The organism is Ammoniphilus soli (genome assembly GCF_040813775.1).
Map to the genome: position 1 here is coordinate 1 of NZ_JBEGDL010000008.1, position 115,343 is coordinate 115,343.

General features: G+C 43.0%; 90 protein-coding genes and 8 pseudogenes (1 of these 98 running past the window's edge). 17 read left to right on the forward strand and 81 right to left on the reverse strand.

From position 1 onward, the window contains the following. Positions 1–441: 441 nt before the first annotated feature. The 8 genes from ABLT31_RS16525 to ald all read right to left on the reverse strand — a co-directional run bounded on the left by ABLT31_RS16525 (position 442) and on the right by ald (position 10,727). Positions 442–1,935, reverse strand: coding sequence for an alanine/glycine:cation symporter family protein (locus ABLT31_RS16525; RefSeq protein WP_367753547.1), 1,494 nt, complete (start codon positions 1,933–1,935; stop codon positions 442–444). A gap of 365 nt (positions 1,936–2,300) precedes the next feature. Further along, positions 2,301–2,450 (reverse strand): sporulation histidine kinase inhibitor Sda, encoded by a 150-nt coding sequence (gene sda, locus ABLT31_RS16530; protein WP_367753549.1) that lies wholly within the window; start codon positions 2,448–2,450, stop codon positions 2,301–2,303. 236 nt (positions 2,451–2,686) lie between these two features. After that, on the reverse strand, positions 2,687–4,180 hold the full coding sequence (locus ABLT31_RS16535; RefSeq protein ID WP_367753551.1) for an alanine/glycine:cation symporter family protein: 1,494 nt from the start codon (positions 4,178–4,180) through the stop codon (positions 2,687–2,689). A 518-nt stretch (positions 4,181–4,698) separates the two neighbouring features. Then, positions 4,699–5,409: an SDR family oxidoreductase gene (locus ABLT31_RS16540; RefSeq protein WP_367753553.1), complete on the reverse strand. Its 711-nt coding sequence runs from the start codon at positions 5,407–5,409 to the stop codon at positions 4,699–4,701. A 35-nt stretch (positions 5,410–5,444) separates the two neighbouring features. Next, a complete protein-coding gene (locus tag ABLT31_RS16545) occupies positions 5,445–6,470 on the reverse strand; it encodes a proline racemase family protein (RefSeq protein WP_367753555.1) in 1,026 nt (341 codons plus the stop codon). Positions 6,471–6,661: 191 nt separating this feature from the next. Next, positions 6,662–8,017 carry an aspartate aminotransferase family protein gene (locus tag ABLT31_RS16550; RefSeq protein ID WP_367753557.1) on the reverse strand — a complete coding sequence of 452 codons (1,356 nt, stop codon included), beginning with the start codon at positions 8,015–8,017 and terminating at the stop codon, positions 6,662–6,664. A gap of 20 nt (positions 8,018–8,037) precedes the next feature. Further along, the gene (locus ABLT31_RS16555; RefSeq protein WP_367753559.1) at positions 8,038–9,498 is read right to left on the reverse strand and encodes a CoA-acylating methylmalonate-semialdehyde dehydrogenase; all 1,461 of its coding nucleotides are present in this window, start codon (positions 9,496–9,498) and stop codon (positions 8,038–8,040) included. Between the two features lie 92 nt (positions 9,499–9,590). Next, complete coding sequence (gene ald, locus ABLT31_RS16560; protein ID WP_367753561.1) at positions 9,591–10,727, reverse strand: alanine dehydrogenase; 1,137 nt, start codon at positions 10,725–10,727, stop codon at positions 9,591–9,593. Positions 10,728–11,005: 278 nt separating this feature from the next. Between ald and ABLT31_RS16565 the strand changes: the two genes are divergently transcribed. After that, the gene (locus ABLT31_RS16565; RefSeq protein WP_367753563.1) at positions 11,006–12,697 is read left to right on the forward strand and encodes a PucR family transcriptional regulator; all 1,692 of its coding nucleotides are present in this window, start codon (positions 11,006–11,008) and stop codon (positions 12,695–12,697) included. 95 nt (positions 12,698–12,792) lie between these two features. Here the strand turns inward: ABLT31_RS16565 and ABLT31_RS16570 are convergent, their stop codons facing one another. The 20 genes and pseudogenes from ABLT31_RS16570 to ABLT31_RS16660 all read right to left on the reverse strand — a co-directional run bounded on the left by ABLT31_RS16570 (position 12,793) and on the right by ABLT31_RS16660 (position 31,937). Further along, a complete protein-coding gene (locus ABLT31_RS16570) occupies positions 12,793–13,533 on the reverse strand; it encodes an SDR family oxidoreductase (RefSeq protein ID WP_367753565.1) in 741 nt (246 codons plus the stop codon). A 55-nt stretch (positions 13,534–13,588) separates the two neighbouring features. Beyond that, positions 13,589–14,485, reverse strand: coding sequence for a DMT family transporter (locus ABLT31_RS16575; RefSeq protein WP_367753567.1), 897 nt, complete (start codon positions 14,483–14,485; stop codon positions 13,589–13,591). A 31-nt stretch (positions 14,486–14,516) separates the two neighbouring features. Continuing rightward, positions 14,517–15,722 carry an NAD(P)/FAD-dependent oxidoreductase gene (locus ABLT31_RS16580; RefSeq protein WP_367753569.1) on the reverse strand — a complete coding sequence of 402 codons (1,206 nt, stop codon included), beginning with the start codon at positions 15,720–15,722 and terminating at the stop codon, positions 14,517–14,519. Continuing rightward, a complete protein-coding gene (locus ABLT31_RS16585; RefSeq protein WP_367753571.1) occupies positions 15,719–16,054 on the reverse strand; it encodes a (2Fe-2S)-binding protein in 336 nt (111 codons plus the stop codon). The genes ABLT31_RS16580 and ABLT31_RS16585 overlap by 4 nt, the downstream gene beginning before the upstream one ends. Then, a complete protein-coding gene (locus tag ABLT31_RS16590) occupies positions 16,051–16,323 on the reverse strand; it encodes a (2Fe-2S)-binding protein (RefSeq protein WP_367753573.1) in 273 nt (90 codons plus the stop codon). Before ABLT31_RS16590 ends, ABLT31_RS16585 begins: the two co-directional genes overlap by 4 nt. Before the next feature lie 175 nt (positions 16,324–16,498). Then, positions 16,499–17,293, reverse strand: a complete 795-nt coding sequence (locus ABLT31_RS16595) for an aspartate/glutamate racemase family protein (protein WP_367753575.1) — start codon at positions 17,291–17,293, stop codon at positions 16,499–16,501. A 47-nt stretch (positions 17,294–17,340) separates the two neighbouring features. Beyond that, positions 17,341–18,258 (reverse strand): 4-hydroxy-tetrahydrodipicolinate synthase, encoded by a 918-nt coding sequence (gene dapA, locus ABLT31_RS16600; RefSeq protein WP_367753577.1) that lies wholly within the window; start codon positions 18,256–18,258, stop codon positions 17,341–17,343. Positions 18,259–18,317: 59 nt separating this feature from the next. Beyond that, on the reverse strand, positions 18,318–19,511 hold the full coding sequence (locus ABLT31_RS16605) for an NAD(P)/FAD-dependent oxidoreductase (RefSeq protein WP_367753579.1): 1,194 nt from the start codon (positions 19,509–19,511) through the stop codon (positions 18,318–18,320). 126 nt (positions 19,512–19,637) lie between these two features. Continuing rightward, positions 19,638–21,149, reverse strand: coding sequence for an aldehyde dehydrogenase family protein (locus ABLT31_RS16610; RefSeq protein ID WP_367753581.1), 1,512 nt, complete (start codon positions 21,147–21,149; stop codon positions 19,638–19,640). Between the two features lie 408 nt (positions 21,150–21,557). Next, the gene (nikE, locus tag ABLT31_RS16615) at positions 21,558–22,403 is read right to left on the reverse strand and encodes a nickel import ATP-binding protein NikE (protein ID WP_367753583.1); all 846 of its coding nucleotides are present in this window, start codon (positions 22,401–22,403) and stop codon (positions 21,558–21,560) included. Positions 22,404–22,444: 41 nt separating this feature from the next. Continuing rightward, on the reverse strand, positions 22,445–23,269 hold the full coding sequence (gene nikD, locus ABLT31_RS16620) for a nickel import ATP-binding protein NikD (RefSeq protein ID WP_367753585.1): 825 nt from the start codon (positions 23,267–23,269) through the stop codon (positions 22,445–22,447). A gap of 18 nt (positions 23,270–23,287) precedes the next feature. Continuing rightward, positions 23,288–24,142, reverse strand: coding sequence for a nickel ABC transporter permease subunit NikC (gene nikC / locus ABLT31_RS16625; protein WP_462976504.1), 855 nt, complete (start codon positions 24,140–24,142; stop codon positions 23,288–23,290). Further along, positions 24,118–25,062 carry a nickel ABC transporter permease subunit NikB gene (gene nikB / locus ABLT31_RS16630; protein WP_367753587.1) on the reverse strand — a complete coding sequence of 315 codons (945 nt, stop codon included), beginning with the start codon at positions 25,060–25,062 and terminating at the stop codon, positions 24,118–24,120. Before nikB ends, nikC begins: the two co-directional genes overlap by 25 nt. 18 nt (positions 25,063–25,080) lie before the next feature. Continuing rightward, the gene (gene nikA, locus ABLT31_RS16635) at positions 25,081–26,703 is read right to left on the reverse strand and encodes a nickel ABC transporter substrate-binding protein (protein ID WP_367753589.1); all 1,623 of its coding nucleotides are present in this window, start codon (positions 26,701–26,703) and stop codon (positions 25,081–25,083) included. Between the two features lie 139 nt (positions 26,704–26,842). After that, positions 26,843–28,177, reverse strand: coding sequence for an MATE family efflux transporter (locus ABLT31_RS16640; protein ID WP_367753591.1), 1,335 nt, complete (start codon positions 28,175–28,177; stop codon positions 26,843–26,845). A gap of 295 nt (positions 28,178–28,472) precedes the next feature. Next, positions 28,473–28,892: a CarD family transcriptional regulator gene (locus ABLT31_RS16645; protein WP_367753950.1), complete on the reverse strand. Its 420-nt coding sequence runs from the start codon at positions 28,890–28,892 to the stop codon at positions 28,473–28,475. Next, positions 28,866–29,089: pseudogene (locus ABLT31_RS16650) on the reverse strand (universal stress protein); the annotation flags it as partial. The gene ABLT31_RS16645 and the pseudogene ABLT31_RS16650, both read right to left, overlap by 27 nt. Before the next feature lie 53 nt (positions 29,090–29,142). Beyond that, positions 29,143–30,579 (reverse strand): annotated as a pseudogene (locus ABLT31_RS16655) (DHA2 family efflux MFS transporter permease subunit). 637 nt (positions 30,580–31,216) lie between these two features. Then, the gene (locus ABLT31_RS39015) at positions 31,217–31,399 is read right to left on the reverse strand and encodes an LmrA/YxaF family transcription factor (RefSeq protein ID WP_462976508.1); all 183 of its coding nucleotides are present in this window, start codon (positions 31,397–31,399) and stop codon (positions 31,217–31,219) included. A 346-nt stretch (positions 31,400–31,745) separates the two neighbouring features. After that, a complete protein-coding gene (locus ABLT31_RS16660) occupies positions 31,746–31,937 on the reverse strand; it encodes a hypothetical protein (protein ID WP_367753593.1) in 192 nt (63 codons plus the stop codon). Positions 31,938–32,783: 846 nt separating this feature from the next. Here ABLT31_RS16660 and ABLT31_RS16665 point away from each other — a divergent pair. Beyond that, entirely contained in the window at positions 32,784–32,936 is a 153-nt protein-coding gene (locus ABLT31_RS16665) for a hypothetical protein (protein WP_367753595.1), read from the forward strand. A gap of 157 nt (positions 32,937–33,093) precedes the next feature. Beyond that, positions 33,094–34,278, forward strand: a complete 1,185-nt coding sequence (locus ABLT31_RS16670; protein ID WP_367753597.1) for a cytochrome P450 — start codon at positions 33,094–33,096, stop codon at positions 34,276–34,278. 91 nt (positions 34,279–34,369) lie between these two features. Here ABLT31_RS16670 and ABLT31_RS16675 read toward each other — a convergent pair whose 3' ends face one another. From ABLT31_RS16675 to ABLT31_RS16695, 5 genes are all read right to left on the reverse strand, one after another. Then, the gene (locus ABLT31_RS16675; protein WP_367753599.1) at positions 34,370–34,846 is read right to left on the reverse strand and encodes a zinc-binding metallopeptidase family protein; all 477 of its coding nucleotides are present in this window, start codon (positions 34,844–34,846) and stop codon (positions 34,370–34,372) included. Between the two features lie 18 nt (positions 34,847–34,864). Next, positions 34,865–35,605, reverse strand: coding sequence for a small-conductance mechanosensitive channel (locus ABLT31_RS16680; RefSeq protein WP_367753601.1), 741 nt, complete (start codon positions 35,603–35,605; stop codon positions 34,865–34,867). A gap of 20 nt (positions 35,606–35,625) precedes the next feature. Beyond that, a complete protein-coding gene (locus ABLT31_RS16685) occupies positions 35,626–36,333 on the reverse strand; it encodes a DUF5058 family protein (RefSeq protein WP_367753603.1) in 708 nt (235 codons plus the stop codon). Between the two features lie 28 nt (positions 36,334–36,361). Then, positions 36,362–37,486, reverse strand: a complete 1,125-nt coding sequence (locus ABLT31_RS16690) for a M42 family metallopeptidase (RefSeq protein WP_367753605.1) — start codon at positions 37,484–37,486, stop codon at positions 36,362–36,364. A gap of 283 nt (positions 37,487–37,769) precedes the next feature. Beyond that, entirely contained in the window at positions 37,770–38,954 is a 1,185-nt protein-coding gene (locus ABLT31_RS16695; protein WP_367753607.1) for a CaiB/BaiF CoA transferase family protein, read from the reverse strand. A 158-nt stretch (positions 38,955–39,112) separates the two neighbouring features. Between ABLT31_RS16695 and ABLT31_RS16700 the strand changes: the two genes are divergently transcribed. Continuing rightward, positions 39,113–41,242: a helix-turn-helix domain-containing protein gene (locus ABLT31_RS16700; RefSeq protein ID WP_367753609.1), complete on the forward strand. Its 2,130-nt coding sequence runs from the start codon at positions 39,113–39,115 to the stop codon at positions 41,240–41,242. A 65-nt stretch (positions 41,243–41,307) separates the two neighbouring features. Here the strand turns inward: ABLT31_RS16700 and ABLT31_RS16705 are convergent, their stop codons facing one another. Together ABLT31_RS16705 and ABLT31_RS16710 are read right to left on the reverse strand one after the other, a co-directional pair. Further along, positions 41,308–43,614 carry a copper amine oxidase gene (locus ABLT31_RS16705; RefSeq protein ID WP_367753611.1) on the reverse strand — a complete coding sequence of 769 codons (2,307 nt, stop codon included), beginning with the start codon at positions 43,612–43,614 and terminating at the stop codon, positions 41,308–41,310. A gap of 19 nt (positions 43,615–43,633) precedes the next feature. Further along, entirely contained in the window at positions 43,634–45,106 is a 1,473-nt protein-coding gene (locus ABLT31_RS16710) for an aldehyde dehydrogenase family protein (RefSeq protein ID WP_367753613.1), read from the reverse strand. Between the two features lie 229 nt (positions 45,107–45,335). On the opposite strand from ABLT31_RS16710, the gene ABLT31_RS16715 reads away from it, so the two are divergent. After that, a complete protein-coding gene (locus ABLT31_RS16715; protein WP_367753615.1) occupies positions 45,336–46,046 on the forward strand; it encodes a response regulator transcription factor in 711 nt (236 codons plus the stop codon). After that, complete coding sequence (locus tag ABLT31_RS16720) at positions 46,036–48,234, forward strand: sensor histidine kinase (RefSeq protein WP_367753617.1); 2,199 nt, start codon at positions 46,036–46,038, stop codon at positions 48,232–48,234. The genes ABLT31_RS16715 and ABLT31_RS16720 overlap by 11 nt, the downstream gene beginning before the upstream one ends. 36 nt (positions 48,235–48,270) lie before the next feature. Here ABLT31_RS16720 and ABLT31_RS16725 read toward each other — a convergent pair. The 7 genes and pseudogenes from ABLT31_RS16725 to ABLT31_RS16755 form a co-directional block, all read right to left on the reverse strand. Beyond that, a pseudogene (locus ABLT31_RS16725) lies at positions 48,271–48,888 on the reverse strand (putative PEP-binding protein); the annotation flags it as partial. Beyond that, a complete protein-coding gene (locus ABLT31_RS16730) occupies positions 48,879–50,039 on the reverse strand; it encodes a mannitol-1-phosphate 5-dehydrogenase (protein ID WP_367753619.1) in 1,161 nt (386 codons plus the stop codon). The pseudogene ABLT31_RS16725 and the gene ABLT31_RS16730, both read right to left, overlap by 10 nt. Before the next feature lie 2 nt (positions 50,040–50,041). Further along, entirely contained in the window at positions 50,042–50,479 is a 438-nt protein-coding gene (locus ABLT31_RS16735; protein WP_367753621.1) for a PTS sugar transporter subunit IIA, read from the reverse strand. Beyond that, positions 50,476–52,584, reverse strand: a complete 2,109-nt coding sequence (locus ABLT31_RS16740) for a BglG family transcription antiterminator (protein WP_367753623.1) — start codon at positions 52,582–52,584, stop codon at positions 50,476–50,478. Before ABLT31_RS16740 ends, ABLT31_RS16735 begins: the two co-directional genes overlap by 4 nt. Before the next feature lie 61 nt (positions 52,585–52,645). Then, positions 52,646–54,067 (reverse strand): PTS mannitol transporter subunit IICB, encoded by a 1,422-nt coding sequence (locus tag ABLT31_RS16745; protein ID WP_367753625.1) that lies wholly within the window; start codon positions 54,065–54,067, stop codon positions 52,646–52,648. A 488-nt stretch (positions 54,068–54,555) separates the two neighbouring features. Beyond that, a complete protein-coding gene (locus ABLT31_RS16750) occupies positions 54,556–55,992 on the reverse strand; it encodes an alanine/glycine:cation symporter family protein (protein WP_367753627.1) in 1,437 nt (478 codons plus the stop codon). Between the two features lie 126 nt (positions 55,993–56,118). After that, entirely contained in the window at positions 56,119–57,105 is a 987-nt protein-coding gene (locus ABLT31_RS16755) for a glutaminase (protein ID WP_367753629.1), read from the reverse strand. A 221-nt stretch (positions 57,106–57,326) separates the two neighbouring features. Here ABLT31_RS16755 and ABLT31_RS16760 point away from each other — a divergent pair, with 221 nt between their 5' ends. Beyond that, positions 57,327–58,643, forward strand: coding sequence for an ATP-binding protein (locus ABLT31_RS16760; protein ID WP_367753631.1), 1,317 nt, complete (start codon positions 57,327–57,329; stop codon positions 58,641–58,643). Between the two features lie 4 nt (positions 58,644–58,647). After that, positions 58,648–59,583: a DNA-binding domain-containing protein gene (locus tag ABLT31_RS16765; RefSeq protein WP_367753633.1), complete on the forward strand. Its 936-nt coding sequence runs from the start codon at positions 58,648–58,650 to the stop codon at positions 59,581–59,583. Between the two features lie 53 nt (positions 59,584–59,636). On the opposite strand, the gene ABLT31_RS16770 is transcribed toward ABLT31_RS16765, so the two are convergent. From ABLT31_RS16770 to ABLT31_RS16800, 7 genes and pseudogenes are all read right to left on the reverse strand, one after another. Continuing rightward, on the reverse strand, positions 59,637–60,902 hold the full coding sequence (locus ABLT31_RS16770) for a Glu/Leu/Phe/Val family dehydrogenase (RefSeq protein ID WP_462976509.1): 1,266 nt from the start codon (positions 60,900–60,902) through the stop codon (positions 59,637–59,639). 53 nt (positions 60,903–60,955) lie between these two features. After that, positions 60,956–62,274: pseudogene (locus tag ABLT31_RS16775) on the reverse strand (phytoene desaturase family protein). Positions 62,275–62,300: 26 nt separating this feature from the next. Next, positions 62,301–62,840 (reverse strand): acyl-CoA thioesterase, encoded by a 540-nt coding sequence (locus ABLT31_RS16780; protein ID WP_367753637.1) that lies wholly within the window; start codon positions 62,838–62,840, stop codon positions 62,301–62,303. A 271-nt stretch (positions 62,841–63,111) separates the two neighbouring features. Next, the gene (locus tag ABLT31_RS16785) at positions 63,112–64,290 is read right to left on the reverse strand and encodes a Ger(x)C family spore germination protein (RefSeq protein WP_367753639.1); all 1,179 of its coding nucleotides are present in this window, start codon (positions 64,288–64,290) and stop codon (positions 63,112–63,114) included. Beyond that, positions 64,277–65,377: a GerAB/ArcD/ProY family transporter gene (locus tag ABLT31_RS16790; protein WP_367753641.1), complete on the reverse strand. Its 1,101-nt coding sequence runs from the start codon at positions 65,375–65,377 to the stop codon at positions 64,277–64,279. The genes ABLT31_RS16785 and ABLT31_RS16790 overlap by 14 nt, the downstream gene beginning before the upstream one ends. Before the next feature lie 22 nt (positions 65,378–65,399). After that, the gene (locus ABLT31_RS16795) at positions 65,400–67,079 is read right to left on the reverse strand and encodes a spore germination protein (RefSeq protein ID WP_462976505.1); all 1,680 of its coding nucleotides are present in this window, start codon (positions 67,077–67,079) and stop codon (positions 65,400–65,402) included. A gap of 349 nt (positions 67,080–67,428) precedes the next feature. After that, positions 67,429–67,569, reverse strand: a pseudogene (locus ABLT31_RS16800) (ferrichrome ABC transporter permease); the annotation flags it as partial. Between the two features lie 283 nt (positions 67,570–67,852). Here ABLT31_RS16800 and ABLT31_RS16805 point away from each other — a divergent pair. Beyond that, positions 67,853–68,440 carry a Uma2 family endonuclease gene (locus ABLT31_RS16805; RefSeq protein ID WP_367753643.1) on the forward strand — a complete coding sequence of 196 codons (588 nt, stop codon included), beginning with the start codon at positions 67,853–67,855 and terminating at the stop codon, positions 68,438–68,440. Positions 68,441–68,954: 514 nt separating this feature from the next. Here ABLT31_RS16805 and ABLT31_RS16810 read toward each other — a convergent pair. The 3 genes from ABLT31_RS16810 to ABLT31_RS16820 are packed head-to-tail and all read right to left on the reverse strand — an operon-like array spanning position 68,955 to position 72,361. Then, the gene (locus ABLT31_RS16810; RefSeq protein ID WP_367753954.1) at positions 68,955–70,256 is read right to left on the reverse strand and encodes a (Fe-S)-binding protein; all 1,302 of its coding nucleotides are present in this window, start codon (positions 70,254–70,256) and stop codon (positions 68,955–68,957) included. Beyond that, the gene (locus ABLT31_RS16815) at positions 70,256–71,656 is read right to left on the reverse strand and encodes an FAD-binding oxidoreductase (protein ID WP_367753645.1); all 1,401 of its coding nucleotides are present in this window, start codon (positions 71,654–71,656) and stop codon (positions 70,256–70,258) included. The genes ABLT31_RS16810 and ABLT31_RS16815 overlap by 1 nt, the downstream gene beginning before the upstream one ends. Before the next feature lie 48 nt (positions 71,657–71,704). After that, complete coding sequence (locus tag ABLT31_RS16820; RefSeq protein ID WP_367753647.1) at positions 71,705–72,361, reverse strand: GntR family transcriptional regulator; 657 nt, start codon at positions 72,359–72,361, stop codon at positions 71,705–71,707. A gap of 280 nt (positions 72,362–72,641) precedes the next feature. On the opposite strand from ABLT31_RS16820, the gene ABLT31_RS16825 reads away from it, so the two are divergent. Then, the gene (locus ABLT31_RS16825) at positions 72,642–73,745 is read left to right on the forward strand and encodes an iron-containing alcohol dehydrogenase family protein (RefSeq protein WP_367753649.1); all 1,104 of its coding nucleotides are present in this window, start codon (positions 72,642–72,644) and stop codon (positions 73,743–73,745) included. 276 nt (positions 73,746–74,021) lie between these two features. Here the strand turns inward: ABLT31_RS16825 and ABLT31_RS16830 are convergent, their stop codons facing one another. From ABLT31_RS16830 to ABLT31_RS16850, 5 genes are read right to left on the reverse strand one after another with little or no spacing between them, the layout of a single operon-like run. Continuing rightward, positions 74,022–74,267, reverse strand: coding sequence for a hypothetical protein (locus ABLT31_RS16830; RefSeq protein ID WP_367753651.1), 246 nt, complete (start codon positions 74,265–74,267; stop codon positions 74,022–74,024). Between the two features lie 10 nt (positions 74,268–74,277). Beyond that, on the reverse strand, positions 74,278–75,492 hold the full coding sequence (locus ABLT31_RS16835) for a Ger(x)C family spore germination protein (protein ID WP_367753653.1): 1,215 nt from the start codon (positions 75,490–75,492) through the stop codon (positions 74,278–74,280). Continuing rightward, positions 75,489–76,586 carry a GerAB/ArcD/ProY family transporter gene (locus ABLT31_RS16840; protein ID WP_367753655.1) on the reverse strand — a complete coding sequence of 366 codons (1,098 nt, stop codon included), beginning with the start codon at positions 76,584–76,586 and terminating at the stop codon, positions 75,489–75,491. The genes ABLT31_RS16835 and ABLT31_RS16840 overlap by 4 nt, the downstream gene beginning before the upstream one ends. Positions 76,587–76,592: 6 nt before the next feature. Continuing rightward, positions 76,593–78,203, reverse strand: a complete 1,611-nt coding sequence (locus ABLT31_RS16845) for a spore germination protein (protein ID WP_367753657.1) — start codon at positions 78,201–78,203, stop codon at positions 76,593–76,595. 26 nt (positions 78,204–78,229) lie between these two features. Then, positions 78,230–79,324: a GerAB/ArcD/ProY family transporter gene (locus ABLT31_RS16850; RefSeq protein WP_367753659.1), complete on the reverse strand. Its 1,095-nt coding sequence runs from the start codon at positions 79,322–79,324 to the stop codon at positions 78,230–78,232. Positions 79,325–79,699: 375 nt separating this feature from the next. Here ABLT31_RS16850 and ABLT31_RS16855 point away from each other — a divergent pair. Next, positions 79,700–80,567 (forward strand): annotated as a pseudogene (locus ABLT31_RS16855) (LysR family transcriptional regulator). A 140-nt stretch (positions 80,568–80,707) separates the two neighbouring features. Here ABLT31_RS16855 and ABLT31_RS16860 read toward each other — a convergent pair. Together ABLT31_RS16860 and ABLT31_RS16865 are read right to left on the reverse strand one after the other, a co-directional pair. After that, on the reverse strand, positions 80,708–80,980 hold the full coding sequence (locus ABLT31_RS16860) for an HPr family phosphocarrier protein (protein WP_367753661.1): 273 nt from the start codon (positions 80,978–80,980) through the stop codon (positions 80,708–80,710). Between the two features lie 24 nt (positions 80,981–81,004). Then, positions 81,005–81,793 carry a class I SAM-dependent methyltransferase gene (locus ABLT31_RS16865; RefSeq protein ID WP_367753663.1) on the reverse strand — a complete coding sequence of 263 codons (789 nt, stop codon included), beginning with the start codon at positions 81,791–81,793 and terminating at the stop codon, positions 81,005–81,007. Between the two features lie 271 nt (positions 81,794–82,064). On the opposite strand from ABLT31_RS16865, the gene ABLT31_RS16870 reads away from it, so the two are divergent. Then, positions 82,065–83,057 (forward strand): quinone oxidoreductase family protein, encoded by a 993-nt coding sequence (locus ABLT31_RS16870; RefSeq protein WP_367753665.1) that lies wholly within the window; start codon positions 82,065–82,067, stop codon positions 83,055–83,057. Between the two features lie 291 nt (positions 83,058–83,348). On the opposite strand, the gene acnA is transcribed toward ABLT31_RS16870, so the two are convergent. The 4 genes and pseudogenes from acnA to ABLT31_RS16890 all read right to left on the reverse strand — a co-directional run bounded on the left by acnA (position 83,349) and on the right by ABLT31_RS16890 (position 89,018). Then, entirely contained in the window at positions 83,349–86,063 is a 2,715-nt protein-coding gene (gene acnA, locus ABLT31_RS16875; protein ID WP_367753667.1) for an aconitate hydratase AcnA, read from the reverse strand. Positions 86,064–86,192: 129 nt separating this feature from the next. After that, positions 86,193–86,806, reverse strand: a pseudogene (locus tag ABLT31_RS16880) (RraA family protein). A 118-nt stretch (positions 86,807–86,924) separates the two neighbouring features. Next, positions 86,925–87,380, reverse strand: a pseudogene (locus tag ABLT31_RS16885) (tripartite tricarboxylate transporter permease); the annotation flags it as partial. Positions 87,381–87,947: 567 nt separating this feature from the next. Next, on the reverse strand, positions 87,948–89,018 hold the full coding sequence (locus tag ABLT31_RS16890) for an isocitrate/isopropylmalate dehydrogenase family protein (protein ID WP_367753669.1): 1,071 nt from the start codon (positions 89,016–89,018) through the stop codon (positions 87,948–87,950). Positions 89,019–89,228: 210 nt separating this feature from the next. Here ABLT31_RS16890 and ABLT31_RS16895 point away from each other — a divergent pair, with 210 nt between their 5' ends. Both ABLT31_RS16895 and ABLT31_RS16900 read left to right on the forward strand, forming a co-directional pair. Then, a complete protein-coding gene (locus ABLT31_RS16895; RefSeq protein ID WP_367753671.1) occupies positions 89,229–90,101 on the forward strand; it encodes a LysR family transcriptional regulator in 873 nt (290 codons plus the stop codon). 148 nt (positions 90,102–90,249) lie between these two features. Next, positions 90,250–91,413, forward strand: coding sequence for an MFS transporter (locus ABLT31_RS16900; protein WP_367753673.1), 1,164 nt, complete (start codon positions 90,250–90,252; stop codon positions 91,411–91,413). Between the two features lie 76 nt (positions 91,414–91,489). On the opposite strand, the gene ABLT31_RS16905 is transcribed toward ABLT31_RS16900, so the two are convergent. From ABLT31_RS16905 to ABLT31_RS16970, 14 genes are all read right to left on the reverse strand, one after another. Continuing rightward, complete coding sequence (locus ABLT31_RS16905; RefSeq protein WP_367753675.1) at positions 91,490–92,119, reverse strand: YczE/YyaS/YitT family protein; 630 nt, start codon at positions 92,117–92,119, stop codon at positions 91,490–91,492. Between the two features lies 1 nt (position 92,120). After that, positions 92,121–92,543, reverse strand: a complete 423-nt coding sequence (locus ABLT31_RS16910; protein WP_367753677.1) for a GNAT family N-acetyltransferase — start codon at positions 92,541–92,543, stop codon at positions 92,121–92,123. Positions 92,544–92,548: 5 nt separating this feature from the next. Continuing rightward, positions 92,549–93,148, reverse strand: a complete 600-nt coding sequence (locus tag ABLT31_RS16915) for a TetR/AcrR family transcriptional regulator (RefSeq protein ID WP_367753679.1) — start codon at positions 93,146–93,148, stop codon at positions 92,549–92,551. 535 nt (positions 93,149–93,683) lie between these two features. Next, complete coding sequence (paaX, locus tag ABLT31_RS16920) at positions 93,684–94,535, reverse strand: phenylacetic acid degradation operon negative regulatory protein PaaX (RefSeq protein ID WP_367753681.1); 852 nt, start codon at positions 94,533–94,535, stop codon at positions 93,684–93,686. A 299-nt stretch (positions 94,536–94,834) separates the two neighbouring features. Then, complete coding sequence (locus tag ABLT31_RS16925; protein WP_367753683.1) at positions 94,835–95,839, reverse strand: MBL fold metallo-hydrolase; 1,005 nt, start codon at positions 95,837–95,839, stop codon at positions 94,835–94,837. 149 nt (positions 95,840–95,988) lie between these two features. Continuing rightward, positions 95,989–97,122: an acyl-CoA dehydrogenase family protein gene (locus ABLT31_RS16930; RefSeq protein ID WP_367753685.1), complete on the reverse strand. Its 1,134-nt coding sequence runs from the start codon at positions 97,120–97,122 to the stop codon at positions 95,989–95,991. Positions 97,123–97,149: 27 nt separating this feature from the next. Further along, entirely contained in the window at positions 97,150–97,875 is a 726-nt protein-coding gene (locus ABLT31_RS16935; protein WP_367753687.1) for an ABC transporter ATP-binding protein, read from the reverse strand. Then, a complete protein-coding gene (locus ABLT31_RS16940) occupies positions 97,875–98,642 on the reverse strand; it encodes an ABC transporter ATP-binding protein (protein WP_367753689.1) in 768 nt (255 codons plus the stop codon). The genes ABLT31_RS16935 and ABLT31_RS16940 overlap by 1 nt, the downstream gene beginning before the upstream one ends. Next, a complete protein-coding gene (locus ABLT31_RS16945; protein WP_367753691.1) occupies positions 98,635–99,663 on the reverse strand; it encodes a branched-chain amino acid ABC transporter permease in 1,029 nt (342 codons plus the stop codon). Before ABLT31_RS16945 ends, ABLT31_RS16940 begins: the two co-directional genes overlap by 8 nt. 15 nt (positions 99,664–99,678) lie before the next feature. After that, positions 99,679–100,557 (reverse strand): branched-chain amino acid ABC transporter permease, encoded by an 879-nt coding sequence (locus tag ABLT31_RS16950; protein WP_367753693.1) that lies wholly within the window; start codon positions 100,555–100,557, stop codon positions 99,679–99,681. Between the two features lie 66 nt (positions 100,558–100,623). Continuing rightward, complete coding sequence (locus tag ABLT31_RS16955; RefSeq protein WP_367753695.1) at positions 100,624–101,820, reverse strand: ABC transporter substrate-binding protein; 1,197 nt, start codon at positions 101,818–101,820, stop codon at positions 100,624–100,626. 262 nt (positions 101,821–102,082) lie between these two features. After that, a complete protein-coding gene (locus ABLT31_RS16960) occupies positions 102,083–104,293 on the reverse strand; it encodes a helix-turn-helix domain-containing protein (protein WP_367753697.1) in 2,211 nt (736 codons plus the stop codon). Between the two features lie 165 nt (positions 104,294–104,458). Next, on the reverse strand, positions 104,459–105,292 hold the full coding sequence (locus ABLT31_RS16965) for a hypothetical protein (RefSeq protein ID WP_367753699.1): 834 nt from the start codon (positions 105,290–105,292) through the stop codon (positions 104,459–104,461). 41 nt (positions 105,293–105,333) lie between these two features. Next, positions 105,334–105,756 (reverse strand): acyl-CoA thioesterase, encoded by a 423-nt coding sequence (locus tag ABLT31_RS16970; RefSeq protein ID WP_367753701.1) that lies wholly within the window; start codon positions 105,754–105,756, stop codon positions 105,334–105,336. A 177-nt stretch (positions 105,757–105,933) separates the two neighbouring features. Here ABLT31_RS16970 and ABLT31_RS16975 point away from each other — a divergent pair, with 177 nt between their 5' ends. From ABLT31_RS16975 to ABLT31_RS16985, 3 genes are all read left to right on the forward strand, one after another. Continuing rightward, positions 105,934–107,136, forward strand: a complete 1,203-nt coding sequence (locus tag ABLT31_RS16975) for an ROK family transcriptional regulator (RefSeq protein WP_367753703.1) — start codon at positions 105,934–105,936, stop codon at positions 107,134–107,136. A gap of 202 nt (positions 107,137–107,338) precedes the next feature. Beyond that, positions 107,339–109,636 (forward strand): arylsulfatase, encoded by a 2,298-nt coding sequence (locus tag ABLT31_RS16980; protein ID WP_367753705.1) that lies wholly within the window; start codon positions 107,339–107,341, stop codon positions 109,634–109,636. 14 nt (positions 109,637–109,650) lie between these two features. Then, complete coding sequence (locus ABLT31_RS16985; protein WP_367753707.1) at positions 109,651–110,907, forward strand: anaerobic sulfatase maturase; 1,257 nt, start codon at positions 109,651–109,653, stop codon at positions 110,905–110,907. Between the two features lie 130 nt (positions 110,908–111,037). Here the strand turns inward: ABLT31_RS16985 and ABLT31_RS16990 are convergent, their stop codons facing one another. The 4 genes from ABLT31_RS16990 to ABLT31_RS17005 form a co-directional block, all read right to left on the reverse strand. Next, positions 111,038–112,402 (reverse strand): MFS transporter, encoded by a 1,365-nt coding sequence (locus tag ABLT31_RS16990; RefSeq protein WP_367753709.1) that lies wholly within the window; start codon positions 112,400–112,402, stop codon positions 111,038–111,040. 34 nt (positions 112,403–112,436) lie between these two features. Then, positions 112,437–112,892, reverse strand: coding sequence for a DUF3237 domain-containing protein (locus ABLT31_RS16995; protein WP_367753711.1), 456 nt, complete (start codon positions 112,890–112,892; stop codon positions 112,437–112,439). 175 nt (positions 112,893–113,067) lie between these two features. Continuing rightward, a complete protein-coding gene (locus tag ABLT31_RS17000; RefSeq protein ID WP_367753713.1) occupies positions 113,068–114,618 on the reverse strand; it encodes a class I adenylate-forming enzyme family protein in 1,551 nt (516 codons plus the stop codon). 20 nt (positions 114,619–114,638) lie between these two features. Further along, positions 114,639–115,343, reverse strand: the 3' portion of a protein-coding gene (locus tag ABLT31_RS17005) for an acetyl-CoA C-acetyltransferase (RefSeq protein WP_367753715.1). Its footprint extends 477 nt past the window's final position; 705 of the gene's 1,182 nt are visible here — the last part of the coding sequence; the start codon falls outside the window, past its right edge; its stop codon occupies positions 114,639–114,641.

The following is a 115,343-nucleotide window of genomic DNA, read 5'->3' on the forward strand; positions in this document are numbered from 1 at the left end:
TTTGGTCGCACTTAACTTTTTCGAGATTTGGGGAGGTACTCCTTTTTCTATGCTTGAAAACCCTTGAGCTACCTAGGCTTATATTTATGAAATTGATTCAAATAAATATGTTGTTTACCAAAGTTTATCATTGTCTTGTATTTTTAAATGGTGTACATTTTTGCTCCATTTCATAAGTTTCAATCCGGCTATTCATTTCCAATATTTGATTCCCTCCTTACACAACATCCCAGTTTAAATAAAACGCTTTATAATTAGTAACAAGGTGTATTGATCTTAAATTAAATATAGTACTTAGGATTCAAACATTCATTAGACATTACGTTAAAACCATTTCTTGATTTTTTAACACTATCAAAAAATTAATGTTATTAAGGGTATTATGCATCATTTTGTACCATCACGGTTCTGATATGCATATAAATCGAATTGAGAAACCTCCTACGAGGATATAGATTTTGGCTTCCGTTGATTTTCCTTAAAGTTTTCTACAGGGTATTCCTTATACTCCTTCTCCCAGAAATCAGCACCTTCAATCCCTAGCTTCACCGGATCGAATACAGGATCTTTTCCCTCTTTCCTCTGTCTTTCATAGTCTCGTAGTACTTTTAATGCTGTCCTTGTTAACAGCAAAATAGTAATCATGTTCAACCAGGCCATGCTTCCTAAACCTAAATCTCCCATCGCCCATGCTAGCTTAGCCGTTTTCACGCTACCCAAATAGGTCGCGAACAATAAAACAATCTTTAAAGCAAACTTTGGCCAAACCAGTTTTATATTTCGATTGCGATTAATAAAAGCAAGGCTTGTCTCCGCCTTGTAATAATAGGACATAAGCGTAGTAAAACAAAAGAATAACAGGGCAATCGCAAGAAAAGGGGCACCAAAGCTTGGTAATACTGACTCAACCGCTAATTGGGTGTATAGTGACGGTTCGATATCGCCCAGCTTATTAACAATTGCTTCCTGCCCTTCTGGCTTCACATCATATATCCCCGTGAGAAGAATCATAAAAGCGGTTGCAGAGCAAATAACCAGGCTATCGATATAGACAGAAAAAGACTGAACCAAACCTTGTTTAGCTGGATGGGATACTTCTGCAGCACCCGATTCAAAAGTTTCACTGCCGACCCCCGATGCATTTGAATAAACCCCCCTTTGAACCCCCCAGGAAATTGCAGATCCAAGCATTCCTCCAAAAGTGGCTTCCACACCAAAAGCGCTTTCAATGATAAGTAAAATCACACTAGGCAACTGAGAAATGTTTAGAACAAGGACGATGATACAAACTAAAACATAGCCAATCGCCATAAATGGAACCACGATTTCAGCGGCTTTTGCAATCCGTTTGACACCACCGAAAATAATGACTCCAAGAACAGCAACTAATATGAGCCCAGTAATGTCAGGGGTGATTGCGAATGCACTGTCCATTGCCAGAGCAATCGTATTAGCCTGTACACCGGGTAATAGAAGTCCCATCACAATCATTGTGATAATGGCAAACAATACAGCAAGCCATCTTATTTTCAACCCTTTTTCAATATAATAAGGTGGACCTCCCCGATATTCACCTTCTTGATTGCTTTTATACACTTGTGTAAGTGTTATTTCTATAAACGAAGTAGCGCTTCCTAAAAAAGACATGATCCACATCCAGAAAACTGCGCCAGGTCCACCAAATGCAATCGCAGTAGCCACTCCTGCAATATTTCCTGTCCCGACTCTACTTCCCAATGACATGGATAATGCTTGAAAAGAGCTTACTCCGGCATTGGAAGCACCGCCTTCAAACGTTAGTTTTATCATATCCTTAACGCATCTTAACTGAACAAATCGAGTAGAAATGGAGTAGAACGCCCCTATTCCTAAAAATATATAAACCAATGCTGGATTCCAAACAAACTCTTTTAACGAGTTTACAATAAGTTCCATAGACTTTGATCACCTTTTTATACTTACTAAATTTAATTTTATGTTTATTCAAACTATTATCATTGGACATCTTGTTACATAGATATCAATAATTGAATCCATTTCATAAATCTGAGCGTAAGTAGCTTAAGGTTTTCAGGCATAGAAAAGGAGTACCTCCCCAAATCTCGAATAAGTTAAGCGCGACCAAAATTCAAGAAATTGGATAGTCAATCCCTGTGTCCATTATACACAAAGAAGCCTTCTTGGCATCCAAGAATTATATGGGATACAACCTACCCAACGTTTTGAAGCGATTATTTCGACTTTGTACATTGAACCCTTGGTTAAGAAGATCTCCAAGAAGTAAAAGATTTGTTTGAATTTTAGCTGCAAACATTAAGTAAATGCTTAATTGATCGTTGTTCAATTTCATCAGTTAACAATTTAATAAAATTATCATCTAATTTTAAATTCACTGCCTCATGGTAGATATTCATTAATTTATTATCATCTATTATTTTCCAATAAAACATAAAGCATCTCCCCTTTCGTAAACATTTTGATTTATTGTTCCAATTTTTATAAACGCTTTAATAAATGGAAACAAGTTAAATTAATATAATATAAGTATAAAACACAGTATTCACACATTCATTAGACATTAAGTTAAAATAGATTCCTTATTTTTTTACACATTTAAACAAAAAAGAAACAACCATACCCAAATCTTGAGTAATGGTTGTTACCTAATGCTTTCATTTTTAAAATATTAAGAGGAAATGGATTTTGGCTTCCGTTGATTTTCATTAAAGTTTTCTACATAGCTTTCCTTATACTCTTTCTCCCAGAAATCTGCCCCTTCAATTCCTAGCTTCACCGGATCGAATACAGGATCTTTACCCGATTTCTTCTGGTTTTCATAATCTTGTAGTACTTTTAATGCGGTCCTTGTTAAAAACAAGATACCAATCATATTCAACCAGGCCATGCTTCCTAAACCTAAGTCTCCCATCGCCCATGCTAGCGTAGCCGTTTTTACAGTACCCAAATAGGTAGCGAACAATAAAACAATCTTTAAAGCAAACTTTGGCCAAACCAGTTTTATTTTTCGATTACCATTAATATAGGCAAGGCTTGTTTCCGCCTTATAATAATAAGACATAATCGAAGTAAAACAAAAAAATAAGAGGGCAATGGCAAGAAAAGAGGCGCCAAATCCCGGTAATACCGATTCAACTGCTACTTGCGTGTACATTGAAGGTTCGACATCGCCTAGTTTATTTACAATGGCTGCCTGCCCTTCAGGTTTTACATTATACATTCCCGTAAGAAGGATCATGAATGCGGTTGCCGAACAAATAACCAAGGTATCGATATAGACAGAAAAGGACTGAACCAAACCTTGTTTAGCTGGGTGGGAGACTTCCGCAGCACCCGATTCAAAGGTTTCACTACCTACCCCTGCGGCATTTGAATAAACACCTCTCTGAACCCCCCAAGCGATTGCGGAACCAAGCATTCCTCCAAAGGTAGCTTCCACGCCGAAAGCGCTTTCCATGATAAGTAAAACCACACTGGGCAACTGGGAAATGTTTAGAACAATGACGATGATACAAACTAAAACATAGCCAATCGCCATAAATGGAACCACGATCTCTGCTGCTTTTGCAATCCGTTTGACACCACCGAAAATAATGGCTCCAAGAACGGCGACTATAACAATCCCCGTAACGGCAGGCTTTATCCCAAATGCACTATCCATTGCGAGAGCAATCGTATTAGCCTGTACACCTGGTAATAGGAGACCGGTTACAACCACCGTGACAATGGCGAACAATAAAGCAAACCATTTTATTTTCAAACCTTTCTCAATGTAATAGGGTGGACCTCCACGATATTCGCCGTCTTGTTTGCTTTTATACACTTGGGTAAGTGTTATTTCTATAAATGAAGTAGCGCTTCCCAAAATGGCCATCACCCACATCCAAAAAACCGCACCTGGTCCCCCAAATGCTATCGCAGTAGCTACACCTGCAATATTTCCCGTCCCTACCCTGCTGCCCAATGACATGGACAATGCTTGGAATGAGCTAACCCCAGCCTTGGAAACATCGCCTTCGAATGTTAGTTTTACCATGTCCTTTATATACCTTAACTGAAGAAAGCGAGTAGAAACTGAGTAAAACAACCCTATTCCTAGGAAACTATAAACTAATGCCGAACTCCAAACCAACCCATTCAACCAATTTATAATAGCTTCCATAACATTCCTCCTCAAGGTATCAAATAAGCGTTAAGTTCAGTAGCAACCTTACTTTCTTGTGATCCTGATTCATCTACTAGGTGTTGTATTTTCACTTGTTTCACTCTACTACCACAAGTATTCAGCAAATAGCTTAATCATGGTAGAAGAGCTGCTTATATCATTCTTTTCTTCATTCTCCCCCCCCTTGTAAAATTATTATGTAAATCTAATCCCCCAGTCATTTAATAACAGAAGATTAAACTCAACATCTTGAATGAAAAATTTTCACTTCATATTTTAAAATTCTTATTTATATAAATATAATAATTCTTGGAATTCATATCATTGGACACAGTGTGAAATGGATTTTACATTTTTTTTTACGTATTAAATCTAACAAGATTATTGCTAAAATATAGATATTAAACCTGATGTTCTTATCTTGAAGAACATCCAAAACAATAATAAGCAGCCCTCGATTTTTATAAGAGAGTTGCTTATGCTGATAGTCTATTATTTAATCATCTATTTATTTGTTACCCTAGTAAGGGATTATTTTTTATGTTTACTTCTTCCACTACCAAGTATTTTCGTGGTTTTATACTTTCTATGATAATATCCGCAACATCATCGGGATCCATAAAACCCTTTGTCATCTCTATCGTATAATCGTCCCCCCACAATTCGGTTTTCATATTCCCCATATATGCTGCGAAAACTTGAATAGAGGTATCCTTTAATTCAAGCACTAAGCTTTCAGAAAACCCTCTCACTCCAAATTTACTTGCACAGTAAACCGATTCGTTTACTTGTCCTCTTTTACCAGATAACGAAACTATGTTGACAATTTGACCCTGATTTCGCGTCTTCATGTCTTTTAATACTTCTTGAGTACAAAAGATGGTTCCTTTTAAATTAATGTCAATCATTTGATGGACTGCTTCACCGTTTAAATTTTCTGCCAAATCAAAGTAGCCAACCCCTGCGTTATTAATCAACAGATCGATGGATCCTACTTCTTCGTTGATGAGTTGAAATACCTTTGTCACATCATTCTTTGATGAGACATCCACTTCATAAATAGAATGTTTATAATTTAATGTTTCAGCTATTCGAATAAGCTTTGTTTTTGTGCGTCCAAGCAAACATACATGGCAACCTAGTTCAGCATACTTTTTAGCTAAAGAAGCTCCCAAACCACTTCCTGCACCAGTAATGACAACAATCTTACCTTCCATCGTATTCATTGCTGCTGTTGCACCTCCCCCTTGTCTAACATTTTCTAAAACCAAATGTCACTTACCCGGTGGCCATATGAAAATGGATCTGTAGGATCAATTCCCAGCTCCATGATGCCCGTAATCCATGCTTGACCAGCAATGGCAGGTACCACTGCATCTTTTTGACCCACCTTAGTATGATGAACAATACGACTTACGAACTTTGTTCCAGTAATCGATTGATTTTCAAATCTCTCACCTTTATGAATAATCCCCTTTGCTGCCATTACGGCTAAACGAGCGCTAGTACCCGTCCCACACGGTGACCTATCCAGCCGTCCGTGTAGAACTACTGTACCGTTTTTACTTACTAGGCCGGATTCAACTCGCTCAACCGAGCCTTCAAAAATGATATTTGAAACTTCACGGATCTTTTCATTTTCTGGATGAACGACTGTAAGCTGTTCATTCACTGCTTTTTTGATTTTCTGACCTACCAGGCACATTTCATGAGCCTCATCCGGAGAAATCCGAAACCCGAGTTTTTGAGCATTCACATGAGCAAACATCATGCCACCATATGACGTGTCGACCGTGATGGTACCAATTCCGGCCACTTCGATGCAAGCATCGAGATGGATAGCAAAAGCTGGTACATTCGTAAGTTCAACCTGCGTCACCTTCCCGTTGTGGCAAGTACAAACGACACGAATCAACCCTCCAGGAGCATCGAGGACTAACTTCGTGATAGGCTCCTGCATAGGCAATATTCCTGTCTCCAAGAGTACAGTAGCCACGCAAATCGTATTGGAACCAGACATAGGCGGATATTCCGTACTTTCCATGATAATAAAGCCCATATCTGCCTGTGGGTCACTAGGCGGCAACAGAATATTGGCGTTATGAAATGGGCCTCCGCGAGGCTCGAACAGTAACATCTGTCTTATTTCGTCCATGTGACACTCCATATATTCCTTTTTTTCAAACATGTTTCTACCTGGAATCGGTGGAACACCGCCCACAACTACGTTTCCCACCTCCCCCTCTGCGTGTACACCTACCACACTAATTTTTCGTGACCATCTCATAAATCCTCCTCCTCTTTTGAATTGCTATGTAAGAAGTTAAAAAAATACCTGGACAAATGAAGATAGCCCAGGTAAAAGGGTAATGGAGTTGTTAAGAAATATCCATGATTAATAGAGTATCAAATACTCCATGTCTTGCTGATATCAACGATATCAGCAAGAATAGCAGTATTTCATGCTTGATTTAAATTTTACTGTAAATTTTGAATGGCATTCTTCAACGTAGCGATAATGAAATCCAAATCTTCATCCGTAGCAGATAGCGGAGGAGATAGAGCAAGGACGTTATTATAGCCAGCCACCGTATCCCCATTTCGACCAACAATCAATCCGTTGGCTTTACATTCAGCTATCACTTTGCCAACTTTTGCTGCAGCAGGCTCTTTGGTCACCTTATCTTCAACTAGCTCAATTCCAAGCAAAAACCCAAAGCTACGAATATCGCCTACAAACGGATGATCTTCCAGTTCCATCATCTCTGCTCTGAGACGTTCACCTAAGATACGTGCACGTTCAACCAGGTCTTCCCGTTCCATGATTTCCAAATTCTTAAGAGCGAGTGCACAAGCCGCTGGCGTTCCACCAAATGTATTCACGTGGCGGAAATAACCAAATTCTTCAGAGGTTTTGAATTTTTCGTAAATATCTTTTCGAACCGCAGTAGCGGAAAGGGGTAGATATCCACTAGTCAAACCTTTGGCCAAAGTGATAATATCGGGTTTCATATTGAAGTGCATATGGCCAAATTTTTTCCCCGTACGGCCAAAACCGCAAATGACCTCGTCAATAATGAGCAGAACCCCGTGTTTATTGCAGATCTCTTGCACTCTTTCCATATAGACCGGATGGGGCACAATGATACCGCCACCTGTAATGGCAGGCTCCATAATCACAGCAGCCACCGTTTCTTTTCCTTCCCAAATGATGGTATCTTCAATAGCTTGAGCACATTGCAAATTAAATTCTTCGACACTTTGGCCAGCCGGACGGCGATAACTGTCTGGTGGACGCACATGAACAAAACCCGGTGCCAGCGGCTCATATTTGTATTTTCGCACAGCTTGGCCAGTCGCAGCCAAAGCACCCATGGAATTCCCATGATAGGCACGATAACGGGACACGAATTTATACCGGCCTGGTTCTCCATTTTGTTGATGATACTGCCTCGCTATTTTAAAGGCCGTTTCGTTGGCTTCAGAACCACTGTTGGAGAAAAAGATGACATATTCTCCCTCAAGCCACTCATTTAATTTTTCGGCTAATTGAATAGCTGGAACATGGCTTTGAGCCAATGGGAAATACGGCATGGTTCTTAATTGATCATAGGCAGCTTGAGCCAATTCTTCTCTTCCGTATCCTACGTTGACGCACCATAAGCCGGACATCCCATCGAGATATCTCTTTCCATTAATATCTGTGATCCAAGATCCTTCAGCCTCTACAGCGACCGTGGGAGGAACCGCTTCATTATAAGGTACAATATGATGCCATAGATACTTGCGATCTTTAGCAATTAGCTCTTCGGTTTTATTTTGAGACGTAATCATTGCAATGTACCCCTTTCGAATTAATAACGTGCCGTTAACATTTTCTTGCGGGTATAGAACTCTACTCCATCACGGCCATTGGCGTGGAGATCACCATAGAATGAATTCTTATATCCGGAGAATGGGAAGAATGCCATCGGAGCAGGAACACCCATATTGATTCCAAGCATTCCCGCATCCATTTCCTCGCGGAATTGCCGTACCGCTTTTGCACTATCGGTATAGAGACATGCACCATTAGCAAATTCAGATCGATTGGAAAGAGCAATCGCTTCATCCAAATCCTTCACGCGTACAACGGATAGTACTGGTGCAAAAATCTCATCTTTCCAAATCGACATATCCGTTGTCACATGATCAAAAATGGTAGGCCCTACAAAATATCCTTGACCATCCGTTTCATGATCCTCTCTTCCATCACGGACAAGCGCTGCACCCTCTTTTTGACCGGCTTCAATATATCCAATGGTTCTATTTTTATGAGAATCACGGATCACAGGACCTAAAAATACACCCTCGTCAAGCCCATTGCCGATTTTGATTTCATCCGCAGCTTTTTTCAATCTGGCAACAAGTTCATCCGCAATATCATCTAGAGCAACAACAACCGAGCATGCCATGCATCGTTCACCTGCAGAACCGAATGCCGCACTGATAATTTGCTGAACCGCTAAGTCAAGATCCGCATCCGGCATCACAATCGAGTGATTTTTTGCACCCGCTAAAGCTTGAACCCGTTTGCCATGAGCAGCTGCTGTTTTATAAACATATTCTGCTACAGGCTGCGAACCTACAAAGGAGATCGCTTTTACTTCTGGATGTTCCAACAATCCATTGACTACATCATGAGCACCATGCACGACACTCAAGACACCCGCCGGAAGTCCCGCCTGTACAAATAACTCAGCTAGACGATTAGCGAGTAGCGGTGTACGTTCGGAAGCCTTTAATACAAAGGTATTACCGCAGGCAATAGCTAACGGAAACATCCAGCAAGGTACCATCATCGGAAAATTGAATGGAGTAATACCACCGACTACGCCTATTGGATAACGATACATTCCTGACTCCACACCCGTTGCAATATCAGGAAGCTGTGATCCCATCATTAATGTAGGAACACCTGCAGCAAATTCAACGCACTCAATGCCGCGCAGTACTTCGCCGTATGCTTCTTCGTAACTTTTTCCGTTTTCCATCGTAATGAGGCGAGCAAGTTCCTCCCAATGATCAACAAGAAGCTGTTGATATTTGAACAGAATACGAGCCCGACGCGGTACCGCCACTTGCTTCCATAGTTTGAAAGCTTCTTTTGCTGATTTTACCGCTTGGTCAACTTCTTCTCTGCTAGATAGTGGTACATAAGCAATCGTTTCGCCAGTAGCCGGGTTCTTTACTTCTTCATAGCGACCGGATGTAGATTCCACCCAGACACCACCGATAAAGTTTTTTAAATGCTTAACTTTTTCTACAACTGTCATAAACAACCTACCTCCATGTTCTCCGAATATAGTTTTGTAATAATGTCAATACCAAAGACTAAATATTGAAAAATTTCATTGGATAAACTAATTTACTTTACACCAACAAGTTCTTTATTTAACAACTCATCTATAGGAGAATACGTATATCCATGAGCTTCAGCTACAGATTTATAGGTTACTTGACCTTCCATTACATTAAAGCCTTTAGCTAGTGCTTTATTTTCCAATGCCGCTTGTCTATAACCTTTGTTTGCAATTTGTATACCATATGGAACCGTCACGTTGGTTAAGGCTATTGTCGACGTTCGCGCTACTGCTCCTGGCATATTGGCAACTGCATAGTGGATAACCCCATGCTTTTCATACGTAGGTTCACTATGCGTCGTGATTCGATCAATGGTTTCAATCGATCCCCCTTGGTCAATGGCAACATCAACAATGACGGAACCTGGTTGCATCGTTTTAACCATTTCTTCTGTCACCAATCGAGGAGCCCTTGCACCTGGAATAAGAACAGCACCAACAAGTAAGTCAGCTTTCTTTACGGCTTCCGCAATGTTATAGCTGTTGGAAACTAACGTCTTTAAACGGCCTTGAAACTGGTCATCTAATTGACGTAAACGATCCGGGTTGATGTCAAGCAAAGTGACACTTGCACCTAAACCAACAGCCATTTTTGCTGCATTCGTCCCAACAATCCCTCCACCAACAATAACAACCTCTGCCGGGGACACACCTGGGACACCACCTAGGAGAACTCCTTTGCCGCCTTTGGACTTTTCTAAAAACTGAGCCCCAATCTGAATCGACATTCTTCCTGCAACTTCACTCATGGGAGTTAACAACGGAAGTGCTCCATTCTCAAGTTGAATCGTTTCATATGCGATAGCAATAACCTTATTATCCACCAGAGCCTTGGTTAATGCAGCTTCTGGGGCGAGATGCAGATACGTATAAAGAATTAAACCTTCACGAAAATAGCCATATTCTTCAGGCAGCGGTTCTTTTACTTTTACAACCATCTCCGCCGACCATGCTTCTTTAGCTGTGGATACAATCTTTGCACCTGCTGCTTCATAATCGTTATCCGCAAATCCGCTGCCTAACCCCGCACCCGTCTCAATCCATACTTCATGTCCACTCTTGTTAAAAGCCGTTACACCAGCCGGAGTCATGCCAACCCGGTTTTCATTATTTTTTATCTCTTTCGGTACACCGATAATCATATAAGATCTACGCTCCTTGTCGTTTGTTTTTTTTCTATATATTAAATATACTAATCATTCAAATGACCTTCATTAGACAAAGAGTAAAAAAAACACCATTAATTTTTAACATACTCGGTATTACCTTTAAGATAAAAAAGATAGATACTGATATGTATTAACCATAAGAACCTTCTTATAGTCACCTTGAATATTTATCAAGAAGTGATGTATCATAGCTTCAAGTAAAAACATGTAATCGGGAATGGTTTAGACAAATAGACAAGACTAGAGTGGAGATGAATAATTTGGACAACGAATTTATACTAACTTTACATGATGTAATCAAGCGTCCGCTCTTTCAGCAAGCACGAGTGATCGCAGGGGAAAATGGACTTCAACGTCGTGTTCGCTGGGTTCACGTACTTGAAATCTCAAATTTCGCTAGCTATGCATTAATTCATGGCGAAGAAATGATTTTGACATCCGGGATTGGGTTCCATTTGGGAGAAGATAACGTAGTCCACTACATGCAAAAGCTAATAGACCTTAATGTCTCCTGCTTATGTATCGAAATGGGAGAATATTTGCAATCTATTCCAGATGAAATGATTGATATTGCCAATCGGAATAATTTTCCATTGATTATATTCCCTGAAATGGTGCGTTTTGTTGATATAACACTTGACCTCCATCCTTTGATCATCAATGGCCAGTATAAAATGCTGCAAAATCTTGAAAGTGTATCGCGCGAATTTCACCGTTTATCGCTAACCTCCCAGGGAACTACGGATGTTCTTAAGTTGCTTCATACAAGCACGCAAACGCAAATCATCTATCTTCCGCTTGAGGGAAAACCTTATGTTACACCGAGTATGGAACATCGTGCCCAACATAAATTGGTAAACTTTCTCTCTGACCAGGTACAGGTTTTAATGCATCAAAAAACGAGTCCCCCTCCCTATAGCCTAAAAAAAGAGGATAAAATCATTCTGCTGCAGCCAGTAGGAGCGATGGGACAAACCTGGGCGTTTATAGCTATGGTAAGTGACCAGGAGCCACATGAATATCACTCTTTAGTAATAGAGTCAGCATCATTATCCATTTCACAAGAGTTGTTGCGACAACGCTACGTTGAGGAACGAAAACTTCATACAGAAAATCTATGGGTAGATGATCTGCTGCATAATCGAATGGAAGATGATATGCAAATAAAGGAGTTCGTCGGTCCGGATTATAAAAAATGGAATGAAATGAGCTGCCGTGTTTGTATCATTGAATTGGAGAAACCAACCAATAATGCTCATAATTCTTCCATGGACTCCATTGATTTGGCAGGCTCCCATCTTTCGTTAATCGTTCGTTCCGTTTTTAAACAGCATGCCTTCCTGCCTTTTATTACGCTCAAAAACAATCGACTCATTGTATTAGCATTGAATTTAAATGAAAAAACAAAAGAAAAATCATCAGATAAAGAAAGGTTGCAATACGTATTGAGCTATATAGCAAATTTGAGCATGGAAAAAAAACTAGGGGATTTTCAATTGTTTTTCGGAGTCGGACAAACCTATGTTGGGTTTAAAAAAGCGCATCGGAGCTACGAAGAGGCGATAAAAGCATTATCTATTCGTTCTCAGTATAAGAAATCATTTATTTTTTATGAAGATCTTGGTTTTTTTCAACTGCTTATTGACCTCAATGAAAAAAATATGCTCGAGTCCTTCGTTCATCATCATCTTGGAACATTGATTGAAGAAGATAGGGTGAGAGGCAGCGATCTTCTTCGCACAATGAAAGTCTACTTAGAAAACGGCGGTTCAAAAAAACAAACAGCTGATGACCTTCACATCGTGAGACAATCCCTTTATTATAGATTGGAAAAAATCGAAGAGTTCCTTGGAAAAGAATTTATGTCTCCGGAAAATCGATTAACCATTCACTTAGCTTTGTACTCATACGAATTCCTATATCCGAATCGTTTTAATGTATAAAACAAAGAAATACCGGCTATCACCGGTATTTCTATTTTGCTATGAAAAAAGACGCATATTTCCTTTTATGTAGGAAGCACACGTCTTTTTTTCAGCTATACTAAAAAATGTCCACCATTCACCTCGAGAACCGTACCTGTAGTAAACTCATTTGTCATTAAATAAAGCATGGCATGAGCAATATCATCAGGTTTTCCCATTCTTTTTACAGGCAATTGATTCCTAACGGACTGAAAATATGCTTTCCGTTCTTCTTCTGGTAAACCACCCCAAAGAGGAGTATCGACAATTCCAGGCGATACCACATTGACTCGTATCGGACTTAGCTCTATGGCGATGGCTCGCGCTAAGGCCTCTATCCCTCCATTAATAGATGAAAGAATTGAAAATCCTTTTGAAGGTCTATTAGATAAAATACCTGTGCAAAACGTAATGGAACCTCCTGGATTAATAGAAGGTGCACCATATTTAGCAGCATAGTACTGTCCCCAAAACTTGGATTCAAATGTTTTTTTCGCTTCTGAAATCGGCAACTCCAAAAAGTCGCCCGATGGACCTCCGGCAGCTGTTGAAGCTAGATGATCAAAACTCCCTACTTTATCAAAGAACTCTTGTACCGCTTTTTCATCCGTTACATCTAATACATAGGTCTCAACATTTTTCTTGATTTTCTCTGCTGCATTTTTTAATTTTTGCTCTGATCGACTTGCAATAATGACATGTCCCCCTTGTTCGGCAACTGCTTGTGCCGTAGCAAGACCCATACCCGAACTTCCTCCGAGTACCACTACCTTTTTCCCGCAAATACTCATAGTAACCTCTCCTTCTGTATTCAAGAATTCTCAGTTATAAATAAATATAACTGCTTAGCCGTTTATGGTAAGGAAACGTCTAGGACTCTGTTTTCAATGGATGATTCACTTTTTTATCAAGTACAAACATCAGTATACCTAATACAATGATTGACCCGCCGATGATTTGGAATAATATGATCGTCTCTCCCAATATAATATAAGCTAAGATAATGGCACCAACAGGCTCTAGTAAAATGGACACAGAAACAATGTTCGTACTTACCCATTTCAAAGACCAGTTAAACAAGGAAAGGCCAAAAAGCGTTGGAATAATGGCAAGCAATAAGAAGTAAACCCAGTCGCTTGTCGGGTATTCCAAAAACGGATAGTCTAATAAAAGACAGTATAAAAATAAAATAACTGCACTAAAACTGTAAACAATAAATGTGTAAACCGTTAATGAATAGGTCTTTCTAATATGCTGCCCAAACAGAAAAAATGCAGTTACCATCGCACATGCCGCCAATGCTAATAAATCACCAAATAATGCCCGAACGCTTACACTTAAATCTCCCCAGCTTATCACTACACTTCCGATGATCGCTACAATTACACCCATGACCGCCTTAAAAGAAATACTTTCTTTAAAGAAAAAGTACGTTCCTGCAAATGAAAACAGAGGTTGGAGAGTGACAAGCACGACTGAACTTGCAACCGATGTGTAGTTTAAAGACTCAAACCATAGGATAAAATGGGTAGCTAATAAGAGCCCTGAAGCAAACGAATAAATCCATTCCTTTTTTGAGAAAGTCTTAAGCTCAGGTAAACATTTCAATAGAAAATAAGGCAATAGTAATAATGAAGCAAATAATAAACGATAGAATGCAATAATCCCAGCTGGTGCCGTTGTCAGCTTTACAAGAATTGCCGATGTAGATACTGCCATTACAGCAATTACTAATGCAATATACGGTAAAGCCCTTGATGATTGCACACTTTCCACCTCTTCCCGAAACACTGTCTTATTACACAGAGATCATTTTTCCACGAGATCGAGAAAATTCATGGTGAAGTTCGGTGCGCGCTTTTTCGATTCCTGGATGGAATTGTATAATAGCATTGCGTCTGGTTACCGCCACATTCTTAACGGCATCCTCTATTTTTGAAATATCATTTAAAGCTTTGAGATCTTTTGAAATCGAAAGACCAGCTACTTTACCCTGTGCCATTGCTACCTTAGCGCTTTCTATCCCTGTGATATTGCCTGCTACATATAACCCTTGAACATCGGTCTGCATGTATTCATTATGCAGAGGAATATATCCCCCCAATTCAGCGAAATACTGAAATGGACAACCAGCAACTGCAGCAAGTTCCGATAATGGCGTAAGCCCACCAGCAATGCAAACAAAATCTACAGATATGTCTTTTTCCGTTCCAGGAATAATATCACCACTAGGAGTAACATGAGCGACACGTACGGCTTCCACTTGTTTTTCCCCAAGTATGCTTAGAACCCTGCTTCGAACTTGTATAGGAATTCCCCACATTTTAAACCCTTTTTTCGGGAAAAATTGAACCGCTAGTTTTGGAGTTACCCACTTTCCACCAAATCGGATGAAAGGAGAAGGTGCCAAGTGAGCTAATCGAAGAAGCGACTGCATCACCTGTTCTGGATCCGCAGACTCTCCAGATACTAAGTTTGGATGCGGTAGCAAGATCCCTTCAATATCCACGCCGCATAATTGCAGTTCTCTTGCAATCGCGAGGGAAAGTACATTCACTCCCACAACGACACATTTTTCTCCCGGCTTTACCCGATGAACATTACTCATTACTTGTGCTGCACCTATGGACATTACACCCGGCAACGTCCACCCTGGAACAGGAATAGGAGCCTCTGATGCTCCAGTGGCAAGCAATAAACACCGTGATTCAAAGACTTTTTCGCTCGTATAAACGAACCATTCATTTTCAACTTTTTGTAAATCATATACCGTTACACCTAAGTGGATATCTACTCCTAGTTGAACCGCTTTCTCATGGAGCTTACGCGCTTCCTCAATTCCGTTCCACCAGTAACCATTTGGTTCTTGATGCAATTGGCCGAGCAAACGCCCCCCCGGCTTAACAAACTCATCTAGTATGCACACCTTTAATCCGTTTTCAGCAGCAGCGATAGCCGCACATAATCCTGCAGGCCCTGCACCAACAATGACAAGATCAATCATGGCTTTACTCCTTTCGTAGAGGATGAAACATTAAGCATGCCTGATTCGACACTCATACCATTTGTCACAGGAGTTAGACAGGAGCGAACGACACTCTTTCCATCTACCTTGACTCTGCATTCGAAACAATGGCCAATATTGCAATAAATGCCTCGTGGAGTTTTCTTTTCTTCATGGCTTCGCAACGTACGCACTCCATGGGCCAGGAGAGCCGCTGCAATTGTTTCCCCTTCATAAGCCGAAAATGTTTTACCATCAAACGTAAACTTGACTTCCTTTTTTTCTTCAAGCTTTCCAAGAACCGGATGATCAATTATTCTCATTGATTTCATTTGTCTTCACCTGCCAGTACACCAAATGTAACAGGACGTACAGGAGGACGGTAGCTCATCGATACTTGGTTAGATTCAACTTTCCCGCTTAATTGAGCCACCATCCGATCAATCATTCCACGGCATGTACGCCCTCCGCAAAACCCCATCCCCGCACGTGTTCTTAGCTTGACCTCACGTGACGAACATTGGAAATTCTCAACTGTCTCTCTAATTTCTTTCAAAGTAATCTCTTCACATCGGCAAATCACGATTTGATCTTCGCTCACAGAAATCGTCCTCCATTATCAAATGTAAAACAAGGTTGTCTCATAGAATTACAGGCTATAAAAAAGGAGACATCAACATTCAAACGCTATAAAATAGTTGTACGAACAGCTACTTTTACATAAGAAGAAATGTTTGATGTCTCCTACGTTTACATCATGAATGACTTAATTCAATTTAGATAAAACCATAATACGGTTTTTGACTCGTCGCATAATGAGCCCATCTGATCATCGTTATAAAATCAAACACAGGTAACTGTACTGCCCTTTGAATATCAGCCGCATAAGGCGGTAAGTCACTGCATTCCAAAAGAATAGCCCCAATGTCCGGATTCTCATTCACCATATTGATAGCCGCATCCACTACTTCTTGTCTCACGATCTCATTATCAAAGGTTCCTCTACTCTCGATAATCGCGGAAAATTCAGGTAATCTCCCCAAATCTTTCACGACACAAATGCTCGGGTCATCTATTCCACAGCTTTTAAATAAGTTAGGAGTAATGCCATGCGCATCTGCTGTCAGCATTCCAATTTTCTGTGTAGGCTTAAGACCTGTTTTAATCCACGGTACTTGAACAACGCTGGACAGATACACAGGAATATTAATTGATGCTGCCACTTTGTCTTGAAAGTTGCCAAAGAATCCACACGCTGCCGCTATGGCTCGAGCGCCTTCCGCTTCAAATTCTTGCGCGGCTTTGATAATATCATCCAAAAGGGTGGGATCCCCAGCATGAATTCTGGCTTGATTACAGTTCGGAACCACCTTTAATCGTACCGGAAAGTCATACGTACCCAAATTGGCGACATTACCTGGCAATACAGGATACCAGCATTCATCCAAATAAAGGATGCCAACCGAATAGCCGGACACATATTGACCTTTTTTCATCGTGATGATTCGATTATCTTGATGCTTATCTAAATACCCATATTCTCTTCCTTCAACTAATTTCTTGGTAGTCAAATTTCACACCCCCTTAGATTACACTGCAAACTATTACCTAAAATCCGTTACCTCAATGCAAGACTATTAACTTTATATCCTAACTTTATCAGTTCCTCTTCAATCTTTGTTTTTAACTCGTCTGTAGGTTGTGTTAAAGGCTTTCTCACTTTTCCTCCTTTAATTCCGATCATGTCCATGCCTGCTTTTACCGGGCCTGGATATGGATTACCTTCCGCCTCCATTAAGCCATAAATACCTGATAATTTCCGATTCAAATCACGTGCGGCATTTATGTCGCTCTTCTCCACTACCAGTTCGTAAAGCTCTACAAGTTCTTTAGGAAGCAAATTAACGAGGATTCCAAAAGCACCCTGTCCTCCAATGGAGAAAGTAGGAAGTATAAAGTGTTCTTCACCGGTAAATACAGTAAAGTTTTCAACATCCTTCGTCAAAGCAACAACCTGGCATAGGTGACCAAAATCTGCAGATTCTTTGACACTTACAATGTTTTCTTCCTGACTCAACTCATAAATCATTTCAGGCGAAATGCTAACGCTGGTTGCACCCGGATAATTGTAGATGACGATGCCTACATTTGACTTTGCAGCTACTTCCTTGAAAAATTCACGAATTCCTTCTTCACTTGTCTTATGATAATAAGGAGGTAGAACCAATCCCCATTTAGCGCCACATTCTGCAGCATAATTGGCAAGTTCGATTGTTTCCTTGGCCGTAGTGCATCCAACACCCGCCATAACAGGTACTCTTCCTGCGGCATATTCGCAGCCAGCCTTGATTAAACTTTTGCGTTCCTCTAATGACATCACATGGTATTCTCCTGTTGTGCCTCCAACCAGAAGGCCATGGACTCCGTTTTCGATTTGAAAGTCGATTACTTTCTTATAAGACTGAAAATCAATGGTTTCATCATCATTGAATGGGGTAATTAATGGTACAAAAATTCCTTTTGGTGCAATACTCATAATATATTCCTCCTATTATTAACCTATATTAGTTTAATTTTTGTTTGCATTCATTAGTTTCAGATATTGACAACTTGTTTTTTCTTGTATCTCGAAAAATTCAGTTTATCAATGTTAAAATCTGTTGGCTCACCTGTTATGAGCTGGGCTACCATTCTTCCAGTGATAGGAGACATGCTAATTCCATCTCCTTCATGTCCACTAGCAATATAGAACCCTGGTACTTCTTCTACTTCCGATACGATAGGAAGGTGGTCTTCCACCCAAGGTCTTACTCCTGCATAAGCCCTTATGCAGTTTAATTCTTTCAGTACAGGCAAGAAGCGAATGGCTCTCTCTGCTATGGCACGCATAACTTCGATTTCTGATTGAATGTTAAAACCCTTAAATGCCCGATGCCCTCCTACTAAAAAGTTATTTGCATCAGTAGGCTCGATCGTAAAAGCAACATTATGTTTTTCCACTAATTCACTTACATTTCTTTTAAACTGAATATCTTCGAATTTAGATAACATGTATCCGAATTCATGAACTTTTTGCTTTGCCACCTTTAACGGCGTCTTCTCAGATATTAATACCATGCCTTTTCTCGGCTTAATGGGTATATGAACCCCAACCATATCTGCTATTTTAGGGGACCATACGCCGGCACAATTAACAATCCTTTTTGTTTTGAAGGTACCTCGGTCCGTTACGACGCTATTAACTCTTCCTTTTTCATCCAATGTAATATTCTGCACAGCATGATAGTCATAAACTTTCAAGCCTAGCTTTTTTCCCTCTTCAACAAACGCGTAACATAATTTATATGGATTCATGGACGAATCCACTTCTGTCCAGATCCCACCGGCTAAATCATCGGCTAAATAGGGTTCAATTTCCTGCAATTCATTCCTATCAACCATTCGCATATCATAACCATCTTTAACCTGTTGGGAAACATAATCCCTGGCAATTTCCAGTTCTTTCTCCGTTTCACAAACATATAAACTTCCCCGCGAAGAGAATTCAAAATCAACCGAAAACTCCCTCGCTAATTGTTTAAACAGCTGGATACTTGCATAGCCAATTTCCGTATCAATACCGGGTTTTTTATCACAAATTAATGCCACTGCATCACATCTGCTGGAAGTTCCTGATGCAACTCCACCTTTTTCGATTAAGGCAACCTCTAGACCCTTTTTGGCTAGATGATAGGCTACGCTAGACCCAATGACCCCGGCTCCAATGACGATAACGTCAAAACTTTTCATTATTGATCCCTCCCAGCATACCTATGACATGTCTGATGCGGAAGTTTTAACATAGCACTATCAAAACCTCCTCAAAAGATGTAGTTATTATGATTTTTTTTTGCAGAGGGGTAAAAATCGATTTTATTATTCGTTTTTACCTTTAAAGAAGCCAGATGGTTCTACTTTTAAATTCACATTAATTTGTTTGGTTTCAAGATATTCTTCAAATCCATAGGTGCCTAAATCTCTGCCTATTCCACTTTTCTTGTATCCACCCCACGGCGCCTCATTGAACGTTGGATGGTAGGTGTTAATCCAAGTGATACCTGCACGCATTTGACGAATTACACGATGAGCTTTAGCTCCATCATTGGTAAAGACCGCAGCAGCCAAACCAAATTCTGTGCCATTTGCTAATTGAATGGCTTCTTCTTCTGTTTTGAAGGTTTGAATGACTAATACGGGGCCAAAAATTTCTTCCTGAACAATTCTCATATCCGGTCTCGTATCTGTAAATATGGTAGGTTCTACAAAATAACCATCTGATAAGCCACCCTCAAATATACGCTTTCCCCCACAAAGAAGTGTCGCACCTTCTTTCAAGCCAATCTCTACATAATCAAGTACTGTATTCATATGGTCTTCTGAAACGAGAGGTCCCATTTCAATACCGTCTACCCAACCTGGTCCGACTTTGATCATCTTAGCCCGTTCTACGAGTTCAGGTACAAATTTTTCATATATACTTTCTTCCAGCAATAAACGTGAACCCGCCGAACACACTTGACCTTGATTGGCGAATATGGCAAACAGGGCATAATCGATGGCTGTTTCTAAATCAGCATCCGCAAAGACGATATTAGGTGATTTTCCACCCAGCTCTAAACTGATCTTTTTAACCGTATCTGCTGCCGATTTCATTAACCTAATCCCTGTATCGGTACCTCCGGTAAAGGAGATTTTATCTACATCCGGATTTCTGACTAATTCTGCTCCGACCTTACTTCCAGCACCTAATACCAAATTAACAACACCAGGCGGGAATCCAACTTCATCAATAATCTCAAACAAACGAATCACAGAAAGAGGTGTCTGCTGAGCTGGTTTAATGATCACTGTACATCCAGCAGCAATAGCAGCTGCAATTTTTTGGTTTGCCATTACCAAAGGATAATTCCAAGGAACGATAAGACCCACTACACCAATCGGTTCGCGAACAACCATAGCTTGAATATCATCCGGAACATCATAGGTTTGACCATGAGGCTTTGTTGCTAAACCAGCATAATAACGTAGTTGGTTTACTGCATCTTCAACATCATTAATCGACTCTCTCAACGTTTTCCCATTATCTAGTGTCTCTAAATAAGCAAACTCTTCTTTTCTTTCTTCCAATTTGTTTGATATTTGGAGCAAAAGCTCTGCACGATGCCTTGCTTTGCTGTTCATCCAGCCGTCTTCATAAAACGCTCTTCGCGCAGCCTCAATAGCTTTTCTTGCATCTTCCACTGAACCTTCCGTAACAATCCCGATAACCTCACGATTTGCAGGATTGATAACTTCTCTCGTGTCACCGGTTTCATTTGCAACCCATTGTCCATCAATATACATCTTTTGTATAATATGATTGGGCGTTAAGACTGATTTGATATCCATAAGATTAGGTATCCTTTCTCCTACTTATTTTCGCTGATATTTGTAAAACTCTATATCTTTGCTCTACACTTATTAAATAATATTTTGACTAGTTGTTCATTGGACATTCTGTTAAATAAAATGGTCCGTTTTTTTAACTACAAAAAAAATACGTGTATTTTAACGAAGTATTTTACGACACATTGTTTTACTATTACGTTGCAGAAGAAAAAAACACTCACACCACCCCCCATTTCTTAATACACCTCTATAATTTGTTCTTAGTTGATTTGACATTTTACCACGTCAAATTTGGGTTGATTTAGTATGTAGTGTTATACTCTATAAAATATAAAAAGATCGTCCTCAGAGAGTCGGACGATCTTTTTATATTTATTATTCACTATGTTTGGTTGCATACATCACAGCTTAATTTGCTTCGCTTCGCGCATGTCGTATAGGGTTTCGACCCGAAGAAATGGAGCGATGTCTAGGATGCTCAGGTAGAATGGATGAAATCAGATTTTTCACAGCGGGATGGTGCGAAGCAAAAACCTGATTTTTATCGTAACATAGTTCGACCAGTTCCCCTTTCTCCATCACAGCCAAGGTATCGGAAATGGAGTAGGCCGCTTTAATGTCATGGGTGATAAAAAGGTAAGAAAGGCCAAATACTGACTTTAATTCACCTAATAAACTCAAAATAAGCGTCTGATTCACCATATCCAAACTGCTTACCGACTCATCTAATACAATCAGCTTCGGTTTTAAAGCGATGGCTCTTGCTATATTGATTCTTTGCAGCTGTCCGCCGCTAAATTGACGAGGATACTTTTTCATATCCTCGGATTTTAGCCCGACCTGTTCCAGTAATTCCGCTATTGTTCTTTTTTGTTCGGTGGCAGACAGTCTCTCGTAATTTTCCAGGGGTTCTCCGATAATCTGTTCCGCCGTCATCCGTGGATTTACCGACGAGTAACAGTCCTGAAACACCACTTGAAGATCTCGTCGAAGCCGTTTGCGGGTGTGCGGGTCCGTGTGATAGAGATCTTGTCCTTGAAAAAGAACCAAGCCCTTTTGTGGCTTTTCCAATCCAAGGATCACTCTGCCCAACGTGCTTTTTCCTGCTCCGCTGGCGCCTAAAAGCCCCATGCACATTCCTTGTTCTATGGAAAGGGAAACATTCGAAAGAATGGCGGATTGCCGAGACGAGCGCCAAAGGAAACGAGATGAACCATAGCTATAGGTAACTTCCTTTACTTGCAGCAAACTCATGGGAGTCACCTCCTTTTTCGCATCATTTGCTATGGCGTTGATCAAACTAACTTCTTGATCTGTTCATTAAACGGTAAGGCCGGCCTTGCATGTAAAAGTTTTTTCGTATATTCATGCTGGGGATGATCAAATAGCTGGAAAACATCCGCTTTTTCTACGATCCGTCCCTTATAGATTACAGCCACTTCGTCAGCGAGTTCTGAGATTACACCCAAATCATGCGAAATCAAAAGAATGGACGTCCCACATTCTGAACGAAGTCGATCCAACTGCCTCAGTACTTGCAATTGGTTCGTCACATCTAAGGCTGTTGTCGGTTCATCAGCAATGACCACGGATGGACGCAGGCACATCGATATCGCAATCATTACCCGCTGAAGCATCCCTCCGCTCAGTTGAAAAGGATACCTCCGCATAAGCTCAAGAGGCTGGGGCAGATTCACAGCATCCATAGAGTCTGCCGCCAACTCGATCGCTTGTTTTTTCGTGAGATCGGAATGGGTTCGGATTGTTTCGATGAATTGATCACCGATCGTATGCACCGGTGTGAAGGCATTCATGGGATTTTGCATAATGAAGCCGATCTCTTTCCCGCGAATGGTCCGCATGTCCTCCGCCCCCAAGCCATTGATCTCACGGCCATGCAATCGGATACTTCCTTCCACACAGGTTGTTTTCCGATCCAGGAGCTGCAGCAGAGACATACAGGTGATGGTTTTTCCGCTGCCGCTTTCTCCCACAAGTCCAAGCACCTCGCCGGGTTTGATCTCAAAATGAATATCCTGAACCAAGGGCAGTATTCCCTGTTCCGACTTTACCTTGACATGTAGACCGCTCACCTGCAAAACATGGCGATGTTCCTCCATCAATAGCCTCATTCCTTTTTAATAACGTCGTTTTACACCAAATCGATCTGATAAAGCTTCGCCCAACACATTAAACGTCATGACAACAAGCAAAATCATAATACCCGGATAGAGCATTAATTCTGGTTGGCTTCGTATATACGCTTTCCCTTCGTGAATCATCGCTCCCCACTCCGGTGTTGGCGGCTGAATGCCAAGCCCTAGAAACGACAGCGCGGAAATGTCCATGATCGCCCACCCCATTTCCAGAGTTCCCATTACCAGTATTGGAGGAAGCACATTTGGGATCATATGCCGTCGGATAATTTTCCATGGCGAAGAACCGCTTATTCGAGCTGCCGTAATAAAATTCTGCTCCTTCAAACTAACAACCATGCTGCGAAACATGCGGGCATAATATACCCACTGCACCATCATTAAGGCCAAAACCACCTGCCACAGTCCAGGGCCTAATAATCCCACTAACCCAAGAACGAGCACGAGATTCGGAAATGCCATGACCCCTTCGCAGAACCGCATCAATCCAATATCTATCCAGCCTCCTTTATAACCGGCAATCGTCCCAACCATCAATCCGATCCCTAAAGAAGCGATGAAAATTAAGGAGGCAAATCCTAGTGAAACACGGGCCCCAAATAGAATGCGCGAAAAATTGCAGCGTCCCAAATGGTCCGTACCCAACGGATATTCCCACGATGGCGGACGCAGCTTAAGCGCCAAATTCACCTGAATGGGATCATTCGGAGCAATCCATGGTGCCATAATGGTAATAAAGAATAAAATCAATAAAATGACCGAGCAAACGACCACGGTCTTCTCACTTTTGAGAACGATACGAACACTCGCAATCAATGGTCGGTCCTTCCTTTCCATGAAATACGGGGATCCATGTATAATTGCACCAGATCCACAATGAGGTTGCACACAATGAACAGACAAGCGGCTAGGAACACGTAGCATTGGATCACTGGAATATCCCGATTAAAAATCGCATCCACAAAATAGCGTCCAAACCCCGGCCAGGAAAAAACTTGCTCCACGATAATCGTTCCGGTGAGCAATTTGCCCATATTCATACCCAGTCCCGTAATCACCGGTGAAATGGCAATTTTGAGCACATGCTTTACCATAATAACTCTTTCTTTTATCCCTCTCGTTCTCGCGTATAAAACGTAAGACTCCTGCAATTGTTCCAGCACACTTGCACGCAGCAGCCGGGTATAGATCGCGATCAATGCCAAGGATAACGTGAGGGTCGGCAGCACCAAATGCTCCCACGATCCTCTTCCTTCTACCGGAAACAAATCGAGTTTGACAGAAAAGAAAAAAATCAATAAGTATCCGAGCCAAAACTGTGGAATGGAAGCGCCGAAGAACGAGAGCAGCCTGCTGAACGTATCAATCAGGCTGTTCTTGTACACCGCTGACAAAAAACCTAGTGGGATACTAATGATGACAGCCACTAAAATACTGCTAACAGCGAGTTGGATCGTTGCAGGCATTCTGGCCGTCACCTCATCCCAGACCGGCTCATTCGTAAGATAAGATTTGCCGAAATCAAGTCGGCAAATCTTCATGACAGTTTGTGCATATTGTACGATCAGAGGCTGATCCAAACCGAATTCCTGCCTTTTCTCAGCCAGAATCTCCTCCGTCGGATGAATATGGGCTGCGGTCAAATACGCTTCAGCCGGGTCCACTGGTGACATGCGGATAAGTAAAAACATGATGAGAATGGCAAAGAGTACAATGGGAATGATAGCGAGGATCCGCTTCGCGATATAGCTAACCATGAATGGCCTCCCTACCCATTACTTGCTCGTATCAATCCCGTAGAATGGATGTTCATCCCGATTAGCCGGGAAGTTAAAGTCTTTCACACCATTCTGGTAAACAACGGTTTTCTTGATATAAGAGATGGGAACGAAAGCCGATTGCTCCTGCAGGGTCTTCAGGATGGAGCCATATAGCTCTTGTCGCTTTTTCTCATCCGTAGAGGCAAGGGCCTCCTTAACTTGCTGATCCAGCTCTTGTTTCATAGGCAAGCTGGAATGGGCTTCCGAAACACCCCATCCTTTTTCTGCCACAACATTGATAAAAGAATGAGGATCATATGGCGCTCCGAAGTTGTACCAAAAATCGATGTCAAATTCGCCTGCTTTGCGTCGTTGAATTTGAACCGTCAATTCAACTCCCGTAATGTTCAGCTTGACACCGATCGCTCCCCATTCGGCTTGCACGGTTTCCGCCATCGCCCTTTGTATCGGGTCCGTCTTATCGTAGATCAATTCCAGCTCAAGTGGTTGACCGTTCTTCTCCCGTACGGTTTTTCCAGGAGGCAGCTTCCAGCCTGCCTCTTCGAGGTAAGCAGTCGCTTTTTCCACATTGTATTCAATGGGTTCGACATCAATATTCGTATACGGGAAGTTTTTGGATAAGATGCTGTCCGCTTTCTCCTCCAAACCAAGTGTGATGCCTTCCACCATGGCTTGCTTGTTAAATCCATGTTGCAGGGCTAAACGCACTCGCAAGTCAGCTAGCTTTTCATTTGATGTATTTAACAGCAAATTTCTTGTTCCGACAGGCTCGGACAGCTCCGTTGCGTATTGGCCGGACTCTTTCAATTGATTGAAGGAATCCATACTGATGACGCCTTCTCCATAGATCAAATCCAATTCCCCTTTTTCAAAAGCCATCACGCGCGTCTCTGCATCCGGAATGATCTTTACGGTTACTTTTTCGATCTTTGGGCTCTCTCCCCAATAATTCGGGTTGCGGGTAAACATCGCATATTCGTCTTTCTTGTAATCGGCGAGCATCCAAGGCCCGGTCCCTACTGGTTCTTTTACTCCCTTCGAAGTGTCTCCATCATCCGGGAATCCGGCCTCACCTAGGAATCGAACAGGACGTACCAGCGACAAATCTTGCAATGCGGGATAATAAGGTTCCTTCAAGGTCATTTTGAATGTCAGCTCATCCACGGCCTCGGTCTTTTCCAGGACATTGATGACACCGAGCCAGCTATGTAATTTGGAGTTTTTCATCACAGCATCAAAATTCTTTTTCACAATGGCGGCGTTAAAAGGCGTCCCGTCCGAAAATTTCACATTTGGGCGGAGCTTGAAGGTATACTCTTTGCCGTCCTCCGATATGGACCATGATTCGGCAAGATGGGGGGCCAGCTCTCCTCCTTCTTTGTAGCTAATCAATGGCTCATAAATCATCGATTGTGCTATCAATTGCGAAGGATTGTAAACATGAGGATTCATCGTCCCGATATCCCTCGGCCAGGATAGCGTGATGGATTTCTCCGTTTGCTCTGTTCCCTCTTGAGATATCGTTGCCGTTTCCTTCTCCGAACATCCAAGAAGAGCGGCAGACATGAGAAGACTCATAACCGAAAGTAAAATCGTCTTTCTTTTCAATTTAAACATGATAAAATAATTCCTTTCGAATAAAAGTAATAATGATTATCATTCATATTATAGAAGGAGTTATTTTTTGTCAATGAATTTCATTTTCAATAAGCTAAAACCATGGGTGCATTCCATGGTTTTAGCTTATTCAGTCATATTATTGTACAGCACGGCTTAGCTCAGGGAGATATCTCCCTAGAAATAGGGAACGAGCTGAAGTAAATAAGATAAAGGCAAACCAGAGCCCATGATTATTCCACTGAGGAACACATAGCCATGCAGCTAGTAAGAAAATGATAAAAGATAGAATCATAGAATTTCGTATCTGTTTCGCTGCTGTAGCACCTGTAAAAATACCGTTTAGCTGCAACCCCCAAAAGCCAACCAATGGGAATAAAATAAGCCACCATAGATATTCAGAAGAAACCTGCTGTACCTCTGGGATCGTTGTGAACAAAGCAATGATTGCATCCCCAGCCACGTATATAATTATTGCCAGCAATAGCGAAACGGTACCAGGCCATATCGCTGTCACTTTGATCGTATGGTTATAAAGGATTGTATTTCTCTCCCCAATCGCTCTTCCGACCAAAATACTGCTTGCATTCGCAAAACCACCCAAGATATAAGCAATAATGAATTGAATTTGCAGCAAGATCGCATTGGCTGCTAGAATCAACTCACCCATAGATGTCCCTTTAGCTGTAAACAAACCGAAAACGGTTAATAGGAAAAGTGTGCGCATAAAGAGATCGCCATTCATACTCAGCATTTTAATTACAGAAGCTTTATGTAGGAATTGTGACCAATTCCAGCTTATACCCTTGATCTGCTGATCTTTGGCCAGGATCAACAACCCCATCACAAGTGCGCTAAATTCAGCAATTAAGCTTGCAGCAGCTACACCGTCGGTTCCCATTAGAAATACTTTCACAAAAATAAGATCAAGAACGATATTTATCAAATTCATAAAAAGCTGTAGAAAAAGAGAGAGCCGTACCTTCGACATACCAATGAGCCAACCTAAAATAACATAGTTAAGCAAAGTAAAAGGCGCTCCCCAAATGCGGATATCAAAGTATTGAATAGCATGCATCTCTACAGCATCGCTTGGCTCCAAAAATATAATAGCGATATGTTTAATAGGGATCTGTAAAAGAATGAATAATGCACCAAAGATGATCGCCAATCCCATAGGCCGAAATAAAGACATGAATACTTCGGTCTGATTGTTAGCCCCTTGAGCTTGAGCTGTAAAACCTGACGTACTGTATCGCAAAAATCCTAGCAGCCAATACAAATAGTTGAAAATTAAAGATCCAATAGCCACACCGCCAATATAGGAGGGATTAGGCAATTGTCCCATCACAGCCGTATCTACTGCCCCTAATAACGGTGTAGAGAGACCTGATATGATAAGAGGAACTGAAAGTAACAGATATTGGCGGTGGCTATATGGCTGTTCAGCTTCTCCTGAAATGACTGTCTTCATGAGGATAATCTCTCTTTTCTATAAGAAAATAGGAAGTTTCAAAGCGAAAATTTTATTTATTCCTATTTTTTATAATATATTCTATATAGTATGCAACCAAATTTGGATAAAAGGGATAAAGATAAATTTAATTGCTAATCTATTAAAAGTCAATGAGTATAGTTCTCGAACACTTCTTGTTTTATCTCTAAAGACCTTGATCACTTATCACTTTAAAGGTTAAGGTGAGTTTTCGTCTGCTAATACTTTATAAGTCAGTGTAGCAATAACAGTTGCCGTAGTGAATTGAACCTATTTAGGAATATTCTCCAAGGCCAAACTCGCCTAGTTTCTTTTCATGACTTTCAGCTTCAACCTTTTTCCGCATCAACGTATTAACTACTTTAGAAATCTCTTTCCGATTTCCCGTCTTTACAATCTCAGAATATATTCTGGTACGGTCTTGGACTTTTTCAATCCAAGAAATACCGGGTAATTTGAAGGAATCTAAAATTTCTTCTGCTTCCTTGCGATTCATCATTCCTAGTATGACTCCCTGATCATTATCCACTGGGGTACTGATGGTTAATTGAGTATCTTCAAGAGGATGTAAAATGTAATAGGTTCTAGTAACGCCAAAATAAGTCTTTTCACATATTTCATCTATATGGCAGATACCATGTGCTGAATAGATGATCAAATCTCCAGCCTCAGCTTGCCACTCATAGCCATTCAAAAGTTCCTCTGATCGCTGCTGTGCACGCTCAACAATGGAACGGTCATAACTTCGAATGAACGGGTATCGACTACGTTTACGATGTTTAATATGGAATCTTTGTTACGTTTGGCAACATCGATGGATTTGCGAAAGGCGTATTCCGCTTCTTTTGAACCGTCTACAGCTACTAAAATACTTTTATAATGATTGGCCATCTGCCACCCACTCCTTCTAAAACGATTTAAAAGGTTCTGTCTCTATAAAATATTTAGGATTTTTCCTTTAGATTCATATTGGGCTTTTTCATGAATAAGGACAGGACAATATTAATCACTGCTAATAATAAGCTGATTTTAAACACCAGTGCAGACCCTGTCGCTACGGCTTGTGTCGGCTCATTGGCAACGGTGGCTAGGTAACTATGCTGTTCTGCCGATAAAATCGATACCATAACGGCAATACCGATAGCGCCAGATACTTGTTGGAGCGTTTGGGTTAAAGCAATTCCATCGGGATAGTACTGTTTCGGAAGAGAATTAAGCGTGTTGGTTTGTACAGAAGCAAGCACCGCCCCTATCCCTAACGACCATATGAGTTACGACAATCATCCATAAAGCCGTTTCGGTACCAAATTGTGAATAGATTAAATAGCCAATAGCTACCAAAATGGTTCCAGGTGTAATTACTGCTTTCGGACCATACCTGTCAAATAAACGACCAATAGTTGAGCTAATACACAGTTAAGCAAGCTACCCGGCAGAAGGATAAGACCTGTTGTAAAAGCAGCAATTAATAAAGACATTCACATATACATCGGTAAAATGACAAGCATGGACAACATATTAAAGAACGTGATGAAACTCATAAAAATTCCGCGATCGAATAGCGGGTAAGTAAATGCTTTTAGATTCAGCATAGGATGCTCCATCTTCGTTTGACGAATCGCAAAAATAATGACGGCAATTAGTCCAATGATGATCGACCCAAGAACAGTTGTACTTGTCCAACCGCCTCCGCCTTCACCACCCATACTTACTCCGTAAACAATACCACCGAATCCAATCGTCGATAGAATAACAGATAACACATCAATCGAAACCTTGCGTATCTCATTCACATTCGGTAAATAAACCAACCCGAAAATAAAGGAAAACAGTAAGAAAGATATGGTAAACCAGAAAATCCAATGCCATGTTAATGTATCTAAAATAAGTCCTGCTAATGTTGGCCCAAGTGCTGGACCAGCCAACATCACTAAGCCCATGACCCCCATAGCGGAGCCTCGTTTATTTGGGGGGAAGATGGTAAAAATAACATTTTGAGTTAAAGGCAAATTAATGGCTAATCCTGCTGCTTGAATGATCCGTCCCACCAATAAAACACTAAATACGGGGGCTACTGCTGCTAAAATGGTACCGATAATGGAAAGTATTATAGAAGTCATAAACATTTGACGCGTGGTGAATTTTTGCATTAAAATACCTGTTACTGGAACCAAAATACCTAAGGTTAAAAAATAACCTGTTGCTAGCCATTGGACCGTTGTGGCATTCACTTGGAATATTCGGCTTAATTCCCCTAAGGCAATATTTAATGCCGTTTCACTAAAAAGTCCAACAAAGCCTGCCACTAAAAGAGCAGCCATGATCGGCCCTGTTTTGATTTGTTGTTGCGTTATCGGAACCGCTACGGTTTCTTGATTCATTTATTAAAAGTCCTTCAATAAATATGGTAATACATGCGAAACCATTTTTAGTTGATCGCTTGCTTTTTGGGTTTAAATAAAGCAGAATTGCACCTTCGATAGAAGCCGTCATCATGAGAGCAACCGAATGAGCCCTTTCGGAGACTGGAGGTAAAAAGTATGGATATACAAGAATTAAAGAAGATGTGCAGCCCCAGAAATCGGAAAAATCCTTTTTCCTATTAGTGAAAATCTCCGGGTCTAAACAAATTCATAAAAATTGGAGCAATGGGGAGATATAGTGGAATCTGTCTTGTTCGAGGCTGGCGAAAAATAACGAAATAGCGCTTCGAATTAATCAAAAAGGAAGCGAAGCTTTCTTTTGTTAACGGTTTCAATAACTGCATTAGAAAAACTTTTTCTAATCTACCGGTGTTAATCTAGTTTATTATCAATTTTATTAGAATCCCATACAAACCGACCGGTTTGTTTCTGTTTTATCAAAAAAAAGTTATAAATCCCACTTCATCTTACATTGTACATAATGCGAATAATAGATTGAAATATTTAAAACTTATGTCAGTAATAAGCCGTAATTATTACAAATTTCAGCAAGCCCTACATTACCGGGCCTGTTTTGAACTTGTTGATTCATTTATTAAAATTCCTTCAATAAATTGGATAATACATGCGAAATAATTTTTAGTGGATCGCTTGCTTTTTTTGTTAAACAAAGCATAATTCCACCTTCAATAGAAGCCGTCATCATGACAGCAATCGAATGAGCCCTTTCCTCCGAAAACCCATCTGCTACTAATTTATTCGAATAAATCCCTTGAATCTTTGTCGGTTAATCCTACACCCTTATATCCTTTTTGCTGAAAAAGAGTTGTTGCGATCTCGATGATCAACGATTTTGTATCCATTTCTGTAGCACCCTCCATACCGACCGGTCCGTTTATTACTTTATCAAGATTTTATTCTATATTTCAAGCTTTATTTTTTGTTAATTTTTTAAGTTTGATAAAAAAGGACACTGACTCAGCGTCCTTTTTATATCTATATTCATTTCCATGTTTACTCAGGATCACCAGCTTTCCACCATCGAACAACTGGGCCTGAATTCATAACAGAACATATCGGGGTGTAAGAAGGGCGTCCAAGGCTCCTTCTTCTTTTTACCCCTCTTAATCTCGGCCTCTCCTTATTTGAAGCTTTAGGTCTTCGACAGTTTGCTGGATGGTGTCAAGCTCTTCTTGATATTCTAATACTCTTTCATCCACAGAGGGATCATTGCCTATCTTATCCAGTATTTGCTTTACATCAAACTCCCTTGACTGAGCAAGTGACAATAGGTATTGCAAGCTCTTCATCCTCATTGTATTCATCCTCCCATAATGCAAATTGGTCTTTTAGTATCCTAATCACTTCATTATAGCCTTCTCAAATCGCCAAAGGAAATAAAGTGAGTTAGGTGCTGTTTGATCTTGCGAAGAAGCTGGGGGTCAATGGTGATATCCTGCGTAATCCTTCTATTTCCATCAGTTCAATTGTAACAGATTTATACAACATTTTTTACAGAATTTATCGTAGCTTCAACCATTTTTTGCGAAAAAGAATCAAGAACATTTTGATGGACATAAATTCTTTGTACGGACCTACCCGCAAGTTAAAAATGGTGTCTTTCTGGCATATTCATCCCCTCCTTTAGGATGATTTTAATGAATAGTTTGTTTATTTTTAGTGTAGAGACATTTGTTTGCAAACGGAAATACTTAGTAACTATCACTAAGGTTAGCCTTATTACTATAAGGTGTGAACCAATCTTACAAACAGTTCGTACCGATACACAAATAACTTAAGTGTCATCGTTTCAATGTCAACATTTTGAGCTTTATTTTGGGGAAAGCCCAGGACACCCCGAGACGACATTCTTCCCGAAAATTTAATGATGTAGACAGTCAGTAGAAAATTGTGCTTCGAGCACCAATGATACTCAAAAGATTTAGCCGTCGCTCCTGACACTTCAGCTTTAATCTAGTGTGTCATATCATTTAACAAGCCAAGAAACAGTTCTTACACAATCTGATAGTATTAACTATAAGAAAAAATTAACCGAAACAAAGGAAAATCATCTTAAGGAAAAATTTAGGTTTGTAAGCGTTCACAAAACAAAAACTCTATGTTATACTACTAAAGGAGATAATTAAAGGAGGATGACAGTCATGTCTAAGTGGAAAATTCAAAGCACTAAACCTTCTCTACCATCCGACCTTGAAGAATTGCTTGAGAAGTTTGAATCTGAAACCCGTATACATGAATTCGCAAAGGATCTCGTCCGAGGACATTATGAAGAGCAATGGGAAGAAGCCGTTTAGTATATATTAACCCTCTACTTATTTGGTAGAGGGTTTGTCATTTTATTTGTGTGTAATTAAAGGTGTTTCAAAACAAAACAAAATATGGTAGCTTTTTTGATAGAAAATATGTTAACCTATTATTAAAATTAAGTTAACATATTTGAGGTGTACGGTTATGAACTTTCCCATTATGACAGACGAATTTTTTCAGAATCCTTATCCTTCTTACGAACGAATGCGTGCCATTCATCCGTTATACAAGCATGCGTCTGGTAAATATCCCGGATGGTATGTAACCGGCTATGAGGAAGCCCTCAATATTCTTAAAGATGCGCGCTTTCAAAATCGCAGCCCTCTCCCGCCAACGGCTTCCAAATATGAAGGTTTGAAGAACAGCCAAAATCATATGATGCTTTTTAAGAACCCTCCTGAGCATACACGATTGCGTACCTTGGTCGGACAAGCGTTTTCCCAGCGAGCAATAGAAAAATATCGTACCTTTATCGAGGAAACGGCTCATACCTTGCTAAAAGACTCTAAAAAAACAGGAAAACTAGATGTAGTTACCGATTTCGCTTTCCCTTTAGCGAGTCTCGTGATAGCAAAAATACTAGGAATACCTGAAAAGGATCGCCAAGCCTTTAGAGACTGGGCCTTTATTCTGATCCAAGGCATTGATTTGACTAGAACCAGATTTGTCTTAACCGAAGCGAATGATACGATTGTAAGATTATCGAGTTATTTCCGCGAATTCATTCAAGAACGGAAGCAACGGCCTCAAGATGACCTAGTGAGCTTGTTGACTCAAACGTCAGAGACAGAAAACGGCTTAACAGACGATGAAATTATTTCCACATGCATTCTTTTGTTGATCGCTGGCCACGAAACAACTGTGAATCTTTTAAGCAACGCGATGGTTGGTTTGCTCCATCACCCCGATCAGTTAGCAGCATTAAAAGCCAATCCATCTTTAATCGAGACAGCGGTGGAAGAGTTTCTTCGTTACGAAAGTCCAACGCAAATGACCGCTAGAATGGCGTCAGAAGATATTGAACTAAATGGTTGCTTGATCCAAAAAGGTGAACAGGTATATGTCCTGTTAGGAGCTGCAAATCGGGATCCTCGAAAATTCCTGAATCCAGAGAAACTCGATATCACGCGGAATCCTAATCCTCATTTGGCATTTGGGTACGGTACCCACTTTTGTTTAGGTTCCACCTTAGCCCGAATGGAGGCTCGGTTAGCTCTTCCAGCTCTTTTGAATGAAATACCAAACTTTGAGTTAGATTCCAAGAACCTGCCTTGGAGGAACTTAGTTGGATTTAGATCCCTTGAAAACCTACCGATTATCTTTAAATAATACACTTCTCGGGTCCCCCTTCGGATAGGTGTAGCATAAAAAGCCAAACCCCTCAATGGGATTTGGCTTCTTGTGTAGATAACCTATACTTCTACTCTTCAATCTGCTCCCCTGCCCGTAGGAGGGGTAACTTCTTCCGGAATCCCTCGGCTGGACAGCCGTAATATCGGATCGTTCCCTCCAGCTTCTCTTCGTCCATCCTCTTTTTTAAGCCAATGACCGCTTCGACCCCCGCTGTTCCGAGCAAGTTATGTCCGCACCCGTGACCAGCTCCATGGGATACGATGGGTTCATGGGCAACTCCTACTTTTTGAGAAAGCCCCGGCAAGGCATCATATTCACCCAATATTCCTATAATTGGTTTCCCTGCTCCGTATTCGGCAACGAACGCTGTGGAAATTCCCGCAATCGAAGATTGAATGCGAAATCCTTCTTTCTCTAATCTATTTATTTGTAAATCGCAAGCATACGTTTCTTCATAGGCAACTTGGGGATGCTCCCAGATTTTCTTTGCCATTTCCGTAAACTCATAACTGTCTATAAAATCTAAAAGATTTTGTTTACTCATGCTTACCTCCAAATCACTTTAGCTTACGCCTGTTTTTTGAGCCTTGATTTTCTCCATAAGCATGCAGATCACGACGGTTCCAAGGATACACAAAAAGGTATGAAAAGTACGCGGTATTGGACCGAGATTAACGAATAATCCAAAAGCGATTCCTACTAATCCCCATGTCGGTTTTTGCAAGGCAAATTGCGCGATCACTCCCCCGAAAATAGCAGGAAGGACAAAGCGGAAGGCGCTCATCACAGATTCCGGCATTACGGATAGCAGGTATGAGCCTCCTAGAATAACAAACAGGAGGATGACCGCATTCGTAATCGATGCCGCAGCTATGGCGAGAGTGGCAGTAATTTCACCTTTTTTCGTCCCAGGCTCAGCACCCACAACGCTTTGAGCAACGGAGGCACAAGGCAGGCACATATTTCCTATATTCCCCGTCAGAAAGGCAAGATAGGTTCCGGAGACGCCTAAAATGGGATAATAACTAATCGGTTCAACGATCCATACAATGGCGATAATGGAGGCATAAGCTATAAAGCCTGAAATGATCGCAGCCCAACCAGGATGAAATCCAAGAACAAAGGACAGATAAAGAGGTACTACTAAGGTGAGAAGGATAACGGACCAAATCGTCAAACGACCCCAAAAATGGGATTTCTCCTGAAATGTCTCAAAATCTATCATGGTTGCAGCTGCCATATCCTTCGTCGCTATAGCACCTTCACCAATTGTTAAATTACTTCCCTCGTTGCCCATTGACATGCATCTTCCCCTGCCCTTCCTTAAGATATGAAGAATCCTATGGATAATCCGATAACAATCACCAAGCCAAGTGACCATTCTTTTAGCCAGCTTAAATGAAACCTGTTGGCAACCGACATAATGATGGGCATAACGATCAATGCAACGATCAAGACGATGGATTCATCCAACCCTTTCACCATTTCACTGCTTCCAAGATAGCTAAAGGCTCCGATCATCGCTGCAGTAGAGATTGACTTTAAAACGTTTACATTTTGACTTTTGCCGGCAACTTTATCTTGTATTTTTCCTAGAGATTTAGTAAATAGGGCCGTGAATAATAGCCAACCCATTCCCCCCAGACACATCACCCAAACGGCGGTAGTAAACGCCTGTTCCGTAAAGTTCGGAGATCCTAAATCAGCCCCGCCTGCCTTAGCTCCCAGGCTTGCTCCAACTGTTTCAATAGCCGCCGATCCAATAATCGCTATTCGCATTAAGGTAACCGGTTCTCCTATCAGCGTAATGAGGGAAATCGCTACAAACACGATGGCTAAAGTAGGCCCTAAAGAGCTGATCGCCCCCGCTCGAATGGCGGATCGAACCTCTGTAGAAGTCATGCCAACAGAGGCACTTGTCTTAGCGGAAAGCCGGATAAACACAATGGCCTGAAAGATGACAACCCCAACAATGAGTAAAGCAAAAATCCAAAGCGGAAAGCTATTTGCCAATTGCATGACTTGTTCCATCTTTGTCCCCCTTTTCGTTATTTATTTATTATAGAAAGTCCAAATTCTTTTTCCCATTATCTTCAACAATCCCTTTAACGATCTTCAGGACACCTTCCACGTCATTCAGATTTACAAGTTCGACTGGCGAATGGGAGTATCTTCGAGGCGTTGCCACGATTCCAACCGGTACGCCTTTATTGGTCAAAGCCAGATTGGCCGCATCTGTCGTATAAAAATCTCCCACTAAGGTTAAAAACTGCAGTGGCACATTCTCTTTTTGTGATTGTTCTTCAATCATCTCTCTTACTTTCGGGTGGATGTAGGTAAAAAACAGTCCCTTCACTCCATCCGAAATCGGGCATGCCGGCCCTCTGCCAAGGTAAACGGGAAGGACGCGTTCCGTATCGATATCAGGCGTATCACCTGCAGGAATCGTATCCAGAACAATAGCATAATCCGGTTCAATCGCATTTCCCGCTGTCACGGCGCCATGCAGCCCTATTTCCTCTCGGACTGTTACTACGCCGTAGAGAGTCCCCGAAAAATTCATATCTTTGATTTGATGGAACAATTCAATTAATACAGCGCAATTAATTCGATTATCCACCGATTTTGTGGAGATGAGATCCGGGTTGTGCATTTCCATAAAATCGCTTTGAAAAACGATGCCGTCACCGATCTTAATTCCTATAGCCTCGACTTCTTCCCGCGAAGAGGCCCCCACATCAATATAACACTCACGGATGGACTTTACCTGCCTGCTTTCTTCGGGTGTTTGCAGGTGTCCTGGCTTTGTCCCGATGATTCCGGGGATTTTTTTATGGGTGATCCAAACCTTCCTTCCAGGCATTAAATTATCGGGAACGCCCCCGATCTTATCGAAGACAATATAACCATTGGCAAGAATGTTTTTGACACAAAATCCCACCTCATCGGAATGGGCCGAAATCATCAGCTTTGGGCCTGGCGACGTGCCATATTTAACAGCGATTACATTGCCAAAATGATCAACCTTAACCTCATCTGCGTGCAATGCGAGCTGATCTCTTACATATCTAACTACGGATTGCTCTGAACCGGAAACGCCGACAAAGCTGCTTAATTTTCGAAAATGACTCTTTATTCTTTCTTTTGAACTTAGTTTCTGTTCTATCAAATCCTGTGTTTTCATATTAATAATCCTCCTTTATATTTTAGGCTCTGTTAACATTGGTTGTTGATTTTTTGAATAGGTTCAGCAGGATTAGGCGGACATAGGGTTCGCTATTCTCGTGAAAAACAGATATAGGAGCTTTTTTCGGACAATGAGTTTGTTATTTGCTCAAAAATGGTGAAATAGAGTAGACTCTTAACAAAATAACGGAACCTATGTCCACTCCACTCTCAATCATGGCGATTTTTTCCCATTTAACGAATCTAATGTCCGCAATGGAACACTCCGAACTGATGATCTATTACACCACTCCCTGCTCCCTCAATTGTTCCATTTCCGATTTCGTGTAACCTAAGCCCGCCAAAATGGCTTCATTATGCTGACCGAGCAGAGGGGCTGCTGCTACAATGGAGCCCGGTGTCCTGGATAACTTGACCGGAATCCCCGGCATCATGACGCGCCCGGCAATGGGGTGATCCTGATATACGACCATCTCGCGCGCTAGAACTTGGGGATGTTCTACTACTTTTGCTATATCATTGATAGGGCTAGAAGGAATGCCGGCTTCTTCAAATAGCTTCAGCCAATCTTCCACCGTTCGCTGTTTGATCACTTCACCCATGATCGGCTCCAAAACAGGCCAGTTATCCGTTCGGTCAGCATTCGTCTTAAACCGGGGATCTTCGGCTAACTCTTCTTTCCCCACGGTACTGCACCATTTTTTCCAGAGAGTATCGTTTCCTGCGGCGACAACCACATGGCCATCGGATGCCTGGAAGACCGCGAAGGGTGTAATCGATGGATGACGATTCCCTGTTGGCCTAGGAGAGTCTTCCGTTACAGCATACCGGGCAATGGCATTTTCCAATATCGCGACTTGACAATCCAGCATGGCTACATCTACTTTCTGCCCTCTCCCGGTTTCTCTTCGCGTCTGCAGGGCCGCTAGAATTCCAATGGTCGTGAACAGCCCGGACGTGATATCACCAATCGAAGCACCCACCCGCGTGGGAGGACCTTCCGGGTTGCCTGTCAGACTCATGATTCCACCCATCCCTTGAACAATCAGATCATAAGCTGCCCTTTGGCTATAAGGGCCCGTATGTCCAAACCCGGAACTTGCGGCATAGATCAAGCGCTGGTTTATTTTTTCCAGTTCCCCATATCCAAGTCCAAGCTTCTCCATCGTCCCGGGACGGAAATTCTCCAAGACCACATCGGCATCTTTGACAAGACTTAAAAAGATTTTCTTTCCCTCCGGAGACTTCAAATTTAAGGATAAACTCTTTTTATTTCGATTTAAGCTGATAAAGTAGACACTCTCCCCATTGACAAAAGGACCATATCCGCGAGAATCATCCCCGCCGTTCGGGTTTTCAATTTTGACCACATCCGCGCCAAGGTCTGCTAGAACCATAGAGGCATACGGGCCAGCTAAGACCCTAGTCAAATCCAGCACCCGAACGCCCTGTAACGCTTTTTCCATGCGCCATCTCCTCCTCTATTTCATACTTTGGGCAATCTGTTAGTTTTATCTTTTCTGTATTTATAAAATAGTATAAAATATTATTAAATTAATTCAATGTAGGTTCATACGATGTTCTGTTCATTTCATTGTATGTTTTACCAATAAGGAGTAAAGGCATGATAACCTTCGAAGAAATCCAATATAATATAGAAAAAAAGCTCAAAGAAATTCCCTTTCAAATTTGGATTCTTGAGCCCCATAATCATCAACCGCATTTAGTTTATCCTGAACATAAAGAGGAGCTCTTTCAACCGCCGTCTTATCCCATGAGAAATACACACCAAAAATACAAGATTAGTCACCAAACGAATAAAACGGTTCTCACCTTTTTTTGTTCCGAAGGCCATCTCGTATTCATTTGTCTTCATGACGGAGATTTCATCCCCTCTGAAGAGCAGCTGGAACATTTGCATCTTGCCTTTTCTCTCTTCTTTACCCAAAAGCTGATTAAAATGAGAGAAAAGGAATTGCAAACCTTGGTAGAAGGCATTCATTCCATCACCTCATCACTCAACCTGGACATCCTGTTGACGAAAATTTCAGCAAGTGCCCTCGCCGTTATTCCTCCTGCTAATTGCTGTCTGTTTCAGCTATATGATGAGAAAAAGGCTCGCTTAATCCCAAAGGGAACCGTCGGTTTTAATGAACATATTCAACTTTTCCAGCCAAGAGTTGGTGAATCCATTACCGGAAAGGTTTTTGAAGAGGGAAGATCCAGACTATTCTACTCCAAGGAAGACATGTTCAAGGAGATGAGCAACATTTCTGAAGAAAACTCCATACATCTTTTCGCCGCCGTAGCCTCTCGCTCCTTAAATTCTTTAATAAGCGTACCGGTAAAAATGGGAGAAAAGAGGATCGGAGTCATGACGGTCTACCAATTCAATAGAGAAGGAAGATTAACGGAAAGGCATTTAACTTTACTGGAAGGCTTTGCCGATCAAGCTGCGATCGCCATTTACAATGCGGAGCTTTATTCTGAAATGAAAATGAGATTAAAAGAAGTGACGGACTTAAGTGAACAATTACAAGCGAAAAATGAGTTTCTTTTAAAGAGAAATCAAATCCATGCAACATTGACCCAACTCTCCCTGCAAAATGGAGGCATTGATTCTATCATTTTAGAATTGAATCGAATGATAGAAAAAGAGCTTTCCTTTATTAACATCCTAGAAATGGAATTTTATCCGAGATACCGAAACACAACTCCTCCTTTCGGAATAGATGAAATCGAAAAGATTTTTTCCGGAAAAAGCCATCCTGTTTATGTCGATCTTGTCGAGCGGAAGAAGAAGGAGAGTTATTACCTTTATCCTATTCGATCGGGCGCTATCTTTTTAGGGTGTTTTATCGTTCCTCTCGGGAGTCCGCTTACTCAGCTTGAAAAAATAACGCTGGAGCAAGGAAGTTCCGTGTTAGCATTAGAATTGGTTAAAAAACGGACTCTTACAGAAGTTTACTATAAGAAAACCCATGAATTTTTTAATGATTTATTAAAGAATAACCATCCTGAGCTCTTGGCAGCAAAAGGAAAAGAGTTTGGACTGAACTTGTCTCCCTCCTCTTTCTTAACCGTCTCTTTATTTGAAATTGCGACTTTCCAAGATCAAGACTTACATGCATTAGAGGTCAACATCCATCGACTGGCCTCTAAAATAAAGAGAAGGATGACCACGGTCAATATGCTCGCGTTTGGTTTTCATAATAAAGTCACTTTGCTTCTCTCTCTGAGAGATCCAGCCCAGCTTGCAGAAATAAGCCAGTCATTGCAGCTTATATTAGAAGAATGGAAAGACAGCGACGAGACTCCCATACGTATTGGGATCGGTAATCCTTACGAAGGCGTTGAGCATATTTCTAAAAGTTACGACGAAGCAAATAAAGCGCTGTCTTATTTAGAAAGCAGAAACCAGTCAGCCCTTATGCACTTTAAGGAGATCGGAATCAATCGTTTATTTCTAAATCAGCAGCCCCATGAAATCCAACGCTTTTTACATGAGATCCTATCCCCATTGTGGACGGAAAAGGCAAAAAATAATGATTTGGAAAAAACCCTTATCACTTATCTTGAATCCAACAGATCCGCTATACATACGGCGGATAAGCTTCACATTCACATCAACACCCTTTACCACCGGATCAAAAAAATTGAAGAATTATTGAATCTACGCTTCGATGATCCTGATGACTTTTTGAAAATACAATTATCTTGTCATCTATGGACGACATTTGGCTCTCCGTCATAAGGAAAACAAAACACCTCCACTAAGTCTAGTTCGATTTAGGGAGGTGTTTTTCAATCTATCCTATCCTATTCTTTCTCCGGAAGATCCAAAGTAGGCGTACGGTCAAAGTAATTCCATGGTTTCAGCATAGCATGAACCCACTCTGTAGGCATCATAGGCCATTCTTCGGCACGTGCGACATGGGTTGCACCTGTGGTCATCCATACGACAATATCTGTATTCTCAATAGACCCATTGTCCGAAGTAAATTGCTTCAATCCCGTATCTGTCTTACTTCGATTCGGATACTTTCCTTCTGGATATCTTTCATCGGGATGATAGTTCGTTACCCACAGTTGTTTATCCATGAAATGAACGCGGTTATATAACCACTCATCTTGGCTAAACAATGCTCCTTTAGCTATAGGGTGGGTTCCGCCTGCAAATGGTATGATTTGATAAGATACAGGATTGCCTACCTTATTTTCTTTGTTCGGATTGCTAACCAAACGAATGGTCGACGGATCAAATTTTTGAATGGCATCCTGTTCCGTTTTTACTGTCTTCTGCTCGGTAACCATGACGCTCTTTCGAGGGCCGCCATCTTGATTTGGCGCAACTTGAGGATTGACTTCCATTAAGGAATTGTTTGCCCCATCCACGTCCATATCGAGTCTAAAGTTATATAAATGCTGGTGTGTCGTACCCACTATATTGTGATCGAGCAGCGTACCATAGCGAGTATCCTTTTCACTGGTTTCATCATGCATGGTCTTGGTCACAACACCTTTTACCGCTTCAATGCCCGATGCACCGATGTCAATTTTAATCGTGCCATTCTGCAGCAGTACCCAATCAAATATATAATCGTAGTTCCCAATCGTACTTACCCAACGAACAACGAGTTCACGACGTTCCCTGCTTGCATTTCCTTCTGTGAATGTAACCAGATCATCGTGCCTGTATTCCGCGTCGGCATAGCGTTCGAAAATGGCTATAGCATTGGGAATGGTGTAGGGATTTCCTGCATTGTCAGCGATCGTTGCATCAAGAAGCAGAGCATTTTCGGGTACATCCGTTCCTTTTTTAAGCGAGGATGTTAGGGCACCCATTCCATAGTCACCGGAATCCAAATAGGCTTTAAAGTACCAGCCTACATCTGGATCTCCATAAGGAACAATCATGCCGCCAAGAGAACCTTCATACATGACCTTTCTTTTCTTGCCCTGGTCTTTATAGGTCATCGTGGAAAGGATCGGACCGACACGCGTGTCTAAACGCAGGTGGAAATCCCAATTTTGCCAACTGATGGTGTTTCCTGAAATCCTGTAGTTTTTTCCTTCCGGTTCCGTGATGCGCAGAGGCTGGATATCCGCCTTATTCGCATAATCTCTGCCGTCGTATGCATTCATTTGCATGGGGATGGGAATAACCCCGTCATCCTCAACTTTGATGACTTTCTTCTTTTCTAGATCGACAACGGCTACTAAGTTTTCAATCGGATGAGCCCAGAAATTCCCGTCTCCCGTATTTAGATAAGCAACTACCTTCAATAGCCGCAAGTCATGCTCCAAGCCGTCTTCTCCATTAAAATAGCCTACGGTTAATGGCGTCGCTACTACCTTTTTCACATCATTTATACCGCGTTTTTCCAGTGCTTTTGCATATTCAGGACTGGACTCGATCGCCGCTTGGGCGGTTGCAAAATCGTCCAGAATAATCATTCCGTGTACATCATCCATTGGCTCCCATGCGGTAAGTTCCTTTGTCGATAGATTGACTTGACCCTGAATCACTTGTTTTCCGTCCAGCGCAATAAATTCTGCCTGTCTCGCAAACGTCTTATTCTTGCTTCCCGTCAATACCCAGTCCCACACTTCATTCTTGCCCGGGACTTTTACCGAAATTTCAGTAAAACGAAGATTCCCTTTAAATTTTCCTGACTGCTTAAGTATATTTACGACGTCTTCAATCTCTTTTGGAGATAAAGGGTTTAAAGGGTTATAGGTATCTGCTACTTTAGCTGTTTGCAGAAGGTTAGATTGAAAAACTTCATTGATAAAATGATGTGACACATAGGAAACACCTTGTTCTACCTTTACAGGAACTTCAAGTGTAACGGTTTTTCCATTTACTTTGACTTCCTTAGAGTTCGGTTTTACTTCGACAATATAATCATCTTTCGAAATATGGATCGAACGGCTAGTCTGATCCCATTTTACAGTCGCTCCGAAATTCTCCAATGTCGTTTTCAACTCAACATATTCGATTTCACCACCATGAGCCGATGCAACATGATTGTTTACTATGGGCGAAAAAGGAGAAAATACGAACGATAGAACCGTACCCAGTATGAGCGATGATTTCAGAAGTTTTTTCTGCACGTTTTCCATTCTCCTTTCTAACATTTAATTAAAGTTGATACCAATTTAATCCCTCTTTGTTCAGGTCGATCCACACGCTTTTCGTATGGGTATACATATCCATAGCTTGGATACCTAATTCCCTTCCGAACCCGCTTTGTTTTGTTCCTCCGAATGGGACAGCACTATCCAGCATGCTATAGGTATTTACATAAACGGTACCTGCGTGCAACCCCCGAACCATGCGGTGAGCACGTTTCAGATCGTTTGTCCAAACGCCGGACGCTAGCCCAAAAATAGTATCATTCGCTTTTCTTAATACGTCTTCTTCATCTTTGAAGCGAATAACCGAGATGACTGGGCCAAAAATTTCTTCCCGGGCAATCTTCATTTCGTTTGTTACATTTTCGAATACAGTTGGAGTATAGTAATAGCCATTGCCCGCCTCTGCAAATCGTTTCCCGCCAGTCACCAGTCGCGCTCCTTCTTCTAGTCCACTCTTAACATAGTGTTCGACCGTCTTCAGCTGTTTCTCGGAAACTTGCGGTCCCATTTGCGTTGTCGCCTCTAATGGGTTACCGATGCGAATCGCATTCACTTTGTTAACAAACGAATCCATAAATTGATCATAAATCCCCTCCTGTACGAACAAGCGGGATCCCGATGCGCAAACTTGACCCTGGTTGAAATATATACCAAACATGGATCCATTTACGGCATCCTCCAGAGTGGCATCATCGAATATGATATTGGGTGACTTCCCTCCGAGCTCCAATGAGACTGGTTTTAAATGACGGCTTGCCGCTTGCATGATAATCCGGCCTACTTCGGTTGAACCGGTGAAAGCTACTTTATCTACATCCGGATGAGAGGATAAGGCTTCCCCTGCAACCGCTCCGCTCCCAGGAACTACGTTGATTACCCCATCAGGAATTCCTGCCTCTTGGAATAATTTTGCCAACTCCAATATGCTGATTGGCGTTTCTGCAGCTGGCTTAATCACAATGGTATTTCCTGCAGCCAGCGCTGGAGCTAGCTTCCACATGGTAAGCATAAGCGGAAAGTTCCAAGGCACGATGGCGCCGATGACCCCAAGGGGTTCTCTCAAAGTATAGTTTAAGCGGCTTCCCGGAGATGAAAGCGTAGCTCCTTGAACCTTATTAGCAAGACCGGCGTAAAATTCTAACACATCGATCGTCGCAGGAATCGCGATATATTTAGATTCATTTATGGGTTGACCGTTGTCCATCGTTTCCACTTCAGCCAAGTAGTTTGCATTTTCCCATAACTTCTGGGCTGCTTTGTACAGTAAACGGCCTCTATCACTTGGAGCCATATCCGCCCAGGGACCTGATTCAAATGCTTTGCGGGCTGCCTTGACCGCTAGATCAACATCCTCTTGCTGTGCCTGGGCTATCATGCCATTCAGTTCCCCCGTTGCTGGGTTTCTCGATTCGAATGTTTTGCCAGAAATGGAGTCAACCCATTGCCCGCCTATAAATAACTGATATTTTTTGGTCATGTTTTGTTCATCCTTCCCTCAATCTACTTTTGCAATCGGATTCATATTTTCTTGATTCGTTATTTCTGATCTAATAGTATTGGATGAAAGTAAAAACGAAAGTTAGTAAAGGTAAAAATAAGGTAAATTAAATGAACATTTTAAATATCCTTTATTCATAAAAGATATTGATTCCCGTGGGTTTGGATATTAGAATTAACATGATTGAGAGAAAGGAGGTAGAGCAGACATGGCAGGAGAATACGTACTGGTAGTAGATGATGAAAAGGAGATTGGAGATCTTCTTTCCATGTATCTCAAGAGGGAAGGTTTTAAATTTGCTGTGGCCCATTCAGGAAAAGAAGCCATTGAAAAAGTAAAGGAAACTAGGCCTGACCTTGTCGTGCTGGATGTATTTCTTCCGGATATTGACGGACATGAAGTATGCAGAACACTAAGAACATTTACGGATTCTCCTATCTTGTTCCTCAGTTGCAAAGACACGGAAATGGATAAGATTATTGGTCTTAGCATTGGAGCGGATGATTATATCAGTAAACCGTTTAGTGCGAATGAGCTAATGGCCCGGATTAAAGCTCACCTCCGCCGCCAACAAAAGCTCCACCGTGTCGAACTGGAAAAAGAACAAAAGGACACAACCGAAATCGTTTCAGCGTCATTACAATTGGATACTGCACGTCATGAGGCGTTTCTTCATGGCAAAAAAATAGGGCTGTCCGCAAAAGAATTCCAATTGCTCGCTTTTTTTATGCTGCATCCCCATCAAGTGTTTAGTACAGACCATATTTTGGAGCAATTGTGGGGCTTCGACTTTGACTCTGACACGAAAACAGTCAAGGTTCACATAGGAAAGCTTAGGAAGAAAATAGAAGATGACCCTGGAAATCCCAAAAAGATCATTACCATTAGAGGGGTAGGGTATCGATTTGATGATGCCTAATCGCTTTAAATTGTTCCCTCTCCCCAAATCGCTGTCTGCTCGAATTTTGCTCACTCTCTTACTGGTTTCTTTGGTACCTCTCGCTTTATTCGGAACTTTCTCCATGCAATTTGTAAAAAGTGCAATTGGCAATACCGCAGAGCGTACAGGAAATCTAATCACGACTAGAGTAATTGGGCTTTATCAATCCCATCTTCAAAGCCAAGCCGACATCATTAATATGGAGTTAACCAATATTGAGCAACATGTGCTTTTGGTGCAAAGATTTGCTGAACAAGTATACAATGAACCGCATTTGTTCCCTGTGTTGACACCCATCCATTTAAAGAAGGAAAAAGAAGGTTATTATTGGGAAAACAACGTTGATCCCGGCCAATCCAATACGGGAGCAACAGGGCATTTTCCAATAACCTCAAACCTTGTGGAGCGATTGGAGCGAAGCAAATATATCGAATCGATGTTTCAGAAAGGATTAGAAAATAATCCGAACATCGTAGCTATGTATTTAACCTTTCCTGAATCGGCATGGCGAATCTATCCCGGTATCGATTTGAAAAAGGAAATAGAAGACCAGTTTTTTGATCCTTCCATCCCCATTACGTCGTATCCCTTTTACACGAAGGCGTTGCCGTCTAGTAATACGCAAAGCGAGGCGGTCTGGACAGATCGATACCTGGACATTACTCATCGAAGCTGGATGCTTACGTCCAGCGCACCAGTCCTAACGAACAGCAAAAGTTTAGTAGGGGTAGTAAGTGCCGACATAGCCATTGATAAGATCGTCGAAAACATTCTCAACACAAAATTTAATCATCGAGATTCCTATGCCTTTCTTCTCAATCAATCCGGCAATGTGATTGCTGTGCAAGAAGGAGGAAAAGATAAGGTCCATTCTTTACCGCTCTCAAGTATCCACGAAGAAGGGAAAACAACAGCATCTAACATTACTTACTTATCGGATAATCGGATTTTATTAACAGCCCAAATCCCTACTTCCCATTGGTATTTGGGATACGTCATCCCTAAAGAAGAAATGGTTTCTCCCATTTTTGATGAAGCGAACCAGCAGATTTTGGAAAGCGGAAAAAAAATCGCTTCCCAATTGTCCATTGCTTCCTTGGTCATTACCCTGTTATGTATAGGGATGACCTTTGTCATGTGGAGTAAAATCATCGATCCAATAAGAAAACTGCTTGCTGGGATCCAGGATGTCGGAGCAGGAAATTTCGATGTACAGATTCCTCGCAGCGGAATTTCTGAATTTGATCGATTGTCCTCTTCTTTTAACTTAATGTCGCGTGAAGTGGATAGTTTGGTGCATGCTCTCGACCAGCGCATATCTGAAAAGGAAATCCTGCAAAACAAACTTCTGATCCTTAATGAGAATCTGGAGGCAACCGTATCCGAAAGAACGGATCAATTGCGAAAAACCAATATAACACTGACTCATCGAAACGAACAGCTGAAGAAAATGGAAGAATCCCGTTCTGCTCTTTTCGCCAATATTTCGCACGATCTCAAGACTCCGCTTACGATTATTTCCGGTTACATCGAAGCCATGAAGGACGGACTAATTCCTGAAGAAGAACAAGAGTTGTACCTTGAGAAGATCCAACAACGGATTGCTTCCGTTACTCGGTTGGTTCACGATCTAAACGAACTGAGCTTACTTGAAACAAGGACCAAAAAGTTAACTCGCATGAGGTTAAACTTAACCGAGTTTGTGAGAGAACTAAAACAAAGATGCTCCTCAATGGAAATAGACGGATCATCTCCTGTTAACGTAAACATTTCTGATAACTGGCAGACTGCTCATGCCATATCAAGATTTCACTTGAATGTCGACCAGGATCACTTGTATAGAGCCATTGATAATCTTATCGATAATTCACAAAAATACGGATCAAAGGGAAAGCCCATATCTATAGACCTTGCCATTGTTCAAAATCACCTCATCATAGCCGTTCAGGATCAGGGAGTTGGGATAGCAGAAGAACATCTTCCCTATCTGTTTCAACGTACGTATCGCGCTGACAAAGCAAGAAACACCTCCATTCCCGGGAACGGATTAGGTTTGGCGATTGTCAAAGAGATCATTGAAGCTCATGACGGAGAGGTATCGGTGCAAAGTGAATTAAATAAGGGTACGACTTTTACGGTTAAACTTCCTCTAATAGTAGACAATTAATATCCCGTACACAATATAAGGGCCTAGCGGAAATCGCTAGACCCTTAACATTTTATTGATCTTCTTTTTTTGCACCTTGGCTTTTTTAAAGGTATCCTTTACAAATCTCTCTACTTCCTCAGCCGTTTCCATATTTAAGATCTGTTCAACCACTGTATCTATTTCACTTTTTGATAGATTGCGAATGAGGCTTCTTGCCTGCAAAATGGAAGTAGCACTCATACTGAATTCATCCAATCCAAGTCCAAGTAAAATCGGTATGGCCACTTCATCACCTGCCATTTCTCCACACATGCCTGCCCATTTTCCTTCTTTATGCGCTGCATCAATGACCATTTTGATTAAGCGAAGAATAGCTGGGTGATATGGCTGATAAAGATAAGAAACGCGCTCGTTCATGCGGTCTGCAGCCATGGTATACTGAATTAAGTCATTGGTTCCAATCGAGAAGAAATCTACTTCTTTTGCAAATCGATCAGCCATCACAGCGGTAGATGGAATTTCCACCATCATCCCGATTTCGATATCTTCAGAGACAGCTATCTCTTCACGTTGGAGTTTTTCTTTTTCTTCTATTAAAATATCTTTGGCTTGGCGAAACTCATCAAGTGTTGCAATCATCGGAAACATAATTTTCAAGTTGCCTAACTCACTACTTGCCATTTTTTCAAATTATCGATTTGGTCTAATACAATTGTAAACAGAGCATGATCATATGGAATCGATGAATATTGATGAATGGCTTTTTCCAATCCCTTTACTTTTATGCTGTTTTGGATTTCCTGGGCCTCTGGGTCCCCTTCATAATCAAACAGATACGCAGCAGCAATCCCTAAGCCTAGATGATTGGGTACGATATGATAGTCAAAGGCCTGCCTAGCGGGAGCCACTAGACGATCTTGAGGAGATAGCTTTCGCATCGGCGATCGCCCTACTCTTGTTACTTCATCAGTTATGAAAGGATTTGCAAACCTTCGCAGGATTTTATCTATATACTCTTCATGATTCTGCTTATCGAATTGATATTTTCGGATCAGGAGATCCCCCGTTTCCCGTAAAGCATTCTTTGCCGTATCAAAAATAAAATCATGGCCAATGGCTTGATCGATGGTGTTAAATCCCAGATGGTAGCCTAAATAGGCAACAACAGCATGTCCAGTATTGACGGTAAAAAGCTTTCTTTCAATATATGGCGATAAGTCATCTACATAGGTAAGTCCTTCAATCTGGGGAATGTCTCCAACGAACTCCGTTTGATTAACCACCCATTCAAAAAAAGGTTCAACCGAAACCAGCAATTTGTCCGAATGACTTTGAATCGGAACAATTCGATCGACTGCGGAATTGGGGAATCCGATCATTTCATCGGCTTTTTCCTTTTCGGTTTCATTTAGCGTATCATAAACGTACGATTTTAATCGGGAACTTCCCCCGATCATATTCTCGCATGCTATGACATTTAATGGTTTGTTATTCGCTTGCAGACGCAATTCAATGCCCTTAGCTATAGCTGGGGCGATGAACTTCAGAATATTGGGACCCACGGCGGTGGTCACGAGGTCTGCATCAGAAATGAGTTTTGACACTTCTTCTTCGTGATTGCCGTTTAACGCTCTAACCCCTTTTATGGAAATGGTGTCTTGCTCCTTATCTGCAAGCACGATGGTATACTCATTTCGGCGATTGATTTCATCTACAAGCTCTTGGTTTACGTCAATAAAACAAACCTCATACCCTGCTTGGTGAAGAAGCTGTCCAATAAATCCTCTTCCGATATTCCCCGCGCCGAAATGAACAGCTAACATCGTTAAATCCCCCTTTCAAAAATCTCTGCGATTTCCTCTTCAGAGGTCGCTTGCACAATTCTTTTTACATTTTCTTCCTCAGAGCAAGCAATCGCAATGTTGGATAAAATATCCAGATGGTCATTCCCTGCACCTGCGATCCCAATCACTAAATAAGCGGTATTTCCATTTCCGAAATCCACTCCATTCGGAATTTGGAGGATGGATATCCCTGAAGATTTAATCCACTTCTTGGATTCCTCCGTACCATGCGGGATAGCAACTCCGTTTCCTATATAGGTCGTTAAGGCTTCTTCACGTTCAAACATTTTTCCGATATATTCTTGGGAAACATGCCCGTCCTCGACAAGCAACTTGCCTGCTAATTCAATGGCTTCTCTTTTGTTGGACACTGATGCATTCAAAAGGATTTTGTTTTTCGTAATAACAGATTGGATCATTGTGATCTCTCCTTCATTTTGTTTTGAGTAAATTCTTGCAATTTAGCAGAAAAGTAATCTGAAATGCTGTCTTCGTTTTTGGATTTTAAGACATCAACCGTTTCTTCTTCGATTAATAGCGAACTAATTTCACTTAAGACTTCCAGTCCTTCTTTTGTAATTATTTTAGGCCCCAAAAGCATAAGGATATGGTTGACTTCCATTTCCTGATCATTCATTGATCTGATAAACAGGGGATGTTTTAAAGAATAGGTGCTGAAGGATACCTTTATCACCTCATCGTTACGGCTGTGGAACAATGCCAGTCCGGTACCCGGGATGCCAAGTCCGCCCAGCTTTTCGCGCTCCAATAGCTGATTAAGCACGATTTCTTTGTTTCGTATCACTTGCTTCTGGTGCAATATTTCACAAATGCTCAGTAATGTATCCTTCAAGTCCTGTTGAACATTATTCACTTCCTGGAAATGAAATCCCTTCAAAAGGTCAATCGCATGACTCAAATACGATTGCATGGATTGCAACTCCTGAATGACCTGATCCGTATGGGCCTCTTTCATCACAGTGCGCTTCTGCTTCTTGAAGGCGGAAAGCTTCATGCTTCGAATAAAAAGTCTAATCTTCTGGATATCTTCTTTGGTTAACAGCGGACTAACCAAAATGTATTCATTTCGATGAATCGGTAAAGGTATTGTAGAAACGATGAGATCATATTCGTTTTTCGGAATGTGGTCGATTTCGAACAGCGACACATTTTTTAAACTCTCAATCTCCGAGAACTCCTTTTTCATTCTTGTGGCTAAAATTTTCGATGAACCTATTCCGCTGGAGCAAACGATTAGCGTACGGTATTTCTGATTCTGATGACGAGTTCGTTCTATGGAAGCGCCGAAATGCATCGTAAGATAACCAACTTCTTCATCCGGAACATTCAGCTGAGGGAATACCTTTTGTACCGCTTCCCGAAGGATCCCATACAGTTCGCCATAATCGTTCTTGATTTCCTCAAGCAGCGGATTCCTGATTTTCATGTTCCGCTGAATTCGGAAAATGGCCGGTTCCATATGCGTAAGCAACCCATGAGGCAAGGATTCGTCATCCTTCAATTGCACATTTAACTTCTCTTCGGTATACTCAATCAATTTCTTGATTTTTGCCATGAGCTCCACATTGTGCGACTCTATCCATTCACCTGAAGAGTTCCTCAATTTGGCTCCCCGCAAATGCATGGTAATATATCCAATTTCCGCGACCGGAACATCAATTTGGAATATGCTTTTGATTCTTTCAAGTATGCGTTCAGCAATGCGGTATTCTTGCGTATCCGCCAGCTCTTTCAAATAAGCTTCATCGAATATGATCTTTTCTCCCTTTTCAATTCGTTCGATCGCCAGAGCAAGGTGAATCACCAGACCGATATAGGCGCTATCCGCCAGCGGATACGATAGGTCATTGTCAAGGTTCCGCAAAGCATTTTCAACCATAATTAATTTTTCTTTTTCAATGAGGCCCAGCAAGCGCTCGGATACAGAGTTTATATTTTTAAGCGACTTTCCTTGAAGATTTTCCTTAACGATTCCAAGCAGTTCCAATTCGCTCAAGTTTTCCGTAATTAAGGTGCTCATGATTTTCCGCTTTCCCGATTCGGGACCTTCAAGCTCCACTCCGTATCCTCTTCTGCGGATCAGGGTTAAATCGAAATGTCTCAGCCAATCATCAATTTCATCCAAATCGTGGCTAATTGTCGCTGTCGTAACTTTTAAATCATGAGCTAAAGACACCAATTTTACCGGATCTTTAGATTCCAAAAGTGTACAAACAATTAATTTTTTCCTCTCCTCTGGAGTAAATTCCAATGTGGTTAAATTATATAAGGATAAGCGAAGTTCTTCCTTTTTCTCCACATCACCTTGAATTTGAATGCCGATGCCTGACTTTTTCACCAGCTGTAAGCTGTATTTTTCCAACAGATCTTCTAGATCATGAAGTTCCCGATGCACGGTTCTTGTACTGACCTCAACTTCATCAGCGATCTTGCCGATGGTAATGCCCTCTTGTTCGCGCAATAAGATATCGAGAATGATGCGTTGCCTTGGGGAAACTGTCATTTTCTCTCTCCCTAAAGAGGTTATTCACGCCAGATTTGGGATATTTGGCGCGTGATATCCATTATGCTAAACGGTTTACGAGCTCATCATACTTCGGACTCCCCAGGAAATTATCAATGGATATATGCTCTGCTTGGGGAAGCTTCGCTTTGGCGCGGTCAGTCAATGTTTTTTGCGTGATGACAATATCCGCATCTTGAGGAATTTCGCTGATGGCGGTATTGATGACCGTAATGTCTGCTAAACCGGCATCTTTAAACTTTTTGCGAAGAATGGAAGCGCCCATAGCGCTTGAGCCCATTCCCGCATCACAGGCAAATACCACTTTATTTACCTGCACGGAGGGTACAGATGGCACAGTCGCAACAGCTGCATTTTTGCCCTTCAATTGGTTCACTTGATTTTGTGCTTTCTCCAAATCTTCTTCATCCGTTACTTGGTTGCTTAATTTAAGCAAGAAGGAAGCAATGAAGAAGGATGCCGCCGCTGCCGAAACGATACCGGTCAGTACTGGAATCAGTCCCCCTTTGGGAGCCATCGCACTCAAAGCAAAAACGCTGCCAGGAGAAGGAGGAGCAACTAACCCTGCATTGAAAAGCGTAAATGTAAAGACTCCTGTCATCCCTCCGCCAATTACAGCCAAAATCAATCTGGGATTCATCATGATATAAGGAAAATAAATTTCGTGAATGCCTCCGAAAAAGTGAATGATAGTGGCACCAGGAGCAGACTGCTTAGCGGCACCTTTACCCGCAAACCAATAGGCTAATAATATTCCGAGACCAGGCCCTGGATTGGTTTCGAGCAAAAAGAAGATGGATTGGCCCGCTTTTGCAGCCTGATCTATCCCAATGGGGCTCAAAATCCCATGGTTTATCGCATTATTTAAAAACAGCACTTTTGCGGGTTCAATAAAGATACTTACCAAAGGAAGCAATCCCGCGTTTACAATCGCTTGCACTCCCGAAGCCAGGGCTTGGCTTAAGCTTTGAACCACAGGGCCAATGGCATTAAGCGCTAATAATGTCAATATTCCGCCAACGATTCCAGCTGAGAAATTATTGACTAGCATCTCAAACCCAGAACGAACTTTTCCTTCAATGGCTTTATCAAACTGCTTTATGGCCCATCCGCCCAGAGGTCCCATCATCATGGCCCCAAGAAACATGGGAATTTCAGATCCCACTATAACCCCCATCGTAGCAACAGCTCCAACGACTCCGCCACGCACATCATAAACCATTTTCCCCCCGGTATAGCCGATCAGTAAGGGTAACAGGTACGTAATCATCGGTCCTACCAACTGGGCCAGCTGTTCATTTGGCCACCAGCCTGTAGGAATAAACAAAGCGGTGATAAATCCCCAAGCGATGAAAGCGCCGATGTTCGGCATCACCATACCGCTTAAGAATCGACCGAACTTTTGGACGCGGACACGAAAACCGGCTGTGGACTCATTTTTCTTTAATACTGCTCCATCCATTTCATAATCCCCCTTTAAGATTCGTTGTATTGTTGACATCTTTTAATGTGTTTCAATTGATAATTTAAATATAAACGCTTACAATAGCTTGTACAACAAAATGAAAATTGGATTTCGTCACGAAGGATGTTGACAAAATTTAATTGCAAAACGTCCAGCCCCACCTCAGGACGTGTAGGTGGAAATCCTCCAACTAAACCTCCCTATCTTTAATTTTTACTTCAAATAGATGGAATATCGTCAACTAATCGCACTTGAACGTCCAGAATCAAGGGGTTGAGCCGAATTAATTGACCATTCTCCCACAATTTCATCTTTTTCCTGTCTACTTTAGGTTATAAGTGTCGTTTCTCCACCTATCTCTTCTGCCATGGGTCCAGATCCTTTTAATTATCTCAAATAAAAAAAAAGACCCTAAAATCATAATTGATCTTAAGGCCAAATCGTTAATATATTCCTTTACCCTCCTACATAGAAACCGGATATTCCTAGGCTAATCGCTCTTTCTTCTTCGCTTCCTCATCGGTTTCCCAACATTCGGCATTCTGTAAGCCCGCTATGCGGTTTGCATGGAATATCGGATCTATTCCTTGCTTCTTTTGCTGACGGTAGTCTTCTAATGCTGCAAATGCGATTTTCCCCAGTAAAAGTATGGCAATCAGGTTCGTTATCGCCATGAGCGCCATAAACAAGTCAGCCATATCCCATACGATAGAAACCTTAGCGATGGAGCCGAACAAAACCATGCCCACAACAGCCAAGCGGTAAATAAAGACCCATTTTTTATTGGAATTAATGAATTCGATATTGGTTTGTCCGTAATAATAATTTCCAACCACGGAAGTGAAAGCAAAAAGCAGCACAGCAATAGCAACAAAGCTGATAGTCCAGGAACCGACTTGCGAGCTTAAAGCGGCTTGAAGAAGTTGAATGCCTTCCAACCCTTCTGTCTCATAGGCTCCTGACAGCAAAACAATGAATGCTGTAGAACTGCAAATTAAAAGAGTATCTACAAATACGCCCAAAGCTTGGATCAGCCCTTGCTTGACAGGATGGCTCACATTTGCAGTAGCCGCTGCGTTCGGCGCACTTCCCATGCCCGCTTCATTGGAAAAAAGACCTCTTTTGATTCCCATCAGCATGGCAGCACCGATTCCGCCTCCAAAAGCTTGTTCCAAACCAAATGCGCTTTTCAAAATGAGGATCAGCGCCGCAGGAATCTCAGAGAAATTGATGATCATAACATATCCGGCAATCAAAATATACCCTCCGGCCATGATAGGTACTAACCATTCCGAAATGGTAACGATTCTTTTTAATCCTCCGAAAATGATATAAGCCGTTGCCGCTGCAAGCAGAATACCGGTCACCAGCCGATCGATCCCATACGCATTTTCGACTGCAAGAGTAATCGTATTCGCTTGTACGGCATTAAAGACAAGTCCGAAACAAACTGTAATCAGAAAGGCAAATATAACTCCCATCCACCGCTTATTCAGCCCTTTTTCCATATAATAAGCCGGGCCGCCGCGGAAGCCTCCTTGATCTTTAATCTTATAAACTTGTGCTAGCGTAGCCTCTACAAACGCAGAAGCAGACCCGATGAGAGCAATCAGCCACATCCAAAAAACAGCTCCCGGACCGCCAATGGAGATGGCCAACGATACACCCGCTAAATTGCCCGTCCCGACACGTGAGGCTGTACTAAGGGCAAAAGCTCCAAAAGCAGAAACCCCCTTTTCGCCGTTTACCGAATCCCCCACGCCATCTCCCAGCAACCGTATCATTTCGCCAAGATAGCGCAGCTGAACAAATTTGGTTTTTACAGTGAAATAAAGACCAAGAATAATGAGCAAGGCAATGAGTACATAGGTCCATAAGATTTCATTCCCTACAGAAACCAACTTTTCCAGCAATCCAACCATTCCCTTCACCTCTCACGATGATTTTTTAAGCCTATCTTTTCTGTATCCGTTTTCACAAAATTAAATCAATTCACCCCCTTTTCTATGTTCATGAGAATCGGCTCAACCTACAGTCCATAATGCCTTTTAAAAAATACTCAGGTCCCATTCCTGCACGATATGTTCCAATAGCCTAGTCCCCGTCAGACTGTTGCCATATTCATCAATAGCCGGCCCATAGATTCCAATGCCGCATCCATCTTGGAAAGGAAATTTTCTCCCTGAAGGAACGGCTCCCATAATCCCGCCAGACACTCCGCTTTTAGCTGGAATTCCAACAAAAGCAGCAAATTTCCCGGAAGCATTGTACATCCCGCAAGTCAGCATTAAGGCTTTGGTTATTCGAGCCACTTGTTTGGGCAGGATCTGCTCTTTGCGAATCGGATGAAATCCGTCATGGGCAAGAAACAGTCCCATCAAGGCAATGTCTTCTGTGTTTACTTCAATTGAACATAGCCTCAAATACACTTCTAAAGCTTCCTCCACCTCGGATTCCAAAAACCCAGACTCCTTTAAATAGTGAGCCAAGGCTCTGTTGCGATGAGCGGTTTGCCATTCCGACTGAAACACTTCCTCTTTAATAGCTGGATACTTTCCTGTCATTTTTTCGACTAATGCGTACACCGATTCCATCTTTTTTTCCGGCGATTCTCCCGGAAGAAGGGAAGCTACGGTGATCGCTCCGGCATTGATCATGGGATTAAACGGCTTCCCCGGCTTATGCATTTCCAGGCGGATAATCGAGTTGAAGGCATCCCCCGTCGGCTCTACATCCACACGCTCCATCACGTAAGAAACTCCGCGATGCAAGCATGCCGCGATAAAGCTAATCACTTTTGAGATACTTTGCATGGTAAAGGGAACGTTCCAATCACCTGATTTTATGGCTTTTCCATCAGGTCCTATGATGCAAACGCCCAATTGTGCAGGATCAGCTTCTCCCAAAGCAGGAATATACGTTGCACACCGTCCTTCAGCAGAAAAAGAACGGAAATGCGTCACCCATTCCTCCAAGCCATCCATCCTCGGATGATCCCTTTGATCCTGATCCTCTTCTATCAAATCTTTAAGCATAAGCTTCTACCCTTCCCTCTCTTGAATTAAATCTTTTAAGTCCGATCTGAAAAAACGCTTTCATTTCTGATTCCTGAATCTATTATTGATTTTATGGTCGATCTACAGAATGAAACAAAAAACAACAAAAAAACGTAAAAAAATAATTTTTTGACATTTCCCTCTAGGATGGTTTAAATATAAATAATCATGAATTACTCATTTTCAAACAAAATTAGGAAGTGACATTCTTGAACATCTGTCCTATATTAAAAAAAGACATCTATATTCTTGTTCTGATGATGTTTACCGTTCCATTGGCTGGCGAATTGAATTTTTATCCATTCAATGAAACCTTCCGGGTCAGTTTTGGTGCACCCACCTTTTTCTTTTTTTTGCTGTTGTTTCGAAAAATTCCGTGTGTCATCCCTGGTTTTTTGACGGGGGCATTCGTTGTAGGATTTCGTATTCTATTAGACTTGTTCACTCAGTACGACTTTAGTTGGATATCCTCATTTCAAGTCCACTATTCAAGTTTTTTCTATTATTTCACTTTTTCTTTACTTGTTTATTGGACAAATCTCAACCGCTTTGACAAGCGCCCTTTGGTCATCGGGGGGATTGGCGTTGCCATCGAAATCGTGTCTGACTTGGTCGAGTTAATGACGCAGTTTTTCGTATTTAAGCCCATCATTACTTTAGCAGCACTGAAGCAAATTATCATTATCGCGTTCTCCCACAGTTTTATGGTGATTAGCTTTTTCAGTTTGATGAAACTGTATGAAGCTCAATCCCGGGAGAGACAAATCAGAAAACAAAATGAACACATGCTGATGCTGATCTCCAATTTATTCGAAGAATCGATCCATTTGAAAAAGACATTACAAAATGCGGAAACCATCACAAAAAAATCATATGATTTATACAGAAAATTAAGCCGTTTGAAACATGAGCACAGTGCCTTACCGATCGAGGAATACCGTAGAGAGGCATTGGAAATTGCCGGGGAAGTCCATGAAATTAAAAAAGATAACCAGCGGATTTTTGCCGGGCTATCCAAGCTCATTTCCGACGAAAGCACTGCGGATTATATGGACATGCATCAACTGGTTGACATCATCGTGCGTACAAACGAGAAATATGCCCGCTTACTGGGTAAAGACATTCAATTTGTGTCTACCATAGAAGGGACTCATCCTCCCTACCATGCTTTCATCATTCTGTCGATCTTCAATAATATCGTCGCAAACGCAGTAGAAGCCATCAAACATACCGGAAACATTGCAATCGGTATCAAAAGAATTCTTGATTCGGTTGAATTCCGAATAGGCGATGATGGCCCCGGTATTGCACCGAAGTATAAACATTTAATTTTCAAGCCTGGATATACTTCCAAATATGATCTTTCCGGCAATCCATCGACAGGCATCGGACTGTCCTATACCAAAGAAATGGTGGAACAGCTGGAGGGTGACATTGCGGTGATGGATGGACAGGGAGGAACAGGATCGATTTTCACGATTCGGCTGCCGATTAGTCATTTAATGGAAAAAGGGTGATTCGATGCTTTTTTATATTACGGACGACGACGAAGCCGTTCGCTCGATGTTAGCCCAAATCATCGAAGACGAGGATCTTGGGGAAGTGGCAGGGGAAGCCGAAGACGGCTCATTGCTGGATGCACAAATGCTGAATTTCAAAAACATAGATATTTTATTGATCGATCTGCTCATGCCCATACAAGACGGGATCGAAACGATTCGTCAAATCAAACCGTCATTTAACGGAAAAATCATCATGATTTCTCAAGTGGAATCGAAGGAACTGGTTTGCGAAGCCTATTCACTCGGCATTGAATACTATATAACCAAACCGATCAACAGGGGCGAAGTGTTGACCATCATTCGGAAAGTGATCGAACGAATTCAATTGGAAAAATCGATACAAGATATTCACAAATCGCTAAAAACCGTGCTTAATTTGGATCACCCGCTGGATCGGCAACAAAAGCCTTCGAACGAAAAATCGATAAGGGCTTCCGGGCATTTTCTTTTATCCGAATTGGGGATTGCCGGTGAAAGCGGAAGTAAAGATTTGCTGGATATGTTGGATTATTTGTATCAATATGAACAAGTACAGACCTTAAATAAAGGAGTTCCTGCCCTTAAAGAGATTTTTTTGAATTTGGCTCAAAAAAGACTTGGAAAATCAGCAGCAGAGACCGTATTAAAAAAAGAAGTCAAAGCCTCTGAACAACGGGTCCGCCGGGCTATCTACCAATCCTTGACTCATTTGGCTTCCCTTGGTCTCACTGATTTTTCCAATTGGAAGTTTGAAAATTACGCTTCAAGATTTTTTGATTTTTCATGCGTAAGGAAAAGGATGACGGAATTGGAGAATAGCTCCCCATCGTCTACTTCCCTTGCTCGCATCAATACAAAAAAATTCATCCAAGTTCTCTATCATGAAGCGAAACAAGTGCATTCAGAGTCTCATTAAACAAAGAGGTACCTTTGCGAGGTACCTCTTTGTTTTGGGCATGGCCTATGAAATTATACCCACCCTCTCCATTTCACCGCTTCGGCCAACCGCCTTAAGCCGACCATGTAAGCGGACAGCCTCATATCTACTTTCCTTTCTGCTGCTGTCCGATAGACATTCGAGAAAGAGGAAATCAAAATCTTCTCTAGTTTTTCTTCCACTTCTTGCTCTGACCAATAATACCCCTGATTGTTTTGGACCCACTCGAAGTAAGATACAATCACTCCTCCTGCACTGGCCAATACATCAGGAACAATCAAGACTCCTCTTTGAGTCAAAATTTCCGTAGCTTTTAATGTCGTAGGCCCATTGGCTGCCTCAACCAGAATCCTCGCTTTAATCTCAGAGGCATTTTCTTCTGTAATTTGATTTTCAATCGCAGCAGGCACAAGAATATCACACTCTTGAACCAATAGTTCTTGGTTCGAAATTCGATCGTTAAAAAGAGTCGTAACCGTGCCGAAAGAATCCCGTTTATCCAACAGATAGTCAATATCCAGCCCATCCGCATCATATAGGGCACCATAGGCATCCGATATGCCCACCACCTTCGCTCCCGCATCATGAAGGAACTTGGCAAGGAAGCTGCCTGCATTTCCGAAACCTTGGATGATCACCCTTGCACCCTCAATGGAGATTCCAGCCACTTTAGCCGCTTCTCTCATGACGATTGTAACTCCTTTAGCTGTCGAGGATTCCCTCCCGGCAGACCCCCCTAGGACCAATGGCTTTCCCGTGATAAAGCCCGGCGAATCAAATTCGCGGATGCGGCTGTACTCATCCATCATCCAAGCCATGATTTGGGAATTCGTAAAAACATCCGGGGCTGGAATATCCTTCGTGGGTCCGACAAGCTGACTGACGGCGCGGACATAGCCGCGGCTCAAGCGTTCCAATTCACGGAAAGACATCGATCGCGGATCGCATTGGATGCCGCCTTTTCCCCCTCCATACGGAAGATCGGTAAGTCCGCATTTAATGCTCATCCACATGGAGAGCGCTTTGACTTCTTCTTCGGTTACATCAGGATGAAAGCGAATTCCGCCTTTCGTAGGACCTACCGCATCATTATGCTGGGCCCGATACCCCGTGAAGACCTTGACCGAACCGTCATCCATCCTTACTGGAATGCGCACAGTCAATAATCGAAGAGGTTCCTTCAGCAATTCATGCATTTCTTGTCCGTACCCCATACTTTCAAGAGCGGTTTCAATAACCTGCTGCGTCCTTTCAAATACATTCAACTGCTCTTTGACTTCTACTTTCTCTTTCTTCATTTCCAAAGTTTTTAAGCTCATGTTTCTTCCTCCTCTTGGTCTCCATTAATAATTTATATCAGTACCAGATGATCCCTAACAGATTCTTTCTTTTCGCCAATTAATTGAGTAACCCTGTAAGAGCTTGAGAAAGACAACTCAGATAATTGACCTTGCCCTTCACACCAATCTCCGGCGAAATAAAGATTATGATAATCCGGAAAGCATAGGGGCATCGGTTTTTGGTTCATCGTCCACTTCAATTCTTGAACGATGGCACGCTGAGAAATCCGGGGAACGACCAATGCTTCTCTCCACCCCATAAAGTGTTTATCATACAAAGCCTCGATTTTCTGCTTATAGCCTTGCAGCACGTCCTTATTGCCCAAATCCTCCTGCCGCAAGTAGGCCGTCGCTTGAAGAAGCTGCCCGCCATCCGGGACGCATGTTTCATCGTAATAAGAAATATCGGTAATGAAAATCTGGTTGTTTTTGTCATAAATATAGGTGTAAGGCAAATCCAAGCGTTTACTGAGGCCAATATCATAGACAAAGACCACACTGGGATGAAAATTGGCATAATACATCATGGGATGAGAAAGCCGTGTTCCTTGAAACACTTTTGCCAATTCACCCGGCGGAATGCAGAATACAAACTCATCACCGCTTATGGTTTGATCGTTTGTATGTACAGCTTCCACGCGCTCCTCCCTTACGGTTACGGACTCCACCTTGCTCTTGCTTAAAATCGTCCCTTGGTTCTGTTGAATAATTCTTACAAACTCATGGATGATCGCTTGCCAGCCTCCACCGATGTACGAAACGGGTTTTTGGGTTTGAAACAATCTCCGATAATAGGCAAAGAAGATATCCGAAGGAATCTTTTCAGGCTCCTTGGTAAAAAAGTTGGAGGACGCTAGGGTGAGCATCATTTCTTTTACCTCTTCGCTTATTCCCTCTTTCGCCATCCATTGAAGAATCGACAGATGAGGATGACCCTTTTCCATTTTTGTGATCGTTTTCAGCACCTCGAACGAGAACTTGATTTTTTCCGTCCCTTTCAGTACTTTCGTCCGAAAAAGACCTTGAATATTGGCCGGCACATCCGTTAATTCATCTCCGATGTCATATTTGGCTTTATTCGGATTAAAATCTCTCCAATCGATTTGAAGACCCAGTTCTCTTTCAAATCGATGCAAAACGGAGTATCCCGCCCATAGATGGCATGAGCGCCAAAGTTAAAGGAAAAGCCCTTGATTTTCAGGGTAACCGCCCTTCCTCCCAACACTCCGCGTTCCAGTAAAATGACTTTTTTCCCCTGATGGGACAGATAAGCGGCCGATGACAATCCAGCCAACCCACCGCCAACGATTACGACATCATAATGTTCCATAAGTTCATACTCCTGAGTTCTATCTATCATACAATCAAGCTTTCCAGATCCATTTCCCATAGTTTTTTGGTACCCAATGTCTCCGCAAGCTTCTTGCTTTCTATTCTGCGAATACGCCGGGCTTCTGCCCTTCTTGGAGCGGAATCATGCAGGAGGGCTTCTTCGTGCGTTTCCGGAATAATCCAGGGAACCTCGATGGGCTTACCCTCTTCATCTATAGCAACAAAGGTTAAAAATGATGTTGCACAAACGACTCTCTCTCCCGTCAATAAATTTTCCGCCATGACCTTTACAAATATTTCCATGGAGGTTTTATGTGTCCAGGTAACAAAGGCTTCCAGACAAACCTCTTGATCCACTTTAATCGGATGGAGGAAATCAACTGAATCAGTAGAAGCCGTGACCACGCGACACTGGGAATGCTTCATCGCAGATAAAGCGGCAACATCGTCAATATGAGCCATTAGCTTCCCGCCATATAAGGTGCCATGGCAGTTGGTGTCCGGCGGAAGCACGTGGCTTGATTTCGAAGAAAGGGACTCTCTTACAAATTTTGCTTCTGACATCATTTTTTCTCCTCTACCTAATGCTTAAGGTTGTATTTACAAAATAACGTTTCCAAACCTGTTGCTCATGAACACAGAATTCATTCTATAATCAGACCTACAGAATAAAACTGGAAACCACAAAAACTTCAAAAACGATAAGCAAGAAAACTTGGCTGACGCCAAGCTTTTCTTCTGCGTCAACAAGTTTTCCTCGTGCTGTCCAAATAATGTAACACAGTTATAAATTCTGACAGTATAAAAAAAAGACTGCCAAAAGGCAGCCATCATATTATCCTGATTTCGTTCCTCTCGTTCCGTATTCTCTAATCTGCACCTTTACCTTTATATCAACGGGTACCTCGCTAAACTCACTATCCCAATCCTTTTTCACGTCTTTCCACACCTGAGGATATTGAATGCTCAGTTTTTTGCCGAAGCCGGCTACATCCACTTTAAAATCCTTCTGAGTCTTGGTAAAAGCCTTCTCAGCCAAACGCTTGATTTCCTTTTCTGTTGCTTTTTCGGCTTTTTTTATAAATTCCTGCTCAAAGGCGTTTCCGGGTATCACCCAGTCCTCTCTTAACTTCCCTTCCGTTGAGATTTCCACAGTATAAGAGATCCTGCCACCCCTGACATGGGGCTTGATCTGGCTTTTCATTTCACGGACCTCATATACGATGGGCTCCCCAGTTTCAGGATCCACGCCTTCGATCAGCCCTGCTTTTCCCTTGCCGCTTAACCAATTGAGCCCTTCGGTCTCTTCTTCCCCTAACCAGCCGACCATCTTGGCGCTTTTTCCTTTGATAATGGCAGCACCGGAAATTTTCACCCCCTTTTTGGAAGTGACCACCCGCTGAACGACAAAACTTCTTTTTGCTGTTATTTTTTCCGAAAAATCGCCCAAATTCAGATCGGGAGCCATGCGCAATGTCTTTCTGGTATGCTGTATCAGATCATGTAATTTCAGTACAGGGATTTGTTCAATCGATGGGGGCTTCTCAAAAACCTCCCTGGATTGACCTTTCGCAATGACGACCTTGATCGTGCGTCTGGATTCTGTATTGCGCATGAGGAAGTTGATGATTTCATTCAAATCGATAGAACGGGCAATATCCTCACTGATCACAAGGACTTGCAAGTGTTCATAGCTTGGAGCTCGTTCTGACTGTGTGGCCAGTTCTCGAATGCCTGCAAAGATAGAACTGCTTTCATTGACCATATTCACATAATTCCCCTTTGCCCCCCCTCCTTCTTTTGCAGAAAAAGGATCCGGCACTGCGAATTGGTGAACCAAGGAAATTCTATGGCGCTTAGGCTGATGTTCCTCTGTTTTCATCGTTTCCGGCTTGTCGATACCCAGTCCAAGGACAATTCCGGTATCTTCAATCTCTTTGCGATCCCAGCAGCCGGTGGCAAGAAGCAGGAAAATGAGAGATAACCAACCCAAAATCCTTTTAATTTTCCCCAATTCCTTTCCCCCTTATCTTCGCGATCATCCAGAAGTAAAGAGGCATAACGGCTCCAAGAAATATGTATACGTATCCGATATACTCGCCCAGCTTGAATATGCTATTCAAATTTTCCGGATATAGCGCAATGATATAAATCAAAGGCAATAACCCAAAGGCGAAAGCATTATGATCCTTCTTGAAGAGTTGCCCCAGACCTAGACATGCAGCGTAGTGAAACGGAACAAAAGAGGTATACATGGCCATGACCCAAAGAACAACGAAAAAAGCTTCGAAGCGCTCAAAAAATCCCCCCGGCAGCTCAATGGCCTTAGCCACCGACATCATCGGCCAGGTTAGCGTCTTCACCTCATCTAATGTTAAAGTGCCTATCGCCAATATAACGACTAAGGTATATAAAGGGATCACGATGCCGATGCCAGCCATGATGGACTTGACCGCCTTTTGAGGCTCTTTCATGAAAAAGGCCAGAACAAGCATCACCTCATAACCGCCATAAGAAAGGGCCGTGACTTTGATTCCCTTCCATACCGGTTGGATCCCATCACCTAGCACAGGGCGAAGATTATCCAATTCGAAATTCCGGAAGCTGAATATAACGAGTAAAAGAAGAAGAATAGCAATCACAAGAAAAAACAGTTCACATATTCGCGCAATCGGATTGATTCCCCCTATGGTTAAGTAGACCCCTACAGACATGAATGAGATAATAATCACTTCAATCGGCGTATTATCCAACAGGTACATGCGGATGACTTCACCCATGATTCGTGCCTGATGGCCGGCAGATAAAAGGAGGAAACCGACAAAAAACATTCCATGAAGCTTTCCAAGAAAATTTCCGGCCACCACTTGGCTATATTGAAAAAAACTCTGGCAGGGAAAGCTCTGGCTCACTTTTCCGACAACCCACCCGAAAAACAAGGCGATCAGCCCGCCCAGCATCACGGAGATCCATCCATCCGGTGTTCCCACTTCTTCCGCCACTGCCCGGGGAAGAGTGATAATGCCTGTTGCGATAATCACATTGGTGACGATCAAGGCAGATTGGATCGTCGTGATTTGATCTTTTGGATGGGAAATCACAGCAAGACCTCCTTTAACCTGTCTATTGGCGTTTCCGATTTTGGGTTTTGTTCATTTCGGGGCGTTCTTTCATTATCATCAGCGGCACTCTAATGACCAAATCCTTCCAATCCGCTAACCGGAAGGGAGTGAAAGGGGCAGCGTAATGAACCCCAAAGCTCTTGAGCTTCACAAGATGGACATTTATGATGACATAGAACAGTATAATGCCGTACATACCCAATACCGAAGCCGCCAGCATCATTCCAAATCGAAGCATTCGAATGGCGATTCCCGCTCCGTACTGAGGGAAGGCGAAAGAGGAAATCGCAGTCAAAGCGACTACAATCACCATGATCGGGCTTACGATCCCTGCTTGAACCGCAGCTTGGCCGATGACCAAGCCGCCGACAATGCCAACGGCCTGCCCTACCGGCTTGGGCAGGCGGATCCCCGCTTCCCGAAGGACTTCAATGGTAATTTCCATAATCAGTGCTTCAATAATGGAAGGGAAGGGGACCCCTTCCCTTCCTGAAGCAACGGAAAGGACCAATTTGGTTGGAATCAGTCCGTGATGATAGGATATGAGCGAAATATAAAGCGCTGGAAGGAATAACGCCATAAATGCCGCGAAATAACGCATGATGCGGATCAGCGAACCCGGCAGCCAGCGCTCATAATAGTCTTCCGGCGAGGTCATCAGCATGGAAAACGTAACGGGAACGATCAGGGCAAAGGGAGTCCCATCCAACAGAAGGGCCACCCGTCCTTCCATCAAAGCGCTTACCACCCGGTCTGGGCGTTCTGTATTTTGTACCTGCGGAAAAGGAGAAAGGTAGTTATCTTCAATCAGCTGCTCGATATACCCCGACTCGGGAACATCATCAATATCAATGCGCTCGACTCTCCTTTTCACCTCATCGACCAGTTCCTGATTGGTAACTCCCTTAATATAGATGACAGCCAGATCTTTTTTGGAGCGGCGGCCTACTTTGTAGTTGACCATCGTAAAGTCGGGATCCTTGATTCTCCGGCGGAGCAAAGCTGTATTGTTGCGGAGAGTCTCCACAAAACCGTCTCGCGGTCCCCGCACAAGAGCTTCCGTAACCGGCTCATCTATAGCGCGACTCTCCCATCCTGCTGTCCCAAGGATTAGGCCCCCATCTATCCTATCCAGAAATAAAACTGCGCTTCCAGAAAGCACCTCTAATATACAAAGATTTGCATCACTTACTTCCCTTACTTGCGTGTCCGTAATAATATGGTCAAGAATGCTGCCTTTTGCACGTTCTATCGTACCATCCAAAAAGGCTCTATCGTGGGTGAGAGGCTCGATTACATGTTTGTGCAGAGTATCCTTATCAATTAAGCCATCAACATAAACAACCGCCGCTTTCCATTCCGAATATCCGATCCTAAACTGGCGAAATACGACATCAGGGCTATGTCCGATCGCTTCTTTCATCACTTCCAGGTTATCTTGAAGACGTCTGGTCAATTTGAATTCTTTCTGGTTGGCTATTCGTTCAAAAGGATTCTTAACCAACTTCTTATTCTTTTCCGGCTTGGTCCTGCCTTGTAAGAATCCTTTATGCTTTTGACCAATTCTAGCTGGCAATACATGTGATATTCTGGATATCAAAAAAGGGACGAGGAATGAAAACAATGCCCCTATCCATATTTTCAGATCAGGAAATAATGCAACCAACCTTTGCCACGACATGCAAATGAACCCCTTAATTATTTTTGAATATTCTTCCTCAAAATCCATGTATTTATATATCAATTGTTAAATTATGTTTCCAAATTTGCCCTGAGCCAAGCAAAAAGCGGTCTCCTATTAGAGACCGCTTTTCTTCTTTCCTGTATCGCCATCAGTTTAAGCCCATTTTTTCAAGAACATGGATTTATCCTTTATAATAGGGTAATCGCTGATGACCCAATAAGGGACGAGGTAAAGCTGATTGTTCTTTACAGCCTTAAGGTTCTTCCACAGAGCACTTTGGGTCATTTCTTCATATTTCTGTTCTGCCTCTTTATCCCCGCCCTTGACTGGACCTCCAACCTGAATAAATCCAGGGAAACATAATTTGAATCTGTATCCATTTCATCCCTGCCACCCCTCCAGCATACCAAAAGGCTAGATCCTGTCCGATTTGGTAATAGATCGCAACTCCTTCACTAAGCGAGGAAAGCAATGCGGAGACAAAAGCCACTATTCCAAAAAATAAGATGAGGGTTGCCATGAAGGGACGCGACTGTAACTTTGTTTGTTCCATTCGGTTTACAATCGTAGTCGTTGACATCGGTGTCATGGCTAACCTTCCATAGTGAGTTCATTCATTTTATATGAATGCTGAGAATTATCGGTATTCCCAACATAAACCACCCATACCTATTTCATCTGTTAATGTCTAATAGACTTTATGATTATAAGTTATCTATAACCTATGGTAAAATGAAGGAACTAAGAAAAAATGAATAGGGGTGATTTCGTTGTCGCTGCCTAATATAGAACCAAACAAACAGTATACTGTAAAGGACATTGCTGAATGGGAAGAGCGCTGGGAACTCATCGAAGGGGTTCCATATCTCTCAGCATCTCCCTCCCGATTGCATCAAACTGTCAGCCGACGTTTTCTTACCGCTCTGGAAAACTATATGTCGGCAAAACCATGTGAAGTATTTGCGGCTCCATTTGATGTCTATCTTTCAGAGAACATCGAAGAGGATTATGATCATCACAAAAATGCTGTCCAACCGGATTTGTTTATCGTCTGCAACCCATCCAAAATTCACGATCGAGGTGTGAAGGGTGCTCCTGATTGGATTGCAGAGATTATATCGCCAACCACAGCTAAATTGGATCGATTAAAAAAATTCAACTTATACGAGAAGTTTGGGGTAACTGAATTCTGGTTAATATCTCCATACGAGCAGTCCATCGAGATTTTTGTATTAGGTGATAACAAAAAGTACTACCGAAAAGGAGTTTATGGACCCGATGACCAGGTTACCCTTCATCAATTTGAGGACTTTTTTCTAGATGTATCTGATTTATTTCGAGGATTTCCTCTTTCATAGTTAAAACCGATTTTGCGGAAGCTTTTTTCACAAGAGTGTCCTAAAAGGTGGTCCATACGCAACGACTTAATGGGAAAAGCTCCACCTATTTTAAAAAGGAATAAAAATAATAAGGAGATAGTTGGAAAAAGTCCATTTATCATCGATAAAACGATCCAAAACGGAGTCATTATCGTGATTAGTTGGAGAATTTCCAACTACTTCTTATGAAATCTCATAAAATTTTATTGTACGTGGAGATTTTCTAACTATTCAATTGGCTCTACCTCCATCAATTCACTTTCTGCTCTCGCCACTCCCGATATTTAGCCAGGGTTTCCTCATTCGGGGGATATACATCCACAAGTAGCCAACTAGCCGTTTTTCAGCACAAAGCGGATGTACGCCCCTCATAAGGTGTCAGCTTGCTCTAGACACATGGTGAAGTTTTTCAAAAGCTTCAGCTATTAATTTCATAGAATCACTCTCCCAAATTGTTATTTTATCCTTTCCGCAGATCCCCAATGAAGATCCCCTACTCTATCCCTGCAGCTTCCGCCAAATACTCCACCAAATGCAGCGCTCTGCATTCATCCTGAAGATTTTCCCGTTCAATACCTAGCTTCATTTGAAGCAAGCACCCTGGATTCGTCGTGAGAATAATATTCGAATGGGTCTTTTTCACGTTCTCCATTTTCTGATCTAGGATTTGCATAGATTCTTTATAGTTCACGATATTATAAATACCTGCTGATCCGCAGCACATATCGGCTTGGTCCATTTCTATCAATTCGATATTAGGGATGGATTGGATTAATTCCAGCGGTTCTTTCGTCACTTTTTGCACATTGGTCATATGGCAAGAGCGCTGGTAAGTCACTTTTTCTAAACGATGATCAGGCACTTTCACACCGCCGCACAAGACAAGTACTTCACTAATATCCTTTGATTTTGCAGAAAACGCCTGTGCACGCTCGCTCCATTCCGGATCTTCTGCCAACAGGTGACCGTATTCATGCAGCATCGCACCGCATCCGCCCGCATTGTTCACAATGAAGTCGAGATCCGCTTCCTCAAAGGCCGCGATGTTCAGCTTAGCCAGATTTATCGCTTGGTCTGGTTCTCCAGCATGGGCATGCAGGGCTCCACAGCACGTTTGACTTTCAATAATTATCACATCACAGCCTACTTCTGCTAACAATTCAACTGATAATCGATTGATGCGAGCGAACATCGCATCCATAATACAGCCGGTAAAGAACGCCACCGCATACTTCTTCTCCCTTTTGGCCTTGATGAACGCAGGAAGTTTTTTGCGTTCGGAAGGAGAAACGGCTTCTGGTGTAATCGCTTCCAGTTGGCCCAGGTTCATAGGGAGCTTATTCAAAACGCCCGATTTTCTGGCCCACTTTTGCAACCCGCTTTTTTGGTATAGCCATAGTCCATGCCCGAGCGTTTTCATCGCCATTCTGCTAGGAAAAACCTTCTTAAAGAGTGTATTTCGAAGAGTTTGAACCGGGTAACTGAATTTTTTCCGACGAGTCACCGCAGCCCGTGCCGCTTCTAAGATCGCTCCATATTCCACGCCTGTCGGGCAAGCCGTCTCACAAGATCTGCAGCCCAGGCATAAATCAAGCGGCTCCTCGAGTACAGATAAATCCGTAATTCGTCCTTCCCCCACCATCTTCACGAGATTGATTCTTCCCCGAGGAGAATGGGTTTCCTTTCCCATGGTCGCATAGGTAGGACAAACAGGTAAGCAATATCCGCATTGAACACAGTTATTCGTTTTCTCATATTTTAATTCTTTTTGTAATTCCATTAATCGGTTTTCCATCACTTCAACACCAACTTTTGGCCTTTTTCAGGAAAGATCTTCCCGGGATTCATGATGTTATTGGGATCCCAAACCTGTTTGATGCGCTTCATCATATCCAATCCAACGGCCCCCAATTCCATCTCCATAAAGGGCGCTTTCATCGTACCAATTCCATGCTCTCCGGATAATGTCCCCCCTAGCTGGACAGCGGCCTCAAAGATTTCGGCTACGGCTAATTCAACCCGTTCCATTTCTTCCTTATCGCTTTTGTCTGCAATAATATTCGGGTGGAGGTTCCCATCCCCTGCATGCCCGAAAACAACGAGATGCAGATTGTATTTTTCTTTAATTTGCTGCAGCCTGCGGCACATTTCCGGTATCTGGCTGCGAGGAACCGTAGCATCTTCCGAAATCTTCGTTGGCTTAATTCGCACAATGGCCGGAGACACGAGCTTTCTTGCTTTCCATATATCCGATTGTTCCTTCGCGGTTTGCGGAATTCTTACCTCTCTTGCACCTACCGATTTACACAGTGAAGCTACCTTTTCTATCTCATCCTTTACAGCTGCGGGATGCCCATCCAATTCTATTAAAATAATGGCTTCAGCGTCTCTCGGCAGATTGGAAGGCTCATAATTTTCAACAGCGACAATCGAAGCCTGATCCATAAGCTCCATCTTAGCTGGGAGGATTCCTGAAGATAAAATCTTTGAAATCGCACTTCCGGCATCAACTAGACTGTTAAATATGGCCATTAATGTTTCGGAAGCTGGCGGTTTCGGAATTAATCGCAGGATGGCTTTCGTAATAATCCCTAACGTCCCTTCTGATCCCACAATTAACTTCGTCAAATCATATCCCGTCACGTTCTTGACCGTTCTACCGCCTGTACGAATGATTTCGCCCTCCGGAGTGATCACTTCCAAACCGATTACATAGTCTTTGGTAACGCCATATTTCAATCCGCGAGGCCCTCCGGAATTTTCCGCAAGGTTTCCTCCTATTGTTGAAACGTGAGAACTGCTAGGATCAGGCGGATACATCAATCCTTTTTTTTCTGCTGCTTTATGTATTTCAGAAGTCAATACGCCAGGGGAAACGACGACAACTAAATCTTCCTCATCCACTTCCAGCACTTGATTCATGACAGACAAATCAAGAACGATTCCCCCTTTTACAGGCAGGGGTCCACCGCTCAAGGAAGTGGACTGACCTCTTGGATAAATAGGTATTTTCTCTTTATTAGCGAACTTTACTAACTTGGCAAGCTCCTCCACTTCCCTTGTCTGAATGACGACATCCGGCAAATAGGTGCCGAATGAAGCATCAAAAGAATAACTGTACCGATCGGATTCATCTGTAAATACCGTTCCGGTTGAAACTATTTTTTTTATTTCCTCGATGTGATGCTGATTCATGCTATCCTCTCCCTAGATTACAGATTTTTCCAACCGTTGCACCATTGCTCAATAAGAGACTCCTAAACCATATAGGACTTGGATCGAGTTCCTTCTTGCATTCATGATGTGCTCCCTAACTAGCCTTTCTACTTGTTCGGCATCTCTCTCTAAAAACGCATCGATAATTCCAATGTGTTCCGGTATCGATACATTATATTTTTCATTTACTGTTGAAGTGTAAATCATAATCCTTCGGGTATGATCCATTACATTGTTCCATATATTGTGGATGAACGTGTTATCATGCGTATAGATAATCTTGTGATGAAGTTCCCCGTCCAGGTTCGTAAAGTATATTTTTCTTTCCTCAGGGGTAGCCATAGGAGGTTCATCCGTGAAATTCCTCCTCATTTTCAACAACCAATCTTCCGGTATTTTTTCACACACGGCCTTAGCGACGAAGGGTTCAATCGACTCCCGAACTTCGTAAATATGGTTGATTAACTCTGGCGTAATCCCAGAAACAATCATTCCTTTTCGAGGATAAATGTAAACAAACTTCTCGTTTTCTAACATTTGCAGGGCTTCTCTTATCGGTGTCCTGCTAATGCCTAATTCCTCTTGCAATGCCTCTTCCGAAATATCTGCTAGGGGCTTCAGTTCGCCGCTAAAAATTTTTTCTTTAATGCTTATATATGCGATTTGCGTTTTTCCTTGTCTCATATCTGTAACCTCTGTCATTCTGTGATATATCTAAGATATATCTATAATAAAGTGCAAAAAAGCTTCATGTCAACTTACCAAAAACAAAATTATTTAAATTATTAGTATTGAATTAAATCTGCGACTGATATACAATCCAGATATTGATTGTCTTACAAATATAACAAAAGAGATGAATAACGGTTTAAAATTGAACAGGGCTTTATCTTTTCCGCTTCTCTGATATATCTAAAATATATCTTTTGGCCAAAGACAAAAACAAATAATAGAGGTGATAAAAATGCATGTCGCTAAAGCCTATCCTTCCAATTATATTCAAGAAAAAGGGATTATTGATAAAGCTGGGGAATGGGTTGAAAAGTTTGGAACAACCCCTTTTGTCCTTAGTGGTCCTACCGCTTGGTCGAAAGTCAGTGCCCCATTTACAAAGAGCTTAAGTGAAAGCGGTTTAGATTATACCCTGGAATTTTTCGAGGGGCATTGTTCTGATCAAGAAGTGCAGCGGGTTCTGTCTCAAGTTCCGTCCTCTGTTGATGTCATCGTCGGAGTCGGCGGAGGACAATGCGTCGATACGGCCAAACTTGTAGCCAATCGCTTGAATCTGCCCGTTTTGAACATCTCCACTTTAGCTTCTACCTGCGCTGCGTCAGCCGCACAATCTATCATTTATACACCAGAACATGTATTTGTGCGAGTAGAGCCATTTGACCACTCCCCCGTTGCCGTACTTGTCGATCCGGATATCATACGAGATGCTCCTATGCGCTATCTATCTGCGGGTATTGGTGATACCCTGGTCAAATGGTATGAAGCCATGCCCCTCAATGAAGGAAAGGTTCAAAATGCGATGACCAAAGTCGGCTTAAAGATCGCTGAATTAATACGTGATTTGCTATTTGAGTTCAGTGAACAGGCCATTCGCGATTGTGAAAAAGGAGAAACAAGCGAATCCCTTCGTCAAGTCATCGATGCCAATATTCTCTTGGGCGGTTTGGTTGGAGGACTGGGAAGGCACACATGCGCTTCATCAGGAGCTCACGCCATTCATTATGGAATGACTGTTATTCCCGAAATGAAGGATGCCTTTCATGGGGAACTTGTCGCTTATGGACTTTTGTGCCAATTCAAACTGGAAGGAAAAAAAGATCAAGAAATCATTGATTTTATGAGATTTTATCAGAAGATTAATCTTCCCATATCATTAAAGGACTTGGGGATGAAAAACCTCAGTGAAGAGGATCTCCGCCTAGCGGCACAAAAAGCTTGTGCACCTGAGCGGACGATTCACCATCTCCCTTTTGCCATACTTGAAGAACATGTATATCAAGCTATCATTGATATTAATGAATTAGGTGAAGCTATTAAAAGTGAAGTTACTTTATAGACTGTGAGGGTGACATTTAGCCAAAAGTATAATTACCTCTTAACGGTGGTAATTATACTTTTTTTCTTTATTCGTCAATGCTGGAAGTACGTTGGATTAGATAGTTGGACTTTCTCTCCAATTAAATTTGGATTTTGATCTAGACGGACTGATTTAAATGGAAAACCTCCCACTATCGCTGCAGATCTATCTCAAATATCCAACTAATGAGTCCTTTCCACGGGCCGCGTTTTCCGTTTTAGGAGTTTCTTCCCCAATGATGAAACTCCCTTTAACTCAATCAAACGGCCCCCCTAGCATCTGTTCGATCCATTTTCCGATCGGTCGAAAAATCACATCCTCCCCCTTTACCACAAAAGTAGGAAGCGGCAGGGAAGCGGATTCCGCGATCCCGGCGTAGGCGGAAAAGAGCATGAGGGAAATGAATAGAAGCAATTCTTTCGTTTTTTTTTGTTTCCGCAAGCTCCGAACAACAAAATAAAGGATGATCCCATGAACAAACAATATAAGTAACGTATTCACTTAGGTCTCCTTATTTCTGCATGATGGTGGAAAACGGTTTATTAATCATTCCCGTACGACGGACTGAAACGTCTATTTTTAAGCTCAATTCCACATCCCCCAATTGCTTCCCCCACTCCTGTTGTAGTTTCTTCCACTGTTTGGGATATTCTTTATGAATCTCCTCTCCAAACCCCAGGATATCGGCTTCCATCTTTTTAGCCTGTGCCCATGTTCTTAAGATATCTTCCCGGATCTGCTTTTCCAGTTGCTTTTCTACTTTTTTTATATTTTCTGGCTTACTCAAATCCAAGGTGCATGACGTTTCATTCAGAATCCCTTCTGACTCGATTTCTGCCGTCATGGTGATTTTCTCGTTTTTTATGACTGGCTTTAAGTTTGTAGAGGAGCGTTCTACAAGAAATGTCGACATCTTGCCCGCTTCTTCTTTTTCCGAACAGGCAAACGAAATGACCGCATTTTGGACATGGTCTGTCAGCCAGGCCATCCCCATTGCTTCTTCCTGTTTCAGCCAGCCTGCAAGCTTATCCTTTTTGAATATTCCGATGTCTCCAATCTTAATGACCCCTTTTTGCGAGGTTTCCTTCAGCGCATCGAGGGAAGATTGCTTTTCGGGATTGCCTGACACCCGTATTTCCGGTACAACCGCACTGGCTTGTGGATTGACCAGCATGGACACAAAATCAATCAGTCTGATTCTTCTTGCAATGGACATTTGGGTTTCGGTCCTCCTGAATATCTGATCGATCGCGTGCGCAGGAATCTTTTCCTGTGGAGTAAGTGCTTCTAATATATCCCGGGCACGGCCTTTGCTCAATACAACAACCATGGTTTCCCTGCTCTCCCCGTCACGCAAATAAAAATCAACGATTTCGGTAACCCCTTTCTCCTTAGCAACCTTCTCGCTAATGACAAGAACCCGGTTATGCGCGAAAAAAGGGGTACGGGATGATTCCAGACTGATCCGCTGAATCGTTTCAAGCAAGCTTTTCCCTTTTGTTGAAAATACCGTAACCGGGGTCTGGCTCCCCCCGCCTCCCCCTCCCGCTTGGGTGGCGATCGATTGGGGAATGACGATTTGATAGGAAGTCACCCATTCCTCTTTCTCCAGATCGATGGCTGTTCCCATTATAGCCCCTATTTCATTCAACTCTATCCTGTTCCAGCAGCCGACTTGAAAGATAGAAATTACAATGACGAAGAGCGTTAAGCACCTGCGCTTCATGTACCCACCCGCTTTTTTCTGTTTTTCCAAAGTACAACAATGAGGAGGATAGCCGGAATGACAATATTGATAAAAAGCAAACGGCTTGTTGCCGTATATAGTTGATAAAGATTTAATTCGGCTACATTTCTCCAGGAAACAATAGACAAGGACATGGTTAACATGCCATACGGAAACAGGAAAGGAATCTGCTCCCGGATCCCGAAGGTCTGGGTGAAGCAATAAAACCCGCAGAACATAAAAACGGTAAGCTTCATGATCATCGTCCCGACCCATACGGCAATGAACAAGGCGTCGATCCGCTCGAGAAAACCAGCAACTTCAATAATGCGGAACACGTTAAAGGTAGGATAGGCGAACAAGGCCAGCGTTTTTTCCCCAAAAATAGCAATGGACCCAATAATCGTCCACGCCATACTTAAGCCGGTCAAGACGACTCCTAGAACGGCGGCTTTTCTTGCTTTGCCCGGATGGATTAAAAACGGTGCCAACAGCAGAATCACCATGGATTCGGAAAGCCAGCTAAAAGGGGCAACAGCCCCCATCAGAATCCGGTTGAAAGGCGTGTCCAGGATGGGCAGCAGCCGATCGAACTTCATTTCTTTCAGATAAAACAACGTACTCAATAAAAATACGAAAAAACTAGTCATCAAAATGATTTGGTTCACCCGAGCAATCACTTCGATTCCGTAATACAGGGCATACATAACCAAAAGAACCGCAACAATGCCAAATACAAGCGGAGGCGTCTGCTTCATGACCGAGTCCACCATGAAATTCACAAACTGCCGCAGGACGCCGAAACCGCTGACAAAAAAGTAGTAAGTCATCATAAACCCGATCACCTTGCTCGGAACACGGCCCAAGGTTTTCTCCATAATTTTGAAGATAGTCAAGCGAGGATACTTAATCGATATCGTACCGGATATATAAGCTCCCCCCACTCCTGCGGCCGTCGCCAATAGCAAGGAAACCCAAGCATCGGAGCTGGCATGCTCCACAACCATCGAAGGAACGCTCAAGATGGCAGTAGGCAAGATCATACTAATGATCAGAAGGATAACCTGCCATGTGGTAATTCTCACCTGCTGCATATAAAATCAATCCTTTTCCGATTCGAATTCTTCCTTTTCCTCATGGGGAGAAGGCTTAAGATTTTTCCCCTGGCGGATGCTGTTATGCTGGCTGATCAGCCGCGGCCGGGTAAACATCGCCCACCATGGCACCCGAACCAAAACATCCTTTTGATTCGCTGGAATAAACGGAGCCATCGGGGTCAGGTAAGGCACTCCAAAAGAACGAAGTCCAGCCATATGAATTAAGACGGCAATCAAGCCGGCCATAATGCCAAACAGGCCCAACGTAGCAGCAAGTACCATAAAAAAGAAACGAAGCAACCTTGCGGCGATGGCAATGTTGAAAGCCGGGGCCACAAAGTTGGAAATGGCAGTAAACGATACGATAATGACCATACCGGCCGAAACCAGCCCCGCCTGAACGGCAGCTTGTCCCAATACAAGGGCGCCTACGATGGAGATGGCTGGACCGATCGCCCGCGGCATGCGAACTCCCGCCTCGCGAAGAACTTCAAACGTGACTTCCATGATGAGCGCTTCTACAAAAGCCGGAAAAGGAATCCCCTCCCGCTGGGCCATCAAACTGATCAAAAGGGTGGTCGGCAGCATTTCCTGGTGGTAGGTGGTGACGGCTATATAAAGGGATGGAAGCAGCATCGACACGATAAAAGCGGTGTAGCGCATAATCCTTATGAAAGTCGAAATATCGTACCGATGATAGTAATCTTCGCTGGATTGGAAAAATTTGAAGAACGTGACTGGTGCAAGCAGAACAAATGGGGTTCCATCGACCAGGATGGCGATTTGCCCCTCCAGGATCGCTCCTGCTACAGCATCAGGCCGCTCCGTATTCGCAATCGTCGGAAAAGGAGTAAAGGTCGCATCTTGAATGAATTCTTCAATATAGCCGCCCTCTAAAATGCTGTCGGTATCGATCCGGTCCAATCGAAGCATCACTTCCGCCACGACTTTTTCATTCGCCACGCCCTTGAGATACATCACCGCCACTTTGGTTTGGGTCACTCTGCCGATTTTTTTCATTTCCATCCAAAGCTGGGGACTTTGGATTTTTCTTCGGAGAAGGGCCGTATTGGTGGTGAGGTTTTCCGTAAACCCTTCCTTCGGGCCCCGAATGACCGTTTGGGATTGGGGCTCCTCCACTCCGCGGTGCTCCCATCCTAAGGTACCGGCGGATAGTCCCCGGCCATATCCTTCGACTAGGATAATCGTATCCCCGGAAAATAAAGAGGATAACAATTGGTCCATATCGTGAATGTCTCCTACACCCCCAACGGTAAGAACCCTTTTCTTAATCAAAGATAGAACATCAACGCCCATCCATGATTGTCCTGCTTCTTTCTCGGTTTCCTGCATCAGCGATTTAACGATGACATTATTCACCGTGTTGGAGTCAGCAAGCCCATTGATATACACAACGGCAATGTCCCATTCGCCTCCTGCCCCCGCTTCCATCCAGCGTATTGTGATATCCGGGCTGTTTCCGCTGATTTCCTTGATTTTTTGCACATTAACCGATAACCGGGCGGATAAGGAGTCATTGCTGCTGGGCCGGTGGTTAGGTTCTGACTTTATTCTCTTTTTCTTGTTTGCTCGTTGAAACCATTTCTTGAACATGGATAAACTCCCGCCTCTTGTTCCAATTATGCTTGTTTCCTTCGCCCTCTAACCGCCATAACCAACAGCAGCAAAATGGGAATAATCGCCTGAAACAGGACAAAATCCGTATTGTGGCTTATCTTAAAGCCGATCCAAATATGCTGAATATAACTAGAAGGAATAAAGGAAGTTGAAAAAATGGCTGCCCCCACTGGCCACATGACTTTTTTGTAATCGATATGGAGCAGCTGGGACAGTGCAAGAACAGCCCCCAGATAGTAAGCCGTCATCTTGGCGTATAAGCCGATGAACAGCAGCAATACAACAACAGGATCAAACCGCTCCAGAAAGTCGGCAATTTGAATCAGGCGGACACAATGCAGTAACGGAATGGTACTAATACTTGTCAATGGCACCCCAAGGCAGACAAGATTAAGCCAATTGATCATTACCAGAAACAAGCCCACGAATACATAAGAACGCATCGTCATCTTGGTAAGTTCATTCTTATTGGAAAGATGCTTCCAAAACATGAGGAACAACGCCATTTGCCCGAACGGAACCATGAGAATATTGGGAATCGCCTCTTTCAACACTGGCCTGACTCCATTTTCCAGTATCGGCAGGATCCGTTCCGCCTCTATTACCCCAGATACAAAGAACATGATGATGAGAGAGAAATACCCCAGCACGGCAAAGGGAAACAAAAATTCCAAAGTGCGGAAAAAGACCTCTATTCCCTTAAAGATGGCATAGCTGGACAAAAGAATCAGTACAAGCATAACAACAAAAATGGGCGTTTGGGGCATGATCGTTATGAGGATCAGGTCTCCAAAGTCTCGCGTATTCCTCATGGACTGATAAGCAAAATGAACGACATATAAAAACGCGATGCTTCCCCCGATATATCGACCCAAATAGCTTAACAGAATTTGTATGAGATTCTTTTCAGGCTCCCGGTGTTGGATGGAAAGATAGACCCACATCAATAGGAGTCCGGTGCACATGCCTGACAACACAGCCAGCCAAGCGTCTTGCTTCGCCCCAATTCCCAGCTCGAATAAAGCGACACTTCCGATTTCAAATAATATGATGGCCGCAGCTAATTGGTATTTTCCTATTTTCTCCAAATTAAGCACTTTGTTTTATCCATCAACGTGGTTGAGCGAACCAATCACGTTGATTTTCTCCATTAATAAATTGGCCTCACTGTTTATTTTCATTTCATCATGAATGAGTGTTTCGTATTTGATCTTCCCAACTTATGGAGCCGCTTCAATTACCATTCGCGATTGAACTTTCAACATGATCACCGACTTCATGAATAAAATTTTCGTAATGTAACATAAGGTAATCACCCTCAGTTTCGACATATTTTTCAAACCTTAATCCACCAATATTGAACGAGCCAGAGGAAAACCAATCCCCTTTCCGCTCTAAGTGAAACTTCTCGTCAATGGAACTTAAGATCCCATTGTATTAATATAAAATGATACAACCACTGGAGGATGAAAATGGATGATCGCGACTGGCTGATTCTGCACACGCTGTTTAAAGAGAAAAGCATTACGAAAGCTAGACAAAGTTTGTATATCGCTCAACCCACGCTGACGAAGCGATTGAAGCAAATCGAAAAAGACCTTGGGGTAATTATTGTCCATCGAGGAATAAAAGGTGTGCAATTTACTCCGGAGGGAGAGTATCTGGCTAAGCGAGCAGAAGAAATGCTCATTACTCTAAGGGAAATTAAAGAAGATCTCAAAAACTTCAATCACCGGGTCGCTGGCACGTTAAGATTAGGCGTTTCAAATTTCTTCAGCAAATATAAACTGCCTGGCCTTTTAAGGCAATTTAAAGAACAGTATCCACAAGTTGATTTTCAAGTCGAGACGGGGTTTAGTAAAGACGTCTTCAATTTAGTGTATAACCAGGATGTCCATATCGGATTTGTTCGAGGAGACTACACCTGGCCCGATCAGAAAAAATTAATACTGGAAGAAAAGCTATGCATTGCCTCAAAATATGAGCTTGATTTAAACCAGCTCCCTCAGTTGCCTAGAATCAATTACCGTACGGATTCCCTCTATAAGAGATTAGTTGATGATTGGTGGGCTGAACATTATACTCACCCCCAACCTGGCCATGGTAGTTGACCAAGGAGATACATGCAAAGAAATGGTCATAAATGGTTTAGGGTATGCCATCATCCCTTCCATGTTTCTCGAAAATATAGAAGAGATTTATAAGGTAGACCTAACGAATAAAGAAGGTAAACCTATTATAAGAAAGACATGGATGTTTTATCATAAGGAATTCCTAGAGCTAAATGTAGTGAAAGCTTTTGTGAAGTTTATTGACGAATGGGATGGCCATAGACTATAAGATACACTATCCAATTTCATAAAAAAGAAGACATTGAGCATGAATGCCCTTTGTCTTCTTTTTTACAATTAATATGGCTCTGATTTTCATTTTTTAAGACAATAAAGCCATCATCGATTTTACGCTCATATCGGGACTGGTTAACACCGCTTGGATCTCTCTTTTAACCCTTTTAGTCTTTCTAATATCAGATTATGTTTATTAAACATCTCGACCATGGCCGCTTTGGCCTCTGCTTCATCCGTTCCATGGATCTCAAGCTTATACGATGTTGCACTAAGAAGTGTCATACTCAACCCCAGAATACTATTAGCATCCAGGTTTTTATCGTTCATCCTAAGTACGATACTTGACTCAAACCGATTCGCCGTTTGGTTAATATCAATAATCGCTTTTGTTCCAATGCCGCCCATTGCCAACACCTCCACCACAAGTTTTTAACAAGGTTTTGTAAATAGAACCATCCATTCATCAATATGGATGGTTGAGATTTGGCCATCCTTTATAATTAATCCGCAATATAGCTGCATCTTCTGATCGGATTGCAGAATATGCTGCTCAACAAGCTCCACTTGTTCTTCCGACTGAGTCGTTCGCCTGACCCATGTCGGGAAATCAAAGGTCTTTTTTCGGAGACGCGAATTTACCGTTTCGAAACCAGAATCCGTTGCCCACGCCTTCCATTCCTTCATGCGGTGGCATCGTACGTGGCTATTATCTCTTAAATATTCAAGCTTGTTCACGAATACATCCAGCTGGTCGTCATCCGGGACCACATTATCAATCAACAGAAACTTTCCGCCGGGCTTCAGCACTCTCGCGGCTTCCTGCACAAATTTACTCGGCTTCGGAAAGTGGTGAGCGGCGATGCGGCAGGTGACTACATCAAAAGTCTGATCGAGAAATGGCAGTTCTTCGGCATCAGCCACCATATACCACACATTTTCGCAAGTCCGCGAGAGATGTCTTTGAGCTGTGGCCAGCATTTCACGTGTTAGATCCGTGGCAAAAATATGAGCAACATGGGGAGACAGGTGTTTCGTTACATGACCGCCACCTGTAGCAATGTCCAGTACGGTCCAGTCCCCTTTCGGCTGCATCCACTCGACCATAAGGGCCAAATCATCCCCTTTGGCATGGGTTTCACTCGTCACATACTTTTCTGCATTTCTTGCAAACTGGTCTTTCACGGTTTCCTTGATTTTCTCTTGGTTTTCCTCCGGCATGTGCCATCCCCTCCTTTGCGTTTCCCCCATCATATGTCAAATGACCTGATCATTCTTCCAACTGACCTACAGCATCGGTCACTTCCATGAATTTATTGTATTCCTGTATGAGCTAGTATAAAAATATTGGATTTTCATAGCTGTCCATAACGAATTGGAATATCACTTCTTTGTTATAAATATGAGTTTTAAATCTGAAAGGTTTGTATTATATTGATTTCAGTAGCATGAATGTTCCGTATTCTACTAATACATAAAGGAGGGTTTACCTTTGAATGCAGTACTCGTTTCAAGCTACGGCGGCCCTGAAGTGCTCGAATATCGACAGGTTGAGAAACCAACCGTTGGCCCCCATCAAGTATTGATCCAAGTGGAAGCGACCAGTGTTAATTTTGCCGATATAAAGGCGCGTTACGGGAATAAAGATGGCAAGCAGCCACCGTTTATACCGGGTCTGGATTGTGCCGGAACCATTTGCGAAATCGGTCAAAATGTAAAGGAATTTCATGTAGGGCAACGCGTCATTGCCTTCCCTAAAAACGGGTCTTATGCTGAATATGCGGTTGCCGATAGCAATCTTACGTTTGCCTTGCCAGATCAGGTCGATTTCATCACGGCCGCAGCTTGTCCGATCGTCTCCTTTACTTCTTATGCGCTGTTAGCCGAAGTAGGGCGGATCACGCCCGGTGAAACCGTTCTAATCCATGCTGCAGCAGGAGGGATCGGTACAACAGCCATACAACTTGCGAAAATTCTTGGTGCAAAACAGGTCATCGGAGCAGTAAGCACAGATGAAAAGGTTTCGGTCGCCTTGGATGCGGGGGCGGATTATGTCATTAATACCTCCAGAGAAAATTTTGTGGAAAAAACACTTGAAATCACGGAAGGCAAAGGGGCAGATGTGGTCTTAGACTCGATTTCCGGAGTCGTAGCCGAACAAAGCCTAAATTGTTTAGCTTATTACGGTAGATTAGTTCATTTTGGCAATGCCAGCGGGCAGACGGCAAACATACAAACCAAAGATCTTCATGCCAGCTGCCGATCTGTCTTGGGGTTCAGTTTAGGAACAACGAGAAAACATCGGCCCGACCATTTAGGCAGCATAGCTGATAAGGTACTCGGCTTTATCAAAGAAGATCGGTTGCGGATCGTTATAGGCAACCAATTCCCGCTTGAAGAAGCGAGGGCAGCTCAAGAGTTTATGGAAAATAGGAAAAGCAAGGGAAAGATTCTTTTGATTCCTCCATCCTCTTCTTGCAGGTAACTGATAGCAGGAGTTTCTCCGACTATTCCATGAATTAGACCAAAAACACGAAAAATAAGCGGATTTTATCCGGTTAAATCTAAAAAAACCTGGTTTTTTTCTTTGTTTTATAGAAATAACCGGACTTTCTCCCGCTATTTTCGCCAAAAATCATCCATTTTTAAAAATAGTCGGACTTTCTCCTGTTAACCGCTCCCCTACCCCCGCCCCCCAAAATGAAGAAATCCCTATGCTTAGCAAAGAAAAAAGAGGCTCCCTTTTGGGACACCTCTTCATCCATATATCGATCTATTATCTGCTTTTTAAACGACGAACTACTTTTTGCATAATCCCGCCATTGCGGTAATACTCAATATCCACAACACTATCCAAACGGACAATCGTCTCAAAATGAAAAGAACTTCCATCCTCTCGAGTCGCTTGAATCTTTATCGTTTGGCTTGGTTTGATCGACTGGCCTAAGCCAATTGTTTCAAAGGTTTCATGGCCGGTAAAACCGAGAGATGCAGCACTTGTTCCAGGTACAAACTGTAAGGGAAGAACCCCCATCCCAACTAAGTTACTTCGATGAATACGCTCAAAGCTTTCCGCAATGACCGCTTTCACCCCAAGTAAATGGGTTCCTTTAGCTGCCCAATCCCGTGAGCTTCCTGTTCCATACTCTTTCCCGGCGATAAGGAATAGCGGGGTTTGATCTTCCTGATACTTCATGCTAGCTTCAAAGATCGTCATGATTTCACCAGTCGGCAAATACTTGGTTACCCCGCCCTCTGTTCCCGGAACCATTCGATTGCGGATTCTATGATTCGCCAAAGCTCCTCGGATCATGACTTTATGGTTTCCTCTTCTAGAAGGATAAGAATTAAAATCTTCTCGTTTCACTCCGTTCTCTAGCAAATAACGTCCGGCAGGGCTATCTGGCCTGATTGCACCCGATGGGGAGAGATGATCCGTAGTGACCGAGTCTCCTAAAATGGCTAGCGTGCGAGCGCCTTTCATTTCCTGAATGTCACCAGGAAGCTCAGGCAGTTCATCCAGGAACGGAGGATTTTGAATGTACGTAGATGTTTCATTCCAGTCATAAAGCTCACTTTCAGGAGCATCAATTTCATTCCACAGATCATTCGCATTGTATACTTCCTTATAGCGCTCACGGAACAGTTCAGGGCGAACCGCGTGACCCAGCCATTTTTGGATTTCTCCTGAAGAAGGCCATATATCCTTTAAATAAACCGGTTGGTCCTTTTGGTCATAGCCGATAGGCTCTGTCGTCAGATCAATATCCACAGTACCCGCTAATGCGTATGCGATCACAAGAGGAGGCGAAGCCAAATAGTTGGCTTTGATTTCTGGATGCACACGTCCTTCAAAGTTCCGGTTTCCAGATAAGACCCCGGCTACGGTCAAGTCATTTTCCAGGATTGCTTGACTTACCTCATGGGGCAGTGGACCTGAATTACCGATGCACGTCGCGCAACCGTAGCCTGCAATATGAAATTCTAGCGCTTCAAGATACGTGAGGAGTCCCGATTCGCTCAAGTAATCCGTTACCACACGGGACCCAGGCGTCAAGGAACTTTTCACATACGCTGGCTTTTTCAGTCCTTTCTCAACCGCGTTTTTAGCAACAAGGCCTGCTGTGATCAGTACGTTGGGATTCGACGTATTGGTGCAGCTCGTAATGGCTGCAAGGACGACGGTTCCATTCTTGATTAATGATTTTTCCCCGTTAGGATGCTTGACCTCGATTTCTTTCTTCAAATCGCCCTCAGACAATCCGTATCCGCCCTTGTCCACCGGGTTTCGTATGACCTCATGGTAATTCTGTTTCATCTCCGTCAAGTCAATGCGGTCTTGCGGACGTTTAGGCCCTGCAAGGCTAGGTACGACAGTGGAGAGATCGAGTTCAATGAGCTCCGAATAGATAGGTTCGGGTTTATCCGGAGCCATAAACATGCCTTGGGCCTTATAATACGTCTCAACGAGGGCGATCTGCTCTTCACTTCTACCAATTAACGCTAGGTAGTTTAAAGTCTCTTGGTCAACAGGGAAAAAGCCCATCGTCGCTCCATATTCTGGTGCCATATTGGCAATCGTTGCCCGGTCGGCTATACTCAGTGACGATACGCCTGCTCCGAAAAACTCTACAAACTTACCGACCACACCTTTTTTGCGGAGGATATTCGTTACCGTTAGAGCAAGATCTGTTGCCGTTGTCCCTTCCGGAAGCGAACCGGTAAATTTGAATCCAACCACTTCAGGAACAACAAAATATAATGCCTGCCCCAGCATGGCCGCTTCAGCTTCGATTCCGCCAACCCCCCATGCGACGACTCCCATCCCATTGATCATTGTCGTATGGGAATCTGTTCCTACAAGAGAATCCGGATAGACTATTGTACCATCTTCCTCTTTGGTGGCAGCGACCGAGGCCAGATATTCCATATTAATTTGATGCATAATGCCAGAAGCCGGAGGAACCACCCGGAAGTTATCAAACGCTTTTTGCGCCCATCGGAAAAAGCGGAATCTTTCCATATTGCGTTCAAAATTGATTTTCTCATTCAGCTCCATCGCATCAGGTCTTCCGAAATAATCCACGGTAATGGAATGATCTACCACAAGATCCACAGAAATAAGAGGATTGACGGCTGAAACCTTGCCTCCTGCACGCTGCATACTCTCACGCATCGAGGCCATATCCACCATCGCTGGCAGTCCTGTTGTGTCATGCAGAAGGATACGAGCCGGCTTAAATGGAACCTCCTGATTCGGATCGCGTTCTGCCGTCCAGTTTGCTAGCTTGCTGATATGTTCTTCTGTAATCGCGACGCCATCAAATTCGCGAACAGCCGATTCCAAGAGAACTTTCACCGAGTAGGGGAGTCTTGCCACGTTTCCCATCCCTTGTTCCTCTAGAGCATGGATTCGAAAGTAATCATATATTTTGTCGTTGATCGTTAGTGTTGCGCGAGTTCTCCATGTATCTTTAATGGTGTCTTCCATGTCTCTCCACCCCATTCTTTTTTCAGAATAAGAAAGTATAAACTCCCTCGAACTATCCCCCTTATTCTGCATAAAAAACTTCCACTTAAAGCGGTCTGGCTTCTTTGAATTATTCTGATAGGAGTTTTTTTACTTGGAAAGAAAGTTATCCAAATAATTGATGACTTCGTCCCGTTTACCTGAGACTTTTTCTGCTCTTTTTATATCAGAATCTAGCTTTTCTAAAGCCTTCTTTAGCACTTCTTGTTCGATGGCTTGAGGGACAACCACCACCCCGTCCGCATCGCCAACGATAATATCCCCTGGATGAATCGTAGCACCTCCGCAAGAGATCGGTACGTTCAGTTCTCCCATTCCTTCTTTTCCGCTTGCCGCAACCGTCGTTCCCTTACAAAATACGGGATAATTTAATTGCTTAATTCCATCGATATCTCGAATGACTCCATCGGCTATAATACCGTTAATTTCCAACGACTGTGCCAAACCAACAATAAAGTCACCAGCTACAGACGGTAGGTATCTCCCTTGGCATCTACCACAAGAACATCCCCTGGCTTGGCTTCCCTAATTGCTTGTAGAAATATCCGATTGTCCCCGACAGGCATCTTTACGGTGAATGCTCTTCCTGCCACTCGATATTCATCCTTTAATGGCTTAATCGCTGGATCCAGGTTATTCAACCCTTGCATCGTGTCCGAGATGCAGGTCGTGGGAACTTCCTTAAATTGGTCTATTATACTCATCGGTTTACTCTCCTTCTATCTTCTTTTCTTGTATTCAGCATAATCTAGTCATGCGACTTTATAAAATATCAATAAATTATGTCTAGGTATGAAAAAAAGGAATGATAGATCATCTCATCTACGCTTCTTCATTAATAATGACGTTCTTCCCTCTCATCCGCAGAATAAGCGGCACTGCCACCCACAGCAAGGCAATAATTAGAAGCACGAGGGAGATGGGGTTTTGCAAAAACACCATAAAATCACCATTGGAGGCCGTCAATGCCCGTCTTATGTTGTTTTCTATCATTGGACCCAAAACCAGGCCGAGTACAATGGGAGCAATCGGAAAGTCATTCTTCTGCAAATAGTAACCCACGATACCGCAAACAAGGAGCAGGATTAAGTCAAAGGTCGAGAACTGCACCGCATATACGCCAAAAAACGAGATGGCAATAATACTAGGAAGCAAATATTTCTTTGGCGTTTCAATAATTTTGGCGAACATCTTAACAAGCGGCATATTCAGGATGAGCAGCATCAAATTGCCGATAAACATACTGGCGATCAAGCCCCAAGCGACTTGAGGATGCTCGGATTACTCATGTACGATATTGACGACGTCTTGGTTAATCCGCCACTCTGAGGGGAATCAATCAGCTATGGGTGTCAGTAATCAAAACATCCGAATTCGCTTCCAAATCATATACGTACTGAACGTTACAAGCTTGACCGAGTACGGCTGTTTGCTGGATACCAATCCGATATCATTGACCCCTGTTGTATCATCGGCAATAATTTGGACTTTCCTCGCTCTAGATCTCCTTTCCTTGTTTTCATTCTATTAGATGTGCAGACATAAGAAAAATAGCGATTATTCATCGCCAAACATGCCAATTTGGAATATTTAAAAATGAGGAGTTTTCATCAGAAACAGCTGAGATAGAGTGGCTTGAGGACTTAGTTCATAAATTAATGATAAATTCTTCCCCTATTCGAGAAAAATACATTAAAACCATATAAATAAGGGAAAAAGTATCTCCTTTAAATTTCACTTTTTCCCCAATTCGACCTAAATAGTGGAAATGAATTCCCTTATCTTGAGAAAGGCCCTTATGAGCCGGAGCAGTTAATCCTTAATCTCGAATTTCCCACTACAACCTCATATCGCTAACCTCTCCACAATAGCCGCAGCAAATTCGCTAGTCGATGCATCCCCGCCAAGATCCATAGTGCGAACGCCTTCCGCTACCGTTGCCATGATCGCGTTTTCCATATGGCGTGCCAGCTGGGACAATTCCGGATCATCATGCCGACCCGACAGCCAATCCAGGAACATCACCGTTGATAACATGATTCCCATAGGGTTTGCAATATTCTTTCCAGCAATATCCGGCGCCGAACCATGAGCCGCTTGAGCCATCGCTTGATTTTCGTTCGTATTGATGGAAGGGGCAAGACCTAAGCTGCCGACCAATTCGCCGGTGAGATCAGAAAGGATATCCCCATACATATTCTCCGTAACGATGACGTCAAAATCTTTTGTCCGTCTGACAAGGTGGGCAGCCATGGCGTCAATATGATAGTCATCCACCGTTACTTCTGGATACTGCTGGCTGATTTCACGGCACACATTTAGAAATAATCCTGTTCCCAGCTTGATTACGTTAGCCTTATGAACGATGGTGACCTTTTTACGTCGCTGCATCGCCATGCGAAAAGCTTCGTGAGCAATTCTTTCCGTCGCTTTTCTAGTAAATACTCCGGCCGAAATCACGATATCAGGTGTAATCTGCCATTCACCTGATCCCACATACATATTCCGGTCACAATAGAAGCCTTCGGTGTTTTCCCGGAAAATCACCAGATCGGCTTCCCCAGCGACACTTTTGATGTCAGGCATTGTTTTCGCAGGCCGGACATTGGAATACAAATCAAAGTAATGGCGCAGCTCGCCGCTTGGGTTGCGATTCGCTTTATGCTCGGCAGGGTAAGCAGCAGAATCATGGGGTCCCATAATCCACCCGTGCGTTTCTTTTAGAGCATCCTTCGTCACTTGCGGGATTGGATCACCATGTTCCTCAATACCCACCCATCCCATAGGCAAATCAATCAATTCTAGCTTGGTGTTGCTGAAATGCTCCACTGCAGCCGAAAGCACCTCTACGGTCGCTTTCGTAATTTCCGGACCGATCCCGTCTCCATACAAAACACCAATTTTATAAGTAGCCATTGTCTTCTCATCCTTTCAAATTTATTAAGAAAACTATACTATGGCTTAGGAATGATGAAAAATATCGAAAACGAATTGGTATCCATAACTTTTGCCTATGATCCTTTTCATCCTTGCTGCTCCACCTAGCCTGTCTATGACGCTATGAAATGTGGTAATGTACTACTGGAAGAACTGTTGCTGTCTTATCACCACCAGGAGGGATGATCCATGGATGATCGGGATTGGCTCATTTTGAAAGCCTTGTATGAAAAAATGAATATTACCAAAGCCGCGGAGAGCTTGTATATTACGCAACCCTCCTTAACGAAACGACTACAGCAAATGGAAAAAGAATTCAAAGTCACCATTGTGGAGCGCGGGAGCAAAGGCGTTCACTTTACCCCCCAAGGAGAGTATTTAGCCAAATGTGCGGATGAGATGCTGGATCGCCTGCGTGAAATCAAAGAGCAGACACTGAATATTGAAGAAGAGGTCGTCGGAACCTTGCGCCTGGGGGTTTCCAATTACATATCGAGGTATAAAATGCCCCGCCTTTTAGGCCTTTTCCGCAAAAAATTTCCTAAAGTAGAATTTAAAGTGATCAACGGATTTAGCCGGACGGTTTTTAATCATATCTATAACCAAAATGTCCATGTCGGGATTGTACGCGGAGAGTACGACTGGCCAGAATGCAAGTCGCTTCTTTTTGAAGAAAATATTTGCGTTACTTCTAGTAGCAAGTTGGAGCTTGAGCAATTACCTCAATTGCCAAGAATTGAGTATGAATCGGATGCTCTTTTAAAAGATATTATCGATCATTGGTGGAGCCGGAATTTCTCGGAACCACCCAATATGGTCATGGAAGTGGACAAAGGCGATACATGCACAGAAATGGTAATCAACGGGTTAGGATATGGGATTCTGCCAAGCGTGTTTGCCGATAAACATCCTCATCTTCACCGCATTAATCTGACAGATAAAGACGGCAAGCCTATCGTTCGAAAAACATGGATGTTCTATCATCAGAAGTCGCTAGAAACGAAGATCGTCAAAGCGTTTGTCGACTTTGTAGAGGGATTGGATTTCAAACATGATATTTAAGCTATAGTAGCTAGAGCTCCTGCTTTTGATTGGGGTTCTAGCATTTTTTATGCCATAATTTTTTTTTATGGCAAGCCATAGCCTTTTGATATTTTCACCCAGAGATGCAACAGAGTATAATATCGTTAACTCAAAGAGGTGAATTAAGATGGTTCTTCAAACAGTCATTATTATCATTTTCGGCTTTCAGTTAGTTCTTAATCTAACCAGGCCCATCATCACATTGTTTGCTTCGGAATTGGGAGCCAGCACGTTTGAAATTGGCGTGTTAACTGCCACTTACGCTTTTTTTCCCTTATTGATCGCGATCTATGCGGGAAAGATTGCTGATAAAGTGGGAGATCGCCTCCCTGTCTTGTTTGGCATGATTGGGGTTGCTATCGGAATGTGCCTTCCTTTCCTATTCCCTGCCATGTGGGCCCTCTATGTAAGCCAAGTCATCGCTGGCATATCCCATGTGTTTGTCGTTCTTTCCTTACAGAACGTACTTGGAAACTGGTCACCGCCTGAAAAGCGGGATCACTATTTCGGCATATTCTCGACCGCGGTGTCTCTGGCATCCATCTTGGGTCCAGTTACAGGCGGGTACTTAGTCCAGTATTTTTCTTATGGATCAGCTTTTCTTGTATCCCTTCTCCTTTGCGTTGTGCCGATAGCCATTTCTTTGCTTATCCCACACACCATTCAGCCAAAAATAAACAAAAAGATTGGCCTAACTGCATCCATTGGTTTGCTAAAAATATCTGTGCTGCGAAAAGCCTTGATTTCTAGTGCCTTAGTTTTATATTCACGGGATATATTTGTAGCCTACTTTCCGTTGTATGCGAAAGATATGGGCATATCTGCTTCCACCATCGGTTGGATTTTGTCCATCCAAGGCTTTGCCATGATGATGGTGCGAGTCTGCCTAACCAAGCTTGCAGATACCTACGGTCGGGATCGAATCCTTATTGCTTCTATCGTCATTGCAGGGCTATCTTTTCTTCTGGTTCCATTCACAAGTCAGGTTTATTTGCTCGCTTTGTGGAGCGCAATAATGGGATTTGGCCTGGGTTGCGGACAGCCTCTGTCCATGACCACCACCTATAACGTCTCCCCCAAATCAAGGACCGGAGAAGTTCTCGGCCTGCGGCTTACAACCAACCGGCTTTCCCAACTGATTGCCCCCATATTCTTTGGAATCGTAGGATCATGGGTAGGTGTCATCTCTGTCTTTTTTATAAGCGGGGCCTTTTTATTAGGAGGCACGATGGCGGTAAGGCCAGAAAAAGAAAATGCAACAAATTTCTTAGCACCTACAAAAGAAGGATAAAAAAGAGTATGAGTAATGGGATAATCCCAACTCATACTCTTTTCTTTATGACCATATAGAAGAATTAACTGCGCCATTATGACGATAATCTTTCTTGTGAATTCGTACGTTTTTTATCTAATGCAACCAATGGCATAAAAAAGCTAATCATCACTCCTGTAAAAAGGGCGGATAAAATGGTCCCCACTCCAATGGGGCCGCCAAACATAAAAGCGAGAAGTACAAGTACGATACTTATTAATGCTCTGGAAATCGCGAAATTCAAACCCGTTAAATTTCTTACCACTTGCATCGAGCGGTCCATCGGATTGGGTGCAAAATTGGACTGAAGGTTGATCGCGATGCCCAAACCGCCAACCACCATACCCATAACTAAACAGATGGTTCTGCTTAGGATAGTAATGGGGTGCAACCAGTCAGCTAAGAGATACATCCACAAATCAATACCAATTCCCGTAATGAACGAGGTTAATAAGGCCAAGTATTCAGGACGGCGTTTTTCGGCTAGAGCGTTACATATAACCATTAAAAGACCTACAACGATTTCCCAGCTCCCTATAGTTAATCCAAAGCTCCGATATAAACCAACAAGCAGGGCATCAAAGGGGCTGGTTCCCAAGTTTGATAGAATAGACAGGGCAATCCCGAAGGTTAAAATGAGGATTCCTAAAGTATAAAATGTAAATCGTCGAAGTATTAGTTCCATCTTAAAGATTTTTCACCATCAAAACATGCGGAATTCCGTCCTCCATAAAGACAGGGGACTTCGTCTCGTATCCTAGCTTTTGGTAAAACCCCTCCGCATGTGTTTGTCCATGTAATTTCGCCTTTGTCATCCCCTTTTCACTCGCTAGCTGTTCAAGGGTCCCTATGATCAATTTGCCAAGCCCATACTTCCGATATGGAGCCAAAAGGCAAATTCTTTCCAGTTTGGCCATTTCATCTGCAATTCGCATTCTTCCCGTCCCAACCGGTTGACCTTCGAAATAGACCAAGATGTGCTCCGCATGGTCTTCATGTTCATCGAATTCATCTGCTAAAGGCACTCCTTGTTCCTCAACAAATACGGCCCGTCTAATATGAAACGCATCCTCTAATTGTTTTTGAGTGGTAACACGTTTGGCTTCCATGAAAATCATCCTTTCCTAAAGTCTTCCTTTTGTTTGATCCCATCCCAAAAAATCTTCCAGATACTCGAAAGGCGTTTATTAAATTCCTCTGTATCATAAAAAAACATTTGCATGGTGATTCCATCTATTAAGCAATAATAAGCAGCTAAAAGATTTTCTAGCTCCTGATTTTTTATGACATTTGTCCGTATCCCTTCTTCAAAAACGTCCCGATATAATACAGAGGATTGTTCCTCCATTTTAGTAATTTCATCGCGGATTTTTGTTTCTAGGAACGGTGGCGGAAAATGTATCGCTCGTTTATAAAAAGCCGTTTGTTCAGGATTCTTCACTTTGTATTGGTAGCTTTGATACAAAATATACTGCAGTTTTTTCTCTACTGTTTCTGAGTGCAATTCATCATGCAATTTTTTTATGAAACTAATGTAGTCTCGGACCATTTCTTCAAACACGGCTAAAAACAAGTCTTCTTTTTTTCGGAAGTAAGTTGCAATGGATTGCTTTTTTATCCCAACGGTTTCGGCTATTTGAGCTAATGAGGTTCCGTCATATCCGTTGATGGCAAAATGAGTTAATGCCACTTGTTTTATTCGATTAACCGTCAATTGCTCCACCCCCTGACGACTGTCAGGTAAATGTATCATCTTTTAAGATGGAAATCAATCATTTTCTTGAAATAGCGGGATCTGTATTAAGATAAATAAAAGAAGAGGTCATCACGCAAAGTGATGACCTCCTAAAAAATATAGCCGCAACATCATAGTCGGTGTGCTTCCAACCCACGAATCACATATCGATTTAATAATGGACGTTCAAAAAGTCTTCGATATCTCCGTTCATTCTTTTCTTCAACTCCTCCGATGGGAAATGACCCATAGGGTAGGAAATCATTACAGATTGGCTGGGTTAAAAACGACTTATGGACCGGCTCACCCGGATTAATGGAGGTCATACTCACGATTTTTTATAAATTCTCCCAAGGTGGAACTGTTTGATCACGAAACGGATCCCCAAACTCACAATAGTGTAATGACTACAACCCGCAAGCCAAACAAATCCCATTGCTGACCGTGCCAAAAAACCGTCTACTCCATGATAGTAGACGGCTTTTGTTCACTTTTATTTTTTACTGTCCCAATATTATTTCCCCATGGTAGTACATAGCTCTTTATCATTTGGAGTGACCAGCACCTCATTAAAGAACCTCTTTGCACCAGGGTCTAGTAGTGCGTCATATTCTTCAAACAAACGAGCGGCTGTCTCTCCCAGCCAGTAATCAGGCAGCAATTCTTTCGGTAGATTAGGATCAATAAATAAGGATTTTCTATACTGATGGACCATCTGAGTCTTTTCGATGAAGCAAAAGCTATCCAAATCGGAGGGGGCATTCCATTTCTTTTGCTTAAAATCCTCAAAACGCGGTTTATATTCATCTATAAAAGCTTGATAAAAGCCATTAATTTCTTCAAGATTCCAGCATCGCTCAATTAAGCTCCTAGGTTCCCCACTCCCTTGATGGGCAGACGCAAATATTTCCACATATCCTTTTAAATCATAGGCATCAATGAGATCCTCTACCTTGCCTGTTAGCTTATTGGGGCTAATCCAGGTACTGCTGGACAGCATTCCAAAGCCGAGCCAGGACAGCTCTTTGCGCAGTTGATCCCTCAGTTCCCGATTCTTTTCCGGAATACTGTAACTGACAATATTCCAAGTGCCATCCCATTGGTTCACATCGCGACGGTAAATTCTTGCCGCAGCTTCTTCCAATCTCTTCACCCCACGAGGAGTCATGGAATAGTAGCTTTTATTGCCTATCTTTCTTGACTCAATCCACTCTTGACGGAACATGCGAGAAATCGCGGCCCGAACCGCTTGCTCTGTAAACCCGAAAGGTGTCATAAGCCTCGTTAAGCTTCCGATCCAAATTTCGCTGCCATAATCACGGATATATAAGCCGAAAATAGTAAATAGCAATGATCTAGGTTTCATATTACTTCTCCTTTATCCTACCTATCTTTTTATCTGATTCTTGAAAATAACTGTTTATATCTTAAGTGTTTTGGTTTTCTCTATTTCTATAAAGAGCGCTTCCAAAAGCACAATATTCAGATTTGGTAAATTACTATAAAAACGTTTAGTCCTATTGTAATACAATTTCGTTCTTCCTTCTACAGTCATAATGAAGCAAAAATGCATATAATTTCATTCTTGATGAACGGTTTTATCCCCTTTCGTTGCGCAAATAAAAAAGCCCTTTTTAAGTTTCATCCTAAAAAGAGCTATCCAAATCAAATAGAATAATACAGAACACCGTCTTTCTCTCTTACTTCCAATTGATGAAGGATCATTAACAAATCAATATGTCCTAAAGTTTCCGACAAAACCAAAGGAAGCTCCTTCTTATACTTCGTAGGGAATAGTAAAGTTGCCAATTCATAGGCTGTTTTTTCACCATCCCGCAATAGTTGGCGAAGTCGGTCTGTCCGTTCCCAATTCTTTTGCAAACGTTGCGAGATCAACTCGCGATGGTTCGTTATCGGCTCACCATGGCCTGCAAAAATGATCTCGATCTCTTTGCTTGCACACATCTCCAATGCCGTGCGATACTGAACCAGCGTTAGAGGCCGTTGATCGGAATGGCCTTGAGGAGGCTCAACAAAAGCATTTGAGGAAATATGCTTGATTAGATGATCGCCTGCGATCATCACCCCATCTTCTGCTCGGTAAAGTGAGATATGGTCCTGGCTATGGCCAGGCGTGTACAAAACTTGCCACTCGGATAACCCAGGCATTGCCTGCTCATGTTTCAGCACTTCATCGATCTGGCTCCGTTCGGCAAATGTCATCATCCTCTTATGATACTTTTCAATAATGCTCAGAGATTCTTCCGGCACTCCATTTTCACGATACAGCTTATCAAAAAACTGTCGGTGAAAAGCGCTAAATTCTTCATTCCACTCTACGTAGGATACAGCTAAAGGATGGGAAAACGTACGAGCTCCAGAGGCTAGACGCATACGTTCCAATAGTCCTGTATGATCCACATGATTGTGGGTTAATACAACTTGTTGAATGTCACTTAAGCTATAACCTATGTCTTCGATTCCCTGTGTTACAGCTTGCCAAGCCTCCGGTGTTAAGGGGCCCACGTCAACAAGCGTTAACCTTTCCCCTTCCAGAAGATAAATATTAACTGGCCCTACCGCAAATGGGGTCGGCACCTCGATATGATAAATTCCCCGTGCTACTTCACCGCGTTTAGCCAGTCTAACCTTGTTGTCGTCATTATTCATCCTATCACCGCCACCGATATCTCTTTTCCATATTTTCCTTAAGTTTACATGACCATTATATATTTTTCCAGTGAAAAGAAATAGCTACATGGTGATAAGCACATAAAACAAGCCCAGAACCACGACGTTCTAGGCTTGAATATCTTAATCTAAGACAAAATCTCCTTCGCAATGACCACGCGCTGGATTTGATTCGTCCCTTCATAGATTTGCATTATTTTTGCATCGCGCATATATTTCTCCACAGGGTATTCCCTGATGTAACCATATCCCCCAAAGACTTGCACGGCGTCTGTAGTCAACTTCATGGCGGTATCTGCTGCAAAGCACTTGGCAAAAGAAGCATGCTTCATCGATGGTCGGCCTTCCTGCAACAGAAAGGCTGCTTTATGCACCAGTAAACGGGCCGCTTCAATATTCATGGCCATATCCGCCAGCATAAATTGAATGGCTTGAAATTGGGAAATGGGTTGACCGAACTGCTTCCTCTCTTTGGAATAAGCCAGCGCTGCTTCATAAGCCCCTTGCGCAACGCCTAGCGCCTGCGCCCCTACCATGGGACGGGCATAAGAGAGTGCCTTCATGAAAATCTTAAAACCTTCCCCTTCATTTCCGATGCGATGGGCAACCGGGACCCTCACTTCCGAAAAGGAGACCGATGCCGTATCCGAAGCGCGAAGACCCATTTTCTTCTCCTTTGGTCCAATGGTTACTCCCGCTGACTCCCGCTCGACAATCAAAGCCGAGAACTTTCTGACATCCCCTAGTTCCGGCTGCTTGGCCAGGACGACAAAGAAATGCGCAAAGCTCGCGTTGGAAATAAAGCATTTGTCCCCGTTGAGGATATATTCATCCCCTACCCTTCTGATCGTTGTAGACGCGTTGGCGACATCGCTTCCCGCTTCAGGCTCCGTCAGGGCAAACGCAGCAAACTCTTCCCCATGCGTTAGCCGGGTTAAAAATCGTTTCTTTAATTCTTCGCTCCCACCCACGAGAATGGGATAGGACGACAAGGAGTTGCCATCTAGGCTCGTGGTGATTCCCGCACAGCCTCGAGCCAACTCTTCCAAGATTAGCGCCTGTGAAATCTTATCAATTCCCGGTCCGCCATATTCCTCCGGAATGCCCAAATTGACAAGGCCGCATTCCCGAAACTTTTTCATGAGGTGCATCGGAAACGTTTCTTCCTCATCATACTTTCTTGCGATGGGGAAAATGACATCATTAGCAAAGTCCCTCGCTAGCGTTCGAATGGCGATGTGATCCTCAGATAATTGAAACATGAACATCCACTCCCTTGTAATCCTTCATTATCCTGTCTTTTTGATTCCTAAGTAGGCTGACATGACTTCCGGATTATTGCCGATCTCTTCATTGGTTCCGTGCAGGACAATTCTGCCCTGATCAATGACATAGGCCCGATTTGCGACTTTTAAAGCGGCCTTCACGTTCTGTTCAACGAGAATGACCATGGTACCCAGCTTCTCTTTAATCACTACTAGATTTTCTAGTATCTCGTTTACAATAATCGGCGCTAAGCCCATTGAGGGCTCATCCAATAAGATGATCTTCGGGTTTGACATCAGTCCCCTTCCGATGGCTAGCATCTGCTGTTCTCCTCCGCTTAGGTTCCCGCCTAGATTATTGAAGTGTTTTTTTAAGTTAGGGAACATCTCCAGCACTTTTTCCAAATTTTCATTTACTAGATTCTTTTCTTTATAGTACTTGGAGTACATTCCTAACAGCAAATTTTCCCTAACCGTCTGATTGCTGAAAATCTGCCGGCCCTCAGGGACCAGCACCAATCCTTTTCCGACGACCTGATGGGCAGGAAAGCCGCTGATCGCCTCGCCATGCAAGACAACTCTCCCCGTAGAAGGTTTATATAGGCCAGCCAGTGTATTCAATAAGGTACTTTTTCCCGCGCCATTGGCACCGATAACCGAAACGATTTCTCCACTATGGACCTCGAGACTGATAGAATGGAGGATTTCTATGTTCCCGATCTGTGTACTTACATTCTCTACCTGAAGCATTAGACCACCTCCTCTCCCAAATACGCCTTGATAACCTTTTCATTCCGCTGAATTTCCGCCGGTGTCCCTTCGGCAATTTTTTGACCGAAATCAATGACCACGATCCGGTCCGCTATTTCCATGACCGCCGCCATCTTATGCTCCACGAACAGGAACGAGCATCCTTTCTTTTTATATTCCACGATATACTCTGACATCCGATTCGTATCGGTGTCATTCAGTCCTGCCATTGGTTCATCAAGCAGAATGAGTTCAGGTTCGTACATCACGGCGCGGGCAAACTCGATCTGCTTTTGGATTCCATAGGACAGTTGTCCCGCCTTTTCATGCATGACTTTTTCTAGCCCCATCATCTCTATGGCCTGCAAAGCCGATTGATAGGATAGCTCTTCATCCTTCTTCACCACAGGCAACCGGAATCCGGCACTTAATACCTTCGTTTTCAGCTTCACATGGGCCCCCATCATGATATTCTCCAGGACACTCATATTTTGGAAGATTTGCAGGTTTTGAAAGGTCCTAGAAATGCCCAGCGGCGCCAATTCGTATATTTTTTTCCCAGTTAACAGATTCCCTTTATAGTAAACCTTTCCGTCAGATGGCGGAATAAAGCAAGATATCATATTAAATAGGGTGGTTTTTCCGGCACCATTAGGGCCAATCACAGCAACGATTTCCCCTTTTCCTACATGAAAATCCACATGATTGACAGCGACTACACCACCGAATCTTTTGGTTAGCCCTTTGACTTCTAATAGATTACTCATTCAAGACTCCTTTCGCTTCGGCCAGCTCTTTGCTTTTTCCGGCTGAAAATTGATGATAAAGTCCCGATCCAATGGAAATGAAGCCTTTGGGAGCAAACATCATGACGACAATAATCATGAATCCGTAAACAACAATCTCAACAGGGCCGCTGATATGCAAATAGTTATGTCCAACAAACCGGATGCCTTCCTGTAAAAACAAGATGATCGCTGTACCTAAAATAGCCCCATATAGGGAATAGCTCCCGCCAATCATAACCATGATGAGCAGCAGTATGGATAAGCTGATATTGAAAGTGGGCGGAGCAATGAAGTTGATGAAGTGGGCGTACAAGCTTCCCGCCAAGGAAGCATAAGCAGCACTAATGGCAAAGATGGCAACCTTATACTTGGCTACATTCACGCCAAGCGTTTGCGTAGCGATTTCACTGTCGTGAATGCTTCTCAGCAGCCGCCCTACATGAGAACGAACGATGTTCGTGGAGAAAAGGATGATGATCCCGACAACCAACCACGTAAAATAGTAGAAATAGAGAGGATTGCCCAGATCAAGACCTAAGAGGTTTAGCTCAGGAATTCCATTCAATCCTAGCGGCCCACCGGTATAATCATCCAATCCAACAATCAGAACGTTGACAATGATATTAAAGCCTAAGGTGGCAAGTGCAAGAAAATGTCCTTTTAGTTTTAAGATAGGTATTCCGATTACATAAGCGATAAAAAATGTCAGGATAATTCCAATTCCCATAGCCAGCCAAGGCGACAAAGTTAATTTCGTAGTAAGCATTCCTGAAACATACGCCCCAATCCCAAAGAACGCGGCATGCCCCAAAGAAACTTGGCCGGCATAGCCGATCAGAAGGCTCAATCCAATGGTTGCAATGGCATATAAACCGATGAGAATCAATAAGGTAAACAGATGTGGCGCATGGACAAAAAACGGTAAGGCCAAAACGATAACAGTCAAGATGATCAATGGTTTCCAGCGATTTCCGTATAACGTTGTTTCAAGGTTCTCCATTTCTTTTCCCCCTTCCTATACCCTTTCTCCGCTGGCTTTGCCGAATAACCCATTTGGCTTAAAGAATAGCACCAATAACAAGACCGTAAAGCTGATGGAGTCGCTGTATGTACTCGAAAACACTCCTCCCGAAAACGCTTCAATTACACCAATCAATAGACCTCCCATTACAGCTCCGGCAATATTATTCATCCCGCCGATGACCATCGCCACAAACCCCTTCAATCCAATTAGAAAGCCCATTTCATAGGTTGCATCTGTCAATGGCGTAATAATGATGCCGGCAATGGCACCAAGGGCGGCAGCCAAGGCGAAGGATAAAGCAGACATGGTTTTCGTATTAATCCCCATCAAGCTGGCCGCGCGGGGATTGCGTTCACTTGCTTTCAGCGCCGAGCCCATGTAGGTTTTATCAAAAAAGAAAAAGAGCAATAGCAGAAGGATAAATAAAGCGGCAAAGATGATTAAGCTTTGAGGATTAATGATCGCTTCCATGAAGTTGATCGGCTGCATGCTGATCAGGGGAGAAAGTGTTTTCGGATAGCTCCCCCAAATGATTAACCCTAAGCCTTTCAGCAAAATAGATAACCCGATCGTAATAATAATTAAGGTGACCGTCGAATTATTCCGTGCGGGGTTGATCACCGACCTCTCAATGAACAGCCCGATCAAGGCGGTAAAGATAATAGCCAAAGGAATGGCAGCCAATTTCGGGAGGCCGAACCCGACCAATGAAATGCAAGACATGGCACCGATCATCGCGAATTCACCCTGGGCAAAATTCAAGATCCCTGTCGTATTGTAGATAGTGACAAAGCCGATGGCCAACAAAGAATAAATGCTTCCTATCGTTAGCCCCGTAATAAGAAATTGCAAGAATTGAGCGGAATCCATCTAAACCCTCCTTGTCTAGTCGTAAAGTTTATGGCAGACCTGATTCTGCCATAAACTTCACTTGATTTACTCGCTATACTTCCAGCTATTGTTCTCGATTCCGAGTACAGCCAACCCATCTGGCTGAGCCGTCAATCTAGTCTCGGCAAAATCAAACGTTCCTGTAATTCCCGGGTATTTTCCTAAGTCCATATTTAGGAAGCTCGTAATATCCGCTGGAGTCGTTTTGCCTGCTTTAATCGCTTCCACAATCATGGAAATGGCATCTTGGGTATGGGCTGCAAACAAGTCAGGTTCACCTTTGTATTCCGCTTGGAAGGCATCGCGGAAAGCAGCTAATCTTTTCTTTTGCTCCGAATCAGGCAACTGGTCTGCCACACTCAGCTTACTGCCGATAACATAAATCCCTTCATTATTATCCTTCACTTGATCCAGGAAGCCCTGATTGGCTGAAGCCGTGCTTTGAATCATCGGTACATTAAAGCCTAGCGATTTAAAGTTCCTTGCGACAATTCCAGCACCAGGCGTTCTCGACCAAACCACAACGACTTCCGGATTCTTCTTTTTCACATTCGTTAACTGAACGGTCATATCCGTAGCCGTTGCATCGAACTCTTCGTGGGCTACAATTTCAATATTGTTCTCCTTGGCAAGCTCCTCGAATGCGGGCAGTCCATCCACTCCGAAAGCATCTTTGGCATTTACCCAAGCTACTTTTGTCATGTTCTTCTTTTTCAGCCAGTCTATAATTTGAACGGCAACCGTCTTTGAGCTTGGCGTCATGACAAAAACATTTTCTGCATCCGATTTAGCAGGTGCAACGGTCACGAAGGGAATTTTTGCCGATACCGCTTTCGGTAGAATCGCCATGGTTGTACTGGCTTGGGTCGCTCCCACTACGGCCACCACTCCTTCGGAAAGCAGGCGATCCATAGCGATGACGGCTTTGGTGTCATCCGTTTCATAGTCTTGGATAACCAATTTGATGGTTTTTCCATTAATAGGGCCCTCTGCATCCAATTGCTTCTGAATCAGCCTGGTCGTTTGCACTTCTGTTAGGCCAAGCGTAGATGCAGGACCTGTCTCTGCTAAAACTAATCCAATCTTTATCTCCTCTGAGGCTTGGCCCGAATTCCCTCCCGATGTATTCGTACTGCTGCTGGAAGGCACCGTGCTTGACGACTGCGGACCGCAACCGACTGCCGTGAGAAACAACGCCATGGCAAGCATAAGAGTAAAAATCCCTTTCATTTTCTTCGTCATCATTAACCCCTCCATTTATTCAATTCGATAACTCTAGTACTATGCCTTAGTTTCAGAGAAAAATAGGTACTTCACCCCCATGAATTGTTAGTAAAACGCTCTCATAAAAGAACTGTGTATACATTTAAAAAACATTCATTTGTTTAAATTTTAGAAAAAATTGCTATTTAAATACACCTACATGACAAAGGAAAAATATTTTTTTTTTCGTTACAATGGTGCAAAAAAAGAACCCTCAAACCAAAGATTTGAGAGTTCCTCACTAAAAATGGTATAAGTCATATAATTTGTAGGCCAGCATGAGATTAAATCGCTCTTCTGCATCATCAATATTGACGTTCAGCAATTCGCGAATTTTCTCCAAACGGTATTTTAGCGAGCTTCGGTGAATAAAGAGATGTTCGGCCGTATCTTTCAAATTTCCATTCATCTGCAAATAAATGCGCAATGTAAGGAATAGCTCTTTTCCTTTCCCGTTCCCATTTCCATAATCCAGAATGGGATCCAGGTATTTTTTGAGGAACAGCGTAGCGGAAAAAGTTTCTTGCAGCTGATGCAAGACCGTATAGGAGCCTAGACTGTCAAAAGTTAAAAATCCTTTGTCCCGATAGCGAGTATTGACGATTTTCAGCGTTTGGATGGCTTGCTTATAACAGGTATAATAGTCATCTACTCCCTTTGCGCTTTGGCTGATCCCTAAGAATACCTCAATCCCTTGGAATTCCTGAGAGATGACTTTTTTCATCCGTTGATAAATGCCATCCCAATAATTTTTCTTTTCTAGCGATTTTTTTTCGGAGGTAATAATGATATAGAACCCATCTTTTCGAGTGAGTATCACGCCGGGTTCTTTTTGGGATAAATCCTCTCGAATCCTCTCCCAAATCCATGTCTTTCTCGCTTCTATATCCAATAGATCTGCTTGATTATATGCGCTGTCATTAAACTCAATGGAAATCAGCCCTACAATATTCGGCTCATGGAGATTAAGCTTGAACAGGTTTGAATATTCCATTAGTCTTTCTTTATCCTCGATCCTTTCGACAAAGAGCTGATTGATGAAGCTATCCTTTACTTGCTCCTTGGCATCAAGGATCAGCTTTTGCTTGACGAATTGTATCGCAAAGACATTAATCGCCTGGTTTAAGGTCATGCGCAGGACCATATCTAATTCCTTTTTGCTCAGGCTTATTCCCAGATAACCCAGTAAGTCCCCGCCTCCTATGACTTTCCAGATGCCAAATTCTCCGTCATCCTCTCCTGTCATCCAATGCACCCTGGTGTTGGCGTTAGCTATTGCCCATTTATCCGCATCCAGCTTGGCCAAGAGCTTGCTTTCCAAGCTTTGGTCTTCCTCTCGGAAGCAGGATGAAATGGGACGAAAAAAGCGGTCGAATAAGACGACTGATCGCCTGATCATCTGGGACAGGGACTGGGTAATCTGTTCAAAGCCTTCTCCCACGAGTGTTTGCTTGACCAATTCCTGGTGGTGGATCATCAATTCTTCTAAACGGGATTTATCTTCCAATTCACTCTTATATAATCTTGCATTCTCAATGAGAACCGAGACATGGGATGCCAAAAACTGCAGAAGCTCTAGATCTTCTGGGGTAAATAATCCATTCGCTTTATTTAAAACATGAAGAACCCCGATCGTTTTCAGATTGACAATCAAGGGAATCGTAATTTCTCCTCCCCCTGGTCTTTCCAAAAAAGAGAAGTGATGAAACAAATGATAATTCTCGTCTAATTGAATCCTAGTTGCGGATAGCATGGGACCATAGGAAGGGGGCTGATAGAGAAAACAGTTCTGAAATTCATCATAAAGGTAAACATAGGCAGATTCCGCATGAGTTCCTTTACCGGCTCTCTCTACGATATTCTTGATTAACTGTTCAATGGATGATCCGAGATAAACATTTTCCTTCAACCATTCCATCCCGCTGATTTTCTTTTTTTCACTTTCTTTTTGAATCGCCATTCCCATGGCTGCAGCAATATCTTTTCCGAATTCTACAAATAACTTGTCTGCATCCATGACGAACGGAACCACATCGCGAAAGCCGATAACACAAATACCCAATGTATTGGAATCGCTTTCTTTGATCGGAACCGTAAACCAGGTAGCAAACCCCTCAGCGTCTAAACTCTCCTGAAACGCACACCGATCTTCTTCGAGAACATTATAATTGCACACCGGCGCTTCCCAAAATCTACTTGAACAATCTTGACCATTTAGTGGAAATGATGCAGCGAATGAAATAAGCTCTCCCTTATCGGATTTGATTTCCAGATTTTCGCCATTCTTTAGAATGATGGATACATAATCACAGGAAAATTGGTCCCAAAAAGATTGAATCAAATAATGGAGGGTCTCATCTAAGGTATCAAATTTAACTAATTGTCTAGCCGTTTTCCGCAAATGAAGATTGATTTTTTCTCTCAGTAAGTCACTCTTTTTGGTATCTATCATTTCATCACCCATCCAACAGTATCAACAAATAATATTCTATATTTTCATTACTATTAATATATACAAACAATTAATCCTACACAATAGAGGAAAGAAAAGATTTTTATCCTACATTATGAATGCAAAAAGGGGTTGATGTCTTGCACGGACCCCAACCCTTTCTTATTATAAGATATAAAATTTACCATCTGCAATTCCAATCGGCCAATGGCCGTGCTCAAATAATTCGATAAAATATTGAAATGGATTTAGTCTCCACCCCCCCGCCAGATCCCCCATGGTCTCCCAAGCGCATGCCGTTTTCATCATATTTACCGCAGATTGGCTCGCCTCATAATGCACCTTGTCATCCGATCTCAGATAATGCAAGGAAGCTCCGCAAAGCGATGGCTGATTCACCAGCTTTGCTATCCCATCGATGGTACCCGCTAATATTTCTCCCCTTTCTAGAGGCTCGGCTGTCTGAGCGATATAGCCCCTGATCTCCTGCGCTCGGTCCCAAAGCTTGTTCCCCCCCCTATTCATCGTTTCAATAAGGGTGGGAAGGTGTTCTTCATTTACCCAAGCGATCGGATAGCCCTCAAGGGAAAGATTGGAAAGAGCCTTCCAGATAGCCTTGTTGCAATCCGAACAGCCTTGATGTTCTCCCGCAGATGAAAACCAATTCACTTTGGCAATCCGATTGATCATACTGACGATATTTTTGCCATTGGATCCATACAGCCGATCAATGGATTCTTCAGATACAACCGAGATTTTGCTGCAGATGGCGTCTTTCTCATCAAAAGCGAGAATATCCCGGGAATCAACCTGAACCTGGAGCAGCCGAAAAGGCCAACGGTGCTGCAAGGCGGATCGCATCTCTTGGGTGAAGCGCTTGTGGACCGTCAGCATGGAATCCCCTTGCGCATCTACGGTAGTGCTCGGATGATAGATAACCGTCGGGTCCTGCAAATCTCGGTATTCAATATCGGTAATCTTCCAACCAACTAGGCTCATATTTTTCAACTCCATTGATTACTCAGCACACGGTATGTTACCTACCCCGCAAACGTCTTCGAACCCGTAAAAATCTCACGAATGTGCTCAGGGATGCTAACCGCTTTCGGTTTTTCTTGCGCAAAAGAGGTCCATGCCCGAACCGTGTGTCCATGGGCCAGCAGCGTATCCCCCCGATAAAACTCATGGGTCATGCGGAATACTTTGTCCCGAACTTCCACAATCTGGGTTTCGAGCCTAATTTCATCCTCGAAATACGCAGGTGTCTTAAATTCGCAATGGGTTTCGAGTAAAGGCCACCCAATCTTTTGTTCATCCCGCAATTGAGATGCTGGAAAGCCTATTTCGGTGAAAATGTCATGGGTGGCATGATCGATCCACTTGTAAAAATTGGGGAAGTAAACAATACCCGCCGCATCCGTGTCTGCCCATCTCACTTTGAATTCAAAAGTCGTACGAAACATAATTCCCCTCCTAGTTTTACTGTATGTTAAATTATAAGGACCTTTTAGGCAGAGAAAAACGTACATGGTGGATGAAAAATAAACATTTTTTCGTCTATGGCGCTTATAGTACAGCCGGAAGAACGCTCTTCCACAATTTGTGGTAAAGTTATAATAGTACATATGGGGGAGGTTGCCATGTTTAAATCTTTTATTGAGGATACTTCACCTAAGAATCGCAGTTTGAGAGAACTCTATCAATTCATTTATGAGCATGGTCCCATTCACAAAGCCCAGCTCCTCAAAATTACCCAACACAAGCAAACGACCTTAGCCCGTATGATAGATGAATTATTGGGTCATGGTTTTATTAGAGAAAGCGGGACAGGGGAATCCTATGTAGGTAGACCCCCTGTTCTCTACCATATTGAACCCCGATGCAGCTACATTGTATCTGTCACCATATCCCGCATGAAAACGGAAGTGGCTCTGTTTGACCTTCTTTTCCATCGCATTGAATACCAGTCCTTTAATATGACAAAGGATCAAACTTCTGTTGTCGTACTGCCGAAAATCATTAAAATGATTCAATCCCTTATGGAAAAGTACAGATTCAGTGTAGACGAGCTATTGGGTATCGGGATTGGAGCCATTGGTCCGCTCGATAAGCAAAAAGGCATCATTGTCGATCCTGAGCCTTTCTTTGCAACGGGTTGGGCCAACATACCGATTGTGGATGTGCTCACGGACTTTTTCCCGGTGAAGATTCTGCTCGAAAATTGGGCCAATGCCGCTCTCATAGGAGAATATAAACATGGGAAAATGCCCAATCATAACATTCTCTATGCCATCAATAGCTGGGGACTGGGAGTCGCTGCGCTCGTCAATGGGGATTTGGTTAGCCGCACAGGAAACACCACGCGAAGCGGCCATATCATCATTGATCCCCATGGGCGTGCATGCCTTTGTGGGAAACGGGGCTGTTTGCTTTCCTATGTCTCTTTGTTTTCTATTTTAAATGCCGTGGAGGAACAGCATCAGGATATAGATTGGCGAGAGAAGGATTGGGATCGCGTATCCACCGAAGAAGTCATTTGCTTGTTAAAGCGAGAACAGCCTCTTGTGCATGAAGCGGTACTGGAATCCGCTTATTATTATGGAATCGGCATTGCCAATTTAATCAATACTCTGCATTCAGAGCTCGTCATTCTTGGAGGACCGCTGATCCATGGATACCCTGGCTTTTTTGAAAAGGTCGTTGAAGTTGCTTCCCATTACCTTGAACCAAGGAGCCAAAGCGTCAAATTCACGCAAGGAACGCTCAAAGAGGGGGCGGCAGTTGTGGGTAGCGCTTATCTCATAGGGGACTCTTGTCTCCATCCCAAACGCAATAATCATTAAATCCCAGTTTATATGGCCATAGTGGATTAAAATTTATTTTCATTTAGTCCACTATGGGGATTGAATTTACTGAAAAAAAACTATATTCTATACAAAGTATTATAACCAAATTGGATAAAACGTAGGAGGGATAAGCTTACTACATAGTATTCTCTTGTTTTTAATTTTAACCAAAATGGACAAAAAGGGAGGAAGATGTAAAATGGATGGAAGCTTGAAAAGGAAAATGTCTTCTTTGCTGAAAATGACAGCAGTTGGATCAATGCTAGCGGCTACGACCAATATGACATCCGCTTGGGCTAACCCGGAGACCAACTCTCTGATTCAACCCAAAAAGGTGGAAATCAATAATAGCAGCGGAGAAAAAAAAGAAAACCCCAATATTGTCTATATCTTGCTTGATGATATGGGTTTTTCGGATTTGGGAAGCTACGGTTCGGAGATCAAAACCCCTAACATCGATAAACTGGCAGCCAATGGACTGCGCTATAATAACTTCCACGCCAATCCAATGTGCTCTCCAACGCGCGCTTCCCTGCTGACAGGGAGAAATCACCATTCGGTCGGAATGGGTACCGTAGCCAATTTTGATCTGGGTCCGGACAGCCATACTCAAGGACGCATCAAACCGGAAGCGGCAACCATTGCTGAAGTTCTAAAAGAAAACGGATACAGCACCTTTGCTGTCACCAAATGGCATGCGGCACCTTTGCATGAAATCACTCCTGCCGGACCATTCCATAATTGGCCATTAGGAAAAGGGTTTGAACGCTTTTACGGTTTTTTGGAAAGCCATACCGACCAGTTTGCTCCAGAGCTTGTCTATGACAACCATATGGTGGATGTTCCGGAAAAGGAAAATTATCACGTGACCGAGGATTTTATCGATCATGCCAATCAATTTATAACGGATCAAGTATCGATTACGCCCGATAAGCCCTTTTTGCTTTATCTTGGGCCCGGGGCTACCCACTCCCCCATTCAGGTTCCGCAGAAGTATATCGATATGTATAAAGGGGCTTATGACAAAGGCTGGGATAAAATCAGGGAAGAACGCTTTGAACGCCAGAAGGAACTGGGGATCATCCCGTCGGATGCCAAGCTCCCCGCCAGCGATCCCCGCGTAAAAGCCTGGGATTCCTTGAGCACTGACGAAAAGCGAACCTACGTGCGTTTCCAGGAAGCCTATGCCGGCTTCGTTACACATACGGATGAGCAAATCGGTCGTTTCGTCTCCCACTTAGAAGAAATCGGCGAACTGGACAACACCCTGATTGTCCTCATGTCGGACAACGGTGCCAGCATGGAAAGCCCGAATGGCTCGACCTCCTTCATCAATTACCTTAATGCCTTTCCGGTAGATGTGAAGGACCTTATCCCCATTACCGATAAAATCGGCGGTCCTGATGTCCGCGCCGCGTATCCGCTAGGTTGGGCCCAGGTTGGCAGCACCCCATTTAAGCAATATAAAACAACGGTGCATAATGGCGGGACCCAAGTTCCATTCATCGTCCACTGGCCGGACGGAATCAAAGACAAAGGAGCCATTCGAACCCAGTATCACCATGTCACTGATGTCACCCCTACAGCGTACGAGCTTCTGGGAATACAGGCACCTGACATTTACAAAGGGATCAAGCAGATGCCTGTTCACGGCATCAGCATGGCCTATACCTTTGCCGATCCCGAAGCGCCAACCAAAAAGACAACACAGTACTATTCGATTAATGAAAATCGGGCCATCATGCATGATGGATGGAAAGCGGTTACGCTACACAAGCCAGGTGAACCATTCGAAAATGATCAATGGGAGCTTTATCAATCGGACATTGATTTTACAGAGGTAAATGATTTGGCTAAAACGTATCCGGACAAGCTTAACGAACTGCAGCAATTATGGTGGTCCGAGGCGGAAAAATACGGCGCATTGCCTTTTGAATTCGATCGCAAAAAAGCAAGATCCTACCTCAACCCTAATGCAGTCAATAATCGAAATCACTTTACCTATTACCAGGAGATGGAACACCTTGGAACCTATGCCGCGCCGAAATTGCAAAATCGTTCCTACACGATTACAGCCAAGGTAAATCGCCCTGATGAGAAGACGGACGGTGTCCTTGTCGCCCATGGAGATCATATCAGCGGCTATACTTTGTACCTGAAAGAAAACCGGCTTGTCTATGAATACAATTACATCGGCAAGGTTTACAAAGCCGTTTCCGAAAGTGAGGTTCCGGCTGGCGAATCCACCCTCCGCTTTGAATTCCAAAAAACGGGCCCAAATCGAGGGATAGGATCCTTATTTATTAACGATAAAAAAGTAGGGAAAGTCGATATGCCCAAAACATTTGCTTCCACCATTACCGAGGAAGGTCTAGATGTTGGAAGAGATTTGCTGCACCCCGTAAGCCCGGATTATGCAGGCAATGAGTTCGGCGGTAAAATCTATAAAATTGAGTTTGATTTGAAAAATGATCAGCTAGACAAACAAGCGAATTAATAGGAGAAGAGCTTATGACAGAAAAATCCGCGCCGCAGGGATTCCATATGCTGGCCAAGCCTACAGGGCCCATATGCAACCTAGATTGTGATTATTGCTTTTATACCGAAAAGGAAGCGCTTTTCTCGCGCAATCCCACGTACCGCATGTCGGACGAAGTGCTGGAAGCGTTTATCCAAAAATACATCGAGACGCAAACGTCGCCGGAAGTATCCTTCGTTTGGCAAGGCGGCGAGCCCACTTTGATTGGTCTTGATTTCTATCGAAAGGTCGTTCAGTTCCAAAGGAAATATGCAGGCGGAAAACGGATCGAGAATTCCTTGCAAACCAATGGTACTCTGCTGGATGAAGAATGGTGCGCATTTCTCGCAGAGAATCGCTTCATGGTTGGCTTAAGCTTGGATGGCCCCGAATTCATCCATGACCGTTATAGGGTTGACCGGGGAAAGAAACCCACTTTTCATCGAGTGATGCGAGCGCTTAAGTTATTGCAGGCGTTTGGTGTAGAGTATAATATCCTCGCCTGCGTCACACGGGAGTCCTCACAGCATCCATTGGAAGTTTACCGGTTTTTCAAAGAGCAAGGCATACGGTTTATTCAGTTTATCCCGATTGTGGAGAGAGCTCCCGACCGGATCGCCGCAGATTTGGGGCTGCGCCATGCGGCTCCCTCTTCTCCCAAACAGCAGGATGTGCAGCAGGAAGTCACTGCTTGGTCAGTAGAACCCGAAGCCTATGGGGATTATCTCAACCAAATCTTCGATGAATGGGTCAAGCAGGATGTCGGCACGGTTCACGTCATGAATTTTGAATGGGCCTTAACCTCTTGGCTCGGTCTGCCGTCCACGATTTGCATTTTTTCTGAGCGATGCGGACAAGCTGTAGTCATGGAGCACAACGGGGATATCTATTCCTGCGACCATTATGTCTACCCTCAGCATAAGCTGGGGAATATCCTTCATGATAATCCCCATGAGCTGATGATGTCTGACCAGCAGATCGGTTTCGGAGCAAGTAAAGCCCTCGATTTGCCCTTGGAATGCCAAAGGTGCGAAGTTCGGTTTGCCTGTCATGGGGAATGTCCGAAGCGCCGTTTTACGCTATCCGGTGAGGGCGAGCCCGGACTGAATTACCTTTGTAAAGGATATAAAAAGTATTTTCGCCATATCCACCCCTACATGAAGGTAATGGTCCAGCTTATCGAGCATGGTCTCCCCGCATCAAAAGTAATGGACGTAATTAAAGGTCCACTTATTGTGAAAACCAAATAAATACACAAAGGAATAGACCCTTGTTGTCAGTGGTCTATTCCTTTTTCTTTGCATTGCCCATAATGGATAAAAAGAAAAGGCTGACTCCTAGGTCGGTTTTACCGACCTTTCGGGACAGCCTCTACTTCATTTACATTACTTTTCGTGAATCCCCATACTCTTCTTTCGTTACCTCAATACTCTGATTTTCTTTATTATATTCAGCATACTTTTCCTGAATTAGAGCATTGGCAATCCCAGCCATTACAGCAGCAATGGAAATGACCAAGAAGTTCCATTGTACGGGAAAATTCATAGAAAGCAGAAATCCTACTAAAATGGGGGCTACGATACCGCCAATCCGTCCAAATCCCATGGAAACGCCCAATCCCGTGGAACGTATATATGCAGGGTAGTATTGAGAGACAAAAGCATTTACAATATTTTGCGCTCCTACCGTCGCCGCTCCCACAATAAAAATCAAACCGTATAAGAGGATAATATTTCCTTTAAATCCAAGAAAGGAGATCGCTAGAGCCCCTACTGCATACAGGGGCACGAGAACTTTCTTGAACCCCCACATATCCGTCAGCTTCCCAAGCGTTACCGCTCCAAAAATAGCGCCTACATTCATCACAACCATAAACATCAAGCTAGAGCCCAGGTCGTACCCGGCTTGCACCATTAGTTTGGGAAGCCATGTATTCATTGCGTAAATTAAGACAAAGGAGGAAAAAATCCCTATCCAGAACATTACTGTACTAAAGCCTCGACCGTTTTCAAACAGCTTCATCACAGGTGAACCGGCTTGTTGAACCTCGCCTTTCTCAAAAACTTCCCCTTTACTTGGACGGTATTCAGGATTTGCCTTGCCTAATAGCTTTTTCAATTCCTCATCCTTCCCTTTGATTAGGAGAGACGTAGTTGATTCAGGAAGCATCTTGATCATCAAAGGAATCAAGAATAAAGGCAGCCCCGCTAATAAATAGACGGGCTTCCATCCCACGGTAAGGACTAAGCTCTTGCTTAACAAAGAACAAAGGATGGCTCCTACGGAATAGCCACAGAAAATAAAAGCAATGACAGCATTCCGAATCGATTTTGGAGAATAGTCAGCAGCCAATGCAATGACGTTTGGCATAACGCCGCCAAGTCCCATACCGGCAATGACCCGACAAATCGTAAACATGACTGGACCGTTGGCCAGCCCCGATAGACACGTAAAAAGGCTGAACATTACAGTACACAGTAAAATGATTCTCTTTCTCCCTATTTTATCCGCTGCAAGTCCGAAAATGATGGCACCGAGAGCCGTGCCAACAACCGTGTAGCTGCCGATTGCTCCTGCCGTAACCGGAGAAAGCGACCATTCCTCAATTAGAAGAGGAACTGTAGCACCATAGATGACAACATCATACCCATCGAAAACAAGGATAAGAAAACACCAAAAGATCAACGAGAAATGAAAGCGATTAAACTTTGAAGGATCGATAATTTGATTGACTTGAGTACGCAAGTTAAAGCACCTCTTCTTTGCCTTGTTATAGTCCTTACACTACTTCAAAAATCTCGATATGTACGGTAGACGGATTCCGAATTCCCCTGCCTACGAATATCTTCCTGTTTAACCACGCATAGCGATCTCCGCTCACTTCAAACACAGGTACGGTTTTGAAGTAATATTCATCGGGGTCAACGTAAAGCCCTTGGAGCAGCTTTTGCATCACTTCTTCTGGTCCGTGGCGCAATCCCTTATTGACAATAGAAATCAACTCTCCATCCTCCGTTTGGACGGTATACCGCGCTTCCAGTTCTGTTACCCCATCAGGCCGAATCACTTGCCAGTCTGCCCCGCCCGGAATGATCTTCCCTTTCAGTCTTGGACCTTCGAACGTACCTCCTGTGATTGGAATGACACGCCGAAAACCTCTAGCTGTCTCCCCGACTACAAGGGGTTCTCCAATTTCTACAACTGCCTCCATCAGAAATTCCAGTTTGATAGACACGAATGATGACCTCCCTCACTATTTAATGTAAGTATAGGTTAAAAATTCAAAATATTATATATACACAGTGTAGGAAAGGGCTGAGTTTTTTCGTTCATTAGTGACTATTAAATAACTCTGATCATAGAAAAGAGTTAAGCCTATACTAGACTCAACCCTCTCATTTTCTTTATCCTTATACACTCATTTGTTCAATTAACTGTTCCCTTATTTTCAGCTTCTGGATTTTCCCGCTTGCTGTCACAGGAAATTCCTTCACAAAAATAAATTGATTAGGAAGCTTGTAATCTGCGACGTATTGCTTGATATAATCCTTGAGTTCATCACTAGAAGAATCGGCATCATCTTTTAGCCGAATTACGGCACAGACACTTTCGCCCATGACGGGATCTGGCAGCCCGATCACGGCGGCCTCCATAATCTTGTCGTTTTGGTAGAGAATTTCTTCAATTTCCCGCGGGTATATATTATACCCCCCACGAATGATCAATTCTTTCTTGCGTCCGATAAACCGGATGTATCCTTTGGCGTCCATGGAGCCCAAATCACCAGTATAAAACCATCCTTCCTGGTCCAACACCTGTTTCGTCTGCTCAGGCGCTTGGTAGTAGCCTTTCATGACCGCAAAGCCCCGGCAAGCAATTTCGCCGACTTGTCCTAGTGGAAGAGGAACCCTCGCATCATCCACGATTTGCAATTCTACTCCCGGAAGCGCTTTCCCAATTGTTTCTAAAATATTACTGAATTCGTCACCGTATTCAGTCATGGTGACGGACCCTGCTTCCGATAAGCCATACGAGACGCTAATCTCCATCTTCATTCTTTCACGAACGGCTCTAATGGTCTCTGCTGGACAAGGGGCTCCACCGGTCATGCCTGCCCGAAGTGTAGACAAGTCGTAGCATGCAAAGTCAGGATGATTGAGCTCCATGATATACATCGCTGGAACCGCGTGATAAACGGTTACTTTTTCTTGCTGGATCAATTCCAGCGCTTCTTGGGGTCTGTACTTATCCATTAAAACCATCCTGGCTTGGGTAGAAACCGCTCCCATAAGATTTGGCCCCATCCCAAAGATGTGGAATAAGGGAGCTGGCACCAAATAGACATCATCGGAATGTCCTTTGATGCTTCCGGAAACGCCAATCCCGGATAGAGTTAACGCTCGATGCGTCAGCATGGCTCCTTTTGGCGAACCCGTTGTTCCGGATGTGTACAAGATGCAATAGACATCCTCAGAAGGTTCTATATCCACAAGGGGGAGCAGTTCTGCCTCTCCTCTTGCCAGTAACTCTGTATAAGCGATAAACTCTTCCCGCTTAAACCTCACGGTCGCAATATTCTGAACCATAGGGGCAATGACATCCAACATCTGCTGGTCAAATTCCCCACTGATGAATAGAGAATTCACACCCGAATTTTGAATGATATGCTGCACCTCATGAATCCGGTACTTGGGATTGAAGGGTACGAGGATGGCCCCAATTTTGCCTAGCGCAAAATAGAGCACCACCGTCTCATGCCAATTAGGCAAGCAAACCCCTACCCGATCCCCTTTTTGAATTCCCCATGCAGACAATGCGGCGGCCAGCTGATCGCTCTCTTGCCATAGCTCCCGATAGTTCATTCTTCGCGTTCGATCGTAAATGGCTTCTTTGTCCGGATTGTTAAGAAAAACCTTTTCCAGCAATTGTGGAACCGACAAGAATTCTAACTCTTTCTGCATAAAAAGTTGACTCCTTTGGATTACAATCTTTCCCAGATAGTGGCAATTCCTTGTCCTCCGCCGATACACACAGAGGAAACCCCATATTTCTTCCTTCTGCGGCCCAGTTCTTTAATCAGAGAATGGGTAATTCTTGTACCCGAAGCAGCTAGGGGATGTCCGATCGCAACAGCCCCGCCATTCACATTTCCAATCTCCGGATCAAAGCCTAATTCCTTTTGGCAGGCTAGATATTGGGCGGCAAAGGCTTCATTGATTTCGATCAGGTCAATGTCCTCGATCTTCATGTCAGCGCTTTCCAAAGCCTGTCGAATGGCCGGCGCGGGACCAATTCCCATATATTTGGGCTCGACTCCGACTACTCCCCAGGAAACCAGCCGAGCAATCGGCTTTAGGCCTCTTCGGGCGGCGTATTCTTCAGAAGTGATGATCACAGCGGCAGCCCCATCCACCATTCCGCTGGCGTTGCCAGGCGTTACGACCCCATTTTCCCTAAAACGGGGCTTTAACTTCCCCAGTTTTTCCATGCTTGTATCACGGGGATGCTCGTCGGTATCAACGATCTTTTCTCCTTTTCTATCTTTCACCGCAACGGGTACAATTTCCTCCTTGAAATATCCTTTTTCCATCGCTGCCAAAGCCAGTTGGTGACTGCGCAAGGCGTGGCAATCGATTTCCTCCCGTGAAAGTTCATATTTTATCGCTAGGTTTTCAGCTGTATCTGC

Bases quoted from the DNA above. Each gene is read 5' to 3' on its own strand.
- ABLT31_RS16525 (WP_367753547.1), bottom strand. From the start codon at position 1,935: ATGGAACTTATTGTAAACTCGTTAAAAGAGTTTGTTTGGAATCCAGCA.
- sda (WP_367753549.1), bottom strand. From the start codon at position 2,450: ATGTTTTATTGGAAAATAATAGATGATAATAAATTAATGAATATCTAC.
- ABLT31_RS16535 (WP_367753551.1), bottom strand. From the start codon at position 4,180: ATGGAAGCTATTATAAATTGGTTGAATGGGTTGGTTTGGAGTTCGGCA.
- ABLT31_RS16540 (WP_367753553.1), bottom strand. From the start codon at position 5,409: ATGAATACGATGGAAGGTAAGATTGTTGTCATTACTGGTGCAGGAAGT.
- ABLT31_RS16545 (WP_367753555.1), bottom strand. From the start codon at position 6,470: ATGAGATGGTCACGAAAAATTAGTGTGGTAGGTGTACACGCAGAGGGG.
- ABLT31_RS16550 (WP_367753557.1), bottom strand. From the start codon at position 8,017: ATGATTACGTCTCAAAATAAAACCGAAGAGCTAATTGCTAAAGATCGC.
- ABLT31_RS16555 (WP_367753559.1), bottom strand. From the start codon at position 9,498: ATGACAGTTGTAGAAAAAGTTAAGCATTTAAAAAACTTTATCGGTGGT.
- ald (WP_367753561.1), bottom strand. From the start codon at position 10,727: ATGATTATCGGTGTACCGAAAGAGATAAAAAATAATGAAAACCGGGTT.
- ABLT31_RS16565 (WP_367753563.1), top strand. From the start codon at position 11,006: ATGAATAATTTGGACAACGAATTTATACTAACTTTACATGATGTAATC.
- ABLT31_RS16580 (WP_367753569.1), bottom strand. From the start codon at position 15,722: ATGATTGATCTTGTCATTGTTGGTGCAGGGCCTGCAGGATTATGTGCG.
- ABLT31_RS16585 (WP_367753571.1), bottom strand. From the start codon at position 16,054: ATGAAATCAATGAGAATAATTGATCATCCGGTTCTTGGAAAGCTTGAA.
- dapA (WP_367753577.1), bottom strand. From the start codon at position 18,258: ATGAGTATTGCACCAAAAGGAATTTTTGTACCATTAATTACCCCATTC.
- ABLT31_RS16605 (WP_367753579.1), bottom strand. From the start codon at position 19,511: ATGAAAAGTTTTGACGTTATCGTCATTGGAGCCGGGGTCATTGGGTCT.
- ABLT31_RS16610 (WP_367753581.1), bottom strand. From the start codon at position 21,149: ATGGATATCAAATCAGTCTTAACGCCCAATCATATTATACAAAAGATG.
- nikE (WP_367753583.1), bottom strand. From the start codon at position 22,403: ATGAGTTTGCTGCAAGTAAAGGAAGTTACCTATAGCTATGGTTCATCT.
- nikD (WP_367753585.1), bottom strand. From the start codon at position 23,269: ATGGAGGAACATCGCCATGTTTTGCAGGTGAGCGGTCTACATGTCAAG.
- nikC (WP_462976504.1), bottom strand. From the start codon at position 24,142: ATGGAAAGGAAGGACCGACCATTGATTGCGAGTGTTCGTATCGTTCTC.
- nikB (WP_367753587.1), bottom strand. From the start codon at position 25,062: ATGGTTAGCTATATCGCGAAGCGGATCCTCGCTATCATTCCCATTGTA.
- nikA (WP_367753589.1), bottom strand. From the start codon at position 26,703: ATGTTTAAATTGAAAAGAAAGACGATTTTACTTTCGGTTATGAGTCTT.
- ABLT31_RS16640 (WP_367753591.1), bottom strand. From the start codon at position 28,177: ATGAAGACAGTCATTTCAGGAGAAGCTGAACAGCCATATAGCCACCGC.
- ABLT31_RS16660 (WP_367753593.1), bottom strand. From the start codon at position 31,937: ATGAGGATGAAGAGCTTGCAATACCTATTGTCACTTGCTCAGTCAAGG.
- ABLT31_RS16665 (WP_367753595.1), top strand. From the start codon at position 32,784: ATGTCTAAGTGGAAAATTCAAAGCACTAAACCTTCTCTACCATCCGAC.
- ABLT31_RS16670 (WP_367753597.1), top strand. From the start codon at position 33,094: ATGAACTTTCCCATTATGACAGACGAATTTTTTCAGAATCCTTATCCT.
- ABLT31_RS16675 (WP_367753599.1), bottom strand. From the start codon at position 34,846: ATGAGTAAACAAAATCTTTTAGATTTTATAGACAGTTATGAGTTTACG.
- ABLT31_RS16680 (WP_367753601.1), bottom strand. From the start codon at position 35,605: ATGTCAATGGGCAACGAGGGAAGTAATTTAACAATTGGTGAAGGTGCT.
- ABLT31_RS16685 (WP_367753603.1), bottom strand. From the start codon at position 36,333: ATGGAACAAGTCATGCAATTGGCAAATAGCTTTCCGCTTTGGATTTTT.
- ABLT31_RS16690 (WP_367753605.1), bottom strand. From the start codon at position 37,486: ATGAAAACACAGGATTTGATAGAACAGAAACTAAGTTCAAAAGAAAGA.
- ABLT31_RS16695 (WP_367753607.1), bottom strand. From the start codon at position 38,954: ATGGAAAAAGCGTTACAGGGCGTTCGGGTGCTGGATTTGACTAGGGTC.
- ABLT31_RS16700 (WP_367753609.1), top strand. From the start codon at position 39,113: ATGATAACCTTCGAAGAAATCCAATATAATATAGAAAAAAAGCTCAAA.
- ABLT31_RS16705 (WP_367753611.1), bottom strand. From the start codon at position 43,614: ATGGAAAACGTGCAGAAAAAACTTCTGAAATCATCGCTCATACTGGGT.
- ABLT31_RS16710 (WP_367753613.1), bottom strand. From the start codon at position 45,106: ATGACCAAAAAATATCAGTTATTTATAGGCGGGCAATGGGTTGACTCC.
- ABLT31_RS16715 (WP_367753615.1), top strand. From the start codon at position 45,336: ATGGCAGGAGAATACGTACTGGTAGTAGATGATGAAAAGGAGATTGGA.
- ABLT31_RS16720 (WP_367753617.1), top strand. From the start codon at position 46,036: ATGATGCCTAATCGCTTTAAATTGTTCCCTCTCCCCAAATCGCTGTCT.
- ABLT31_RS16730 (WP_367753619.1), bottom strand. From the start codon at position 50,039: ATGTTAGCTGTTCATTTCGGCGCGGGGAATATCGGAAGAGGATTTATT.
- ABLT31_RS16735 (WP_367753621.1), bottom strand. From the start codon at position 50,479: ATGATCCAATCTGTTATTACGAAAAACAAAATCCTTTTGAATGCATCA.
- ABLT31_RS16740 (WP_367753623.1), bottom strand. From the start codon at position 52,584: ATGACAGTTTCCCCAAGGCAACGCATCATTCTCGATATCTTATTGCGC.
- ABLT31_RS16745 (WP_367753625.1), bottom strand. From the start codon at position 54,067: ATGGATGGAGCAGTATTAAAGAAAAATGAGTCCACAGCCGGTTTTCGT.
- ABLT31_RS16750 (WP_367753627.1), bottom strand. From the start codon at position 55,992: ATGGTTGGATTGCTGGAAAAGTTGGTTTCTGTAGGGAATGAAATCTTA.
- ABLT31_RS16755 (WP_367753629.1), bottom strand. From the start codon at position 57,105: ATGCTTAAAGATTTGATAGAAGAGGATCAGGATCAAAGGGATCATCCG.
- ABLT31_RS16765 (WP_367753633.1), top strand. From the start codon at position 58,648: ATGCTTTTTTATATTACGGACGACGACGAAGCCGTTCGCTCGATGTTA.
- ABLT31_RS16770 (WP_462976509.1), bottom strand. From the start codon at position 60,902: ATGAAGAAAGAGAAAGTAGAAGTCAAAGAGCAGTTGAATGTATTTGAA.
- ABLT31_RS16780 (WP_367753637.1), bottom strand. From the start codon at position 62,840: ATGTCAGAAGCAAAATTTGTAAGAGAGTCCCTTTCTTCGAAATCAAGC.
- ABLT31_RS16795 (WP_462976505.1), bottom strand. From the start codon at position 67,079: ATGTCGTGGCAAAGGTTGGTTGCATTATTTCCTGATCTGAAAATATGG.
- ABLT31_RS16810 (WP_367753954.1), bottom strand. From the start codon at position 70,256: ATGGAAAACCGATTAATGGAATTACAAAAAGAATTAAAATATGAGAAA.
- ABLT31_RS16815 (WP_367753645.1), bottom strand. From the start codon at position 71,656: ATGAATCAGCATCACATCGAGGAAATAAAAAAAATAGTTTCAACCGGA.
- ABLT31_RS16820 (WP_367753647.1), bottom strand. From the start codon at position 72,361: ATGAGACAAGGAAAAACGCAAATCGCATATATAAGCATTAAAGAAAAA.
- ABLT31_RS16825 (WP_367753649.1), top strand. From the start codon at position 72,642: ATGCATGTCGCTAAAGCCTATCCTTCCAATTATATTCAAGAAAAAGGG.
- ABLT31_RS16835 (WP_367753653.1), bottom strand. From the start codon at position 75,492: ATGAAGCGCAGGTGCTTAACGCTCTTCGTCATTGTAATTTCTATCTTT.
- ABLT31_RS16840 (WP_367753655.1), bottom strand. From the start codon at position 76,586: ATGCAGCAGGTGAGAATTACCACATGGCAGGTTATCCTTCTGATCATT.
- ABLT31_RS16845 (WP_367753657.1), bottom strand. From the start codon at position 78,203: ATGTTCAAGAAATGGTTTCAACGAGCAAACAAGAAAAAGAGAATAAAG.
- ABLT31_RS16860 (WP_367753661.1), bottom strand. From the start codon at position 80,980: ATGGGCGGCATTGGAACAAAAGCGATTATTGATATTAACCAAACGGCG.
- ABLT31_RS16865 (WP_367753663.1), bottom strand. From the start codon at position 81,793: ATGCCGGAGGAAAACCAAGAGAAAATCAAGGAAACCGTGAAAGACCAG.
- acnA (WP_367753667.1), bottom strand. From the start codon at position 86,063: ATGGAAGACACCATTAAAGATACATGGAGAACTCGCGCAACACTAACG.
- ABLT31_RS16890 (WP_367753669.1), bottom strand. From the start codon at position 89,018: ATGGCTACTTATAAAATTGGTGTTTTGTATGGAGACGGGATCGGTCCG.
- ABLT31_RS16895 (WP_367753671.1), top strand. From the start codon at position 89,229: ATGGATGATCGGGATTGGCTCATTTTGAAAGCCTTGTATGAAAAAATG.
- ABLT31_RS16900 (WP_367753673.1), top strand. From the start codon at position 90,250: ATGGTTCTTCAAACAGTCATTATTATCATTTTCGGCTTTCAGTTAGTT.
- ABLT31_RS16905 (WP_367753675.1), bottom strand. From the start codon at position 92,119: ATGGAACTAATACTTCGACGATTTACATTTTATACTTTAGGAATCCTC.
- ABLT31_RS16910 (WP_367753677.1), bottom strand. From the start codon at position 92,543: ATGGAAGCCAAACGTGTTACCACTCAAAAACAATTAGAGGATGCGTTT.
- paaX (WP_367753681.1), bottom strand. From the start codon at position 94,535: ATGAAACCTAGATCATTGCTATTTACTATTTTCGGCTTATATATCCGT.
- ABLT31_RS16925 (WP_367753683.1), bottom strand. From the start codon at position 95,839: ATGAATAATGACGACAACAAGGTTAGACTGGCTAAACGCGGTGAAGTA.
- ABLT31_RS16930 (WP_367753685.1), bottom strand. From the start codon at position 97,122: ATGTTTCAATTATCTGAGGATCACATCGCCATTCGAACGCTAGCGAGG.
- ABLT31_RS16935 (WP_367753687.1), bottom strand. From the start codon at position 97,875: ATGCTTCAGGTAGAGAATGTAAGTACACAGATCGGGAACATAGAAATC.
- ABLT31_RS16940 (WP_367753689.1), bottom strand. From the start codon at position 98,642: ATGAGTAATCTATTAGAAGTCAAAGGGCTAACCAAAAGATTCGGTGGT.
- ABLT31_RS16945 (WP_367753691.1), bottom strand. From the start codon at position 99,663: ATGGAGAACCTTGAAACAACGTTATACGGAAATCGCTGGAAACCATTG.
- ABLT31_RS16950 (WP_367753693.1), bottom strand. From the start codon at position 100,557: ATGGATTCCGCTCAATTCTTGCAATTTCTTATTACGGGGCTAACGATA.
- ABLT31_RS16955 (WP_367753695.1), bottom strand. From the start codon at position 101,820: ATGACGAAGAAAATGAAAGGGATTTTTACTCTTATGCTTGCCATGGCG.
- ABLT31_RS16960 (WP_367753697.1), bottom strand. From the start codon at position 104,293: ATGATAGATACCAAAAAGAGTGACTTACTGAGAGAAAAAATCAATCTT.
- ABLT31_RS16965 (WP_367753699.1), bottom strand. From the start codon at position 105,292: ATGAGCCTAGTTGGTTGGAAGATTACCGATATTGAATACCGAGATTTG.
- ABLT31_RS16970 (WP_367753701.1), bottom strand. From the start codon at position 105,756: ATGTTTCGTACGACTTTTGAATTCAAAGTGAGATGGGCAGACACGGAT.
- ABLT31_RS16975 (WP_367753703.1), top strand. From the start codon at position 105,934: ATGTTTAAATCTTTTATTGAGGATACTTCACCTAAGAATCGCAGTTTG.
- ABLT31_RS16980 (WP_367753705.1), top strand. From the start codon at position 107,339: ATGGATGGAAGCTTGAAAAGGAAAATGTCTTCTTTGCTGAAAATGACA.
- ABLT31_RS16985 (WP_367753707.1), top strand. From the start codon at position 109,651: ATGACAGAAAAATCCGCGCCGCAGGGATTCCATATGCTGGCCAAGCCT.
- ABLT31_RS17000 (WP_367753713.1), bottom strand. From the start codon at position 114,618: ATGCAGAAAGAGTTAGAATTCTTGTCGGTTCCACAATTGCTGGAAAAG.